We start from the raw sequence: 115343 nt of genomic DNA, 5'->3' as shown, positions 1-115343 counted from the left end.
AGCAAAGAATGTAAAGAAACTATTTAATGAGTAAAAGATTAAATTGTTTCGTCTATATTAATTTGGGTAAAATTAATATAGACTTTATTTTTATTAAAAAATTTAAATATTGAATTTATAATTTAAAAGGAAAAAAGATGCATTTTAAGTAAGAGGAGAAATAAATATGAATATAAGTATGACAAATGTATTATTTGCTTTTGGGCTTACACTATTTGCAGGATTATCTACAGGTATAGGAAGTGCATTAGCCTTTTATACTAAACAGACGAATAAAAAATTTTTATCAGCAGTTTTAGGATTTTCTGCAGGAGTAATGATTTATGTTTCTATGATTGAAATTTTTTCAGAAGCAAGGGATTCTTTAGAAATTATTTATGGAGAAACTAAGGGATATTGGATTACTACAATTGCCTTTTTTATGGGAATTGCTTTAATTGCAATTATTGATAAATTTGTGCCAAGTATTGAAAATCCACATGAAATGCGTGATGTAGGTGATATGCAGGATGATATAAAAGATTTTGAACTGCTAAGAATGGGTTTGTTTTCAGCTTTAGCTATAGCAATTCATAATTTTCCCGAAGGATTAGCAACATTTACGAGTGCTTTGCAAAATAATACATTAGGAATTAGTATAGCAATTGCTATAGCAATACATAATATTCCTGAAGGAATAGCAGTTTCTGTACCTATTTACTATGCAACAGGAGATAGAAAAAAAGCTTTTTTATATTCTTTTTTTTCAGGCCTTTCTGAACCTGTGGGAGCAATAGTAGGCTATTTCATTTTGATTAGGTTTTTCAATGATGCTATGTTTGGTTTAATATTTGCAAGTGTTGCAGGAATTATGGTTTATATTTCATTAGATGAATTGCTTCCAACGGCTGAAAAATATGGAGAACATCATGTAGCTATCTATGGACTTATTTCTGGAATGGGTGTTATGGCATTAAGTTTGTTATTTTTTGCTTAATAGATTATAATTTTAATAATTATTTATTTAATGGGGGTTGATTAACAGTTAAAGAATATTTATAAAATTTATAAAAACCTTCTTTTATTACAGAAGGCGTGTGTAGAAAGAAAATAATCGAGGAGTTAAAAGAAAATGAGTAAATCTATAGCTGAAAATAAAAATATAAGAACATACAAAATGAGAATAAAAGACAAAAAATTCAAATCAAAGGTTATAGATTATATTTACAAGTATAGGCATTTTGAAAACATGTATATAATACTCCTTAATCAAGACTATAAGCAGAATATAGGAGATTTTAGGTTGTTAACTGACTATGAAATAATGAGAGCGTTATTTAGAAGAACTACTCCGAAAAAGCTAGAAGAAAAGTTAACTTATATCAGAAATAAATATAAAAATCATCAAATAATGAATGACTTAATAAAACTATCTAAAGATCTTAAAATTCATAATTTAGTAGAAATAATGAAAAGAGTTAAATCTGAGTATAAAGGATATTTCACAAAAATAAAAAATGGAGATTATAAAGCAAGACCGCCTAAACCTAAAAAGCTGTCAAAACTAACAAACTATACAATTCCATTAGATAGTTATAAAGGATTTTCATTAAAAAGAAAAAATCAGATAGGAATAAACCTTAACAATAAAATGATAAGAACATATATAAACCATAAAGAATTAGAAAAAGTAGTAGGAAGTTTAAAAAAAATTAAAGCAGTACATCTTAACTTTTCAAACAATGAGCTGTATTTACTTTTTATATATGAGAAAGAAGAAAAAGAAATAAAAGAAAAGCCCTATAAAAGTGCAGGGATAGATATAGGGATAAACAATCTTTTAAGCATATATGTAGACGATAAAGAAACGCCAAGTTTAATAATAGATGGTAAAAAATATAAAACATACAATGCTAACTTTAATAGATTTATAGGGAAGTTAAATAAAGAAATATCGACTACAAAAGACAAAAACAGAAAAAGGTATTTAGAGAAATACAGAACATATCTTTATGAAAAAAGAAATAGGTATTTTTGCGACCAATTTCACAAGATTAGCAAAAGAGTATTAGAATATCTAGAAAAATATAACGTAACAGAAATAATCCTATCAAATAATTTAAACAATCTAAAAAATAATGGTAAATGCAAATTAAATAAAGCTGTAAAGCAAAATTTTATACAAATACCATTTGGGAAATTATTAAGGTACATAGAATATAAAGCAAAAGACTATGGAATAAAAGTAAAATTTGTAGATGAAAGTTATACATCTAAAGTAAGTAGCTTAACAGAAGATATAAAAGTAATACAAAAGTTTTTACAATACAACCTAGACTTAACTAATGCATTGGGTGGAAAGCGAGTTAAGCGAGGGTTATTTAAAGATGAAGTTATAAACATAATAATCAATGCTGACCTAAATGGAGCAAGAAATATATGTTTACTTGGCAATAAAAAAGCACAGCAAAATTATAAAATAGGAGGTGGAAATCGTTGGCTTAATGTTAAGCTGTGCAATCCTATAAAAGTAGAAAGCGACTTCGAGTTATGCAGGCTTATAGCCTCATAATAGAAGTATCGGGTAAGACCTATAAATCTATAAAGATTTATAGGTATGCGTTGCTTTCTATAAGGTTTTTATAGATATAAGTCAACGGTATTTATGAGAGTAAAAATTATAAACAATCCATCTTCTGGTCGCACTATAGTTCAAAAATCTTTGGAAATTATTGTAGGGAGATTAGTATTAGAAAATATATTTAAAACTGTAGATAAATTTGACACTAGAGGAAAATTTGATGCAATGAATGAAGTAATGAAAATTAAAGAAGGAGAATTTGATTTAATTGTAGTTGTTGGAGGAGATGGAACTTTAAATGAAGTTATAAATGGTATGATGAAGGCAGATTTAAGATTACCTTTTGCAGTTATACCTGCTGGTACTGTAAATGATTTTGCAAACTATCTATCTATTCCAAATGACATAGATGGAATTTGTGATATGTTTAGGAATGGAAGATTAATTGATATAGACGTTTGTAAAGTTAATGAAAATTATTTTATTAATGTTGCAGCTGCTGGTTTGCTTACAGATGTTGCAATAAAAGCTTCAGTAGCATCTAAAACTGTATTTGGAAAATTTGCTTATTATGCTGAAGGAATAAAAGAAATACCTAAACAGTTATTTAAATCGATAAAATTAGAATTTAAGTATAACTGTAAATCTTTTGTAGAAGATGTAATGTTGTTTGCAGTTTTAAATTCATCTTCTGCTGGGGGTTTTAAAAAATTTGCACCGCAAGCGGGGTTAAATGATGGCAAATTTGATGTATGTATATTTAAAAAAATAGATATATTTGATGCTGCTACATTGTTTTTAAAGATTATAAGAGGAGACCATATAAATAATGAAAATGTTATATATTTTCAAACTGATAATCTCTATGTTAAATGTTTAGATGATAGCAATATGAATATAGATATAGATGGTGAAAATGGAGGACCACTTCCTGCTAAATTTGAAATAATATCTTCTGGTTTAAAAATTTTTATTCCAGATTATTTAAAATTTAATAATAAACTATGAATTTAAGAAATACCCTTAATAAAAAAGAGGGTATTTTTGTTCAAAAAGTTAACATGTAAACTTAATTAACACATTCAAGATATTATTGTTAATGTTGATAAAAAAGATTTTTTTAGTTAAGATACTGTAAATATTTAATACATATAAAAAAATAAATTTGGGAATTTTCAAGATTTTCTTTGGCATAAATGTTGCTTGTTGTTATAGTGGTGTAAAATAAAAATATTTTACGCCGATACCTATAAAGGTTAGTTAATTAACAAACTAAGCAAAATAATTTAAAGTTTAAGGGGGATAAAAATGGATTTTACTATTTCTAAAGAGTATCAGATGTTACAGGAATTATTTAGAGAATTTGCTGAAAATGAAGTCAAACCACTTGCCGCAGAAGTAGATGAAGAAGAAAAATTTCCATTAGAAACAGTAAAGAAGCTAGCTAGGTATGGATTTATGGGCATACCAATTCCAAAAGAATATGGAGGAAGTGGTGGAGATAACTTTGCATATGCAATGGCTATTGAGGAGTTATCTAAAGTTTGTGCAACTACAGGTGTTGTAGTTTCAGCTCATACTTCACTTTGTGCATCACCAATTTATGAATTTGGAACAGAAGAGCAAAAGAAAAAGTATTTGATACCATTAGCTAAAGGTGAAAAACTAGGAGCATTTGGACTTACAGAACCAAATGCAGGAACAGATGCTTCAGCTCAACAAACAAAAGCTGAATTACATGGAGATTATTATATACTAAATGGTTCAAAAATATTTATAACTAATGCAGGTTATGCTGATACATATATAATTATGGCTATGACTGATAAGAGTAAAGGTGTTAAAGGTATTTCTGCTTTTATAGTTGAAAAGGGTTTTGAAGGATTTAGGGTAGGTAAAAAAGAAGCTAAAATGGGTATAAGAGGTTCATCAACATGTGAACTTATATTTGAAGACTGTAAAGTTCCTAAAGAAAACTTACTAGGAAAAGAAGGACAAGGATTTAAAATTGCTATGAAGACATTAGATGGTGGACGTATAGGAATAGCAGCTCAAGCTATTGGAATAGCACAAGGAGCTATAGATGAAACAATTAAATATGTAAAAGAAAGAAAACAATTTGGAAGACCACTTGCAAAATTCCAAAATACTCAATTTACTCTTGCAGATATGCAGACAAAAACAGATGCAGCAAGAATGTTAGTGTATAGAGCAGCAAGGGCAAAAGACAATAAAGAACCTTATAGTGTTTATGCAGCTATGGCAAAATTATTTGCAGCTGAAACAGCTATGGAAGTAACTACAAAAGCAGTTCAGCTTCATGGTGGATATGGATATACTAGAGAGTATCCAGTAGAGAGAATGATGAGAGATGCTAAGATAACCGAGATATATGAAGGTACTTCTGAAGTACAAAGAATGGTTATAGCTGGAAATATTTTACGATAGGGGGATTAAAACATGAATATAGTTGTTTGTATAAAACAAGTACCAGATACTACAGAAGTAAGATTGGACCCTAAAACAGGTACTTTAATAAGAGAAGGAGTTCCAAGTATTATCAATCCAGATGATAAAAGTGGATTAGAAGCAGCATTAAAGTTAAAGGATGAAATAGGAGCAAAAGTAACAGTTATTACTATGGGACCTCCTCAAGCAGAAAAGGCTTTAAGAGAAGCTTTAGCTATGGGAGCTGATGAAGCTATACTTTTAAGTGATAGAGCATTTGCTGGTGCAGATACATGGGCTACATCTAGTACGTTAGCAGCTGCTATTAAAAAGTTAGATTACGATTTAATAATAGCAGGAAGACAGGCGATAGATGGAGATACAGCACAAGTTGGACCTCAAATTGCAGAGCATTTAAAATTGCCTCAAGTAAGTTACGTTAGGGAATTAACTCTTGACGGTGATAGTTTGATTTTAAAAAGAGAATTTGAAGATGGGTATCATAAAATAAGAGTAAAATTACCTTGTTTAATAACTACATTAAGTGAACTTAATAAACCTAGATATATGTCAGTAAGTGGAATTTTAGAAGCATACAGAGAAAAAGAAATAGTTAGATGGGGATTAAATGATATAGATGTAAATGTAGAACATATTGGATTAAAAGGTTCTCCTACAAAGGTTAAGAAGTCATTTACAAAAGGAGTTAAGGCTGCTGGTAAAGTATATGAATTACAGCCTAAAGAAGCAGCAAAATTAATTATTGAAAAACTTAGAGAAAAACATATCATATAATTAATCGATTGTGGAAAAGTTACCTTTATATTTACAGATATAAGTAAAAGTTTTTTAAGGAGGGAAAACGATTTGAATATTTCAGATTATAAAGGAGTTTTAGTTTTTGTAGAACAAAGAGATAATAAAATACAAAGAGTATCTTTGGAGTTGTTGGGAAAGGCTAGAGATATTGCAGATAAACTAAATGAAAAAGTAACAGCTGTTATTTTAGGAAATAATATAAAAAATAATCTAGAAGAATTAATTTATCATGGTGCAGATGAAGTTATATATGTAGACCATCAAAATTTAGATATATATATTACCGAGCCTTATACAAAGGCTTTATGTGAAGTTATTAATGATAAAAAACCTGAAATAGTATTAATAGGTGCAACAGCAATAGGTAGAGATTTGGCACCAAGGGTTTCTGCTAGAATATATACAGGTCTTACAGCAGATTGTACTAGTCTTGATATTGAAGAAGAAACAAGAAATCTTTTAATGACAAGACCAGCTTTTGGTGGAAATATAATGGCAACAATTATTTGTCCAGAACATAGACCACAAATGTCTACAGTTAGACCGGGCGTTATGGAAATAAAAGAAAGGGATACAAGTAGAAAAGGAGATATAAAAGAATTTTTTATTGATTTTACTAAAGAAGATATAAATGTTGAAATATTAGAAGTAGTTAAAGAAACAAAAGAAAAAGTTAATATAGAAGAAGCAAAGATATTAGTTTCTGGTGGTAGAGGTATAGGCAAACCAGAAAACTTTGCACTGCTTAAGGAACTAGCTATGCTTCTTGATGGCCAAGTTTCTGCTTCACGTGCAGTTGTTGATGCAGGATGGATTGATAAAGACCATCAAGTTGGGCAAACAGGTAAAACAGTAAGACCTAATTTATATATTGCTTGCGGTATATCAGGTGCAATACAGCATTTAGCAGGTATGGAAGAATCAGAGTTTATAGTAGCTATAAATAAAGATTCAGAAGCACCTATATTTGAAGTTGCAGATGTTGGAATAGTTGGAGATGTTAATAAAGTTGTACCTTTGTTAATTGAAGAGTTAAAACAATATAAATTAAATAATGAGTATGAAGAAAAAGGAGCTTAAAGTTTTTTTAAAACCTCTTATCGGCTTGATAAGGGGTTTTAATTTATTTTTTAAAACAGTTTTGTTTTGTGATATACTTATATTTGAAGTAAATGTTATTTTTTTAACGCAGAAAAGATTGTATTAATTAATCATGATGGGGTGGGAAAATGGAAGCGTACTACAAGGGTTTAAAGAAAAATATTTGCGATTGCGATGTAAAAAACAATTTAGACAAAGTAGATGAAGAAAAAAATTATTTTGATATTTTAAATACTATTTTAGATACAGTTAATGAATGGTTAGTTGTTACAGATGATAAAGGAATTATTACTATGATGAGCAGAGCATACAAAGAATTTTTAAAAGATCCAAATCCTGAAGGAAAGCATGTAACAGAAGTTATTGAAAATACAAGACTTCATAAGGTATTAGAAACGGGAGTTAGAGAAGTTGGTGAAATTCAGGAAATAAAAGGCAATCGAATGATAGCTATGCGAATACCTATTATCAAAGATGGTAAAGTCATTGGAGCAGTTGGTAAAGGTATGTTTAAAGATATAAGTGACTTTATGACATTAAGTAAAAAAATAAATAGATTGGAAAAAGAATTAGAATATTACAAAGGGGAGTTAAATAAAGAGAAAACAGCAAAATATTCTTTTGAACATATAGTAGGAAGTGGCAAAAAGATTACTGATATAAAAAAGATGGCACAAAAAATTGCAAAAACAGATTCAAATGTTTTAATACTAGGTGAAAGTGGTACGGGAAAAGAGTTATTGGCTCATTCAATCCATAATGCTAGTAATAGAAGATTTGGGCCATTTATAAGAATAAATTGTGCTGCAATACCTAGTGAACTACTTGAATCAGAATTATTTGGATATGATGAGGGAGCTTTTACAGGGGCTAAAAAAGGTGGCAAAAAGGGAAAATTTGAACTTGCTAATGGAGGTACTATATTACTTGATGAAATAGGAGATATGTCAATGCACATGCAGGCAAAACTTCTTAGGGTAATTCAAGAAAAAGAAGTTGAAAGACTGGGTGGAAATAAGCGAATAAGTTTAGATGTACGAATTATTGCTTCTACAAATATGGATTTAGAAAAATTAGTTAAAGAAAAAAAGTTTAGAGAAGACCTTTATTATAGACTTAATGTAATAACTATTAAGCTTCCACCACTTAGAGAAAGAAAAGAAGATATAGAAGAACTTGCAAATGCTTTGAGAATAAAAGTTTCAAATAGGTTGGGAATTTATGTAGAAGGTATTTCAAGTGAGGCATTAAGATATTTAAAAGCGTATGATTGGCCGGGAAATATAAGAGAACTTGAAAATGTAATAGAAAGAGCAATTAATCTTTTAGATTCTGATTTAATAATACAGCCAAAACATTTGCCAAAGAGATTAAGGCAAAATAAAAAAATTAGTTATCTAGATACAAAAAAGACATTAAAAGATATTATTGAAGAAATAGAAAAGAATGTAATAAGAGAGTGTCTTGAAAAAACAAACGGAAATAAAAACAAGGCTGCTAAAATATTAGGTCTTAGTAGAACGGGATTATATAAAAAATTAGAAAGGTATAATATTAAATAGCATAAGACAGATAATACAAAAATTTAAGAAAATTTTAAACAAATAAAAGAAGGGATATTTATTTTTCTATAGAATAGTGTAAAAATGAAAAATATTATATGAAAATTTAATTATATATAACATTAATTTAATATTAATTTAATAAAAATAGTATATTTATTATTAATATATAATAATATTTTTAAAAAGGAGGAGAATTGAAAATGTTTAAGAGGAACAGTTTTTTTTCAAAGCTATTTTTAGCAGTATTAATTGTTACTTTGGTAGCTGCTAATGGTATTGTAGGCTTTAAAGATGGAACAAATTTATTTAAGCCAGCCATAGCTGAAGCAGCTACAGTAGAAAAAGCTCCAAAGTATGTATTTTACTTTATAGGTGATGGATTAGGTGCTGCACAAAGACAAATTGCAGAGTATTTTTTACAAGAAAAAACAGGAGATAAATCGGCTAAGTTATTAATTAATCAATTACCTGTTGCTGGAATTAATACTACATATTCTGCAAGTTCATTAGTAACTGATTCAGCAGCAGCTGGAACAGCACTTGCTACAGGACACAAGACTAATAATGGCATAATATCAAAATTGCCAGATGGTACAGATATAAAAACTCTTGTTGAAGCAGCTGAGGAAAAAGGAATGGCTACAGGTATAGCTACTACAACGAGATTAACTCATGCGACACCAGCAGTATTTGCTTCACATAATGAAAGTAGAAGTAATGAGAATGAAATAGCAGTTGATTTTTTAGATAGCAATGTTGAGTTTTTTGCAGGTGGTGGAGCTAGACATTTCTTACCACAAGGCTGGGTTGATGATATGCCAAGTATGAATGGTTCAAAGAGAAAAGATAACAGAAATTTATTAAAAGAATTTGCTGATAAAGGATATAAGATATTTTATGGAAAAGAACAATCTGATAAATTTAGAAATTATAAGCCAAAAGGACAAGAAAAGGTATTAGCTACATTTACATTATCTCATTTACCATATGAAATTGATAGAATTCATGATACAAATAATCAAGTTCCAAGCTTAGCAGAAATAACTAAAAAGGGAATAGAAGTTTTATCAAAATATCCTAATGGTTTCTTCTTTATGATAGAAGGTGGAAGAATAGACCATGCCTGTCATACAAATGATGCTGTTGGTGCTATACATGATATTTTAGCATTTGATGCTGCTGTTAAAGAGGCATATAAATTCTATAAAGAACATCCAGATGAAACTTTAATTGTAGTTGTTGGAGACCATGAAACTGGTGGTATGGGATTAGGATTTTCTAAAAATTATTATTTAAAATTAAATGAACTTCTTGATGTTAAAGCTTCTGTTGGAGATGTATTAGCTAAAAAATATAATGGAGATAGAGACGCATATTTTAAATATATAGCAGAAAATTTTGGTTTGGATAATTTAACAGAAAAAGAAAAAGCAGAAATTATTAAAGCTATGGATTTAGTAGATAAAAAAGCTGAATATGATGTTGCAAAATATGGACCATCTTATTATAATCCTGTAGCTGTAGCTACAACTCATGTAATTTCAAAAAGAGCAAATATAGAATGGACTACTTTTGCACATTCAGGAACATCAATACCTATGTCAGCAGTTGGCGTTGGTTCAGAGAAATTTACAGGTTTTAAAGATAATACAGAGATAGCAAGAACTTTAGCAAGTATAATGGGTGTGGAGCTTTCAAAATAAAATATATTGTACAATTCAATATTTATCAAGATAGCCGGGGTTATATCCTGGCTATTTTGTATTATAATTTACTGTATGGGGTGAATTTTGATGAAAAAAGCTATGCCTATATTATTTACTATAGGGTTGATACTATTTATAATTGTTATGGCAAATATAAATGATTTAAGTTTAGAAAATAAAAATAATAATTTATTTGAAGTTAAAGCTGTTGTTTTAAAAACTGATGATTCTGAAATGGTTCAATCGGGAATAGCTAAAATAGGCTTTCAATCATTAATAGTAGAAATTAAAAATGGGAAATATAAAGGTAAGAAATTAGAAGCAGTAAATCAATTAGTAGGAAAACTTGATTTTGATAATTATTATAAAGTAGGAGATAAAATAATAGTTGGCATATTAGAAGAGGATGGTAAAATAAAAGGAGTTAAAGCTATTGATATTTATAGACAAAATTGGCAACTGCTTTTATTTGCAGTTTTTGTACTTTGTTTAATTTTGTATGCTAGATTTACAGGACTTAAAGCATTGTTCTCATTTATGGCTAGTTTATTTATTATATGGAAAATTTTAATTCCAGCTTTGCTAAAAGGGAAAGAACCTTTACTTGTTAGTTCAATGGTACTGACATTATTGACAGCTATTATAATATTTTCTGTAGCTGGATTTACAAAAAAAGGAATAGCAGCATTTGTTGGAACAATGTGTGGTTTGTTTGTTACAATAGGTATAACAATATTTTTTGGAAATAAGTTGGCACTTCATGGAATGACTTCACCTTTTGCAGAAACACTTGTATTTAGTGGACATCTTGATCTCAACATGAAACATATTTTTTATGCTGCTATTATAATTGGTGCTTCAGGAGCTGCAATGGATATAGCTATGGATGTTGCAGCTTCTATAGAAGAAATCAAAATTAAAAAGCCTGACATACAGACAAAAGAGTTAATTCAATCAGGTTTTAATATTGGTAGAGCTGTGATTGGTACAATGACAACTACTCTTTTATTAGCTTATTCTGGAGGATATTTAACTTTGCTTATGTTATTTATGACTAAAAATTCAAGTTTTATTAGAATAATAAACTTAAAAATTGTAAGTGCAGAAATAATGAGGACTCTTGTAGGTAGTATCGGATTAGTTTTAGTAGCGCCTATTACAGCTGTGGTTGCGGGATGGATTTTTACAATTGAATTTGAAAAAACATTTAAAGATAAAAAGAGAGAACAAGAAGATATACTACTTGAAAAATCTGAAATAATGACAGATTTAGATAAAAAATAATTACTGATAATTAAAGTTACTTAAACTTTATATTCTACGTTTAAATAAAGAATTAGGAAAGTTAAGTTTTTGTAATTGTAAATTTTAAATAGATTCTTGATTTATTTATTAAAACAAAGTATAATGTTTGTAACAAATACTGTATACAATATACAGTATTTATTAAAATAGACATACATCTATAAATTAAGAAAAAGGATGTGAGCTATATTATGAAAGAATGGCAAGGTTTTAAAAAAGGAAAATGGATAAGTGAAATAGATGTTAGAGATTTTATACAAAAAAATTATACTCCATATGAAGGTGATGAAAGTTTTTTAGTTGGTCCTACAGATAGGACAAAAGACCTTTGGAATAAAGTATTAGATTTAATGAAGAAAGAAAGAGAAAAAGGTATTTTAGATGTAGAAACTAAAAAAGTATCAGCAATAAATTCTCATAATCCGGGATATATAGATAAAGATTTAGAACAAATAGTTGGGCTTCAGACAGATAAGCCACTTAAAAGGGGTATTATGCCGTTTGGAGGGCTTAGAGTAGTAAAAAAAGCATTAGATGCTTATGGATATGAACTTGATAAAGGGACAGAAGAGGTATTTTTAAAATACAGAAAGACTCATAATGACGGTGTTTTTGATGTTTATACAGATGAAATGAGAAGAGCTAGAAGTTCTGGAGTAATTACAGGACTGCCTGATGCATATGGACGTGGTAGAATTATAGGAGATTACAGAAGAGTTGCTTTATATGGTGTAGATAGATTAATAGAAGATAAAGTAGAAGAGAAAAAACAACTTGAAATGGATTATATGGAATCTCATGTTGTACAACTTAGAGAAGAAATAGCAGAACAAATAAAAGCTTTACATGAACTCAAGGAAATGGCAAAGTCATATGGTTATGATATATCAAGACCTGCATCAAATGCAAAAGAAGCAATACAGTGGACTTATTTTGCATATCTTGCAGCTATCAAAGAACAAGATGGTGCAGCTATGTCAATAGGTCGTGTATCTACTTTTCTTGATATTTATATAGAAAGAGATTTAAAGAATGGTTTAATTACAGAAGAGGAAGCTCAAGAATTAATAGATCATTTTGTAATGAAACTAAGAATGGTTCGCTTTTTAAGAACTCCAGAATATAATCAATTGTTTTCAGGAGACCCTACGTGGGTGACAGAAGCTATAGGTGGTATGGGTATAGATGGTAGGACTTTAGTATCAAAAACTAGTTATCGTATGCTTCATACTCTTTATAATCTTGGACCTGCACCAGAACCTAACTTAACTATTTTGTGGTCAACAAGATTACCAGAAAGCTTTAAAAAATATTGTGCAAAAGTTTCTATAGATACGAGTTCAATACAATATGAAAATGATGACTTAATGAGAGAGTGGTATGGAGATGATTATGGTATAGCTTGTTGTGTATCAGCAATGAGAATTGGTAAACAGATGCAGTTTTTTGGTGCTCGTGCAAATTTAGCAAAAGCATTATTATATGCTATAAATGGTGGAAAAGATGAAAAGACAGGAATTCAAGTTGGACCAGAGTTTGCTCCTATAACTTCAGAATATCTTGATTATGATGAGGTAATGAGAAAATTTGATCAAGTAATGGATTGGCTAGCTAAGCTGTATATTAATACTTTAAATATAATTCACTATATGCATGACAAATATGCTTATGAAAGACTGCAAATGGCACTTCATGATAAAGATATTCTAAGAACGTCTGCTTGTGGTATTGCAGGGCTTTCTGTTGTTGCAGATTCGCTATCTGCTATAAAATATGCAAAGGTTAAAGTTATTAGAAATGAGGAAGGATTAGCGGTAGATTATGAAGTAGAAGGAGATTATCCTGCTTTTGGAAATAATGATGATAGAGTAGATAGTATTGCCGTGGAAATAGTTAAAAACTTTATGAATAAATTACGTAAACATAAGACATATAGAGATTCTATACCTACACTTTCAATATTAACTATTACTTCTAATGTTGTATACGGTAAGAAAACTGGAAGTACACCAGATGGAAGAAAAATTGGAGAGCCATTTGCACCGGGAGCAAATCCAATGCATGGAAGAGATAAAAAAGGAGCTATAGCATCTATGTCTTCAGTTGCAAAGCTACCATATGAACATGCTGAAGATGGAATATCATATACATTTTCAATTGTTCCTAAAGCTCTTGGAAGGGATATAGAGGAGAGAATTAAGAATCTTGTAGGAATACTTGATGGATATTTTAATGATACAGGACATCATATAAATGTAAATGTTTTAGATAAGGAAACTCTATTAGATGCTATGGAACATCCTGAAAAGTATCCTCAATTGACTATACGTGTGTCAGGGTATGCAGTTAATTTTATCAAATTAACAAGAGAACAGCAGTTAGATGTTATTAAAAGAACATTCCATGAACATTTTTAAGCTTTTTAAAATACTTTGTGTATAAAAGTGGTGTTAATATGAAGGGAAGAATTCATTCGGTTGAAACGTGTGGGACGTTAGATGGACCGGGTATTCGTTTTATAATTTTTATGCAGGGATGTCCACTAAGATGTCAATATTGTCATAATCCAGATACATGGAAAATAGAAGATGGTAAAGAAGTTACTGTTAATGAGATTATGGAAGAAGTTGTAAAATACAAGTCATATATGAAATTTTCGGGGGGCGGAATAACAGTTAGTGGTGGAGAACCATTAATACAATCTAATTTTGTATTAGAGTTGTTTAAGAAATGTAAAGAGGAAGGTATTCATACTGCATTAGATACATCTGGATGTATAAAGCTTGAGAATGTAAAAGAAGTTTTAAACTATACGGATTTAGTTCTTTTAGATATTAAGTTTTTTGATGAGGTAAAATATAAAGAAATAACTGGAGGAAATTTAGAGCTTACTATAAAATTTGCAAAATATCTTTCTTTAATAAATAAGCCTATGTGGGTAAGGTATGTCTTAGTTCCCAATTTAACTGATGATTTAGATATTATTGAAGAAATGGCAGAGTTTTTGTCGACATTAAAAAGTTTAGAAAAAGTAGAGATTTTGCCTTTTCATAAGATGGGAGAATACAAATGGGAAAAATTAGGATATGATTATAGGCTTAAAAAAACTAAAGCCCCTACAAAAGAAATTATAGAAAAAGTCAAATCAGTGTTTAAAAAACATGGTTTAAATGTAAAATAAAAATCACAGGAATTTTCCTGTGATTTTTATTTTACATAATAATGATTGTTTCAGTAATTAACAAATAAAAAATTTAAAGCTGTACATATTCTAGAGGATTATTTAAATATTTAAAGAATATATATAAAAGGATAATTAAATGTAAAGGGGGATGCTGATGTATAAAATAAGTAATTTTAAAAGAAAAAAATTAGGTATTTTTCCTACTCCTTTTAAGAAATTACAAAATTTGAGTTCCAAATTTAATGTAAATTTATTTATAAAAAGAGATGATTTATCAGGAGTGGGAGTTGGAGGAAATAAAATTAGAAAGTTAGAGTTTCTTTTAGCCGATGCTATTGATAAGGGATGTGATACAGTCATAACTATAGGTGGTGCTCAATCTAACCATGCTATGCTTACAGCTGCTTCTTGTAGAAAATTACATTTAGAACCTATTTTAGTATTGAAGAAAAGAGGAGTTACAGATACAAAAGGTAATTTATTACTAAATAATATTTTAGATGCTAAGATATATTTTATTGATACTGATTCTACTAGTGAAGTATATGATGAAGCTATAAAGTTATCAGAGGAGTTAATGAAAAAAGGTAAAAAGCCATATGTAATACCAATGGGAGGTTCAAACATTTTAGGGACTTTGGGATACATAAATTGTGCATTTGAATTATTTAAACAGGCAGATGAAATCGGAGTTAATATAGACCATATTGTTTGTGCATCTGGCTCAGGTGGAACACAAGGAGGTATTATAGCTGGAGTTAAATTATTGGATAAAAAAACAAAAGTAACTGGTGTAATGGTTTCACCTGAAAAAGATTTTGAAAAGAAAATCAGTAATTTAGTTAATGGGGCTCTTAAGCTATTAGAAAGTGATATTTGTATAAATGAAAAAGAAGTAGTATTAAAAGATTATGTTGGACCGGGATATGCTATTCCATCTGAAATTGGTACACAAGCTATAAAACTACTTGCAAAAAATGAAGGAATAATTCTAGACCCTGTGTATACAGGAAAGGCATTTGGAGGATTAATTGATTTGATAGAAAGAGGTTATATAAGAGAAAATGAAAATGTAGTTTTTATTCATACAGGAGGAATACCCGGATTATTTGCAATACATTAGTATTAATAATAAAGGAGAGTTTATTAAGACTCTCCTTTGCTAATTCAAACTATATATTTTATTATTTTTTTGTAAGTTTAAAAAATATGTTTAGAATTCAAATAATCTTCTACTTTAACTAATGCTTCTCCAAAACGCTGAAAATGTATTATTTCTCTTTGATGAAGGAATTTGAGGGCATCGGTTACGCCTGGGTCATCTGAAAGTTTTATAAGAGTTTCATAGGTAGCTCTAGCTTTTTGTTCAGCAGCTAAATCTTCATATAAATTAGCTATTGGGTCTTCTTTTGATTGTATGAAAGTTGCTGTCCATGCATAACCTGCTGCATTATGAGGAAATGGATTTCTACCATGACTTACGAAATGAGCTTCAAATGGTGTTCCCTTTATTTTTTCTATGGGAGCATCTTTAACTAATTTCCATACGATTGTTCCTATTATTTCCCAATGAGCTAATTCTTCTGTACCACCATGTTATCAGTAAAATTATTCAGGTAATTTAGGATATAAATCTAAAGTAAAATCATCTATTTTATTGCTCCAACGCCCACCTTCTTTTTTTATATAGATTGCTTTGTCTATTACTTCTTTAAGCAGTTCATTTTTTTCTTTAGCAGATTTTAATTTCCAATATAATTCAATTACTCTTTCAATTTTAGGGATTAAAATCTTTTTGTTTTTTTCTGTAATATAAATTTTATTTAGTTTTTCTTCTAATTCTTTTTTATTAGTTTTAACAATATTAATCTTGTCATTTATAATTTTTGACCTTTCTAAGAATGTTTCAACAGAATATACTCCTTGTTCTAATAAATCATGTAAACTATTAGATTGTTTATTTAGAGTTTCTAATTCCTTATCAAGATTTTTTATAGATTTTTTTATTATGTCTATTTCTAAATTACTTTCTTGTTTTTTTTCTTTAGAAGCTAAGTCTAATTTATAATTATTTAACCATGCTTCTAATACGTTGAGTAATTTTTTTTCAACTAAATATAAATGAGAGCTTACATTTGTGCAAGTAGGACCGACACACATTAGAGTATCAGGATAATTTTTATAAGGTCTACGGTTCATTTTTCTACCACATATACCGCAAACAATTAACCCAGCAAGTGGATTTTTAGTGACATATCTAGTTGGAATTGGAAGAGTTGGATTTTCTGATAAATATTTTTGTGCAAGATTAAATGTATCATCATCAATTATTGCTTCATGTAAACCATCAACTAATATCCAATCTTTTTTATTAGCACGTGGACGTTTTTTTATTATTTCTCCATTTACTACTTGCTTTATTTGAGGACGAGAATTCCAACGAATTTTGCCTATATAAACAGGATTAGATAGTATACCCCTAATTGTAGAAGTAGTCCAATCTCCACCTTTTCTAGTAGGAATTTTCATTTCATTTAGTTTACGAGCTATGATAGATACACCAATTCTATTAGAGCTTGTATACCAATCATATATCAATTTAACTATTTTTGCTTCATTAGGAATTATTTCTAATGTATATCCTTTCTGTTTTTCTAATCTTTTTCTTTTATATCCATAAGGAGCTATAGTTCCTAAATATTTTCCTTCTTTAACTGATTCTATTCTACCTCTTTGTAATCTCCTATTGATCGTTTTATATTCTCTTCTTGACATGAATAATCCAAATTCAAAATATTCTTCATCGAATTCATTTTGAGGGTCATATATTTTCATTGGTGTAATAATCTTGGTGTTAGTATATTTGAAAGCTTGTGCGACTATACCTTGGTCAATAGTATCTCCACGTGCTAAACGTTCTACTTCTACTACAAATACACCTTCCCACATACCGTTTTCTATATCGGTTAGCAGTCGCTGCATAACAGGTCTAGCTGATATAGTTTCTCCAGATACAATTTCTCTATAGATTTTAGTAATATTTATTTTCATTTTTTTTGCTAAATCAAACAAAATTTTTTCATGTCTTTTTAAAGTTTCACCTTCTCCTCGAGCTTCTGCTTCTATATCGGCTCTTGATTTTCTTAAATACATACAATACAATTTAGACTTCCTTTCTATATCATATATTATGATAATATAATTATATTATTTGCAAGAAAAAAATAAAAGCTACTCGAAAGTAGCTTTAGATATATAATATTAATATATTACATTTTTATAAATAACAACAGGAATTATTGCGTATTCAGGACCATCAGAATTAATAAATTCATTTAATAAAGTAGATAATTCGTCAGTAGCTTGTCTATACATAGATTTCGAAGTGAAAGTATAATTATTTTTATTTCTCTTTGTTATTATTCCTATCATTTCCCATTCTCCTGGGAGTGTACTTCCAAATACTTTTAGAAGATCAGTAGACTTGTATGTTAGATATTCTTCTTTTATTAGCCCAATTATATTTTCATTATATGAAGTTTTAATTTCAAGCTCAATACCTTTTGGGATTAAATTAAAAGTTTCTTTAATAAGCTTATATAAATTATATTTTTTATTTTTTTTATGAGGAAAATCTAAAGGTGTTTTTAACTCTTCTAACAATCCTAGTGATTCCATGATAGGCAATGCATTTTGTATTGCATCTAAATTTCTTATTTTTATAGACCCTTTTAGCTTAATAAGTTGTCCATTTTCATATTCTTCTAATGATTTTTCTTCAAGATTATTAGACAATTCATTAAATAAATCAATAATTTTTGAATCATGAGGGTCTATATTATGTTCAATTGCTTGAGAATTCATGTCATTAGTATTTTTAGCAGCATTAAAAACCTTTAATTCAGAACTTAACTCAGTGCTTACTGCTATTTCAGAACTACTAGATTTATTAATACCAATTAAATTTCCACTAAACACTTGAGAATAAAAAGAGTTAATCATTTCAATATCTTTATACATAAAATAAATCAAAGGAATTTTATTTCCTTTTTCGTAATATTCCCCCATTTGTTCCACTCCTTGTTAAATTCCTTTTCGAGTTCTGTTTTTTTGTTAATAGCTTTCTTTTGATTTTTTAATACTGATTTAATAAGTTTAGTTTTATTCATAATAATCTCTCCCGCAACATAATATTTATATCTATATTATATCATATTGGGGAAAGCTTAAACTGGATAATTTAAAAATATTCTAATATTTCCATATGCATCCAAACTAAATTTACCACCTCCTTTTTAAATCGAATTATACAATGTTTTGCATGTCAAAATCCTAAAAAACTTGTCGAATTACAGAAAAAATAAAAGCTACTCGAAAGTAGCTTTGAAATTAAATTAGTTACCAAAGGCTTTAGCCATTTCTATTAAATTTCCAGTAATTGCATTTGCTAAATCTTCATCAGCTTTTATTATCCAAGAATTATCTTGTTTTACAAGATGTATATTCACATTCTTTTTAACCATATTTACATCTCTCATAGTTAATATAAAACTTAATTACTGTATTCACTGCTGGAATATGTTTACCAATTTACATCTTTCATAGTTAATATAAAATTTTAGAAATCTTTTATAAAAAGAAGTATTATGTAATAATTATAAAATTTTTACGGCTGTACCGTAAGCAAATATTTCAATTACTTGTTTAGAACCTATTAAACCAGAATCAAGGGCTACACGATATTCAAATAAGCAATTAATAACAGCATTTCCACCAATTTTTTTGCATTCTTGTCTTAATTGTTCTTTAACTTTATTAAAAGCTTTGTTAGGGTCGGCATTTTTAAAAAAACTTTCTTTATGAGAATCCATTGCAAAGATAGTGTCAATAATTTGATAATTGTCTTTTATATCACCTGTTGATATTAGTATATTGTTCATAAAAAACCTCCTTAAGTAGCATTTGTAAAGTAACAATTTATCAAGATTTATTTAAGTATATCAAATAATAATGTTGAAATTTAGAAAAAATTGTCGAATTAACAAAAAAACAAAAGCTGCTATATAAGCAGCTTTACTGTTAAAATCCTGAAATATCTATTATTTGATAACTAGCAGCTTCATCTTCTAAGATTGGAGCTTTGAATTTCCATGTTGCACCGGGAGCTAAATTATTAATGTTATCCATTGTACTTCCTATTTGTGCTCCATCTTTATCATAAATATTAATTTCAACTTGAACGTATCCATATTTTCTATCTGTGTTATTTTTTATTGTTCCAACAACATATTTGGAAAAACTATCAGATTTAATAGTGTGTTCAATTAGTTCTAAATTAGGCTTTTTAGTTTCTTGTTTTGTAGATTCTTCATTATTTTGTACTGGTTGTTTATTAGTTGATGTTTCTTGTATTTCTGTTTTAGGAGTTTCAGTTGAATTATTATCACCACCTCCAGCTATAGCTCCTATAACTACTAAAACAACAAATCCAATTCCTAACCATTTTAAAAATTTTTTCAAATTTATCAACTCCTTTCATTAGTTTCCTTTAAATTATATAAAAATTATTATGTCAAAATCTTGAAAATATTGTCGAACAGACAAAAATTTTTCTTAAAATAAATTATTCGACATTTTATTATCGAATACATGTTCTATTTTTATACAGAAACAAAAAGATAACAGAAAGTATACATACTATAAAGTAGTAAATTACGATATTTATCAACTTTTTAAAACTAATGAAAGTAACAGTGAGGAAACAGTAAGTAAACAGTGCTTGGACATAAACAATAATGAAAATAATATATATTCTTTATTTATTTATAAAGGTGACAGGTCAAAAATTAGAATAGAAACACAATTAAAAAAAATAAACTGAACAAAGTCCAGTTTATTTAATAAGTTTTAACTTAGCAATATCATAAAGATTTTCTTTTGTGACAGCTTCGATAGTATCAAGTTCTTCTTTAATAGAGTTAATACCTTCTGTATTTCTAAATACTTGGTCGTGAGTTACATTAAGTTTTTGTTCAATACGATTTTGACCTTGTTCTAAATTTTCAAGACGTTGGTTAATAGTTTTAATTTCAGCGTCCATTGAATTTAATTTTTTATTAATATTTTTTACTTCATTTAATAGTTGTTGCAATATTTCATTTGACATCATAATCACCCTTTCGTGAATTTACATCTCTCGTAGTTAATATAAAACCAAGTTCTATTTCTTTAATATTTTCTATTTCTTCATTTACATCTCTCATAGTTAATATAACATTTTTGAATAGTATTATAAAGTAACAATTTATCAAGACAAACTTATTAAGATTTATTTAAGTATATCAAAATTTTTATATTTTTACAGAAAATATTTCTAATTTTTATTGAATTTAAAAAAGAGAAATGTTAAAATATAAATAACCGAACATGTATTCGAGTATTCGCCGCTGGGGATTAGTTGAAGGGGGAAATAAGATGAACAAGATATGTGATAATTTGTTAAAATTATTAGTATCAATTAAAAATTTAAAAGATAACGAAATAGATAATTACATAGATAAGTTAATAACAAAAATAAAAAAGCCTAATGAGTTGTAAAAAGCAGGATGATTTTTAATCATCCTGCTTTTTTCGTGTTTTCAGAATTTCTATAGCTGCTTCTTGTCCAAACCTTAATATTTTTTCAAATACATCATTAGGTATAGGAGAATTAGGTTTTATAATTTTTTCTTCTATGAGTTTTTGTTCTAATTTTTTTATGATTTCATTATAAGTTTTATATTTAATATTATTTTTATCTAAATTGCCTTCTACTTTTAGTATACCTTTTCTGTTATTTGTTCTTCCTAGAAGATAATCTAAACTTACATTATATAAACTTGCAAATTTTTTTAAAGTATCATAATCGGGTTTCCTAATATCATTTTCGTAATTAGATAAAGTTGAACGACCAATGCTTAAAATTTTTGCCACTTCTTCAGCAGTTTTTTTGTTTTCTAGTCTTAGTTCTTTTAATCTTTTGCCTAAAGTCATATAAAATCACCTCTTTTTACAATAATTATGTCACAAAAAGAATAGTTTTTAAATATATGTTTCAAAATGAAAAAATATGATAATGATTTAAAAAAAATGTATTGACTTTTTCAAAGTGTGACATTATAATAATAGATAAGAAGTTGCATAATGTGACAAAGAAGGAGGGATAGAATGAATATTAATCTAAAAACTTTAAGGTTAGCGGGAAAAATAAGTATAAAGGATATGGCAAAATTATTAAATATTTCACCGATAACTTATAGCAGAAAAGAAAATGGCAAATATCCTTTTACACAATATGAAATTAACAAAATAATTGATTTTTTTGAAAAACCTTACGAAAAAATTTTTAACACACAACGTCACGAAACGAAACAAGAAGATATAAATAAATTAGCCTAACAATATTATTCCCAAATAAAAATCAATCAAAATCAATCATAGGACAAATTTTTTCTTTCATAAAATTTAGTGAGGAGGTGGAGAGAGTGATAGTTGCTGAATACAAGTTAGGCAATACAACAATAAGAATACATGATGATGCTTATAAAGATAAGACAAAAGAAGATATAGAGAGAATTATAAAGAGAATTGAAGAAATAGGAAGGCGAGCATTGAGTAGAGATGAAAACTATGAAACAGATTCTAACAGAAGCTGAAATAAGACTTCAAAAGATTCAAAGCAGAATTGAAGAGCTCAGAAAAGAAAGAGATGAACTGATTTTGGTAAGGAGGTGAGAAAATGTTTTTCGGACATTTAAGGGAAGATGGATGGAGAGAGAAGCTTCGCCAAAAAGAAGAAAAAAGAATACGACTTCTCAAAGAAGCAACAGAAAGATATTTAAGTGAAATAAAGTCAATTGGTATTAATAGTGAGGATTATGATGACATTAAAAAGTTTTTGAAACATCAAGGGTTGATGGAAGAAGTTAGTAAAGTAATAATAAGAGATTAAACTGAAAGAAGAGAGGAAAACTTTCAAACAAATTTTGACAATACATAAGAATAAGGAAGAAAGGATGAAGAAAGATGAAAAATGATTTTTCAAATGAAGTTATAGAATACAAAAATAAAGTATGTGTTTTTATTAATGCTGTGGAGGAAGAACTGAAATTAGATTTAGATAGTGGAGATAAAGATATGGTTGTAGAAATATTAAATATGTTTAATGAAAATAACTACTTAGTATCAGAAGCTATTAGAGTATTAGAAGCTTGTATAAAAGGATTAAAATTTTGTCCTGTGATTAGATATAAAAGATGAGCCTGAACTTTAATTTAATAATTTTAGATGTTTTAAGTATTTTAAACTATTTTAAAATCGCAATTGAAGAACCTTTTATAGTTCCTTCAATTTTAATTGAGATAAAATCATCTAGGTTTTTACTATTTTCCGAAATTGCTTTATCAATGTTTTTAAGATTATTTAGAGTTTCATTACTTAATTTATAGTCGCAATTAGGACAAGTAATTTGCTCTTTATTAATTAGATATTTACTTTCTATAGGAATTTCAATCCTACATTCAGGACATTTGATTGTATATAACATAGGTTCACAACCTTTCATTGAAAATAAAGTTCAGGCTCAAGAAAATTTTACTACAGTTTCATATTTCTACAGGAAGGAACGAAACCCTTTATACAAATTTCGACAAGGAGGGAATACAAATGAAAAATTTACAGATTATTAAAAGCGAAAAGTTTGGGAATGTAACATGTGATTTTTATCGAGGAAATAATAATGAAATATTTATGACTGCAGAACAGTTAGGACAAGCATTAGATTATTCAAATCCTAGAGTAAGCATTGGAACTTTAGTAAACAGAAACGAATATCTTAAAAATAAAGAGTTTTCTTCCGTAATCAAATTGATTACGGAATCAGGAACTAGAGAAACAAGAGTATTTACCGAAGATGGTATTTACGAAGTAACAATGTTAGCAAAAACAGAGAAAGCTAAAAAATTTAGAGCATGGGTTAGAAAAATATTAAAGAGTTTAAGAACTGGACAAGCTCAATTAATTTCAACAACAGGTGTACAAGCTATTAAATTAGTTAATCAACAAGTTGGCATGTTAGTTAATGAAATTGAAGATATTCAAAATAGAGTAGCACATCTTGAAGATAACATGACGATTGACTTTGGACAGCAAAAACAGCTACAGGATATAGCAAAGAAAAAAGCTATAGAAGCTTTAGGAGGAAAAAATACACCAGCTTATAAGAGCAGGAGTATAAGAACAAAGACCTTTTCAAGTGTATGGAAAGATTTTAAAGACTATTTTCAAATTGACAGCTATAGAAATACTCTTAAAAAAGACTTTGAAAAGGCTAAACAGTATCTTGAAAGTTGGCAAGCACAAGGAAAATTATTAAGAGAAATTGAGGATTGTAATAATCAAATTCAATTTCAAGAAGTTAGTTAGGGGAGGACAAGCATGACCGATATTAGCAAAATTAGAAAATTATTAGTTGTAATGAGGAGTTTAGCATTTTATTTAACTGATGAAGAAATTAGTGAGATAGGTTTAATACTTAAAAAAGCTATTGAAAGATTAAAAAAAGAACAGGAGGTAAATTGATGAAAAAAGAGCTAAATGATTTAAAAGCAAATTGGTATGCATTATTTATTTGCCTTAACAGCAATTGTACTGTAGATAAAGCTTTGTCAAAAATGGGTTTAAAACAAAGACGGAAAAGAGGTGAAAAGAATGAAAATCATACTTTTCAAAGGTAAAGTTAGGGAGCTTAGAACTAGATTAGCAAAAACAAAAAAGAGAGCCTAAAATTGGCCCACAAAAAATATACAACCGATTTTATTATACCACAAAGGAGTGGAAATATGAACAAGAAAGAGATAATCGAGAGGATAGAAGAACTTAAAAACATGAATAAGGCATTTGAATTACTTACTGATGATAGAGACGAGGAAGAGCTCTTGACAGAATTAGAAGGATTAATTGATGAAGTGATATTTTTCTACAATGAGAAATTAGACGAGCTGGAAGGAACAGTTGATATAGACCAAGGCTTTGAATATCAAATGGCCATTCGTGAGAATGTGGCTCATAGGATGTAGGAGGGATAATATGCAAGCTAATGTTTTAGTAAATACTTTAAATATAGACTATAAAGAATGGTTGAAACATAGACAAAAAGGGATTGGTGGAAGTGACGCAGGAGCTATTTGTGGTATGAATCCTTGGAAAAGTCCAATAGCAGTTTATTTAGATAAAATTGGTGAGTCAGAACCAGTAGAGGATAACGAAAGAATGAGAATAGGTAGGGACTTAGAAGATTATGTGGCTAAGAGATTTTGTGAAGCAACAGGATTAAAAGTAAGACGTAAAAATGCAATACTACAGCACCCTAAATATTTATTCATGTTAGCAAATGTAGATAGGCTTATAGTTGGTAGAGATGAAGGATTAGAGTGTAAAGTTACAAATTCCTATGCTAAGAAGGAATGGGAAGAAGAAATACCACCACACTATGAAATTCAATGTCATCATTACATGATGGTTACAGGTTATAAGGCTTGGTGGATAGCAGTATTAATCGGTAATGAAAAGTTTATATATAAGAGAATTGAACGTGATGAAGATATTATCACTAGTTTAATGCAAATAGAATATAATTTCTGGCACCATCATGTATTACCTAGAAAGATGCCTGCTCCAGATGGTTCTAGTGCAGCAGCAGAGATAATCAAAGAAATGTATCCAACATCTAAACCTGAAAGCATTATTGAACTTAGCTCTAAAAAATTTGAAAGTAAACTTCAAAGACTAGATGAAATAAAAGAGTTAATGAGTAAGTTAGATGAAGAAAAGAAGAAGATAGAGCAGGAAATACAAGTCGAAATGGGAGAAAACGAACTAGCTCTAATTGGAGACAGAAAGATAACATGGAAAACTGTCAGTTCAAATAGATTTGATTCTAAGAGTTTTAAAAAAGATTATCCAGACTTATATAATCAGTACACTAAGAAAAGTTTGTATAGAAGATTTCAGATTAAATAGGAGGTTATGAAAGATGTTAGAAGATGCAAAAGTAACTATTAGCCTTAAAGATTTAGATATGCTTAGAAATGCTTATAAAGAACTTGAAGCTATAAAAAATAAAATTGCTGGGGCAATAATTGTAAGAGAAATTCCAAATGGAGAAAAAGAACCTTTTCCTATTATTGAACTTAACGTTGACTTATATGAAATTGATGATTTGGTTAAAGATTATTTTGCATGGCGCAAAGAAAAATATGACTGGATTGATGATGTATACAGTAATTATGAGATTAAAACAAAATATGCTTATTTTGAATTAGTTAATTTAGAGGAGGATGAATAATATGGCAAGTAGTAAAGTTAAAAATGCATTAGTAAATAGAGCAAATAAAGAAGTTAGTAGTAACAAACCTAAGACAATTAAGGACTGGATTAAGGTTATGGAGCCTGAAATAAAAAAAGCACTACCTTCTGTAATAACTCCTGAAAGATTTACAAGAATGGCTCTAACTGCAATAAGTGTAAATCCAAAATTAGCTGAATGTACTCCTAAAAGTTTTATGGGAGCTTTAATGAATGCAGCACAGTTAGGACTTGAACCAAATACACCATTAGGACAAGCTTATCTAATTCCTTTTAAAAATAAAGGGATTATGGAAGTTCAATTTCAACTTGGTTATAAAGGGCTTATTGATTTAGCTTACAGAAGTGGGGAGTTTGCAAACATCTATGCTAAAGAAGTTTATGAAAATGATGTGTTTGAATATGAGTTTGGACTAGAACCTAATTTAGTTCATAAACCTGCCACAAAAGATAGAGGAGAAGTTATAGCTTATTATGCAGTATTTAAGCTAGTTAACGGTGGTTTTGGATTTGAGGTAATGAGCAAAGAAGATATTATAGCTCACGCTAAAAAGTATAGCCAGAGTTACAATAGCAAATATAGCCCATGGACAAATAATTTTGATGAAATGGCAAAGAAAACTGTACTTAAAAAAGTTTTAAAATATGCTCCAATCAAAGTAGAGTTTGTAAGGCAAGTAACAGAAGACGGAACAATTAAATCTAATATAGCAGAAAATATGTCAGAAGTACCAAATGAAAACGTATTTGAAGCTGAATATACAGTTGAAGATGCAGATGATGTAAATGAAGCTTCTGAACAATTAGAAGGTCAACAAACTATTGATGACCTTAAAGGAACACCATTTCAACAGTAGGTGATTGAAGATGCAAAGACCAGATTTAATTAGGCTTGAGAGGGGACAAGCTCCCCTCAGAGCTAAAAAAATTACAATCAAAAAATTGAGTATATTTTCACTAATATTAGTATTGGTATTAATAGTTATTTATATACATATAAATTAGACCTCAAGATTTAAAAAAGAGTGGTGATAGTAGTTTGAACTATATCAAAGAGCTTAGAGAGTTCTACGATTGGCTCATGTATAATTCTTTATCAACAGGTGCAATTGCTTTATGGCATGCTCTTATGGCCATAAACAATAAGGCAGGCTGGATTGAAGAATTTACTGTGGCCAATATAGTACTCCAAAGCATGACAGGATTATCAAGACAAGGATTAGATAAAGCAAGGAATATGTTAGTACAAAAATCATTAATTGAATATAAAAAAGGCAAGGGTAATCAAGCAGGAAAATATAGACTAATTCCATTTGAGTGTCAAATAGTAGGCACAAATGTAGACATAAATGTAGACACAAAAGTGGCACAAATGATTACACAAAAAGGGCACAGTAGTAGCACATTAAATAAACTAAACATAAACAAAAACAATAATAAACATCAACAACAACAAAAAGGGACCGAGCAGGAAAGTGAATCGTTAACTAACAATGATTTTAAAAAAATAGTTGATATATTTAACAAAAATATTCATCCAATTGCACCACTTGAAGGTGAAATATTATCCGAGTGGTTAAAGAAAGTCGAAGCAAGTGTAATTATTGAAGCAATTAGAGAATCTGTAAAAAGTGGGGTTAGAAATATCAAATATATTGAGAAAATACTTCAAAGTTGGCATAGTAACGGATTAACTACAAAAGAAGCCGTAATAGCTCATTTAAGGGATTACCAGGATAAGAAAAATAAAGGGAAAGTAGTGCCAATGAAAATTGAAACTTATGACGATAAAGAGGACCTTTACAAACAGTATGAGGGATTATGGTGAGGTGAGTTAAATGGAACAATTTGATTATGATAAATGGCTTAGGGATTTAATACAAAAAAACGAGGAAGAAGCTAAAAAAGAACTTGCAAAACGAGAAATAAAGAAGCGTGAAGAGCTTATTAACAACAGTGGACTTGGCAAGAGATTTAAAAAAAGAACTTTTGATTTATTTAAAGTCAATAAGGATAACGAGGAAGCTTACAAAAAATCTTTGGAATTTATACAAAATTTCAAAGAAAGAGAAAAAGGGCTCATATTTGTTGGTCCTTATGGAACTGGGAAGACACACCTAGCAGCAGCTATTGCTAATAAACTTATGGGAAATTTATATTCTGTTATCTTTGGAAACATCACTGATATTATAACTAGAATTAAATCTACTTACAACTATAGGTCAGAAATAACAGAAGGTGATGTAATAAGAATTTTGACTGAAGTAGATTTATTGATACTTGATGATTTAGGAAAAGAAAATGCGACTGAAAACACATCATCACTAATTTATCAAATAATCAATAGAAGGTATGAAGATGAAAAACATTTAGTTGTTACAACCAACTTAAGAAGTGGAGATTTGGCAGCAAAATTAGGTGAAAAAGGCAAAGCAATCGTATCAAGACTATCTGAAATGTGTGAACCGGTTGTGATGAACGGGAGAGACTGGAGGATGAAAAATGTCTAGAAAGATAAATTGTCCTATATGCCTAGACCAAGGAGTTGTGCTTTACAAGAAAAAAATCGGAGATTATATATACGAATTTGCAGCTCATTGTACATGCTCTAATGGTAACAAATACAGGTATGATGGGCAATCTTGTGATAAAAGAAAAAGTGAGTATTACATGCCAAGCATAGCAGAAGAATTTGATGTAAAAGAGCTTGCGAAAGAAAATTTAAGTTTATTTATAGATAAATACGGAACAGAGAAAACGAGAAAGATGTTTAGTCTTATCGAAAAGTAAGATGTCAAAAAAGGTGTGAAGATTATGAAGCGAATTAAGGTTAATGAAAATCTTTATAAAGAAATGACGTTTGAAGAAATAGCTGAAAAATATGAGCCTTTAATCGGGAAATTGATAACACCATTTATAAAACAATATGAATATCAATATGAATATGATGAACTTTTTCAAATTGGCTTAATAGGTCTTTGGAATGCTTACAAAAGCTATAAACCTGAAAGAGATATTGGATTTGGATATTATGCAAAATTTGTAGTTAGAAATGAAATATTAAAATTTGTTAAGAGAAGTCAAAAGAAATTAGTTGTATTAAGTTATAATTCTTTAATTTATAGTAATAGAGAAAACAGAGAGATTGAATTTTTAGATTTATTTGATAGTAGCTTTGATTTAGATAAAAAGATAATCAATATTCTAAAGATTGAAAGAATTAAAAACAAAATTAAAAATATGCCAGAAAGAAAACAAAAAATTATAAAATTATATTTTAGCGGTTATACACAGCGACAAATTGCTAATGAAGTTGGTATTGCTCAGTCTAAAGTAAGTAGGCATATTAAAAAGATTTTAAAAGAATTAAAGGGGGCGTAAAGTTGGACATATATGCAGAAGCTATTGAGGTTTTTGGGAAGGAAATTCAACTTATAAAGGCAGTTGAAGAACTTTCAGAGCTACAAAAAGAAATTTGTAAGTTTCTTATTAGCAGAACGGGCAATGTTGAAGAAGAAATTGCAGATGTAAAGATAATGATTAAACAGCTAGAAAAAATTTTCGATAAAAAATCTATTGATAAATGGGAAAGTGAGAAAATAAATCGTTTTGGTATGGTTATACAGGTGGTGAGGGCTAGTGAATGAAGTAAAAATAATTATATTTGATATACCACCATCTAATAACAAATATATGGGGAATAGCCATTCCTTCCATGAATATCGAGTAGAAAAACAAAAATGGGAGTGGTTAGTTAGGTCAGCAATTAAAAAGCGTCCTAATAGGCCATTTAAAAAGGCTGAGGTTATAATTGAGTATTTCTTTGGTGATAGAAAAAGAAGAGATCCAGATAACTATTCAGGAAAGTTTTTGCTAGATGGATTAACTAAGTGTGGGATTTTAGAGGATGATTCATTTGAGAATATACAGCTAAATTTAAAAGGGAACTATGATAAGAAAAACCCTAGAACGGAAATCACTGTAAAGGAAGTGAACTAATTGGAAAACTGCTGAAGAAGTAATGCATTGGTGGATATATGAACGGTAGGAAAAATAAGAGTTAACTATCAATAATAAATTAAAATGTTAGTACAAAAAAAGAAATTGCCTACATGACAACTTCTTAATCATATTAATCATAACTTCATTCGAGAGGTGCTTCACCATATTTATTAGAGCCTTCAGTTCCTCTTATTAATAATAAAGACACTTGAAATACCATTAAAAAAGGAAGAAAGTTATAGTTAGGTGTAATTACATGAAGAAAAACAATTACAAATGGAACCAAAATAACTTTTCCTGAAATATTGATATCATGTAAACGTTGTATTGATTTACAAATAAGAATTATGCTTAAAGGTGTATGAAGAACAAGAACAATTAATGCTAACAATATTTTATCAGCTAAAAAAACATTATATAAAATTTGAAGAAATATTATTGGAATACCTACAAATAGTTGATACCAAAAATAATTCATTCTGCTAATACGACCTTTAAAAGAGAAAGCTTCTTTAATATCCATAGGGACACCACCTAAAAATATTATTAATTGGTAAATTATAACATAATTTAGGAACAAATACAAGTAACTAAATGATTACACTTAAATAAGATTTTGCGAGGTGAATATTAAGATTTAATTATCAATCGAGAATTAAGATATTAATGCTGAAAGGAGGATGTTAATTATGAAATATAAAACCATAACAGGGAAAATAATTGATACTGATAAACAAGATGTCTACTGTCCCTTATGTGGAGAACTAATTTCTAAAGAAGATATAAATAATGGCAGTATATATAAAAATGGTATAGACAATCCCGAAACAAGTGAGTGCTGGTGCGAACTTTGGCATATAGAATGTGCTGAAATTGAAGAAGAATACGAAAGAGAATATGGTTATCGAATGTAACTAAAATAAGATTTTGTGAGGTGAATATATGTTTGAGTTATGTTTTTTTAGAACTAAAACCATGCGATTGAATAACCCCCTAAAACTAACTCAAGAGCAAATCAACAAATTAGCAGAGCTGTGTTTCGGTTCGTCTTGGGGAGACAATAGAATTGAAGTTGTGGCATGGGATGAAAGCAAAACAAATTATAATTTTGCAATTGTAAAATATGACGTAAAACTAGACGGTCGTGAAATTGAAAGATACCATACACAGTTTTTAATAACAGACAGAGGTTTTAAAATTGTTTACAGAAACCCTGCGTCAAACCTAAAATACGCCAATGCAAATCCCTATACTATCGAAGAAATGTTAACAATTAAAAACTATTTAAAGGAAGTTGGTATACTAGAGGAAAGTGAGGGGTAAAGATGATTAATGAAATAATAAAAGATGTTTTAAGTTGCAATCATATTCAAACTAGACCAATTGAAAATTTTACAATAGAACAATTAAAGGAATTAGCAAATAAGGCAGAAGAAAATAATTTATTGATAACAATAAGTGCAGAATATAGCAATTTTCATCAAGGGGTATTAGTAAACTTAGTAAGAAAAGATATAGCAGAAAAATTATTACAATATCTTTAGTGTTGTTAAAATAAGATTTAGTCGGAAGTTGGTGAGAATATGAGTTATTTTAATCCAATAGTAAGATATCAACCCAAAATAGAAGAAGTAGATTTTATAGTTCCGGAAAGGATTAGAGAAGCATGTAGATATAGAGGATACACGTACAAAGAAGCAGCTAAGTTATGCGACATACCTGAAAAAGAATTTGGAAGAATGGCAAATGGACATAAGGATATACCTGATGAGTACATCTTTTTATTAAAAATTAAGGAGGATAAGTGACGAAAATGATAAAATGTATAAAAAATTTTATAATACCAATAGTTAATGATGATGGATTTGATACAGGCGAATATAAAGTTGTAAAAATGGGAAGTAAGTGGACTATTAATGATGATGAAGGTGATTTTAGACTTATTGGTGGAGACATTAGACTTGTGTCTATTGATAGTGATACCGATTTAGCTTGGATTGAAATATGCAAAGAAACATTTGAAGAATATTTTGACATTATACGTTAGATTAAAGCTGAAACAAAGGGGGCATAAGATGAACTACTATAAAGCAACAGAAAAATTCTTGTATAACTATAAATTTTTAAAAATTAGCATAGAAAACATGGAAACAGAATTGAAAGAATTAGAACCTGTAGGAGCAACTGCTATTAACTACGAAAACGAAAAGACTGGTATTACATATAAGATTAATAAAACTGTTGAAAATGAAGCACTACACATAATAAGTCAAAAAGAGATTTTGAAAAATAGAATTGAGAAAACTAAAAGATTAGTAAATAGAATAGAAAAAGCATTAGAAACATTAAATGATTCAGAAAGGAAGATAATAGAAAAAAGGTATTTTGAAACTAAACAATGGTTTGAAATAGCTTATGAAGCTAAGTATAGTGAATTTTGGTGTAGAGAGATAAAAAATAGAGCTATAAATAAGTTAGCAGTTGCATTATTTGGTGTAGAAGCAATTGAAGTTGAGCCAGTTGCTAAATAGTTGCGTTTTAGTTGCTTTACTTAAGAAATTTAGTTGTGATAAGTTTAAATTAGAGAGCTTAGTGATATATTCACTGCTATAGTAAAGGCACCCATACAGGGTGCTACTGTATTATATGATATATTCTCCGTAGGAAATAGAATTAATATATTATATCAACCTACGGTTTAAGTATTACTTACTTGTATAATATAGTTCCCCCTTCTAGAGTGTGGCTGCTGGCTGCACTCTTTTTATGTCGAAATTTGCGAACGATTTGTGAAGGATTACCTTTTCCTATGGAGAATAATGGAAGTAGGGAGGGGGATGGATGTATGAATTTATACGAAAAATTAAGAGGAAAAATTCCGTACATTTATTATGTAGGTGACATGTTAATAGCAGTTTGCAAAGAAAACTATAGTATAATAAATAATACATATGATTATAGCAGAATTTCAGATTTTCAAAAAATAATTAAAGAAAATAATGATAAGGAAGTAATTAAAAGTGCAGTAACAAAAATATCTATGATTGCTGAATTTAACGCACAAAACAGTAATTCTAAATTATCAGAGTTTATTCAAAATCTAAAAGAAGAAGAAGTAAAAGAATTACAAATGCAAATAAAAGAATTAGAGAAATTATATAGAAAATATAAGTTAGCATATTAATAATAATTAAGAGCCCATGTGGCTCTTTTTTCATGCTCAAAAATAAAAGGGTAGGTGAGGTGATGTGAAGCTAACAGAAAAGCAGAAGAGATTTTGTGATTATTATATTGAAACTGGTAACGCTACTGAAGCAGCTATTAGAGCAGGATATAGTGAAAAAACAGCAAGATTTATTGGTGCCGAAAACTTAACAAAACCTAACATTAAAACTTATATTGATAAAAAGCTTAAAGAGCTTGAAGATAAAAGAATAGCCAAAGCAGAAGAGGTTTTAAAATACCTAACTAGTGTAATGAGAGGAGAAGAAAAAGAAGAAGTGGTTGTAACTGAAAATATAGGAGATTTTGAAAGTAAAGCAAGAATTATAAAGAAACAAGTATCAGCAAAAGAGAGAATTAAAGCTGCAGAACTTTTAGGTAAACGATATGCAATGTGGACAGAAAGACAACAAATTGATGGAGTTGCGACTATACAAATAATTGATGACATAGAGGAAGAAGATAAAAATGAAAAAAATTAAGCTGTCAGAGTTAATAGCACCCTCATTCTATGAACTTCATAATGACATTAAGAATAACAGATATACTCACTATTGGCTGAAAGGTGGTCGTGGTTCTACTAAGTCATCATTTATAAGTATTGAAATCATTCTTGGTATTATGAAAAATCCTGGTACTCATGCAGTAGCATTAAGGAAAGTTGGCATAAATCTAAAAGATAGCGTTTATGAACAATTGCTATGGGCTATAGATAAATTAGGTGTTTCGGATTACTGGATAGCAAGATTAAGTCCATTGGAACTTATTTATGCTCCGACAGGTCAGAGGATTATATTTAGGGGAGCAGATAAACCAAAAAAAATAAAATCAATCAAGGTTAAGTCTGGATATATTCGTTATGTATGGTATGAAGAAGTTGATGAATTCAATGGAATGGAAGAAATTCGAATTATCAATCAGTCTTTACTGCGTGGGGGAAGTAAGTTTGATGTATTTTATTCTTTCAATCCACCAGATAGTCAAAGAAATTGGGTTAATAATGAAGTTACAATTAAATATCCTGATAGAAAAGTACACCATAGTACTTATTTAACTGTTCCTAAAGAATGGCTTGGGGAACAGTTTTTTATTGAGGCAGAACATCTTAAAAAAGTTAATGAAAAAGCATATAGACATGAGTATTTAGGAGAAGTTACTGGTACAGGTGGAGAAGTATTTACTAATGTAACTAAAAGAGAAATTACAGATGAAGAAATAGCTAGATTTGACAGGATTAAAAGAGGAATTGACTTTGGTTATGCAGTAGACCCATTTGCTTATGTTGTATGCCATTACGATAAAACTAGACGTAGATTATATATTTTTTATGAGATATACAAAGTTGGGTTAAGCAATAGAAAAGCAGCAAGATTAATTAAACAGGAGAATACAAGCAACAAATTAATTGTAGCTGATAGTGCAGAGCCAAAATCTATAGCAGAATTAAAAGAATATGGGTTAAGGATTAAAGGAGCTAAGAAGGGTCCAGATAGCGTAGATTACGGAATTAAATTTCTACAAGATTTAGAAGAAATTATAATTGACCCTAAAAGATGTCCTAATACAGCTAGAGAATTCCTTAATTATGAGTTAGAAAAAGACAAAGAAGGTAATTTTAAAGCTAATTATCCAGATAAAAATAATCATAGCATAGATGCTGTTCGCTATGCACTTGAAGACGATATGAGAAATAGTGGACTTAAAATACTCAAATAAAGAAGGTGGAAACATGTTTAATTTTTCTAATTTATTTAAAAACGATATAAACATAATGACTATAGAAGAAATACTTTTGGGTGAAATACAAGAATTTAATGCTTCAGATAAAAGAAAATGGATGATAATAGGGGATAAATACTACAGAGTAGAAAATGACATCTTCGATAGACAAATATTAAGATATACAGAAAATGGAGCAGTTACAGATAAAACGAAAGCGAATAACAAGTTAGCTCATGGATTTGCTAAAAATCTAGTAGATGAAAAAATAGCTTATCTATTAACTAAAGATTATTCATTGCAATGTGATAATAAAGATTACATAGAAAAGATTAAGAATGTTCTAGGTAAATATTTTCAGTATACATTAGCAAATCTAGGAACGGAAGCAAGTAATAAAGGAATAGCATGGCTTTATGTATATATAGATGAACAAGGGCAATTTAAGACTATGATTATTCCTTCAGAACAATGTGTACCGCTTTGGAAAGATAGTACTCACACAGAATTAGATGGCATGATTAGGTATTACAATGTTATTGTTTATGAAGGTAAAGAGAAGAAAACAGTTACTAAAGTAGAATATTATACCGATAATGAAGTGAATTTCTATATTTTAAAAGACAACAGTTTAATACGAGATATAGAAAGTCATGAAGGTGGTCCAATTCCGCACTATAAAAAAGGCGAGGAAGGAAAGAGTTGGGGTAAAGTTCCATTTATAGCATTTAAAAATAATAGGTTAGAATATCCCGATATAAGATTTATTAAATCGCTAATTGATAACTATGATAAAACAAGAAGCGATATAGCAAACTTTATCGAAGAGACTAAAAATTTAATTTATATCCTAAAAGGTTACGGTGGGCAAGACCTTGCAGAGTTCATGAGAGATTTAAACTATTATAGGGCCGTAAAAATAGATGACCCTGAATATGGTGGAGTAGATACACTTAATCCATCTATAGACATTCAAGCAGCAAAAGAACATTTTGAACAGCTTAAAAGAGATATTAAAGAGTTTGGACAAAGCGTAAATATGGACCTAGACAAATTTGGCAATAACCCTAGTGGAATAGCTCTAAAGTTTTTATATTCCGGTCTTGATTTAAAGTGCAATCATTTAGAAGTAGAATTTAGGAGGGCATTTGAGGAATTACTTTATTTTGTAAATATATATCTATCAGAAACGGGACAGGGTAACTACAATGAAGATGTAAAACTTATATTCAATAGAGATATTCAAATAAACGAAACAGAAGCAATTAACAACTGTGTGGCTTCACAAGATGTAATATCAGAAGAAACTATTATAGCGAACCATCCATGGGTAGATGATGTCGAGGCTGAATTAAAAAGACTTAAAAAAGAAAGAAAAGAAAAAGTAGATAGAGCAGCTAAAACATTTGGTTCTTATAATTTCAATAAAGTAGATGGTAACGATGAAGAATAGTAAGTATTGGGAGAACAGAGCCAATCAAAGAATGGCTATTTATCACAAAAATAGTGATAGAACAATTGAGACAATAACTAAAGCATATGATAAAGCTGTCAAAGACATAGAAGAAGAAATAAGAAAAATATACGATAAGTTTTCTACAGCTGGGAAGTTATCTCCTAGGGAAGCTAGAAAGTTATTAAACAGCAAAATATCTGTAAAAGAATTAAATAGAATCAGAAACAAAATAAAACATATTCAAGATGAAGATATAAAAAGACGATTATTAAGTATACTCAATGCCCCAGCTTATAAAGCACGTATAACACGATTAGAAGCATTAAAGCAAGATATATATATACAGTCTAAAATGATAGCAGATGTAGAACTAAGAGCTTCTACAAGTCAGTATATAGATACAATTAATGAAGCGTATTACAAACAAATATACGACATACAAAAAGGATTGGGTATAGGTTTTGATATAGCTGCAATGTCTACAAGAACTATAGAGACTATATTAAAAAATCCATGGAGCGGTAAACACTTTTCGGAAAGAATATGGCACAATACTGACGTATTAGCCGAAAAATTAACAGAGATAATAACATCTGGTTTTATGAGTGGCAAAAGTATTGATAAGATGGCTAGAGAATTACAAGAGTACACAGAGTATGGTAAGTACGCTGCTATACGACTAGTAAGAACTGAAACAACTTACATGGCTAATGCTGCAGAAATGGAAAGCTATAAGGAATGTGGTATAGAGAAATATATCTATGTTGCTACATTAGATAATAGAACAAGTACTATATGCCAGTCATTAGATAGAAAAGTTTTTAATGTTAAAGATGGAGTAGCGGGAAAAAACATGCCGCCAATGCATCCATTTTGCAGAAGTACTACAAGAGCTTATTTAGGTCCAGATACATTAAAAGGAATAAAAAGACGAGCAAGAGATCCAAAGACAGGTAAAACTTATTTAGTACCTGCGGACATGAATTATAAAGAATGGTATCAAAAATATGTTGTAGATAAATACGGAAAAGACCAAGCTGAAATAATGAAAAAGAAATTAATAAATAAGGCAAGTGATAAGAAGCAGTATAAGAGATACAAAGAAGTTTTAGGAAAAGATATGCCAGTAAAGACTTTTGATAAATTCCAGGATTTGAAGTATAATGATATTGAAAGATGGCGTAAAATTAAGCGAAGTTATGGGCTTATTAAACTAGAGAAAAGTAAAATTGATACTGTAGAAAAAGCAAAAGAGTATATTGAATTGTTAGATAAGACTATACATGAAGGAAAACAAGGAAAACATATCATAGGACATAATAATTTTATTGATGGTAGAAGCTATTTAACTATTTCTATTGAAAAGGCACAAGAACTTGTTAATAAATATGCTGGGACTGGGAAATTACAGTTTAATAAGAAAGGTGAATGGAATAAAAAAGAGTTAATAATAATTGATAGAGAAATAGGTGTAAATGTTAATAATAATACAGGTGAAAAAACACCTACGAATAAATTTATTATTCATTATTCTAAAAGTGGTACTCATATAGTACCAACATTGAAGGAGAGATAATATGAAGCTATGGGAATATGTAGGGAAAAAAATTAAAGTAACTTGTATAGAAGGTGAGACAATTCAGGGTAAATGTAATGGGTATACTCAAGAATTAGACAACGAACCTGAAATAGCAAGTATAACAATAGATGCTGGTGACATTGATTATGAGATATATGAAAATGAAATAGCTAAAATTGAAATTGTTGAATAAATAGCACTTACTAAACAAGATAGTAGGTGCTTTTATTATGCCGGAAAAGAGGTGAGATAATAATGGCTGCAAGCGTACAAATAACATTAATCATATGTATGACGTTAATAGCATTAAAATTATTGAATTGCAGAAATAAGAATGATGATTAAAAAATATAGTTTAAATCGTCACTAAAACGCTGAAAAGCGTTATTTTTATTGCTCTTTTTAAAACTTTGTAGAACATAAAGAACAAAGAAACTCCCAAGTCGGAGAGCGACTATAAAAATCTATGGAGGTTGATATTATGGATTGGTTAAAAGAAATACTTGAAAAAGCAGGAGTGGAAAAGGTTGACGAGGTACTTAAATCAATTAAAACTGAACTGCCAAAACACTTTATAACAAAAGAAAAATTTAATGAGGTAAACGAAGCAAAGAAACAACTAGAAAATGATATTAAAACAAGAGACAAACAACTTAAAGAGCTTGCTGATAAGGTAAAAGGTAATGAAGAATTAGAACAGAAGATTAAAGATTTACAAGAAGCAAATAAAAAAGCTGCAGCTGATTATGAGGCTAAAATTAAAAACATTACATTAGATAATGCAATAAAAATAGCTTTAAAAGACAATAAAGCTAAATATGAAGACCTACTTATGAGCAAGTTTGACAGAGAAAAGCTAAAAATCAAAGAAGATGGTACTGTTGAGGGATTAGAAGAGCAACTTAAAACTATTAAGGAAACTTATAAAGATTTATTTGAACAGCCTATAAGTGGGATAGAACCAAACAATAAAGGTACTAGCCTAGGAAATACATCTGATTTAGACCAAATAACAAAAACAATTCAAGAAAATTTAGGATTATAGAAAGGGAGAGTGATTTAAATGCCTAATGTATTAGAATATGCAAAGATTTTTCAACAACAATTAGACAAACAGGTGGTGGCGTTAGCTACTTCTGGCTGGATGGAAGCAAATGCAGGATTAGTAAAGTATAATGGTGGGAATGAGGTTAAAATACCAATCATTGATATGGATGGACTAGGGGACTATGACAGAACAAATGGTTTTGTAGAAGGTTCTGTAAACCTAACATATCAAACTAAAACTCTTACACAAGACAGAGGTAGAACATTCCAGCTTGACAGAATGGATGTAGATGAAACAAATTTTGTTGCAACTGCTGCAAATGTAATGGGAGAGTTTCAGAGAATACATGTTATTCCTGAAATCGATGCTTACAGATATTCAAAGATAGCAACTGAAGCTATAGCAAAGAATGCTGCAGTCGGTGGATATACCCCAAGTGCAGATGATATTTTAACAAAGCTAAAAGAAGATATATACGCAATTTATGATATAGCTGGAGAAATTCCACTTGTTATTACAATGAATATGAATATAGCTATGATATTGGAAAATTCACAAGAACTTTCAAAGCAGTTAAGTGTAATAGATTTTGGAGGAGAAGTTAAGACAAAAGTAAAGGGAATAGACGGTAATCCAATAATCAAAGTACCATCTAGCAGAATGAAGACAAAATATATTTTTAGAGATGGAAAAACTTCAGGACAAGAAGCAGGAGGATTTGTACCAGATACTAGTGCTAAAACAATCAACTGGATTATATGTCCAAAATCAGCACCTATTGCAGTATCAAAAACTGATAAAATTAGAATATTTGAACCAGATACTAATCAAAGAGCAGATGCTTGGAAGATTGATTATAGAAAATATCACGATTTATGGATTAAAGACAATCAATTTAAAGCTATCAGAGTTAATATCAAAGAAGCATTAGCATAGGTGGTGAAGTAGAATGTTTAAATTAGAAAGAGGTAATGTAGTCAAAATAGTGTCTACAGAGCATGAAAAAGAAAAGCTCATAAATAAAGGTTTTGTTGAAGAAAAGGAAGATGTGAAGAAAGAGAAAAAGTCAAATAAAGCTACTAAAGAGAAGGCTGCTAATAAATAGTAGCCTTCTTTGCTTTAGGTAGGTGATAATGTGGAGCTACTAGATAAAATGAAAATAAAGTTAGGTATATCTTTAGGAGATACATCGCAAGATGATTTATTAATTTTGTATTTAGAAGATGCAAAGAATGAAATATTAGAATTAACTCATTTAGAAGAAATACCAGATAAGCTACTATCTACACAAGTAGAACTTGCTATTATATATTACAATAAGCGAGGGATAGAAGGCCAAACATCACATGGCGAAGGTGGAATAAGTAGGAGTTTTGAGGAAGGTATTCCTAAAAATATTATGAAAAAGATTTTAGCTTATAGAAGATTGCCGAGGTGAGTATATGCGATTAAGGCAAAGAGATTTAAAAATATATGTATTGAAGAAAAGAGTACCATTACAAGATTTTGATGGTACAACTTATGAAGGTTATGAGCAAATAGGAACCACTATAAAAGCCAATATTCAACCTGCAGGTGGCAAAATTGCAGCTGAAATATATGGGGAAAGGCTTAAATATATGCTTACTATGTACTGTGAAAATAATGTTGATATAAAAGAAGCTGATGGGATATGTGTAAATGTTGAACCTACTAATGAACCGGATTACAAGGTAGTTGCGATAAAACAATATAGTACTCATAAAGTAGTTGATTTAGAGAAGGTGAACAAATGAGCATACAGGGATTAGATAGGTTATTAAGAAAACTTAATGCATTAGGTGGCAACAGCAAAAAGGCATTAAAAAGAGGAATAGGTAAAGCTGCTAGACTAGTACAGGGAGACGCTAAAGATTTATGTCAAGTAGATACAGGAAGATTAAGAAATAGTATAAAATCATCTGTGAAAGAAGAAAGAGGAAAGATTATAGGCAAAGTAGGTACAAATGTGGAATATGCTGCTTATGTTGAATTTGGGACAGGTCAAAGAGGGAAAGCAGCAGATATAGAAACTAAGGATAAAATAAATTTATCCTACAGAGAAGATTGGGCAGGTATGAAACCACAGCCTTATCTTTATCCTGCATTAAAGCAGAACGAAAAGAAGATAAAAAAAATAGTTAAAGATGAATTAAAAAAGGAAATAAGGAGAGTGGCAAAGTAATGTACGATATTAAGCCACAAATATTTAATTTATTAAAAGAGATAGAAGGAGTTACTATTTCAGATGCATATCCTAAAGATTGGAGTAAGCTACCTCATATATCTTTTTATGAATTATTAAATAGGGATTATTTAAAATCTGGAAATGAGGTATTAACTGAAATAGTGATACAAATAGACATATGGCATAGAAGGAGTACAGGAGCTATAGCCAAGGCAGTAGATGAGAAAATGAGTTCGATAGGATTTAGACGAGAATTTGCTGCAGATATACCTGACCCAGTAGTAAAGCATAAAACTATGAGATATAGAGGAATAGTTGATAAGAAAAACCTATTAGTATATCAATAAAAGGAGAGTGATATAAATGGCAGGAATAACTAGCGTAGAAACAAAATTATTTTGTAAAGCTAAGGGAGATACTGATTTTACAGAAATAGAACTTCTAATGGAAGTTCCTGAATTAGGAGGAGACCCTGAAAAAATTGATGTAACTACTTTATCTGATAAAGTTAAAAAATATATTCCCGGTGTAAAAGATTTAGGCGATTTAGCTTTTAAATTTTTATATGATAATTCAACAGCAAATTCAAATTATAGAGTTTTAAAAGGATTAGAAGAAAATAATACACTTGCGACATTTAAAGTACAATATCCAGATGGTACAGCACATGAATTTGATGCATATGTAAGTGTAAAAATGGATGCAGCTGCAGTTAATGCTGCACTTACATTTACTGCTACTTTCAGTTTGCAGAGTGATATTACAGTAACTAATCCAAGTTAATAAATGATTAAAGAGGAGGAATGATTAGATGAGATATACAGAATTTAAAGTAGGAGAAAGAGAATTTAAATTAAGACTAGGAGCAGGAGAAATTGTAAATCTTGAAAAGAAATTAGGGAAGAATCCTTTAGATATATTAATGAACGTTGAAAAGGGAGAATTACCTAAAATTGGTGATACACTTACAATATTACATGCAGCTATGCAAAAATTCCATCATGGTATGACAATGGAAAAGGTATATCAGCTATATGATGAATATGTAGATGAAGGAAATACCTATACTGATTTAATTCCTGTTATTCTTGAGGTGTTTAAGGTTAGTGGTTTTTTCAAGGAAGCCCAAATAGAGGGCAAGTAGAACAAGTGGATAATGAAGAAATAAAAAATCTAACTGAACTATTTGAAAAACTGTATCCAATCGCTGTAGAAAACGGCGTGGATGCAGTTTTTTATTGGGATATGACATATGGGGAAATTATTACTGCAATAGAGGGTAATCAAAGAAAGGTTAAGCAAGATATACAGGTACAGGCAAGCCTAGTATATAAACTAGGGGACTTATTAAGGTTTGCTTTTAACGAGCCTAATAAATATCCTACATTACAAGAAGCATTTCCTAAATTATTTGATGATGAAGCAATAAAACCAAAACAGCAGGACTGGAGAATAATGAAAGAAAGAATATCCGCCTATGCAAAAAAGAAAGCGGGGCGAAAGTAGATGACGATAGAAGAATTAAGAGTATTAATATCAGCTGAAACTTCTGGACTTAGGAGAGAAATAAATAATGTAAGAAGGCAAATGTCAGGACTTAGTAGAAGTGTTAGAAATTCTACTGCTGGAATTACAAGAGCGTTTAAAATGCTTAAAGTAGCTATAATTGCAATAGGCATAGGTAAAGTTATAAAAGACAGCATAATGTCTGGAATGGAAGCGATAGAAAGTGAAAATCTTTTTGAAGTATCTTTGGGGCGTATGGCTGATAGTGCAAGAAAATGGAGCGAGGAACTTCAAAAGACATTAGGTTTAAATGGTTATGAAATAAGAAAAAATTTAGGCGTACTTTACAATATGACTACATCAATGGGGCTTACTGAAAGCTCTGCCTATGATTTAAGTACTAGCTTAACAAAACTGGCGTATGATATGGCTTCTTTTTATAATTTAAGACCAGAAGAAGCATTTAATAAAATTAGAGCAGGAATAACAGGAGAGACAGAACCATTAAAAGCTTTAGGAATACTTGTAGATGAAAATACAATAAAACAAGTAGCTTATAAAAATGGAATTGCTGCAGTAGGAGCTGAGCTTACTCAGCAGCAAAAAGTAATGGCAAGATACTTAGCTATAATGGAGCAAACTAAAAATGCTCAAGGTGATTTGGCTAGGACCATAGACAGCCCTGCTAATCAATTAAGAATATTAAGAACACAACTAGAACTATTAAAAATAAATCTAGGTCAAGCTTTTATGCCAATAGTACAGGTAGTATTACCTATTTTAACGAGTTTAGCTAAATGGCTTGTAACTGTAACAAATTTATTAAAACAATTTACACATGCTTTATTTGGGATATCGAAAACACAAACTAAGCAAGCTAGTACAGCAGTTAAAGCAGCTAAATCTCAAATACAAGTTGGGAAGGCAATAGAAAAAGCTGGTGAAAAAGCTAAAGGAAGTATAGCAGGATTTGACGAGATAAACCAACTTCAAGAGCAGACAAAGCAAACAGGTGGTAAAGTTGGAGACATAAGCCTTGGAGAACCTGTAGAAATAAAAAACACAGAAATAAGCAGTGAACAGTTAGAGGATACTAATATTGGTGAAAAAGCAAAAGAATTTAAAACACTTTTTGAACCAATAATTGAATCTTTCGAAAAATTGAAAACATCTGTAGAACCGTTAATAGGTAATATTAGTAAAGGCTTAAAATTTTTTTATAGTGAAATACTTGAACCGTTAGGCAAATGGACAATTTCGAAAGCTGTACCTAGTTTTTTAGATTTACTTCGCGAAGCAATATCATTGCTTAATCCTGTTATTGAAGATTTGAAGCCTTTGGGGAAATGGCTATGGGATAAGTTTTTAAAGCCAATGGGTTCGTTTGTTGCAGATACATTTATATCTACGTTAGACAGTATAACTGAATCGCTTAAAAAAATAGGAGATTGGATGACGGACAATAAAAAAGTCGTTGAAAATATAACAAAAGCAGTAGCAGCTTTCTTTTTAGCATGGAAAGTTACAGAATTATTAGCATTTATTCAAATGTCCGGTGGCGTTATAAAAGTCTTAAAGTCGGTGAAAGACGCTATTGTTGCATGTACAGTTGCTAAAATAGCAGACAAATTCGAAACTATTGCATTAATCGCATTATATGCCAAAGATTTTATAGCGAGTTTAGTAAAAACTACGGCAAAACTCGTAATTAATGCTGGTGCTTGGTTACTAAATGCAGCTGCAGTAGCGGTATGGAATGCTGTGTGCGAAATAGGGACAATTGTAACAGCAGCGTTTGAAGCTGCATTAGCAATGTTAACATCACCTATTACTTTAGTTATTATGGCAATTGTAGCACTTGTAGCAGGGATTGTTATTCTTATAAAACATTGGGATAAAGTTAAAAAAGCAGCAAAAATTTGTTGGGATAAAATAGTTAAAATATGGAGAAAAGCAAATAACTGGTTTAATGAAAATGTTATTAAACCAGTTGAGGAATTATTTAAAAAATTATGGGAGCAAATAGCTAAGCAAGCTAGTGAAACATGGAATAAAATAGTCAAGGTATGGAAAATAGTACACAAATGGTTTGATGATAATGTGATAATTCCAATATCGAACTTGTTTTCAAGTTTACGGGAAAAAATAAGCACTGCCTTTTCTAAAGCTATTGAGTCGACTAAGGAAAAATTTGAAGGATTAGTAAGTTTCATAACAGGTATATTTACTAGTAATTGGCGAAGAGCTTGGGAAGAAGTTAAAAAAATATTTAAAGGAATAGTGGAATCTCTTACTGGAATATTTAAAAGCGTAATAAATTCAATAATAGACATATTTAATACATTTATAAGATATTGGAATAAGATAGAGTTTAAAGTACCATCTGTCCGTATTCCAGGTTTAGGAAAAGTAGGCGGATTTTCTGTAGGCGTACCTAAAATTGCTGAAATTCCTAAACTTGCACGTGGTGGTATTATAGATAGACCAACACTTGCAATGATAGGTGAGAGAGGAAAAGAGGCTGTAGTTCCACTTGAAAATACTTCATTTGTAAATACATTAGCAACAGCTGTTGGAAATGCTGTATTAGCGGCAATGCAGGTAAGTAACTTTAATAGTCAGAGTTCAAGTGTAGTTGAAGGTAAAGAGATAGTTATACAACTTGATGGTACAAAGTTAGCAAGAATAATGCTACCTAAAATTGATAGGGAACTACAAAGAATAGGAGCTAAAACAATAATCCAACCAGTATAGAAAGGAGTGGGTAAATATGATTAAAATAAACGGAGTGGCATTGCCCACTCCTTCTGATTATAGAGTGTCTATTATGGATATAAGCAAAGCTGAAAGAACTTCAGCTGGAACTATGGTAATTGATAGAATAGCGACAAAAAGAAAAATAGAGTTAAGTTGGAAATATTTAAATAAGGAAGAAGTTAGTAAGGTTTTACGGCTTGTTAGTCATGTATTTTTTACAGTTGATTATATAGACCCTCAAGAAGGAAATTGGAGAAATGGTACTTTTTATTGTGGGGATAGAAATATAGGGGCACTGGATTATATTGATGGAAATATAAGATATAAAGACATTAAGTTTAATTTGATAGAAAGGTAGGTGTAATTATGTCTAATGAAAAAACAAGTGTAACAATAACAATAGCTACAAAGTTAGAAAAATTCAAGGAAGGAGAAAATAATCCTTTTGAAACTATTAACAAGAAAATAACATTAACAGGACAAAAAGCTATAGATTACTTAAATGGAAAGGGGGTTGATTTAGATGCCATTGACTAATGCAGGCAGAGATGAAATCGCAGCAGCTTTAATAGGAGAAGGGATACCATTTAACAATTCAAATGCAAAAATAGGCGTAGGTGATGGTGATACTGCTTTTGCTGCAACACAAACAGATTTAACAGGGACTAACAAATTTAGAAAAGGCATGGATACAGGGTATCCAATTAGAGATGGTAATACTATAACTTTTAGAGCTACTTTTGGTGGTGATGAAGCGAATTTTGCATGGAAAGAATGGGGAGTATTTAATGCTGCATCTGGTGGAGTGATGTTAAACAGAGTAGTAGACAATAACGGAACTAAATTACAAGGGCAAACTTGGACATTTACAGTAACAATAACAATTAATGCATCTTAAATTGAGGAGGCGGAATTAGATGATAATAAGTTTTTATCCAGCGGCTAGAGGTTCTAAGCAAAATCAGTTAAATAATGGAATAACTATACTTTCTTATAAATGGTTTACTTTAACAGAAAATAAGTTAGATGGTACATATCATCTAATTCCAAATCCAACGGGAACATATGAAGTAGGCGTATTTAGTAGCTGTTTGAGTGATACTAATGGAAAATTTTCTTCACCGCCTTATATTATTTATGAAACTGGAGATATAGATATACACGGAATTAGGATTGTAGGTGATTCTAAACGAAATATTTATGTTACGAATATACATTTGTATTTATATAAAGATGGTATTGAAATATTTAATAATTATTATTCAAACGACCAAAATCAAATAGATTGGCATATAAATTTTGGAAAGTTTTATAGTGTAGATAAGATAAAAGTAGAAATTCATAGTATAAATAAAGCCAATAACGCTGTAGTAATTGCTGAAATGGATTATACTAATGAACCTACATCTTCTGATACTTTAGAAATAAATTTCAGTGAAGACGGAAAAGCCAGCTTATCAATAACTAGTGAAGAATCAGTTATATTACAAATAGATGAAAACAGAGATTTATTTAATGTTTCAATGGATAATGAAGTTTTAAATATACAACTGATTCATACAAAAAGAGTTGAAAGTACTTTTTCTAAAAATAGTGGATTAGAGGTAACTACTAATGAAAGTAGTAATCTTAAGGTAGATATAAATAAAACTGATATTATTAGGATAAATAAAGAAGTGGAAAATGATTCAGTAGATGCTTTTATAAATGCTTCTGAATCAATTGATATTCAGATTATAGAAACTCCAGTTATGGATAATATCCATACTGTTATGAATGCTCCAACTAGACAAGTATTTGCAAAAGTAGAAGTGACGTATACTAACCCACAGCAAGATAATACATTAGAAATAGAAACTTCTAGAATGAATGTTTTATCAAGGAAAGAGCAGTTATATGATGGATTAAAAAAGCCTAAATATAAATATTTTTTCCTGTTTCAAAACAAGTTGGATGGAACATATCATCCGATTGGTGAAAATAGTGAAATTGGTTGGCTTGATGAAAAATTATCAGATGAAAATGGAATTGTAGACCCTGCTGCTGAAATAACATTTAGATTCAAAGAGAGTAGAAGTATAGTTCAACTAGAAGTTGTGGGAAATATACAAAATAATAATTTTCCTGTGGATTTTAGTATAAAATTATATGACGATAACGATAATTTGCTGTATACAGAGAATGTAGTAGGCAATACAGATGTAGACTGGATTAAAGACATAAGTCCTGTACATGATGTAGCCAAATTAGTTTTAAGAGTAACTAAAATTAGTACTCCGCATGTAGTATGCAATATTTTAGAAATGTATCCAGTTATAGTTGAAACGTATTATTCTGATAAGATAATAGATATAGATTTATTAGAAGAAACTGCATATGAAACAAGTACGCCACTTGGTGGGGTTTCTGCAAATGAACTAAACATAACATTTAACAATGAAGATAGGCGTTTTAGTCCTAATAATCAGCAGTCAATTTTGAAAAGTTATCTAAAGAAAAATAGGAAAGTAAAAGTTTGGTTTGGAGCATATGTTAACGGTAATTTAGAATGGTATCCATGGGGTGTTTATTGGTCTGATTCATGGGACATTAAAAGACGTTCAATGGTAGCTAAATTAAAAGCATTAGATTTACTGGATTTATTGAGAAAGACAAATTATTCAAATAGTACTTTAAAAATCAATAAAACTCTAACTGAATTAGCAACTGATATTTTAATAGATGCTGGATTAAAAACAGGTGATTTTGTAATAGATTCTGTATGCGATTCTATTATAATTCCTTATAGTTGGTTTGATAGGCAGTCGCATAGAGAAGCATTACAAAAGTTGGCTAGTTGTGCATTAGTAAGCATGTACTGCGACCATAATGGACGAATAGTTATTGATAATATTTTAAATGCAAAAGAATATGTTACTGAGTTTACAGAGGATAGTTACATAGATGTTAATTATCCTCAAGCATATAAAAGTTCTTACAATTATGTTGAAGTAGAATATATTAATTATGCATTAGAAGAACGACAAGAAATTTACAATGAAGATATGTCAGAAATTATAAAGCCGAATACAAGTAAGCAGTTTATCTGTAGATTTAATAATATTCCCTGTGACGAAATACAGGACCCTACAATAGATGGTATAAACTTAAAAGTAATTGAGACTAAAAAATATGCTTGGGGCTGTATTGTAACAATTAAAAATATAGGTTCTACAGATTCAATTTTAAGGAATATTAATATTCAGGGTAGACCTTTAAAAGAACAAAATAGAGGTGTCGTTGTAGCAAAAGATGAAAATTCTGTTCTGATAGAAGGAGAAATTAGAGCTCCCAAAATATCTAGTCCATTTATTCAAACACGTGAATATGCTAAATATTTGGCAGAGACATTGTTAAGGATTTATTCAAATGCTAAATATGATGCACAATTAAATGCAAGAGGAGATATTGCAGTTCAATTAGAAAATCAAGTAAAATTAATTGATTCAATAGAAGGGATTAATGATTACTATAAAATAATAAGACAATCAGTGAAATGGGATGGAGTATTTCATTCAGATATAACATTAAAGAAAGTGGGGGATTAAGATATGGCTTGGCAAACGCCAAAAACAGATTGGAAGGCAACTGATGGAGTTACTAATGCTGATTTAAATAGGATAGAAGAAAATACACAGGTTGCATACGACAAAGCAGTTGTAGCTTTGAATACTGCTAATAGCAAACTTGGAAAAACTGAAAAGGCAACAGATAGCGACAAACTAGATGGATGGCATAGAGACCAAATTCGTGATTGGAATAATTTATTAAATAAGCCAACACATCTTCCTGCCAATGGTGGAAATGCTGATAGCGTAGATGGATTGCATTTTAGAGAATACAACGGGAGATTACAATATTACTATGGAGGGAAGTGGAAGGATATTATGGTAAGTCCTATTAAGAGTATACAGAGAGGAATTATGGTTCATACAGTACCTAATACAACAACGAGTATTATTATAAATGCAGTTGACCCGAATAAAACTATGGTAAATTTATTAACATCTTCTGCAGATGATAAAGTAGATTCAGAGACAAGTATTTGGTTAGAAAATAGTACAACTCTAAAAATAAAACAACATTCTGCAGCTGCAAATGTGAGCTGGGAAGTAATAGAATTTATATAAAAAAGAAGGAGGTAATTACAAATGAATAAATATTATTACGCACAATTGAATAATGAAAATATATGCATAGGAGTATCTGAATTAAGTGGAGAAATAAACAGTTCTAATTTAATTAAAATAGAAAGATTTGATACATCTTTATTAGGTAAAAAATATGAAAATGGAGAATTTATAGAAGTACCTAAAACAGAAGAAGAATTGAAAGAAGAAGAATTACAAAAGTTAAAACAAAAATATATAACTCTTATAAAAGAAGCAGATTTGTTAGGAGATGTTGAAGAAAAACAAAGACTGCAGCAAGAGTATTTGCAGAAAAAAGCAGAGATTGAAAATAGAGCATAATGAGGTGAAGTTATGGAAAATGAAATAATGAAATATTTAGTTTCGCAAGGGGTATTCGCAGTATTGTTTGGATACCTTCTTTTTTATGTACTTAAAGAAAATTCAAAACGTGAATGTAAATATCAAGAAATAATACAAGAGCTATCAGAAAAGTTTAATTTAATCGAAGATGTGAAAGAAGATGTAAAAGAAATTAAAAATAAAATTTTTAGTTAGGAGATGAAAGAATGAGAAGGTTTAAACAATATACAGTTGAGGAATATTTAAATCATTTAAAAACAATAAAGATTACAAGGAAAATAACTCAAATACATCTACATCATACATGGAAACCAACTAAAGAGATGTATAGTAAAGCACCAAACAAAGAAGGTGTAATTTTTTCAATATATTCTTATCATACAAAGAAAAAAGGATGGAGTGATATAGGACAGCATGTTACATTAGCTCCAGATGGAACAGTTTGGGATGGTAGGGATTTAGAAAAGAACCCTGCTTCTATTAAAGGACATAACGAAGGTGCATTTGCAATAGAAATGATAGGGAATTTTGATGTAGACCATGAAAAACTAGAAGGTGTTCAATTAGATTCATTAATTAAATTACTTAAGGGATTATTTGAAATATTTGAAACTGATAACTTGATTTTTCATAGGGAATACAGTCCTAAAACTTGTCCAGGAAGTTCAATAAGTAAAGAATGGTTATTAAATTTGATAAATAAAAAAGATAGTCTGAATAATGATATTAGTTCATGGGCTGAAGAAGCTCAAAAATGGGTTACAGAAAACAATATAAGTGATGGGACTAGAGCAAGAGAGTTAGTTACAAGAGAAGAAATTTGGACTATGTTATATAGATTTTATAAATTGATAGGGGGGCAAATAAAATGTTAGATTTTATTAAACTATATTGGGATTCTATTCTTTTAGTTTTGTTAGTAGTCGCAGGGCTTTTATATTTATATAAGCAAGGGAAAAAAGAATTTGTTAGGAAAGTAGTTTTAAGTTTAGTCATACAAGCTGAAAAAGCATTAGGCTCTGGAACAGGTGAACTAAAATATGCAATGGTAGTAGAAAAAGTTTATTCTGTATTACCAACTATTTTAAGATTTTTAATTACAAAGAAAGAATTAGATAAATTAATTGAAGAAGCTGTACAATACATGAAAAAATATTTATCAACTGAAAGGAACTTGTTAGGTTATGAAAATGAGTATTTAACTACTTTACGTAATTAAATTAGAAACAAAGGAGTGATTAAAGCAACAAATAGCAAGACATCAATGCTAAAACCTCCTATATCAAGATTAGGAGGCAAATCAAGACTTAGAAAAAAGATAATTGATTTAATTCCAGAACATATATGTTATTGCGAAGTATTTTTCGGTGCTGGTTGGGTTTACTTTGGAAAAGAGCCTTCGAAAGTTGAAGTCATAAATGATATAGATAAAGAGCTTATTAACCTATTTAAGATGATTAAGTATCATGAGCAAGAAGTTTCAAGGCTATTACAATATGAAGTGTGTTCAAGAGATATATTTAATGAATATATTAAGCAAGAACCTGAAAAACTAACTGATATTCAAAGAGCAATTAGGTTTATTTATATAATTTCCCAAAGCTTTGCTAGTAAAGGTAATCATTTTGGTTATGGTACTACAAGTAGACCTAACCCGCAGATATTTATTACTAATCATTTAAAAGATATAAAAGAAAGATTAAGAAATACTTATATTGAAAACTTAAGTTTTGAAGAAATTTTTAGAAGGTATGATAGAGAGCATACTTTTTTCTTTTGCGACCCTCCATATTTAGAAACAGAAGGATATAAAAATCCTTTTACTGAAGAGGACCATGTTAAATTAAATGAGATTTTGAAAAATATTAAAGGTAAGTTCCTATTAACAATAAATGACCATCCCAAAATTAGGGAATGGTATAAAGGATTTAATATTCTAGAAACTCAAGTAAGATATTCTGTATGTAGAGAAAGCAAAGGTAGGAAAAATTATAGTGAGCTAATTATTATGAATTATTAGACTAGGGCTTAGGCTCTAGTTTTTTTTGTTTTTTTGATTAAAAAATTATTACTTTAAATTTTTCTATGTTTTAGTTATTAAAAGTATAAATAGATTTTACATATTATACATGGTATAATATGTATTGAAATTAACTAAAGGAGCGATGGTTTCAATGCATTTATACAATATATATTGTGATGAAAGTTGCCATTTGCCAAATGACAAATCAGATGTTATGGTTTTAGGGGCTATATCGTGTCCTGAAGAGAAAAAGAAAAAAATTTATCAAGATATTAGAAATATTAAACTAAAACATGGGATTCATTCTAAAGTTGAAATAAAATGGACTAAGGTTTCTATGTCGAAAATAGAAATGTATAAAGATTTTATTGATTATTTTTTTAAAAATGATGATTTATGTTATAGAGCTCTAATTGCTAAAAACAAAGGGCAGTTGAATCATGAAAAATATAATGATAATGACTATGATTTATGGTATTACAAAATGTACTATTTACTATTAGATAAATTTTGCTATCCATACAATAAATATAGAATTTTTATCGATATAAAAGATACTAGAGGAGGTCCTAGAATAGAAAAGTTACATGAGGTATTATGTAATAATAAATATGATTTTAAACGAGATATAATATTAAGTATTGAGCAAATAAACTCAGAAAGAGCTGATTTATTGCAATTAACAGATCTAATTATAGGTGCATTATCTTTTTATCATCGAGGTTTGTATTATGATCCCAATAAAAGTATGGCTAAAAAACAAATAGTAGAAAAAATAAAGGAATATATAGGACAAGCAATAGATAACGGTACAAGTGTATTTGAAAAAAAATTTAACATTTTTGTTTGGAGTCCTAAAGGTGGTGTTATTAATGAAGCATAATCTAACACTACCGATTGATGTAAGAAAATATGATAACGACAAACAATTTTTTGATGAAGCCTATAATATTTTCCAAATGGAGTTGCAGGCTAGATATAATAGACCCAATTTATTCAATAAATTTATTTATATTGATGAAAAAGTTAAATATGACAATAAACCAAATGGATTTTGGCATATTTCAAGTATAGGTGAGGATGATACAAAATACGATATGTATCCATGTTGCAATGATATAACTAATGGATTATGTAAATATATGTGTGATTTTGGACATCCAGAAAATTTTCTTAAAGATGATAATAGTATTCCTTGTATTTATAGAGCTTGCAGGATAAAATGGGTAAGGGAAATAATAGAACTAGCTAATAATAATAAAAATCATCCGAATTTGAGAATATGGCAACATAAGAATCAAAGAACAAAAGAAAAAACTCTAAAAATAAGATATTTAAATGGATGTATTGATTATATAATTATTTTTAAAATAAGTTATAAAAATAGCGATATTTATTGTTATCGTTTAAAAACTGCTTATCCAGTTGTGTTAAAAAGTTATAAAAAAAGATTCGATAGGGAATATAATAATTATATAATAATGAAATCAAAAAAATAAAGCCGGTCCTCGATCGGAAGACCGGATTCTCCTTCTACCATTGGTAGATGAGCTACTTTTAATATAACCTATTTTACCTAGGATGTCAAGGCTATATTTTACCTATAGGTAATATTATTATATGAATTTTTTTTATAAATATGTTATCAAAAGATAAATAATTTATTTTAAAGTATAATCATTTTATATTAATTATATACCCAAAAAAATAGAGATAATTTCATAAATATATAAAAATGCTTCAAGGAATATTAAAACAAATTACAGGTACAGGCTGATTTAAAGTCTGTACTTTTTTTATGTTAAAATTTTGAAAATCTGAACAAAAATCATTGACAACCACGTTATAACGTGGTATAATATAATTAAGAAAGGAGGTAAATAGATGTGATGGAATACATAAAAGAGTTCCTTGATATAATACTAAAAATACTCGCCATACTCATAGCAATCAAGGAACTCAAGAAAAATGATTAAGGAGAGGGGAAAAATCCCCTTCCTAATTCCATCATATCATATAAGGTATGAAAAATAAAGATAGTTTATTTTGGCTAATAATAACAATTTATTTGTGGACTACACTAGATATTAAATCAAGTAATTTAATTAGTTATTTACAAATATTATTATTAATTATATTAAGTGTATTACAAATACTTCTGTTTTTTAAAAGGAGGCATTAATATGAAATTGAGAGAAATAAGAAAAGCTAAAGGATTATCAGTACCAGCTTTATCAAAAGCATCTGGAGTACCTGTTAGAACTATAGAAGATATTGAAAAACGTGGAGATTGTAAAGTTTCTACAGCTAAAAAGTTAGCAAAAGGTTTAGGAGTTACACTAGATGAATTGTGTGATTTCTCTCAAAGGTAGGGTCTAGTTTTATGCTAGATTCTACCTTTTTTATTACTGATAACATGACGGTACTAATTCTTCTGTACCTATATCTGTCAAAATACCTTTTGCTTCATTTGTAGGCATATTCCATCTTTGAGTTAAATATCTTATACCAGCTGATAATTCGCCATCTCCTCCGCCAAATTGTTCTAATATCATTTGGGCCAAAGCTGGATTGCAGGTATCTACTCTTACAGGATACTGTAATTTTTTTTCATAAATCCACATGAATTTTACCTCCTTAAGTACTTTACAATTCCCAAGGCCATGGGCTTTCTATCCATTGCCAAGGATAATGACTTGGTGCATATCCAAAATTAGTTAAAGGACCGTAATTCATTTCATAAATTTTTTTAAGTCTAAAGAGTTCATTAGTAAGCATATTATAATCTGCTAAAGCTCTTTGATTTTTTGGATGAGTGTCTAAATATAAGTTTAAATCTACAATTGCAAATTCAACTTCTTGAATTTTTTTTAATAAATCTTTACGGTTAATATCTTTTTTTTCCTTCATTAATTATACCTCCTATTTTTCTATGCCTTATATGGTTTATATAGATTTGGAAAAAGACTTCCCCTTTTTAGAGCTATATCTAAAGGCATCATTCCTGCATAAGGCTGACTCATTATATAAGCTCTTGCTAATTCTAAACCTTCTATTTGAGGAAATAACATATGCATATGCATTTGTTGATTTTCTTTCATATTTTCACACTCCTTCTTTAAACGTCTAATACCATAATATTCATAGATGTTTTAAAAGGTGTACTGTAAATAAAAAAAGTCAGGGATTTTATTCCCTGACTGTATATATGAAATTATGTATATAATTTTGAAAATATAAAAAGTAAAAAGATTAATAATTAAATATTTATTTTTTATTGCTGCATCCAAGAACATTTTTTATTTTATGACGTACCATTTCTTTAATAGCTTTTCTACCTTCACCTAAATATTTTCTTGGATCAAATACTTCTGGATTTTCAGTTAAATACTTTCTTATTGCAGCTGTCATAGCAAGTCTTAAATCGGTATCAATATTGATTTTACATATACCGAGTTTTGAAGCTCTTCTAAGCATATCTTCAGGAACTCCTTTTGCTCCCGGAATATTGCCTCCGTATTTATTACAAGCTTCAACAAATTCTGGGATTACAGTTGAGGCACCGTGAAGAACTAGTGGAAAGTTTGGAAGTAATTTGGTTATTTTTTCTAGTCTTTCAAAATCAAGTTTTGGTTCACCTTTGAATTTATATGCTCCATGGCTTGTACCTATTGCAATAGCAAGTGAGTCAACACCAGTTCTTTCTACGAATTCTACTGCTTGATTGGGGTCAGTGTATATAGCATCTTTTTCACTGACATTTACATTATCTTCAATTCCTGCAAGTCTGCCCAATTCTGCTTCTACAACTACTCCTCTTTCATGAGCATATTCTACAACTTTTTTAGTTAAAGCAATATTTTCTTCAAATGAGTATTTTGAACCATCGATCATAACTGAAGTGAATCCATCGTCAATGCATTGCTTACAGATTTCAAAATTTTCACCGTGATCGAGATGTAAAACAACATCGAGCCCTGTGTCTTCTATTGCAGCTTCAACTAGTTTTTTAAGATATGCAGGTTTTGCATATTTTCTAGCTCCAGCAGAAACTTGAAGTATGAGTGGAGCATTTTCTTCTTTAGCTGCTTCTACAATTCCTTGAATGATTTCCATGTTGTTTACATTAAATGCACCAACTGCATATTGGCCTTCATAGGCTTTTTTAAACATTTCTTTAGAAGTAACTAATGCCATAGCTTAAACCCCCTAAAATAATAATATTGCTTTCAAGTGTAATTATATAATAACAATAAAAAAAATACTACAAAAAACTAGAAAGTTGATATACAATTGAAAATGAAATATAATGTTATTATTGAAAATAATCGAATATATTTTCAATTTTTCAAATAAATATAAAAATAAAGATTAATTTAATAACTAATTTTGTTTAATTGGAAGTTATATATTTTGCAGAATAATTTGTAAATAAAGCAAAATTATTTTTTTGTTTTAATCCATTGAGGAGTGATGTTTATGAAATATAAATCTTTAATACCTAACTTTTTTACAAGTTTAAATCTGTTTATGGGATTAATGGCTATAATCTTTTTATTTGATAGCAATTATTTTAAATCTTCTATGCTTATTTTAATTGCTGCTGTGCTTGATAGATTTGATGGAAGATTGGCTAGAAAATTTGGAGCTTCTACTGAATTTGGAAAAGAATTTGATTCTCTATGTGATTTAATTTCCTTTGGTGTGGCACCAGCACTTTTGATGTGGAATATTTTACTGTCTAAAGCTGGAATAATAGGTGTTGTAGTTACAGTACTTTTTACACTTGCAGGTGCTGTTAGATTAGCAAGATATAATATTACTAATTTTGATGGAGTTTATATGGGTATACCTATCACACTTTGTGGCAGTTTTTTGGCTTTACTATGTTTAGGAGTAAATAAAGCAGTAAATATTAATATTATTATGATGCTGATGATATTTTTATCTTATGCTATGGTATCTAAAAAGATTAGATTGAAAAAAAGATAAACCCACTGTTAGATGAGTGGGTTTTATTGATTATTATTGAAATTGTGAATTCTTGAAGGATTAATCGAGGTGGTTAAATATGGGTAATATGCAGAGATTAGATAAGATTTTGGGAAATATGGGCTATGGAACTAGAAAAGAGTTAAAAAAAATAATAAAAAGTGGACTAGTTAAAGTAGACGGTAAAGTAGTTACAAAGAGCTCTATCCATGTAAATCCTTATAAAAGTATTATAGAAATATATGGAGATAAAATTAAATATAGAGAATATATATATATTATGTTAAATAAACCACAGGGATTTATTAGTGCAACTTTTGATAAATGCCATAAAACAGTATTAGATTTGATAGATGAAAAGTATTATGCATTTAATCCATTTCCTATGGGAAGACTTGATATTGATACAGAAGGACTTTTAATAATAACAAATGATGGAAAGCTATCTCATCAAATACTTTCGCCAAAAAAGCACATACCTAAAACTTATTATGCACATATAGATGGCAGAGTTACAAAAGAAGATATTAAAGCTTTTAAAGAAGGAATAGTTTTAGACGATGGATATAAAACTCTTTCCTCTCAATTAGTTATTAGAGAAATTGGAGAGATTTCTAAAATAGAATTGACTATATATGAAGGAAAATTTCATCAAGTTAAAAGGATGTTTAAAGCAGTTGGCAAAAAAGTATTATATTTAAAGAGAATTGCAATGGGAAATTTAAAGTTAGATGAAAGTTTAGGATTGGGAGAATATCGAGAATTGACAGAAGATGAAGTACAAATACTAAAAAAAGGCTTTGAGGGTTAGATGTTTTCCTAACCCTCAAAGGTATCATTTTTTTTTGCTTTGTTGTCTTCTATATCGTAATCATTATTAAAAGTTTCTTTAGCTAATATTTTTTCATTATTATCAGGTGTTTCTTCATTAGTAGTATTTTCTTCAGAGTTTTCTTTTTTAATGATGTCTATTTTTTCATTAGTATTAGTAATAGTTTGCTCAAGAGAATTTTTTAAGTCAATGTTTTTTTCTAAGTTGTTTTCATAATTAATGCTATCATCAGTTACAGTTTCATCATGATTATCTGTAGTATCAGTGTTTTTTGTATTATTTATATCATTATTATTGCTATCAGCTTGATTGAAATCATCTTTTATGTTATTGTCTTCTTCTAAAGTTTCTAGATTTTCAGGTGCAGTTTCATTTGTTTTAGATTCAAGTTCATTTAAATTAATTTCAACAGTTTCTGTATCTTTAGAACTATCTATATCTATTATTTTTTCATTTTCAGGTTTATTGTCGGTCATTTCAAATTCTATTTCTTTAAAGTATTTATCATCTAAATTTATTTCTTCATCATAATCTTCAATATCTATTACATTTTCTTTTTCAAAATCCCTGCTTTTATCAGAAAATGACGACATGAGGTCTATAATTTTTTTAGAATTCAATTCATTTTTATTAGAATTTATATTTGAATTTTTATCATTATCGGATGAATCTGCAGATTCTAAGAAAGATAAAAGGTCCATTAATTTTATTATACTAAAAATACTATCTAAACTTTTAGCATATTCTTTAGGAAGTATTGGTTTTAATATATTTATTACTTCTGCAATATCTAAATTGTTTTTTTTATCAAATTCTTTTGTCTTATTAATGTTTTTAAACTTATTAGCGGCATTTATGATTTCTTTAACTCTTTGTGTATCAAATTTAGAATTATTACCCATGAGTTTTTCAAAAGTTTCTATTGCTTTAAAAGTTGTTTCAGTATCATTTTGATTTGTTGCATGTTTTAAAATGTCATCAAATTCTTGATTATTAGAGTTTTTAGACAAATTTTTTGTAAGAGATTGAATAGCACTAAACTTATATAGTCCATCTAGTATTGCAGAAAATGTATTAAAAAAAGTTGAATTTTTAGATAAGCTAAACTGGCTGATTATGTTTAGGGCATTTAATGATTTTTCAATTTTATCTGGTGAAAAATTAAGGTTTGAAAAAATATTGCCAATACTGCCTGATGGGCTTAATATATCTTGAAAAAAAGCTAATCCAGAACCTTTTTTGCCGTATTTGAATATAAATAAGATAGGTAGTAATGTTTTAGGATTTAAGATGAAACTGTTGGGAGAAAAATTTCTATAAAAATTTTTACGTTTACTATTTTTTGTTATATTACTGGCGATATTAGAGGCCAAATTATTTTTTAGTTGTTGTTTCATTTTCAATGGAATAACCTGACTCATTTTCATGTCCCTCCTTATTATGTAGAAATATAATTTATACAAATACGATTTTTTTTAATTAAAAAAATTTAATTTTGTATAATTTATAATTTTATATTATGCAGCAACATTTAAATTGTTACGCATATTATAGTTAATAAAAGACATATAAAAATGGTATTGGGAGGTTATTTAATGAATAAGGAAAACTTAAAAGATATTATTGAAAAGATGGGACAGATAAAAGATAAGGAAGATGAAATCAAACAAGTAAAAGAACTATTTGATAAATATAAAGATGATTATAAAAATAAAAGTGAAGAAGAAATATTACATGAGATAGAAAAATTAAAAGAGAGAATAGATAAGAGAGAATTGAAGAAAAAGTTAAAGAAACATAGGAAAACTTTGGCAAAATTAGAAGAAAGTCTAAATGAAAAACAAAAGGAAAAACTTAAAAAAGTAATGGAAATATTGGATTTATAAAAAATAGGATGGAAGATCCATCCTATTTTTTTATACCGGTAATTATATATATAATATCATCAAGAGAGCTATTTGATTTAATAGTAAATGTTCCAAATCTTAATTTAGGTGCAAGTTTTAATTCTTCAACACGTTTAATAAATTTATTTGGGTCAGTGATTAATCCGTTTTGTTTTAAAATTTTAGCTATACCATAGCCAGTTGTACCTTTAGGTATTTTTATGGTGATATTCGTATATTTAGTAGTTTTTTTATCATTAACAGAAGTAGTTTTATTTTCAATTGGAGTAGTATTTGAAATTTTATTATTAACAACTTCATTATTTGTATTTTCATTAATGATGTTATCTTCTAAAGAGTCGTTATTTTCTTTAATTTCTTTGTTATCTATTATATCAGAATTTTGAACTTCAATTGTTTTATTTACAGTAATGCTGTTATCTGATTTTGAAATTTTATCTTTAAAAGGCACATCAATTGAGATAGATATGCTTCCTAAGAGCTTCCAAGATATTACAGCTGCCATAACTAATACAATAAATACACTGAGCAAAATATCACTACAATCATAAAAAAAGTTTTTTAGTCTTTCTATCATAATATGCCTCCTTAAATACTATTGATAAAGATAGAATAACAAAAATATGAATATTTTTCAATGATATTTAAAATATATATTGCATTGTGATTATAAATGGAGATATACTTGAAATTATTGAAGGGATAATGAAATTTTTCTAGAATAAATATAGCTATTAAACTTCCTTTTTGTCTTTAGGGGGAATGAATGTGGAAGAATTTAGGCTACTTAAAAAAAGTGATTTTGAAAGAGTTTTAAATTATTTAAATAGACATCATTTTGATGTTTCTTTTATGATAGGAAACATAGAAAATTATGGAGTAGAAAATAATAAAGTTCATAAAAAACATGCAGATTATTATGGATATTTCATAGACGATGAATTGAAGGGAGTTTTTTCATTTACAAATATGGGAAGTTTAATTTGTCATTATGAAGAGAAAAATATACTAAATAAAATGATTTTATTAAAATTGATAAAGCAATATAGACCTAAGGTTATAATGGGAATAGAAAGACTAGTAGACCCATTGTGGACAAGGCTTGAAAAAATAGCCAAATGGTTTAAATATGATAGATGTGATTATATGATTTTAAACAAGGATATTTTTATGCCAGCTGATACGGAAAAAAAAATTATAAAAGCATCTGAATATGATTTTTCAAAGTCTATAGATTTTTTGATTGAGGTAGAAAAAGCATTTAATAGAAATCCTAAGACGATAAATGAATTAAAATCTACAATATATGATAGACTTGATGAAGAAGAATATTTGTATCTTTTAGATGGTGATAATATAGTTTCTCAAGGAATTATACAAACTACTACTTCAAAGATTAATCAAATTGGAGGAGTATATACACTGCCGCAATATAGAGAAAAAGGATATGCAAAAGCTATCGTTTCTAAATTATGTAAAGAGGCAATAAAAAGGAATAAAATTCCTACTTTGATAGTTTCAAAGACTAATGAGAGAGCAAAAAAAGTTTATAGAGGACTTGGTTTTGAATTTTATAATCACTATTCTTATATTGAAGTTCAATTTTAAATCAACTTAGAAAGTGGTGAATTATTTGAGAGAGATAATTATTGGAGAAAATGAGTATGGGCAAAGATTAGATAGATTTTTATTAAAGTATTTGAATAATTCGACAAGGGCAAATGTTTATAAATTATTGAGAAAAAAAGTAATCAAAGTAAATGGAAAAAGAGAAAAAGAAAATTATTTTTTAAAATTAGGTGATAGGCTTCAAATTTTTTTGAGTGATGAAACTTTAGATAAACTTAGAAAAGAAGAAAAGATAGTTATGGATGGTAAAGTAAATTTAGATATTGTATATGAAGATGATGAAATATTAGTGGTTAATAAACCTAAAGGATTGTTAACTCATCCTGATAAAAAAGAATATAAAAAGACATTGTCTACAAGAGTTCAGGCTTATTTAAAACATTTATCAACTAGGACCTTTAAACCTGCTTCGATTAATAGATTAGACCAAAATACTAGTGGATTAGTGATTTTTTGTAAAACATATGAAGCTTTAAAAAAATATAATGAAATGATGAGAAATAGAGAAATTAAAAAATATTATCTTTGCATTGTACATGGGATAGTAAAAAAGGAAGGAGCGATTAAAGGATATATTGTAAAAAATACTAAGACTAATGTAGTACAAATATTTGATAAAAATAATAAAAATGGACAGTTTATTTATACGAAATATAAACCTATAAGATATTTAAATAATAATTATACTTTGCTGGAAGTAGAAATTTTAACTGGAAAAACTCATCAGATAAGGGCATCACTAAGTAAAATTAATCATCCTATTATTGGAGATACAAAGTATGGTGGAAAGAAGATAGATAATATAACTACACAAGTTTTACATGCTTATAAATTAATTATAGGAGATAAAGTTATTGTAAAAGAAAGTAAATTGATAAATGAATTAATAGATAAATTAAGCTAATGCCTTTATATATTGAGGAGGCATTAGTTTTTGTTTGTACTTTAGTGAAATTTATTTGTTAACAATATAAATGATAAGATATTATAATAGATTATATAGGCAAATTTGTGAAGGGACTGACTTTAAGATGATTAAATCATATAATGTCATAGTAAAATTAATAGATAGATATGATTATGGTGGGGCATTACAGGTATTAAATGAGAGAGGGCTTGATGATAGTGATGTTGCAGTAATAGTTAAATCGTGTAAATATGCTGTTAATTTTGATTTTAAAACGGCTTTTAAGATAATTCAAAATATATCTGATGAATGTAAGGAAAATAAAAGAATAAAAGAGTTAATAAATAATTTAAAACATTTGATAAAAGGAGACCCTGATGCAATTTTTTCAGAGTTGATAGAAAATATAAAGTTTCAATTAGTAAATGAAGAATATATAGATTTTCTAGGCAGGATATACAGATTTAAAGAAGCAATTTTTAAATATATATTTATAAAAAAACATTTGAACAGGAGAAATTTTTCACTTTACATAGATGCTATGTCGAAAAAAAGAATATTAAAAATTCTTAGAAAGAAGTATAGGATAAATAATTCAAATTTAGTTTATGGAATAACAACATATATTAATAGGTATCATGATAGTGAAGAGAGGTACAATAAAATAATCAGACTTTTAAATTCTGAAAAGGTAACTAAATTGATAGATTTGAGAAATGATACTATAGTTGGACATGGGTTTAAAGGTGTTAGTAAAGAAGATTTGTCGATTGTATATGGAAATCCTTATAATGTATTAGATGACTTTAAGTATTGTTTAAAACTATTAGATATAAAGATAAATGAGTATAAATACAGCAAAATTAATGATCAGATAAAAAAGATGTTGGATAAAATCAATAATTCATAGATTAATTGTAGAACAAAAGTTAATTGTTGTGCTATATGAAGATTAGTGGTAGAATATATATGAAATTTAGAAAGGAAGATGTCTAAATGATGAAAGAAATTTTTGAATGGATTAAAACTATTGCTATTTCTATTGTTATTGCATTTATCATAACAATGTTTGTCAGACCTACATTAGTTAAAGGACATTCTATGTATCCGACATTAGAACCTAATAATTATTTGATAATAAATAAAATTCCATATATGCTTCATAAGCCTGAACGTGGAGATATAGTAGTATTTAAATCTAGTCTAGAAACAGATAATGGAAAGAAAAAAGATTTAATTAAAAGAGTAATAGCTGTAGAAGGTGATAAATTAGTTATAAAAGATGGTAAAGTATATGTGAATGGAAAAGAATTAAAAGAGGATTATATAAATGGGAATTATACTTCTGGAGATATAGATATTACGATACCTAAAGGGAAAGTATTTGTAATGGGTGATAATAGAGGGAACAGTTTAGATAGTAGAGATGAAAGAGTGGGACTTGTTGATATAGATACTATTAGAGGAAAAGTTTTAGTTAGGTTATTTCCTTTTTCGGAAATTGGCAAAGTAAATTAAATAAAAATTATCATGCTTAAAACTAGAGAAATTTCTCTAGTTTTTTGTTTATTTTATGAAATTTTGCACATCCTATAAATGAAAATATTATAAAGGAGGTCTATTAATGAAAGTTAGAGATTTGATGACTAGAGATGTAACTACAGCAGATTTGAATAGCAGTGTTGCACAGATAGCACAAAATATGAAAGATTTAAATGTTGGAGCTATACCTGTTTGTGATAAAAATAATAATTTAGTTGGAATAGTAACTGATAGAGATATAGTTCTTAGAAATGTTGCAGAAGGAAAGAAAAGTGCAAAAGCTCAAGATGTAATGTCATCTCAACTTATAACTGTTACTCCGGATACTCATGTACATGAAGCAGCGAGAATAATGTCAGAAAATCAAATAAGAAGATTACCTGTAGTAGAAAACGGTAAATTAGTTGGAATACTTTCAATAGGAGATTTTGCAACTCAAAATATATATGTGAATGAAGCTGGAGAAGCTTTAAGTGAAATATCTAAGCCAAGTAGACCAATGCAATAATGAAAATTAGTGTAAAAGTCCCTGTGAATACAGGGACTTTTAGTTTTAAATAAAAATTAAATGTTATATACTTATATATAGAAGAAATAATTACAAATATATTAAATGGGGGAAGAGTTTATGACGTGTCGAAAGAAAATATTCATAACATTAAATGATGGTACTAAATTTGAAGTTGATAAAGGAATTACTTTAGAAAAGCTCATTGATTTTACAAATTATGAATCTAAAGCTTTAATAGTTGCAGCAAAAGTAAATAATTTACTAAGGGAGTTAAATTATGAGGTAGTTGAAGATTCCCATATAGAATTTATTGATTTGACAACTACTGATGGACAGAGGATATATAAGAGAAGTTTATCTTTTGTATTTATAAGAGCAGCTATGGAGATACTTCCTGATTGTAGAGTAAGTGTTGAACATTCACTTAGCAAAGGACTTTATTGTGAGATACATTATGAAAGACCTATAAATGAAGAAGATGTAAAAAAAATAGAAAAGAGAATGAAAGAAATTATAGATAAAAATGTTCCATTTAAAAAGGAAACTATTTCAAAGGAAGAAGCTAGAAAAATATTTAGAAAATACAAAATGGAAGCAAAAGAAAAACTTTTAGAATATCGTGAAAAAGAATTTATTAATATTTATAGTTGTGGTTGGCTAAAGGATTATTTTTATGGTTATATGGTGCCGAGTACAGGGTATTTGAAAATATTCAAATTAAAATATTATATGCCGGGAGTTATTATTCAGTATCCTACAATAGATGAACCTAATAAAATACCTGAGTTTGTAGAGCAGCCTAAACTGGCAGCAATTTTTAAAGAAGCTGAAAAATGGGGACAGATACTAAATATAGGTTATGTTGCAAATTTAAATGAAAAAATTCAAAATAATGAATATCCAGAGCTTATTAGGATTGCTGAAGCTCTACATGAGAAAAAAATAGCACAAATTGCAGATATGATTACAGAAAGAAATAAAAGAGTAGTATTAATTGCAGGACCGTCATCTTCAGGTAAGACTACTTTTGCTCAAAGATTATTGATACAATTAAAGGTAAATGGTTTAAATCCTGTAACCTTATCGACTGATGATTATTTTGTAAACAGAGAAGATACGCCTAGAGATGAAAATGGAAATTATGATTTTGAAGCTTTAGAAGCTGTAGATTTAAAACTTTTTAATGAACATTTAATTAGACTTATACAAGGAGAAGAAGTGGAAATTCCTGTATTTAATTTTAAAATAGGAAAAAGAGAATATAAAGGAAATGTATTAAAAATAACAAAAGAACAGCCGATAATAATTGAAGGAATACATGGATTAAATGAAAAACTTACAAAAGATATACCTTGTGATAAGAAATTTAAAATATATGTAAGTGCACTTACACAGCTTAATATTGATGACCACAATAGAATACCTACAACTGATACAAGACTTATAAGAAGAATAGTTAGAGATAGCAAATACAGAGGACATTCTGCCCTAACTACTTTAAAATTATGGCCTTCTGTAAGGAGAGGAGAGGAAAGAAATATATTTCCTTATCAAGAAGAAGCTGATGTTATGTTTAATTCAGCTTTAGTATATGAACTAGCGGTTCTTAAAAAGTATGCAGAGCCACTTTTAAAAGAAATAAGTGAAAATGAACCGGAGTATTCAGAAGTAAAAAGACTCCTTAAATTTTTAAGCTATTTTAAATCTATTGATGATGAAAAATATATTTTGCAAACTTCTATATTAAAAGAATTTATTGGTGGAAGCTGTTTTGTAGAATAATTTTGAATTTTGTATTGACTGTAAAACGATATTACTATAAAGTAAAAATTGTCAAATTGATTATAAGAAGGTGATATAGTCAATGCAATCTTTATTAAAGGAATTAGTTGAAGAAAATAGACATTGGGTTAAACATGGAAAAGTGGCAAATTATATACCCGAGCTTGGAAAGATGGATCCAAATAAACTTGGAATAGTTGTAGTGGATACTGGTGGAAAAGTATATAGAGCAGGGGATTATGATATTAGCTTTACTGCTCAAAGTATGTCTAAACCACTAGTATTACTGTTAGCATTGATGGATAATGGAGAAGAAATAGTTTTCAGTAAAGTAGGCAAAGAACCTACAGGAGACCCATTTAATTCAATAAGAAAACTTGAAACATTAAAACCACCAAAACCATTAAATCCTATGATTAATGCAGGTGCTATTGCAGTTACATCTTTAATAAAAGGAAAAGATAATGAAGAAAAATTTGAAAGAATTTTAAATTTATTTAGAAAGATTTCAAAAAATCCTAATTTAGATATAAATAAAGATGTATATTTAAGCGAAAAACGTACTGGCGATAGAAATAGAGCAATTGCTTATTTTTTAAAAGATGTCAATATAATTGAAGGAGATGCAGAAGAAATATTAGATTTGTATTTTAAACAGTGTTCGATAGAAGTAACATGTGAAGATATAGCAAATATAGGAATGTTTTTAGCTAATCAGGGTATGGATATGGAATTAGGAGAAACTTTAATTCCAAAATATTATACGCAGATAGTTAAAACTTTTATGGTAACATGCGGAATGTATGATGCATCAGGTGAATTTGCAATAAATGTAGGAATACCTGCAAAAAGTGGTGTAAGTGGAGGTATAATGTGTGCAGTTCCAAATCGAATGGGTATAGGTGTAATAGGACCGGCACTTGATTCTAAAGGAAATAGTATAGCAGGTGTAAAAGTACTTGAAGGACTATCAAAAAAGTTAATGCTCAGTATTTTTTAAAAAGTATATAATATATTAGAATATTCAAAAAAGTTTCTTTTATATGAAAATATAAAAGAAACTTTTTCTTATATTTTTAAGCAGGATAAAAATAAATAATATCGAATATATATTAAAAATGTTTAATAAATTGGAGTGAAATTATGCTTTTATTAGATAAAGAAAAAAGAAAATTTAGCATAAATAATGATTATTTATGGCTATTAATAACATTTATATTTGCTTTAATTATATTTGATATTTTGATAATTTATGAAAATAAATTTTCTAGTATTTTGAGTAAAGATAGTTTTTTGACATGGCATACTATATTTGAACTTTTGAATGTAATTTTTTCATTTATTATATTTAATAATTGTTATTATTCTTATAAACATACGAAAAGGCTTAGGATTTTTATTCTTTCATTAACTTTTTTACTAGTAGGAGTAATTAATTTTTTATATGTAGTTTCTTTCGATAGTGCTGTTCAGTTATTTATACAAGAATCAATTGATTTGACAATGATTTACTTTATTATGAATAGGTTTATTATGGCATTGGGAATTTTTATTTCCAGCATAATACCATATTATAAGAAATCTAAAATTAATGAAAAAGCAATATCAGTTTTTGATATAATTACATTTTTAATAATTTTTTTAGTTATTAAATGTAAATTTTGCATTATACCAGATTTATTTTTTGATGGATATGGGACTGCAAATATAAGAGAGTTTTTAGATTATATTATAATTGCTTTAGAAATTTTTTCAATAGGAGGTTTTATCAGAAATTATATTAAGTTTAAAGACAAATATATAATTGTCATTTGCTGTGGTTTAATATTGTGCAGCTTTGGTGAAATAATGTTTATTCTTTATAAAAATTTATATGATGTTTATAATTTATTGGGACATGCATATAGAAGTATAGGGATTTATTTGATATATTATTCTGTCTTTAAATATCAGATAGATATTCCGTATTTTCAGTTTAAAAGAGCACAGGATACGATTAGATTATATGCTAATAATCTTGAAAAAATTATAGATAGGAGAACTCGAGAAATAAAAGAAGTAAATGAAAGATTATTAAGTGAATTGGAGCATGCAAAGAAAATACAACAGTCATTACTGCCAGATAAAAGAATAGAATTTTCAAGTGTTATATTTCTTTCAGAATATATTCCATGTGAAAGGTTAAGTGGAGATTTTTTTGATATTTATGAGATAGATAAAGATAATGTTGGAATGTATATTTTGGACGTATCTGGACATGGTATTTCAGCAGCTCTTTTGACTATGTTTACCAATCATTATATAAAATCTACGGAAAGACTTATAAAAAGATATAGAGGACTTAAGCCTCATAAAAATCTAATGCATTTTTATGAAGAATTTAATAAGCTTAATTTTCCAGAAGAAATGCATATAGTTATATTTTTTGCTAATTATAATTTGAATTCTAAAGTATTAACTTATTGTTCTGGAGGACTGAATTGCTATCCTATATTGATTAGAAAAAATGGAGATTATGAATTTCTTGATAAAAGTCAAGGATTTCCTATTTGTAAGTTTAGTGAGTTTTTTACACCTGAGTACACAAGTGTAAAAATAGGTTTGAATAAGGGAGATAGAATATTATTTTATACTGACGGTTTAATTGATAAAAAGAAAAATAAGGCTATTAGTAAGAGAAAATTAATAGATATACTGATAGATAATAGAAATAATTCCATAGAAATTTTAAATTCTAAAATACTTCAAGAGATAAATAGATTAGATAATAAACTTGATGATGATATTACATATTTTATAATGGAAGTAAAGTAGTTTTAGAAAAATTATTGACAATTTTATATATAAAATTTATAATATATGTAATTTTTTTAGGGAATATTTTAAAAAAGAATAAAATTTTGTGAAGGAGTTTTAATAATGAAGGAAGTATTAGTTTTAAGGGAGTTAGAGCAGATTAAAGCTATATCTCATCCTTATAGAATAGAAATTTTGGAAGCTTTTGAGGATTCTTCGGCAACTGCTAAACAAATAGCTGATAAAATGGGAGAACCTCATGCAAAGGTCAATTATCATATAAAAATTTTGTTGAAAGTTGGAATATTAGAACTGATAGAAGAAAAAATAAAACTTGGTATAGTTGAAAAATATTATATGCCTGCTGCTAAAACATTTGTAATTGATAAAAGCATATTAGATTCGGGTGAAAAGAAAGTATTGGATTCTGTAAATCAAGCTAAAATTTCCATATTTAAAAATATTTCAAAAGATTTTTATAAAGCAGTAGAAGTTGCAGATGAAAAAAATTATCCTAAAAAAATATTATATTTTAATGATTATTATTTAACTCTTGATGAAATAGATAAGCTTCAAGATAAGATGGCAGCATTAATAGAAGAATTTCTTAAGGGGAAAAAAGATAAAAATAGAGAAAATACAAAGAGATATTCAATTTCTACGCTTATGATTCCTAGATTTAATTTGAAGAAAAAAGACAATAAATTTTAATTTTACTTATATAACTCAAATTTGTTCTGATTAGTAACTTTTGTTTGTTATGACCTAAAAATATATGCATCAGTGTTTAATTTTGCATATATTTTTTTTATGGTAAATTGAAATAAGAGTAATATTAAAATTATTTAACAAAATTCGACAATTTTGTTTAGAAAATTATAAATAGGGTATTTTAATACTAGTATTTATAATAGGGAGATGAAAGAGATGTTCATAGGTTCACACCTATCAATTTCAAAAGGATTTGTAGAAACAGTAAAACAAGCAATAAAAATGGAAGCAAATACGTTTCAATTTTTTACACGAAATCCTAGAGGTGGCAAAGCGAGAAAGCTTGACATTGATGATTTTAAAAAGGCTGATGAGTTATGTGAAGAATATAATTTTGCTTCGTTACTAGCTCATGCACCGTATACTTATAATTTTGCATCTGATAATGATAAGACATGGGAATTTGCTAAAACTAGATTGAAGGATGATTTGTATAGATTGCAGCATTTGAATTGCTGTAAATATATTGTTATACATCCCGGTAATCACTTAAAAAAGGGAATAGACTTTGGAATTGAAAGAATAGCAGAAGCAATAAATGAAGTATTGGATGGTAATGAAAATACTATGATTTTACTTGAAACTATGTCTGGAAAGGGAACAGAAGTTGGATTTAAATTTGAACAGTTAAAGGAAATAATTGATAGAGTAGAGCATAATAAATTAATGGGGGTTTGTTTTGATACTTGTCATACGTATTCGGCTGGATATAATATAAAAAATGATTTGGAAGGTGTTTTGGAAGAATTTGATAAAACTTTAGGATTAGATAGATTAAAAGCTATACACTTAAATGACAGTATGCATGAACTTGGAAGTAGGAAAGACAGACATGCACGTATTGGAGAAGGGACTCTTGGATTAGAAGGAATTTTAAACTTTATAAATCATCCAAAATTGAAAAATATTCCTTTGTATTTAGAAACTCCAAATGATATTGAAGGATATATAAAAGAAATAAAAATTATTAGATATGGATATTTAGGTTAAAGAAATAGTTTAAGAGGACTATTTCTTTTTTTTGCTGAAAAAGCTATATAAAATGTAATAAAAAATTATATAAACTGTCATACTAGTATCAAAAAGAAAATTGATAAAACAGGGAGTGGGATGTTTGACAGCTTTTATAGCAGGTACTTTTGCAGGACTTTTGACAGGTATAGGAACTTTACCTTTGTTGTTTGTAAAGAATGTATCTAAAGTTATAGAAGATTCACTACTTGGTTTTGCAGCTGGAATAATGATATTTGCAAGTTCTTTTAATTTAATTGACCCTGCTCTTAAAGAAGGAAATATAATTCAGGTTGTTTTAGGATTATTATTAGGAGCTGTAATTATGGCACTAATTGAAAAAATAATTCCACATATACATTTAGATAAATTTAAATTAATTGAATTTAAAGATGATGCAATGAGAAAAACTTTTTTACTTTTGACAGCAATTATTATTCATAATATTCCTGAAGGATTAGCAATAGGAGTAGGTTATTCTTCAGGGAAAGATAATATAGGTCTTGCATTGGCAATTGCCATAGGAATACAAAATGCACCAGAAGGTTTAGTTATAGCAGCACCTCTTATAGAGAAGGGGTATTCAAAATATAAAGCAATTATGTTTGGTTTTTTTGCAGGAATAGGAGAACCGATAGCAGCGTTAGTTGGAGTTTTTGTTGGAGATATATTAAAAAGTTTGATGCCTTTTATACTTAGTTTGGCAGCTGGAGCAATGTACTATGTGGTTTCTCATGAACTTATTCCAGAAAGTCATTGTAATGGAAATCAGATGAAAGCTACTTTCGGTGTGATTTTGGGATTTATGACTATGTTAGTTATTGATTATGTGGTAAAATAACAAATAAAGTATTTATAAGATAATATAATATCAATTAAAAATTAAAAATGTTTTAATAAAAATAAGGTGATTTTATGGATATAAAAAAGGAAATAATTAGATATTCACAGAAAATAGGAATAGACCTTATTGGTTTTATTAAAGCTGAGCCCCTTGAAGAATTAAGGGGCTTACTTAATGATAGAAAATCTAAAAACTATTTGTCAGGTTTTGAAGAAGAAGATATTGAAAAGAGGATTAATCCTGCTTTAACTATGAAGGAAGCAAATACAATAATTGTTATAGCTATGTCTTATTATATAAACGATAAAGAAATTAACTATCCCAAAAAATATAAATATTGTGGATATATTTCAAGAAGTGCTTGGGGCATGGATTATCATATAATTTTGAAAGATAAAATGGAGCAATTAATATCTTTTATAAAAAATAAGGTTGATAAGTTAAAGTATAAATATTTTGTTGACACCGGTCCTTTAGTAGATAGGTATTTGGCATATAAAGCTAATATAGGGTGGTATGGAAAAAACAACTGCATAATAAATAAAGATTATGGCTCGTGGATTTTTATTGGATATATTTTATGTAATTTAGATATTGAAAGTGATAAATTTTGTAAAAATTCATGTTTAAACTGTAATAAATGTATAAATTCATGTCCGACTGGTGCTCTTAAGGATAATTATAATTACAATGCAAAAAAATGCATATCTTATTTGACACAGACTAAGGAAGAACTAGATTATGAATTAAGAGAAAAAATGGGAAATAATATTTATGGATGTGATACATGTCAGAGTGTATGTCCTCATAATCAAAAAATAATCTCAAAGAAAAATAATTTTTTTTATCCTAATGAATTTACTTATTATCCTAATTTATTGGAAATACTTGAAATGTCAAATAAAGAATTTAAAGAGAAATATAAAATGACAGCTGCTGGGTGGAGGGGAAAAAATATAATTAAAAGAAATGCATTAATAGCAATAGGAAATATAGGTGATAGGGAAGTGATTGATGTAATAAAAAAGTATTTAAATGAAAAATCTATTATGATTAGAAAATATACTGCATGGGCTATTTTAAAGTTAGATAGGAAAAGGGGAAAAAATATACTTATAAAACATTTAAAAGTAGAGGAAAATAGTGAGGTGATTGAAGAAATAAATAATTTATTTAAGTATTTTAATATTTAATTAACATATAGATTTTATTTATTATAATAAAATCCCTCGTTTTTTGTGAAGCAAAGTATTCTATTATGAATACAATAGAATAAGGGTTTGCTTTTTATAAAAAGGGGGGATTTTGTGAGAAAATACAAAGAATTAAGCTATGAGCAGTTAAAAATGATTTATAATCCAAGAGATTTTAAATTTAAAACTACTAAAGAGCTGAAAAGTTCTTATAGTATAATAGGTCAAGAAAGAGCCGTTAAGGCTATGGAATTTGGGCTTGATGTTAAAAATTCAAAATATAATATTTTTGTATGTGGACAAAAAGGTACTGGAAAAACTAGCTATACAATTTCTTCTGTTAAAGAAAGAGCAGTTAAAGAAAAGACGCCAGATGATTGGTGTTATGTATATAATTTTAGGGAACCTAATAGACCTAAAGCTATAAATTTGCCAGCTGGTAAAGGCAGAGAATTTAAAGAAGATATGGAATTTTTGATTAGAGATTTATTAACAGAAGTTCCTAAAACATTTGTAAGTGAAGATTATGAGAAAAACAAAAATGATATTTTAAAAGAGTTTCAAGAAAAAAAGAGTGAATTATTAGAAGAGTTGTTTGATTTTGGAAGAAGATTAGGGTTTGAGATAAGAAATGCTGTGAGTGGATTGATACTTGTACCAATTAAAAATGGTAAAAATTTAAGTGATGAAGAATATGATGAGCTTAGCGAAAGAGAAAAAGAAGAATATGAAAAAAAGGCTGAAGAGTTGCAGATAAAAGCCATAGAAATACTAAAAAAAATAAAAATATTAGAAAAAGAAATGAAAAAGAAACTTAGAGATTTTGAAAAGATGATAGCTCATTTTATGGTTAAGCCCATGATAGAAGTTTTGATTGAAAAATATAAAAGTTATAGTAGAGTATTAGATTATATTAAAGAAGTAGAAGAAGATATAATAGAAAATATTGCAGATTTTAAAGTTTTAGGAGAGGAAGATTTAGGTGCCAATATAGATATAAAAAAAATTGCTCCCAGATATTATGTAAATTTATTTGTAGATAATAGTGAGCAAAGTGGAGCACCTGTTATAGTTGAGTGTAATCCTACTTATAATAATTTAGCTGGTTTGATAGAATATGAAAATGAAAAAGGAACTTTAAAGACTGATTTTACTATGATTAAAGCAGGAGCAATTCATAGAGCAAATGGTGGATATTTGATACTACAGGCTCAGCAGTTACTTGGAGAACCATTATCTTGGATTTTTTTAAAGAGAGTATTAAATACGGGTGAAATTAAGATAGAGAGTTTAAGACATTTATTAGGTATTAGTAGTGTTGCTACTTTAAATCCAGAAGCTGTGCCTGTTAAATTAAAAATCATATTAATAGGAAGTCCATATATATATAATTTAATATACAATTATGATGAAGATTTTCATAAATTATTTAAAATTAAAGTGGATTTTGATTCAGTAATGGAAAATAATCATGAAAATATTATGAAGATGGCAAATTTTATATCATATTATTGTCAAAGTGAAGGATTAAGGCATTTTGATAAAAAAGGGGTTATAAAAGTACTTGAATATAGTAATAGATTAGCAGGAAGTCAAAAGAAGCTTTCAACAAAATTTAATAAAATTATAGAAATTTTAATAGAAGCAGATGTATTTGCTGGTTATGACGGAAATAAATTTATTACGGAAAAACATGTTGAAAAGGCTATTATAGAGAAAAAGCGTAGAGTAAATAAAATTGAAGAAAAAATAAATGAGTTATATAGGGAAGGAAAAATAATAATAGATGTCAAAGGAAAAAAAGTAGGAAAAATTAATGGTTTAGCTATAATAGATATGGGAGATTACATGTTTGGAAGGCCAAATGTAATTACAGTTTCTACTTATGCAGGAAACAATGGAATAATAAATATTGAAAGAGAAGTAAAGCTTAGTGGAAATATACATGATAAAGGAGTTATGATTTTAGAGGGTTTTTTAAATGAAAGATTTTGCAGGAGGGAACCTTTAAATTTGACTACTAAAATATGTTTTGAGCAGTCTTATAGCAGTATTGATGGAGATAGTGCATCGAGTACGGAACTTTATGCAATATTATCTAGTATTGGAGATATTCCTCTCAAACAGTATATAGGCGTTACAGGTTCTGTCAATCAAAAAGGTGAAATTCAACCTGTGGGAGGAATTACTGAAAAAATAGAAGGATTTTATTATACATGTAAACAATTAGGATTTACAGATGAACAGGGAGTAATGATTCCATTTAAAAATATTGATGAAATAGTTTTAGATGATGAAATTATAGAAGCAGTAAAAAGAGGAAAATTTCATATATATCCAGTGTCTAGTATAGAAGAGGGAATAGAAATATTGACAGATAAAACTTATGAAGAAGTAGAAGAAATTATTTTGAGCAAGATGAAAGAATATAATAAAACAATTAATTTTTGCGAAAAAAATTAGAAGTAGTTTTTTATAAAAACAAAAGCAGACTAGTTTTTTGATTTAGTCTGCTTTATTTTATTAAATTTTTTTAAAAAAATATTAAAGGAAAAAATTTTTTTTTGTAGTATACTTAACAATATAAAAGTTATTTTGATAAAATATAATATTTGGTATAGGAGGAAAATAGATGAATAAAATGAAATGTGTAGTAAAAAGTGAACCTAAAGAAGGTGCTATACTTACTACTAGGGAAATACCACAAATAGGACCTAATGAGATTTTGGTTAAAGTATTAGCTACTTCTATTTGTGGGACTGATTATCATATATATAGTTGGGATGCTTGGTCTCAAAAAAGGATTAAACCACCATTAATTATGGGACATGAATTTGCAGGGGAAGTTATTAAAGTCGGGGAAAAGGTTTCCAAAGTTAAAATTGGAGATATTGTATCAGCTGAAACACATATAGTTTGTGGAAAGTGTGAACTTTGTGCTACTGGTAAGGCACATATATGTAAAGATACTTTGATTTTAGGAGTTGATACTCAAGGAACTTTTGCAGAGTATGTTGCAATTCCAGAAGATAATGCATGGGCAAATGACCCTTCAATACCACCTGAATATTTATGTATACAAGAACCTTTGGGAAATGCAGTACATACAGTTTTATCAGGCGATATAATTGGTAAAACGATAGCTGTAGTTGGATGTGGACCTATAGGTATTATGGCTGTAGCAGTTGCAAAAGCTGTTGGAGCAGCAAAAGTAATAGCAATTGAAGTAAATGAATACAGAATAAATCTTGCAAAAGAAGTAGGAGCAGATGTTGTAATAAATCCGATTAAAGAAGACGTTATCAGGAGAGTTTTAGATGAAACAGATGGAATGGGTGTAGATGTTGTAGCTGAAATGTCAGGAAATTCAACTGCTATTCAACAAGCATTAAAGTACATAAAATTAGGTGGAAGAATGGCAATGCTTGGAATACCAACAGAAGATGTAAAGCTTGACGTTGCAAATGGAATAGTATTTAAAGGAATTCAAATTCATGGTATAGTAGGTAGAAGAATGTATGAAACATGGCATCAAGTTAAAGGTCTATTGGCTTCTGGAAATTTAAAACTTGATAAAATAGTAACTCATAAGTTGCCTCTAGAGGATTTTGAAAAAGGTATGGAACTTATGAAGACCGGAAATTGTGGAAAAGTTGTATTATTTCCTAACATGAAGTAAGATACTTAAGAGTTTAAATTATATTGAGGAGGTTAAAATAATGTCAAATGTTCATGAGTTAAAGTTTTTAAAAGAAAAAATCGAAGAATTAAAAAAGCAAGGGGTATATAGAAAGCTTCCTGTACTTGAAGGAGCAAATGAAGCAGAAGTTATATTGAATGGAAAAAAAGTTATAAACCTATCTTCAAATAACTATCTTGGATTTGCAAATCATCCAAGATTGAAAAAGGCTGCCATAGAAGCAGTTGAAAAATATGGAGTAGGAGCAGGAGCAGTTAGAACAATAGTAGGTAATATGGATATACATGAAGAAATGGAGAAAGTGTTAGCTGAGTTTAAAAGAGAAGAAGCTGTAATGGTATTTCAATCAGGCTTTAACTGTAATGCAGGAACAATTCAAGCTATAACTGAAAAAGGCGATTTAATAGTTTCAGATGAATTAAATCATGCCAGCATAATAGATGGTGCAAGACTTTCAAAAGCAGATAAAACGATTTATAAACATAATGATATGGATGACCTTGAGAGAGTTTTAAAAGAAAATAGAGATAAATATAGAAATATATTAATAATTACAGATGGAGTATTTAGTATGGATGGAGACATAGCTAATCTGCCAGATATAGTTGAGCTTGCAGAAAAATATGAAGCTATGACATATGTGGATGATGCACATGGTTCAGGTGTTTTGGGAGAAAATGGTCGTGGAACAGTTGATCATTTTGGACTTCACGGCAGAATAGATTTCAGTATAGGTACTTTATCAAAAGCTATAGGTGTAATAGGTGGATATGTTGCAGGTAGCAAGACTATGCAGGATTGGTTAAGTCATAGAGGTAGACCATTACTTTTCAGTACATCACTTCCTCCAGCAGCAGTAGGTGCAATTATCGAAGCTGTTAAGATGTTAATGGAGTCAAGTGAATATACTGATAGATTATGGGCTAATGCAAAATTCTTTAAAGAAAGATTAGGGAAATTAGGATTTAATACTGGTAATAGTCAAACTCCTATTACTCCAGTCATTATTGGAGATGAAGCAAAGACTATGGAATTTTCAAGAAAGTTATTTGAAAACGGAGTATTTGTATCAGGTATAGTATATCCTACAGTGCCAAAAGGAACAGGTAGAGTGAGATGTATGGTTACGGCAGGACATACAACAGAGCAGCTTGAAAGAGCAGTAGAAGTATTTGAAAAAGTAGGAAAAGAAATGAAAATACTTAAATAAAAGATAAAAAGGGCATCTAATTGATGTCCTTTTTATCTTTATAGAGTTAATATAATAGTCTATAACTTTAAATTAAAAAAAACTTAAGGAAGCATTTGTTCTTATGAGTTATATGTAAGTACATTGAAGGAGTTTATTATTTATAATATAATTAATTTAGACGCTGACTTTGTTTTTCTTTTTTTATAGAGTTTTATAAAAAATAGATATTTAGATATAGTTTATGCTAGAAATTATATAAAGATTAAATCTGATTGAAGTTTCGAAAGGGCGAGAGAGAGGAAAATGACATGATTATAGGGAGTTGTCTAATTGACCTTATTTTATATGAAGTCTGTTCTTTAAAGGAAAAAAGGCAGATAATAAAAAGTATAATAGGAAGAGTACAATCTAGGTTTAATGTTTCAATTGCAGAAGTAGATTTGAATGACTTATGGCAGAGAAGTCAAATAGGATTTGTGTGTGTAACTACATCTTCTAGACATGCAAATCAGATAATTAATAATGTAGTAAAATTTATTCAAAATGACAATAGAGTAGAAATAATAAAAACTGATATTGAAATTTTATAATTTTGAAAGGAGTAAATATGACTATAAAAAAAGCTAATATGATTTCAAAGAAAGAAATTAAAGAAGTATTGAAAATTCTCAATGATATGTATCCTGATGTTGAATCTGAATTGGTATATAGTACACCTTTTGAACTTTTGATATCTACTATATTGGCAGCACAATGTACAGATAAAAGAGTAAATAGTGTTACAAAAGAATTATATAAAAAGTACAATACGCCAGAAAAACTTTTAGAGCTTAATGAACAAGAATTGGGAGAAATGATTAAAAGCTGTGGATTTTATAGAATGAAGTCAAAAAATATTTTAAACACTTGTAAAATTTTGGTAGAAAAATATAATTCAAAGGTTCCAGATACTATTGAAGAATTAATGACGCTTCCGGGAGTAGGAAGAAAGACTGCTAACGTAGTTGTAAGTAATGCATTTGGTAAAGATGCCATAGCAGTTGATACTCATGTATTCAGAGTATCTAATAGGATAGGACTTGCAAATAGTGGTGATGTATTTGAAACAGAAAAACAGCTAATGGAAAATATAGATAAAAAATTGTGGTCAAAAGCACATCATTGGCTAATATATCATGGTAGAAGGGTTTGTAAAGCTCGCAAACCAAATTGTAAAATATGTCCAATATCAAAATATTGTTTATATTATAAAAAGAGTATTCAAACTAAAGATTAAATTTATCAAAGGGGTGTAATTTTATGGGGGATGTAGTTTTTTCTTTAGATATAGGAACACGAAATGTAGTAGGAATAGTTGCAAAAATGGAAGATGATAAATATAAAGTTATAGATTATGAAATAATGGAGCATCCCGAAAGAGCTATGTACGATGGGCAAATTCACGATATAGAAAAGGTATCTTTAGTTGTAGATAAAGTAAAGACAAGACTTGAAGAAAGACTTAGCTTAAAACTTCAATATGTTTCTATTGCAGCAGCAGGTAGAGCTTTAAAAACACAAAAAGTGTTTGTGCAAAAAGAAATAGATTTTACTAAAGAAATAGATAAAGCTGTAATAGATAGTTTAGAAATAGAGGGAATACAGTTAGCTCAGAAAAAACTTGAAGAAGTTTCAAATGACGAAGATACTAGATACTATTGTGTAGGTTATACTGTAATGAATTACTACCTTGATGGAAGTGTTATAGGAAATTTAAAAGGGCATAGAGGTAGAGAAATAGGAGCAGAAATATTGGCAACTTTTTTACCGCATGTAGTAGTAGACAGTTTGTATACAGTAGTTCATAAATGTGGACTTGAAGTTGTTAATATGACGTTAGAGCCGATAGCTGCTATAAATATTGCTATACCACCTAAGTTTAGACTTTTAAATCTTGCGCTTGTTGATATAGGTGCAGGTACATCTGATATAGCTATAACTAAAGATGGCACAATAGTTTCTTATGCTATGGTTTCAACTGCTGGTGATGAAATAACAGAATGTCTTTCAAAAACTTTTCTTTTAGATTTTGATACGGCAGAAAAGCTTAAAATACAGTTGAATCAAAAAGATGAGCATACTTTTTGTGATATAGTTGGAATAAGTTACAATTTAAAAACTGATGAAATAGTAGAAAAAATAGAGGAGGCTATAAGGGATTTAAGCAAAGAAATATCAGATAAGATATTAGAATACAATGGCAAAGCACCTAGTGCAGTTTTTTGTATAGGAGGAGGTTCTCAAATACCAAAATTAACTGAATATTTAGCACAAGATTTAGGTCTTCCTAAAGAAAGAGTAGTTATAAAAGGGACAGAAGTATTTGAAAATGTTGAATTTTTAAAAGATTCTCTTTGTGGACCAGAATATATTACCCCTATAGGAATAGGTTATACTGCAGTTAAAGATAAAGAGCAGGATTTTTTACAAGTTACGGTTAATGGTAAATCTATAAGGCTCTTTAATTCTAAAGAACTTTGCATATCAGATGCTCTTATTTTAATCGGTTATAATGCTAGAAAACTTATTCCGGAAAGAGGAAAATCAGTAACTTTTTATATAAATGGAGTAAAAAGAACAATTTATGGAGAATATGGGGAAGCAGCAAAAATTTATATAAATGATAAATTAGGTAATCTCGATACAAAACTTAAAAATATGGATAGAATAGTAATTAATCCAGCAACTCCCGGAAAAGATGCAAAAGTAAAAATTAAAGATATAATTGAAGGCGAAGAGGTAATTTTAAACGGACAAAATATAAACTTAATAAAAGATATTTTTGTAAATGGAAAAGAAGTCGATGAAGATTATGAAATTTTAGATGGAGATGAAGTTGTTATAGAGAAAATAGATAATATTAGTGAATTGATGAATATTTGTAATATTGATTTAGATAAAAGCGAAGTTTTTATTAATGATAAATTGGCAAATAAAGATGAAAAGCTGAAAAAAGGCATGGTAATAAATACAAAATTGAAAGCTGTTGAAAGTGAAGAAAAAGGAGAAGCTAGCAAAACAATATTAAGAGATGATAAAGACTATATTACGGTTACAGTAAATGGCGAAAAAGTAGATATAAAAAAAGAAAAAAAAGATATAATCTTTGTAGATATATTTAATTATATTGATTTTGATATTAAAGTTCCAAAAGGCATTTTAGTGCTCAAATTAAATGGCAAAAAAGCAAGTTATACAGACGTTTTAAAAGATGGTGATGTTGTAGAAATTTATTGGAATTAGCTAAATATGTTTTAATAGTAATAAATTTTTATAAAGTTAATATTTTTAATAAGGGAATAGATTTGCCTGAACTTGTGGAGGTTAATATGAAATTTGAGGAAAAAAAAGATAAAAACAAAGAGAAGATTTTTAGTATTTTAATAGTTTTGCTTAGCGTAATTTTTTTTAGCTCAGTTTCAGTGGGGATAGCTTTATTTATGATTTTTAGTGATTCAATTCATAATGGTGTATATGTTGAAAATATTGATGTAGGAGGACTGTCTGTTGCTGAGGCAGTAAATAAAGTTGAAGATGAAATAGGAGATATAGATGGTAAAGACAAATTAATGCTGCATTATAAAGATAAAGTATGGGTTTTTAAAGGAAATGAGATTGGATTAAAGTATGATTTAAAAAAAGCTATAAATGATGCTTTTTTAATAGGACGTAAAGGAAATTTATTAGACAGATTCAAAACTGTTTTAGAGCTTTTTAAAAATCCTCATAATATTTCTATAAAGACTTCTTTAGATTTTGGAAAATTAGACAAAATTTTAAGTGCTATTGAAAAAGAAATAAATAAACCCTGTGTTGAAGCTAGTATAAAGCGTATAAAAGGAAAGTTTGTTATAAAAGATGAAGCCGTTGGACTGATTTTAGATAGAGAAAAGACTAAAGAAATTATTACGAGAGAATTATTAAAAAGAAAGTATGATGAATTAGTCGAAGTTAATTTAGTTGTTAAGCCTGTATATCCTAAATATACTTCTGAAATGCTTAGTTATATTACAGACTTATTAGGTTCTCATACGACTATTTTTAATTTGAATAAAAAGGGAAGAAGTCACAATATATATTTAGCATCAAAAGCATTAGATGGAACAGTGCTTTTACCCGGTGAAATATTTTCTTTTAATAAAATAGTTGGACCTAGGAGTATAAGCAATGGGTATCAAGCAGCACCTGTGATTTATAAAGGAGAATTGATTGACGGTATAGGAGGAGGAGTATGTCAAGTTTCTAGTACTATATATAATAGTGTTTTAAAAAGTCAGCTTGAGGTAATTGAAAGAGTTAATCATACCATTCCTTCTACATATGTTCCTAAGGGGCTTGATGCAACTGTGGCATATGGAGTGCTGGACTTTAAATTTCAAAATACGACTAAATATCCAATTTATATACAGAGTTTTGTTAAGGGGAATAAGTTGACAGTTAATATATACGGTCATAAGGAAAATAATCAGATAGTAAAATTAATTAGCAAGATTGATAAAGTTATCAAAAAAGATACAGAGATACTATTTGATGAAAATTTACCAGAAGATAAAATGATAGTTAAAAGTAAAGGTAGAAATGGCTATATAGTTTCCTCATATATGATTATATATGAAAATGGAAGAGAAATAAAAAGAAAATTGATTTCAAAAGATTATTATAAGCCGAGCAAAGAAGTGATTATAAAAGGTACTAAAAAGATAAAAAGTGATGATACAAGTATTGAAGAAAAAGATAAAATAGAAAATCAAATAATAAATTAGTAATAGAGGTGTATATATGAACAAACAATTATTAGACCATTTTTATGATAGAGAAATTGAATGTCCAATATGCAAAATGAAGTTTACTACTAAAAAGGTTAGAACTTCAGCAATTAGAGTTATTAAGAGAGATGAAGATTTTTGTCCTTATTATAAAAGTGAAAATCCTTTGTTTTATAACGTTTTTGTATGTCCAAATTGCGGATATGCAGCACTAGAAAGTACTTTTTCAAAAATAAATGAATTGGAAAAGGAAAAAATAGTAAAGTTTATAACTTCACGTTGGAAGCAGAGAAGTTATGGAAAAGAAAGAAATTTAGAAGAAGCTATACAGGTATATAAATTAGCATTGATATGTTATCAGGTGTCAAAATCTAAATATATAAATATTGGAAAAGTATGTTTGAGACTTGCTTGGTTTTATAGATATATGAATGATGAAAGAGAAAAGGAATTTTTAAAATTTACAATAGATGCATTTCAAAATGCTTATACAAAAGAAAGATTAGATAAAGAAGAATACAATGAAGTAGTGATTCTATATCTTTTAGGAGAACTTAACAGAAGAGTTGGTAATTATAAAGAGGCTATAAAGTGGTTTGATAAAGCATTAAGCAATCCAGATATAAAGAAAAAAAGACATATAGAAATTAGAGCTAGAGAGCAGTGGAGATTGGCAAGAGAAGAATATAATAATAAAAAAAATTTGCAAATAGAAAGGAGTAATGAAAATGATTTTAGTAAACACTGAAGAAGTTAAAGGAAGAGAAATAGTAGAGGTATTGGGATTGGTAAGAGGAAGTACGATTCAATCAAAACATTTGGGAAAAGATATATTAGCAGGTTTTAAAACTATAGTTGGAGGTGAAATAACACAATACACAGAAATGTTAGATGAAGCAAGACAAGTTGCTATAGACAGAATGGTAAAACAAGCTCAGGAAAAAGGGGCAAATGCAGTTGTGAATATTAGGTTTGCGACTTCAGCAATAATGCAGGGAGCAGCTGAGCTATTGGTTTACGGTACAGCAGTAAAAGTGAAATAATTTATATGTATTATCATACCAGTTGATTTTATTTAAATATTTTCAATTTCTTGTAAAAAATTGAGATAAAAATATTTTCGTAATTTTTAGACAAAACCCTAGGTTTTATTGACAATTTTTGCTGAAATTTTTATAATAAAGATTAAAGTGAAGTTTTAATTTAATATTTGTAAGTTTTAAGGTGCTTCTTTGTAAAAAAAGAAGTTAAAAGGGAAGTTCGGTGAGAGTCCGACGCAGCCCCCGCTACTGTAAGCGAATACGAAACCTTATTATGCCACTTAATTTTTTAAGGAAGGCAAGGGAGTAGGATGAAGCGCGAGCCAGGAAACCTGCCTTAAAACGTTAGCAACTACTTCGGAGGGAAGTGTATGATTTATTAAAGTATGTATAAAAATGCACTTATATTCCGTAGTGCATTTTTTTTGATTATGTAAAAAAGTCTTAATGGAAAAAGTTTTTAGACCTTTTCCATTATTTTTATAAACATAATATTTTTTATTAGAGATAATTTCAAATTTTCAGGAGGTATATATGAAAAAAGGTAAATTTTATGGGGTTGGAGTTGGACCGGGGGATTCAGAACTTATAACTGTTAAAGCAAAGAGGATATTAAATGAAGTAGACGTAGTAATATGTCCAGAAAAGAGAAAGTCAGCAGGAAGTTTTGCTTACGATATAGCTAAAGAGCATATAAAAAAAGATGTGAAGATAATATATTTAACTTTTCCTATGATATATGATGAAAATGAGCTTCAAAATAAATGGGAAGAAAATGCACTTATTATAGCAAAGCTTCTAAATGAAGGCAAATCAGTGGCATTTATTACTTTAGGTGACCCTACGGTTTATAGTACATATATGTATCTTTTACCTTATTTAAAAAAATATGATGTTGAAGTTGAAACTATACCCGGAATAACTTCTTTTTGTTCAGTAGCAGGTAGTTTGAACATACCCATAGTGGAATGGGAAGAAGGTTTTAGTGTAGTTCCATTGAGAAAAGGTGATGGGGACAAGTTAATAAGAGCTTTAGATAATTTTGAAAATGTTATAGTAATGAAACCGTCAAATGATTGTAAAATTCTTGCCAATGAGCTAATAAAAAGAGGACTTGAAAATAATTTTATTTTAATTTCTAAATGTGGTACAGAAGAAGAAAGAGTTATTACAGATATAGATATAGTAAAAAGTGAAAAAATCCCATATCTTTCTACAATGATAATCAAAAAAAATGGATTAAAGATGTATAAATAAGAGTAATGAAAACATATTTATACCTTACTTCCAACTTTGGAGGAGTTTATATGAATTCAAACAAAAAAATAATTTTGATAACCGGCGGAGCAAGAAGTGGAAAAAGTTCTTTTGCTGAAAAATACGTATCTGAAATAGGAAAGAAAATAGCTTATATAGCTACTGCTATACCTTTTGATGATGGCATGAAGAATAGAATAAAAAGACATAGAGAATCAAGACCAAGCGAATGGACTACTTTTGAAATGTATAGAGATATTTATAAACATATACAAAAAATTGCCAAAAAGCACGATACAGTACTATTAGATTGTATGACAATTATGATTACTAATCTGATGTTTGATAATTCAAATATAGATTGGGATAAAGTTGATTGGGAAGAAGTAGATGATATTGAAAATGATATAAAAGAGCAAATTGTTTTACTAATTGATGAAGTAAAAAAAGCAGAAATAAATATGGTTATTGTTACTAATGAGCTTGGCATGGGAATTGTTCCGGAAAGTAGATTGTCTAGAATTTTTAGAGATATAGCTGGAAGGATGAATCAGTTAATTGCAGGAAAAGCTGACGAAGTTTATTTTATAGTTTCAGGTATACCTGTAAAGATAAAGTAGAAAGGACATAAAGATGAAGCGTTTTATTTTAATGATTCAGTTTTTAACTCGTATACCTATAAGGTTTAATTTAAATGTTACAGAAGAAGATTTTTTAAATGGTATAATATATTTTCCGCTAGTTGGCTTAATTATTGGTACTTTCATTTTAGCAGGATATTATATTGGACTTAATTTAGGAGGAAGTTTTTTAGCAGCTGTATTTGCTGTAATAGTAGAAATAATCATTACGGGTGGACTGCATCTTGATGGACTTGCAGATACTTTTGATGGAATTTACAGCAATAGACCAAAAGATAGAGTATTGGAAATAATGAAAGACAGTAGACTTGGAACAAATGGAGCTTTAGCACTTTTTTGTGTACTAATTATGAAAATGGCATTAATAAATAAAATACCTATTCCATATATTTATCCTATTTTACTTTTAATGCCTGTGGCTTCAAGATTAAATATTGTAGTGGCATGTAAAATTGGAAAAACTGCAAAAGCAAATGGAATGGGCAATTTATTTATTGGAAAAATAACTAATATGCAGTTAATTATTGCATATGTGATTTCAATTGTTTTAGCATTATTGTTTCCAATTGCCATGTTGTGCATATTGATAGTCAATTTATTTGCTTTATGGTATGTAAGACATATTACATTGAAGATAGATGGAATAACAGGAGATATATTAGGTTCATTGATTGAACTTTCAGAGATAATATTTTTGTTAAGCTATATAATTTTCTTTATATTTATATGACTTAGGTGGTAGTGATGTTAGAAATAATATTTGTAAGACATGGAGAAACAGAAACTAATAAAAAAAAGTTGTTTAGCGGGTGGACTAATTCAAAATTGACTAAAAAGGGAATACAACAGGCTGAAATGGTCTGTGAAAAATTAAAAAATGAAAAGTTAAATATGATAATATGCAGTGATTTAGATAGATGTTTAAAGACAGCTCAAATAATAAATAAACATCATGGAGTTAATATTATTGAAGAACCGGGACTTAGGGAAATAAATTTTGGTAAATGGGAAAATTTAAGCTATGGAGAAATATGTGAAAAATATCCAGAAAAGTCTAAAAAATGGGAAAAAGATTTTGTTAACTTTATTTTTCCAGATGGTGAAAGTTTATATCAAATGTATGATAGGGTAAATGGAGCATATAAAAACATAGTTAAAAGCTGTAAAAATGGTAAAATACTGATTGTATCTCATTCTGGAGTTATTAGAGCTATATTATCTCAAGAAATATGTAAAAGTATAGATGGATATTGGAAATTCAATATTTATAATTGTGGTATTGCAAGGCTGCAATATGTGGATGGATTTCCGGTTTTAATTGCAGTAAATCAGTAAAAAAGGACAATTACTGGCAGTGGATAATAGATAAAGGATTAAAAAAATTAAAAGCTGAAAGCAAGAGGATGATAATTATGAAAATACCAAGATTTGTTATTGCAGGGACTCAAAGTGGTGTCGGTAAGACAACACTGTCTATAGGAATAATGAAAGCTCTTAGAAAAAGAGGGTTAAATGTGCAGTCCTACAAAGTTGGTCCCGATTATATTGACCCTGCTTTTCATAGTTTTGTAACAGGTAATAAATCTAGAAATCTTGACAGTTGGATGTTGAAAGAAAACGCAATAAAAGATATTTTTTTTAAAAATTCATTTGACAAGGATATTTCTATAATTGAAGGGGTAATGGGGTTTTATGATGGTTTTGGTATAGAAAAAGATAACGGAAGTACAGCTCATTTATCTAAAATTCTCAAATGTCCTGTCATACTGATAATAAATGGAAGTGGTATGTCATCTAGTGCTGCTGCACAGGTATTAGGATATAAACTATACGATGAAAAAGTTAATATTAAAGGGGTTATTGTAAATAATGTTTCAGGTTGGAAACATTATGAATTGATTAAAGAGGCAGTAGAAAAATTTACGGGAATTAAGTGTGTAGGATATTTAAAAAAGAATATAGATATAAAACTAGAAAGCAGACATTTAGGGTTAATACCTTCCGTAGAAGTAGAAAATTTAAAAGAAAAAATTGACAAACTTTCAAGTATGGTGGAAGAAACTATTAATATAGATGAAATAATAAAAATATCTAAAGGAGCTTTAGCATTAAACCATGTATATAATTATGATAGTAAAAATGGATTTAGAGATGTCAATATAGGAGTGGCGTTAGATAAAGCTTTTAATTTTTATTATCAAGATAATTTAGACCTATTAGAAGAATTAGGAGCAAATTTAATATATTTTAGTCCTTTGAAAGATAAAAAATTGCCTGATAATTTACATGGATTGTATTTAGGTGGTGGATTTCCAGAGGTTTTTGCAAAAGAGCTTGAAGAAAATAAAGAGTTGAGAGATGAAATAAAAAAAGTATCAAATATGGGAATGCCAATATATGCAGAGTGTGGTGGGTTAATGTACTTATGCAAGTCTATTACAACTCTTGATGGAAAAAAATATGAGATGGTTGGGATATTTGATAGAAATACGAAAATGACTAATAGACTTCAAAGATTTGGATATGTAAATGTAAATATTCTCAAGCCATGTACTATATCGAATACATTAACTAAAGTAAAAGCTCATGAATTTCATAGGTCTATTATAGATGAAAGTAATAATGACGACTGCGTCTATAGAGTTGATAAAGTTAGAGAAAATAAGATTATAAACTCTTGGAAATGTGGAATTTTAAAAAATAATACTTTAGCAGCTTATGCACATATACACTTTTACAGTAATAAAAAATTGGCTGAGGATTTTGTAGAAAATTGCAGAGTATTTAAAAAAGGAAGTGTTTAAATTGAAAAATAAATCCATAATGGTGCAGGGAACAGCTTCTTCAGTTGGAAAAAGTATAATTACAGCTGCATTATGCAGGATATTTATGGAAGATGGATACAAGGTGGCACCTTTTAAGTCTCAAAATATGGCTTTAAATTCATATATAACAGAAGAAGGTTTAGAAATGGGACGAGCTCAAGTAGTTCAAGCTGAGGCAAGTGGACAAAAACCATCAGTGTTAATGAATCCCATTTTATTAAAACCTACCACAGATAAAAAATGTCAAGTTATTTTAAATGGGAGAGTATACGGTAATCTTTCTGCTATGGAGTATCACCTTTTTAAACCTAAATTAAAAGATATAGTAAAAGAGGCGTATGAGAAGCTATGTAGTTTAAATGACATAATAGTTATAGAAGGAGCAGGAAGTCCAGCAGAAATAAATCTTAGAGAGAATGATTTAGTAAATATGGGAATGGCTGAAATAGCAAATTCTCCAGTAATATTAGTAGGTGATATAGATAGGGGAGGAGTTTTTGCTTCTATCTACGGAACGATTATGCTTTTGAGTGAAGAAGAAAGAAGTAGAGTTAAGGGAGTCATTATAAATAAATTTAGAGGAGATGTTGAAATATTAAAACCCGGAATAGAAATGCTTGAAAATCTAATAAATATACCTGTTTTAGGAGTTATTCCCTATACTGATATAAAGATTGAAGATGAAGATAGTTTGGCAGAGAGATTTAAAAGGCGAAGCGGTAATTATGGGGAAATAAACGTAGAAGTATTATACTTGCCTCATGTATCAAATTTTACTGATTTTAATGTATTTGAAACACAACAAGATGTTAATCTTAGATATGTAATGAGGGGAGAGAGTATAGGAAATCCTGATATATTGATAATACCGGGTTCTAAAAATACTATAGAAGATTTGATATATATTAGAAATTCTGGACTAGAAAAACAAATATATAAACTGCATAAGGAAGGCAAATTGATAGTTGGGATATGTGGAGGTTATCAGATACTTGGAAATAAAATAAGAGACCCTTATGGAACTGAAAGTTCAATAAAAGAAATAAATGGATTGGGACTGCTGGATACGGAGACAGTGTTTGAATTTGAAAAGACTACTACGCAAGTTGAAGCTGAAATAATAGATAAGAAAAATGGAATTTTTAAAGATTTAGAGTGTAGAGATATTATTGGATACGAAATACATATGGGGCAGACAAGACTTGGCAGAAATGCAGAGCCTTTTGCAAAGATAAGAAAACGCTTACATAAAGAAGTAGAAGTATTTGATGGAGCGATAAATAAAAAAGGAAACGTGTTTGGAACTTATATTCATGGAATATTTGACAATATAAAATTTACACGTGAACTTTTAAATAAAGTAAGAAAATTTAAAGGATTAAAGCAGATAGAATCTAATATTGGCAGTTTTGAAGAATTTAAAGAAAATGAGTATAAAAAACTTGCTAGATTAGTTAGAGAAAATATTGATATGAATAAAATATATGAGATAGTAAATGGTGATTAAATATGATTAGCATTTTTACAGGATATTTTATGGATTTGATTTTTGGCGACCCTTATTGGCTTTTTCATCCTATTAAGTTCATTGGGATGTTAATAAAGAGGCTGGAAAAGCTATTGAGAAAAATATTTAAAAAAAGGGAAAAAATTGGGGGAATTGTATTAGCTTTGAGTACGATTGGTTTAGTTTATTTTATAACTTATTCAATACTCTCAATGGCAAGAGCTTTAAATCCTCTATTGGAAAATGTAGTTAAGACGTTTATGGTATTTCAGATATTGGCAACAAAGAGTTTAGATGTTGAAAGTAGAAAAGTGTATTATCCATTGAAAGAAGGAAATCTTTTACGAGCAAGAAAATTTTTATCATATATAGTTGGAAGAGATACAGAGAATTTAAGTAAAAGAGAAATTATAAGGGCAACGGTTGAAACTATAGCTGAAAATATTTCTGATGGAATTATTGCTCCTCTTTTTTATATTTTTTTAGGTGGAGCAGCTTTGGGTATGACATATAAAGCTGTGAATACACTTGACTCCATGGTAGGATATAAAAACGATAAGTATATTGATTTTGGATGGGCATCAGCACGAATTGATGACATCGTAAATTATATACCTGCTAGAATAACTTCGATTTTTATTGTAATTGCAAGTGCAGTACTAGGTTTTAATTATAAGAAAAGTTTTAAAATACTAATCCGAGATGGAAGAAATCACAGCAGTCCAAATGCAGGATATCCAGAGGCTGCTGTGGCAGGTGCTTTAGGAATTCAACTTGGAGGAACTAATGTTTATTTTGGAAAGCCTGTTTACAAACCGACTATAGGAGATGAGAAAAAATCATTAGAAGTAGAAGATATAGATAAAACTATACGCATTATGTATTTAACTTCATTTGTAGGAATATGTATATTTGCATTAGTAAAGTTTATTATAAATTTTTAAATTTAACTATTATCTTTTAATTAATTTTGAGAGGAAGATATTTTTGAAGATAAAACATGGTGGTAATATATATGAAATTGCAAAAAAGCATAGCAAAAATATTGATGAAATAATTGATTTTAGTGCAAATATAAATCCTCTGGGTATTTCTAAAAAATTAAGAGAAGCAATAATTGAAAACATAGATATTATTAGCAAATATCCAGACCCAGATTATAAAGAACTGATTAAAGCTATTGCAGATTATAACTTTATTGACAGAGAATATATAATACCTGCAAATGGAGCTACGGAAATTATTTTTTTAATGATAGAAGCAATACGACCTAAAAAGGCATTGTTATTAGCTCCTACTTTTTTAGAATACGAAAGGGCATTAAAAAAAGTAGGGAGTGAAGTTATATATTTCAAATTAGAAGAAGATAAAGATTTTAAAGTGGAGCCATTGAGTTTTATCAATAAAATTACAGATGATATAAATTTGATAATTTTATGTAATCCCAATAATCCTACAGGGCAGATAATAGAAAAAGAAAATTTGATAAAGATTTTGAAAAAATGTAAGGAAGAAAATATTTACCTCATGATAGATGAAGCTTTTATAGAATTTGTTGATGAAGAAAAATTAAGCATGGTAAATTATGTAGAAAAATTTGATAATTTGCTTATAGTCAAAGCGCTGACTAAATTTTTTGCTATACCGGGATTGAGATTGGGATACGGTATTATATCTAATAAAATCTTAAAAGAAAAAATAGATTCAATTGCTCAGCCTTGGACAATAAATAGTTTTGCATCATTGGCAGGTAAAATTTTATTGGAAGATAAAGATTATATTTATAAAAGTAAGGTTTTAATAAAAGAAGAAAGAAAATATTTGCTTAAATCTTTAAATGAATTTAGGGAAATAAAAATTTTTAATTCTAAAGCAAACTATATATTTTTTAAACTTTTAAAGGAAGGAATAAATTTAAGAGAAAAACTTATAGAGAAAAACATTCTTATAAGACAGTGTGATAATTATATAAATCTTGATAAATGTTATTATAGAGTAGCTGTAAAAGATAGAAATTCAAACAAAAAGTTAATAAAGGCTTTAAGAGAGGTTTTATATGAAGGTTAAAGTAAAATGTCCGGGTTCTTGTGGAGAATACATACAAGGAATTATAGGAGATAGTGAAAAACTTATATCTTTACCAGTAGATATTTATTCTGAAGTTACGATTGAAGAAAAAAAGAATTTCCATGTAGATAAAAGAAGAAAAAAGGCCATTTCAGCTTTATATAAAACATTGGAATATTTTGATGTGCCTATAGAGTATGTAAAAAGTTTGTCACTTACAATCAATTCAAAAATTCCCATAGCAAAGGGTATGGCAAGTAGTACTGCCGATATATATGGAACTATTATGGCAACTGCAAAATTAATTGATAAAAAATTATCTGAAGAAGAAATTGCCAAATTATGTAGTAGTATAGAGCCGACAGATAGTATTATATTTGAAAAGTTAACTTTATTTGACCATATAAAAGGTGTAATCAAAAAAAGATTTGAATGGAATCCTAAAATCAATATTTTAGTATTAGAAGGAAAAGGTACTTTAGACACACAAGAATTTAGAAAAAGAGATTTTGACCATTTAAGAAAAAAGAACAAAAAGTATGTCGAAAAAGCTTTTGAATATTTTTCAAGAGCATGTAGAGAAAAAGATAAAAAACTTTTGGGAATGGCGTGTACTATAAGCTCTTTAGCTAATCAAGATATAGTTTTTAAGCCTAAATTAAATGAAATTATTGAAATATCATATAAGTTTAATGCTTATGGTGTAAATGTTGCTCATAGCGGTACAGTTATAGGAATATTGTATGATGAAAATGCAGCTGATATAGAAAAGTTAATATATTCCTTAAATAAAATTAATATAAGTGAAGAATATTCAAAAATATATTCTGTAAAAAGTGTTGAAGGCGGAGTTAGATATTTAGTTAAATAAGGGGAGAATTTTATGTTAGATTATGTTAAAAATCCATATGAAATTGAAAAAAAGAGTTTTGAGATAATAACTAAAGAACTTGGAAACAAAGTATTTCCAGAAGATGAGGGCAAAGTTATAAAGAGAATAATTCATACCACAGCAGATTTTGAATATGCAGATATTACGGTAATAAGAGATGGAACTTTAGATAAGGCAAAAGATGCTATAAGAAAAGGGATAAATATAATAACTGATACGAAAATGGCTATGGCTGGTATTAATAAAAGAAAACTATCTGAGTATGGAGTGCAGGTTTTTAACTATGTAGGTGATGAAGATGTAGCAAGGAAAGCCAAAGAAGAAAGAATAACTCGTTCAATTGTGGCAATGAGAAAAGCAGTAAAAGAAAATCCATATGGAATATTTGTGATAGGTAATGCTCCAACGGCACTGTTTGAGTTAATTAGACAAGTAAAGGAGGGTAAATCTAATCCTTCTTTAATAGTTGGAGTGCCAGTTGGTTTTGTTGGTGCTAAAGAGTCGAAAGAAGAACTATTAAAGTTAGATATTCCATATATAGTAACTCGTGGAAGAAAAGGCGGAAGTACTGTTGCAGCAGCTATTATTAATGCCATACTTTATATGATTTAATAAAAAAGAGGTATAAATATGCTTGACAGATATGTTTTTAAAAATGGTAAAAAAATGAGATATGGATATACTACTGGTTCTTGTGCCGCTGCTGCATCTAAAGCATCGACTTTTATGGCTTTAAATGGACAGATAATATCGAAAATAGAAATAGATACTCCAAAGGGGTGGAAATTAAATTTAGAAATAGTAAATCCTAAAATATTAGATGACGGCAGTGCTGTTTGTTATGTTAAAAAAGATGGAGGAGATGACCCAGATATTACAAATGGCATTTTGGTAGGTGCGAAAGTGAAAATTACAGATAATCCAGAAATAATTATCAAAGGAGGAAAGGGTGTAGGTATAGTCACAAAACCGGGGCTTTATCTGCCGGTAGGTAGCCCTGCTATAAATCCTATTCCGCTCAAAATGATAAAAAGTGAAATAAAAAAAATTTTACCTGAGAATAAAGGAGTAAGGGTTACCATAATTGTTCCAGAAGGAGAGAAAATTGCTAAAAAAACATTCAATCCAAAACTTGGAATTTTAAATGGAATATCGATATTGGGGACAAGTGGAATAGTTGAGCCTATGTCTGATGAAGCTTTTAAAGAATCTTTAGCTATAGAGTTTAAAATGCTTGTACAAAAGGGAATAGACAAAGTCGTATTAGTTCCGGGAAATTATGGAGAAGAAAAGGCAGTAAAATATTTTGGCATTGAAAAAAGATATATTATTAAAACTAGTAATTTTATTGGTTTTATGCTTAATAAATGCGTGGAGTTAAATATAAAAAAAGCACTTATCATAGGGCATATAGGAAAATTGGTAAAAGTTTCGGCAGGAATTTTTAATACGCATAGTAAGATTGCTGATGCTAGGAGAGAAATAATAGGTGCAAATTTAGCACTTTTAGGAGCATCTAGTGATGTAATAAGAGAAATTTTTAACTGCATTACTACAGAAGCAGCAGTGAATGTAATAGAAAAATATGGATACAGCTTAGTATATGAAGTTTTATGCAAAAGAGCTGAAGAAAGATGTATGGATTATTCTTATGGAGAGTTAGAAGTTGGAGTGATTATGTTTTCAATGGAAAAGGGAATTTTACACATTGGGGATAATGCCAAAAAAATTTTGGAGGAGTTTAAATGAATAAGGTATATGTACTGGGAATGGGACCGGGACATAAAGACTATATACTGCCTATTGCTTTAAAAAAAATAGATGAAAGTGATGTTTTAATTGGTGGAAAAAGATTGTTGAAAGGTTTTGAAAATTACAAAAAAGAATTGATAGTTATTGATAGTAAATTAACTAAAATAGTAGATTATATAAAAGAAAATAAAAGACACAAAAAGATTGCTTTGCTTTTATCTGGTGATACCGGTTTTTATAGTATGCTGGATTATCTTAAAAGATATTTTAAAGATGAAGAAATTGAAGTAATACCGGGAATAAGTTCGTACCAGTATTTAATGGCAAAGCTCAATAAATCTTGGCATAACTCATTTATAGGAAGTGTTCATGGGAGAGAATTAAATATTATAGATATAGTAAAAAAATACAGCAGAGTAATATTACTTACAGATTTTAAAAAATCACCATCTTATATAGCTTCTATACTTATGAAAGAAGGAGTAAGAAATAAAAGGATGATAGTTGGTGAAAATCTTTCTTATGATAATGAGAGAATTATCAGTGGAACACTTGAGGATATATCAAATCTAAAAGAAAATGGTATCTCTGTGGTGGTGATAGAAGATGAATGATACATGGCCGTATTTTACAAGTGGAATTCCGGACTTTATGTTTATTAGAGGTAAAGTTCCTATGACTAAGGAAGAAATAAGAGCTATTTCTATTTCTAAATTGAGATTAAAAGAAAATATGAACGTTGTAGATGTAGGAGCTGGAACAGGTTCTCTTTCAATAGAAATAGCATTGATTTGTAAAAAAGGTATTGTTACAGCTATAGAAAAAAATGAAGAAGGAATAAGATTGATTAATGAGAATATGAAGAAGTTTAATGTTTCCAATATAAATACAGTTCATGGATATGCCGCAGAAGAGATTAAAAAGATAAATCGCTTTGATAGAGTTTTTATTGGTGGAAGTGGAGGAGAGCTGAAAGAAATATTAAAAATTTGCAAAGAGAAGTTATCTGATGAAGGAATTATTGTCATCAATGCTATTACAATAGAGACGATATATCAATCTATTAAATATTTAAAGGAATTTGAATTTAATGATATAGATGTGGTTTCAGTTACTATATCAAAGTCAAAAAAAATTCTAAATCATACTATTATGGAAGGATTAAATCCAATCTATATAATATCTGCAAAGAAATAAATTTAATAATTTAAAATACAAAATAGAAGAGAGTGATTTTATGAAGGTTTATTTTATAGGAGCTGGACCGGGAGACCCAGAGCTTATGACTATAAAAGGAGCAAAAATAATTGCTAAGGCAGATATTATTATTTATGCTGGGTCATTAGTCAATAAAGAAGTACTAGCCAATAAGAAAAAAGAGGCAGTTGTATACAATAGTGCATCTATGACATTAGAAGAGGTAATAGATGTGATTGAAAGAGGGATAAGAGAAGGAAAAATAGTTGCAAGAGTACATACGGGAGACCCCAGCATATATGGTGCTATAAGAGAGCAGATAGATATATTAGAAAAAAAGGGAATACAATATGAAGTTATACCGGGAGTGAGTTCTTTTGTTGCGGCAGCTGCAGCAATAAAAAAGGAATTTACATTACCGGGAGTTTCTCAAACGGTGATTTTGACGAGAATGGAAGGAAGAACACCCGTACCTGAAAGGGAAAAAATAGAAAGTCTTGCAAGTCATAGAGCTTCTATGTGTATTTTTCTTTCGGTGCATATGATTGATAAGTTAGTTAAAAGGTTAACTGCTCACTATCCTAAGAATACTCCTATTGCAGTAGTGCAGAGAGCTTCGTGGAAAGATGAAAAAATAGTAGTGGGAACATTAGAAGATATTGAAGTGAAAGTTAAGGAGGCTGGTATTACTAAAACTGCTCAAATACTTGTAGGAGACTTTTTAGGAGATAATTATGAACTATCTAAATTGTATGATAAAAATTTTAGTCATGGATACAGGAAGGCAAACAAAAATGGATAAGGCAATTATAACTCTTACAAAGGGTGGAATGGAGCTGGGTTTAAAGCTTTTAAATGAATATGAGGACAGCGTTCTTTATATAAATAAAAGGTTCAATTTTTGTGGAGATAGGATTTATAAGATTGAAAAAGATATAAAGACTTTAATTTCTGAAATTTTTCATAAATATAAATGTCTTATATTTATCATGGCAGCTGGAATAGTAGTTAGAGTGATTGCACCACATATAAAAAGTAAAACTACAGACCCTGCCGTTATAGTATTAGATGAAAAAGGAAAGAATGTTATATCTTTATTGTCAGGTCATTTAGGTCTTGCAAATGAATACACATTAGATATTGCTAAACTTTTAAAATCAAATCCTGTCATTACAACTTCGTCTGATGTCAATAAGACATTAGCTGTTGATATAATTTCTATGAAATTAAACTGTATTATAGAAAATATAAAAGATGCTACGAAAGTAAGTGCTCATATAGTAAATGGTGAAATGGTAGGAATTATATCTCAAATAAATATTGATTTTAATCTGCCTTATAATATAGAAATTATAAAGAATTTGAAAGATATTTCGTTGTATAAGGGGATAATTTATATCACCAATGAGAAAATAAATCTGCCTAAAAATTTAGATGCAGTTTTACTTAGGCCTAAAAATATTGTTGTTGGTATAGGGTGCAGAAAGGGCATAGATAGGGAAAAAATTATAAAGGCAATAAATGATGCGTTTTGTAAAGCAAATAAAAGTATTTTGTCTATAAAGAAGATTGCTACCATAGACTTAAAGAAAGATGAAAAAGGTATTATACAAGCAGCTGAATATATGAATGTGCCTCTTGAAATTATAAGCAGTAGGAAAATTTTAGATATAGAAGATGAATTTGAAGTATCTAGTTTTGTTAAAAAATCTATAGGAGTAGGAGCAGTAGCTGAACCAGCAGCGGTAATAGCTTCTAAAAGGGGTAGCCTAATATTAAATAAAACAAAGTATAATGGTATAACTATTGCTTTAGCAGAAGAAGGTGAAAATTAGATGGAAATAGTTGTATTTGGACTAAATCATAAGAAGGCACCTATTCATATAAGGGAAAAAGTTTCTTTTAAAGAAAGCCAGAAAGAAGATAGTTATAAAATTTTAAAAAAAAGTAAGTTTATAAGAGAGTTTTTAATTCTTTCAACTTGTAATAGAAGCGAAATAATAGCTGTTGTCAGTGATATTGAAAAGGGAATAAATGAAATAAAAAATTTTTATATTAGATTTTTTGATTTGGATTTAGATTATATAGAGAAATATTTTTATGAAAAAATATATGACTGTGCAGTTAAACATGTTTTTAATGTGGCTGCGGGTCTGGATTCTTTAGTTATAGGAGAAGACCAGATACTTGGACAATTAAGAGAAGCTCATGAGTTTTCTATAGATAAAAAGGCTACAGGGCCAGTTTTAAATAAATTAATAAGAGAAGCAATTACTACTGCAAAGAAGATAAAGAGAGAGACAAAGATTTCAGAGAATTCATTATCTATTAGCAGTATAGCTGTCAAGTTTGTAGAAAAGATTTTTGATAATTTGACAAACAAAAAAGTACTTGTAATTGGCGTTGGAAAAATGAGCAGAATTGCAATAGAAAATTTAATATATAAAGGGGTTAAAGAAATATATGTAACTAACAGGACAAAAGGACATGCTGTAGATTTATCTAAAAAATACAGAGAAATAAGTGTAATAGATTTTAAAGATAGATATAAAATGATTGACAAAGTGGATATTATTATTTCTTCTACAAGTGCACCTCATTATGTTTTGAAAAAAGACGAATTTATAAAGCATTATAAAAAGGCTAAAAAAATATGTATAGTCGATATAGCTCTTCCAAGAGATGTAGAACCTAAAATAGGGGAATTGGATGGAATTTCTTTATTTGAACTTGATGAGCTAAAAGGTGTAGCTGATGAAAATTATAAGCTTAGAGTTGAAGCTGCAAAAGTAGCATTTCATATTATAGCTCAGGACTGTATAAAATTTAAAAATTGGTACAACTGTCTACCTGTATTTCCAGTTATAGAAGAACTTAAAAATTATACATCTTCAATTGTCAATAAAGAGTTAGAAAGTTTTATGAAAAAAATAAATCATTTAGATAAAAAAGAAAAAGAGCAGATAATACTTTTTACAAATAGTTTAGCAAAAAAACTTTTTAAAAAACCTCTTCTTGAGCTTAAAAGAGCAGGAGAAAATATGGAAGGAAAGTTGTATGCTAGGATTACTAGAGAGTTATTTGGACTGTCAGAAAAGATAAAATAGTAGATTTAAAGTAGGTGATATGGCGTGAATAATAGAGGAAAAATATATGTTGTCGGTATTGGTCCTGGAAATATGGAACATATGAGTTTGATGGCTTTAAAAGCAATAGAAAATTCTCAAGTCGTCATAGGATATAAAACTTATATTGAACTAATAAAAGATTTACTACATGGCAAAGAAGTTATAGATTCTGGTATGAAAAAAGAAATAGAAAGGTGTAATTTGACTATAGACGAAGCTGAAAAAGGGAAAACAGTTTCGATAGTGAGTAGTGGAGACCCGGGAATATATGGTATGGCTGGAGTTATTTTAGAACTTGTAAATAAGAGAAAAAGCGAAGTAGATGTAGAAATTATTCCGGGCATATCAGCAGCTAATGCAGCGGCTTCATCATTGGGATGTCCATTAATGCATGATTTTGCAGTAATTTCTTTAAGTGATTTGCTTACCGATTGGGAAGTGATTAAAAAAAGAATTAAATGTGCTGCAGAAGGCGATTTTATTATTGCTTTGTACAATCCAAAGAGTAAGGGTAGAGAAAATCAAATAGTTCAAGCAAGAGATATAATTTTAAAATATAGGAAATCATCTACTCCAGTGGGAATAGTAAAAAATGCAAAGAGAGCTAAAGAAAAGGTAGTTATAACTGATTTGGAAAATATGTTAAATCATGAAATAGATATGTTTACTGTAGTTATTATAGGTAATTCAAATACATATATCGATAAAGGTAAAATAATTACACCAAGGGGATATAAAATATGATTCTTCTTTTGAGTGGGACAAAAGATGGAAGGGAAATAGCATATGCATTACATAAAAAAGATTATCCATTAATAGTTACTACAACTACGGAATATGGAAAATATTTAATAGAAGAAAAAGAAAATATAAATGTCTATAGTGAAAAATTAGACTATGAAAAGATGATTAAACTAATAGAGCAAAAAGGTGTAAAACTTGTAATAGATGCAACTCATCCATATGCGGAAAAAGTAAGTGAAAATATCATTAAGGCTTGTAAGTATAAGAAAATTCCATGTTTCAGATTTCAAAGAGAAGAGATTGGAAGTCTAAAATTTCAAAATATAATTTATAGAGCAAAGGATTATGAAGAAGCTGCAAAGAGTTTAGCAAACAAGAAAGGTAATATATTACTAACTGTAGGTAGTAAGACTTTAGATATATTTGTAAGATATACAGATGTAAAGAGGTTATTTGCAAGGGTACTGCCTGTCAGCAGTATATTGGAAAAGTGTGAAAAATTGGGTTTTAAGCCTTCAAATATCATTGCAATGCAAGGACCGTTTTCAAAGGAAATGAATATAGAAATGATAAAAAAATATCACATAGACATAATGGTAACTAAGGACAGTGGTAAAGTGGGAGGAACTATTGAAAAGTTTGAAGCTGCATATGAATGTGGAATAGATGTAGTCTTGATAGAAAGACCAGATATATATGGAGAGTTAGTTTATGATGACATGAATGAGCTGATAAAAAGGGTGTGTAAAATTTATGGATAGTTATTATCCTATTATGTTAAATATAAGTGGCAAATTATGCAAAGTAATAGGTGGAGGAAAGGTTGCAGAAAGAAAGGTTAATTCTCTTTTAGAATGTGGAGGAGAAGTTGAAGTAATAAGTCCTATTCTTACACGTGAACTTGAAAAATACGCCAAAGAAGGAGTTATAAGTGTTAAAAGGCGAAAATATGTTTATGGAGATTTGGAAGGTAGTTTTTTGGTTTTTGCGGCTACTAATGATGAAAAGACTAATGAAGAATGTTTACGGGAATGTAGAGAAAAAGATATTTTACTTAACATAGTTGATAAGCCAGATAAATGTAATTTTATAGTTCCTTCAAAGATTCAAAGAGGAGATTTAACTATTACTATATCTACAAATGGAAAGAGTCCTGCACTGTCAAAGAAGATAAGGGAAGAGTTAGAGGCTTTGTATTCAGAAAAATATATTGAATATGTTAATCTTTTAGGTGAAATAAGGAAAAGAGTAAAGATGGAAATAACTGATATAAATAAGAGAAGAGATATTATGCTTAAAATAATAAATTCGGGAATTATAGATAAATATATCGGTGGAAAAATAAATGATTTAAAAAAGGAGTTATACGATTTTTATAAAAAGTTAATTATGGACTGAAAAGTACTTGGTCTTAAGGAGTTGAAATGATGGAAAGAGATGAAATAATTGTTGGGACAAGAGGAAGTGAATTGGCTCTTACACAAACTAAAATAGTTATAGACAAATTAAAAAAAATATTTCCTCAATTAAGTTTTAATATAAAAATTATAAAAACTACTGGAGATAAAATTTTAGATAAGACGTTAAATAAAATTGGTGGAAAGGGATTATTTGTTAAAGAAATAGAAAATGCTCTTTTAAATAATGAGATAGATTTGGCAGTTCACAGTATGAAAGATGTACCAAGTGAATTTTTAAAAGAATTAGAAATAGGAGCAGTAACAGAGAGAGAAGATATAAGAGATGTTTTACTTACTAAGGATAAAGAAAAATTAAATGAATTAAAAACAGGTGCCAAAATAGGGACAAGCAGTCTTAGAAGGGGAGCTCAAATATTAGCTTTAAGAAGTGATTTAAAAATCGAACCCATAAGGGGAAATATACAGACTAGGATAAACAAAATGTATGATATGGAATTAGATGGGATAGTTTTAGCTGCAGCAGGAATAAAGAGAATGGGATTAGAAGATAAAGTATCTGAATATTTTGATGTAAAAGATATTGTACCTGCAGTTGGACAAGGGGCTTTGGGAATACAAGTAAGAAAAAATGATAATTTTATTAAAGGAATAATATCTAAAATAAATGATGAGAAGACAGAATTGGCAGTTAAAGCAGAGAGAAACTTTATGAAAGTATTAAATGGAGGATGTCATGTGCCAGTAGGGGCATATGCATTTATAGATAAAGATAATTTAATAATGATTGGAATGGTAGCTTCTATAGATGGGAAAAAACTTATAAAAGTTCAGAAAGTAGGAAGTATAAATGAACCTGCTGTTCTTGGAGAAGAAGTTGCTTTAGAAATTTTAAAAAAAGGCGGTAAAAATATATTAAAAGAAATAGAAGGTGATATGTAGGTGAATGGAAAAGTTTATTTAGTCGGAGCTGGTCCTGGGGATTATAAACTTATTACATTGAAGGGGTTAGAGTGTATAAAAAAAGCAGATGTCATTTTATATGACAGATTAATAAATCCAAAACTATTAAATTATGCTAGAGATGATGCAGAGATAATATATGTAGGAAAAGAACCAGATAATCATAGTTACAAACAAGGAGATATAAGTAGGCTTATTTTAGAAAAGGCTTTAGAAGGGAAAATAGTAACAAGACTTAAAGGTGGAGACCCATTCGTATTTGGCAGAGGAGGTGAAGAAGCGTTATTACTAGCTGAAAACAATGTAGAATTTGAAATTGTACCTGGAATAACATCAGCTATATCAGTACCTGCATATTGTGGTATACCCGTAACTCATAGGAACTACAGTTCTTCTTTTCATGTCATTACAGGACATGAAGATCCAACAAAAAAAGATGGATATTTAGATTATGAAGTTTTAGGAAAATTAAAGGGAACTTTAGTATTTTTAATGGGAATAAAAAATATAGAAAATATATGCAATAATCTTATAAAAAATGGACAAGCACCTAGTAGACCTGTTGCTGTAATTAGGAAAGGAACTACACATGAACAAAAAATGATTATAGGAACTCTAGAAGATATAGCTTATAAAGTTAAAGAAGACAATTTTCAAAATCCTGCTATCATAGTAGTTGGAGAAGTTGTAAATCTTGCTGGAAGTTTGAGGTGGTTTGAGAACAAACCGCTTTTTGGTAAAAAAATTCTTGTAACTCGTACAAGACATCAAGCAAGTAAACTTTCGCAGAAGATAGAAGAATTAGGAGGTGAATCTATAGAATTTCCAACTATTAAAATAATTGAAAATGAAGATTACAGAGATATAGATAGGGCACTTAATAATATTAAAAAATATAAATGGATTATTTTTACTAGTGTAAATGGAGTAAAAATTTTCTTTGGGAGAATGAAAAAGCTTGATTTTGATGTAAGGATTCTTAAAGATATTACAATTTGTGCTATAGGACCTGCTACAGCAAAAAAATTAAATGATATGGGATTAAAAGTAGAATATATGCCTGATGAATATAGAGCCGAAGGCATTATCGATATTTTGAAGGATAAAATTAAAGATGGTGATAATATACTTTTGCCTAGAGCAGATATAGCACGAAAACTTTTAATAGATGAATTAGAAAAATTAGGTGCAAAGGTAGATAATATACCTATTTATAAAACGGTAATACCAGAATATGACAGAGAAAATCTTATAAAAATTTTAAAGGAAAAAGTAGATGTCATTACATTTACTAGCTCATCTACAGTAAAAAATTTTGTGAAAATTTTAGGAATGGAAAATTTAAAACTTATAAACGGTGCTAAAATAGCTGTGATAGGACCTATTACAAGTACTACAGCCAAAGAGATGGGAATGAATGTAGATATAGAAGCAAAAGAATACAGCATTTCTGGACTTGTTGATGAAATATTAAACTATTTTTGTAATTAGGGGTGAAGAAAATGAATCTTATAGTAAGACCAAGGAGATTGAGAATTAATAAAAATATTAGAAGTTTAATAAGAGAAACAAAATTAAGTGTTGATGACTTAATTTATCCTCTATTTTTAGTGGAAGGAGAAAATATTAAAGAAGAAATATCGTCTATGCCTGGTAATTATCATTTTTCTATTGATATGCTTGAAGAAGAAATAAGAGAAATATCTAATTTGGGAATTAAAGCAGTGCTTCTCTTTGGAGTACCAAATGAAAAAAATCCTACTGGAAGTGAAGCTTATAATGATGATGGAATAGTTCAAAAAGGTATAAGAGAAATAAAAAAGATAAATAAAGATATTTTAGTGATAACAGATATATGTATGTGTCAATATACCGATCATGGACATTGTGGAATAATTAATGAAGAAGGTGTAGATAACGATATTACATTAGAGTACTTAGGAAAGATTGCTCTATCTCATGCTAAAGCAGGTGCAGATATGGTTGCACCTTCAGATATGATGGATGGAAGAGTTGGAAAGATAAGAGAAGTTCTTGATGCAAATGGTTTTACAAATGTATCTATTATGGCGTATAGTGCTAAATATGCATCAGCTTTTTATGGACCTTTTAGAGATGCAGCTCATTCAAAACCTCAATTTGGGGATAGAAAGACATACCAAATGGACCCTAGCAATTCAAATGAAGCTTTAAGAGAAGTTGAATTAGATATTATAGAGGGTGCAGATATTGTAATGATTAAACCTGCACTGCCTTATCTTGACATAATAAAAAAAGTAAAGGATAATTTTAATGTTCCAATTGCTGCATATAATGTGAGTGGAGAATATGCCATGATAAAAGCTGCTATAGAAAAGGGACTTGTAGATGAAAAAGCAATAATATTTGAAGTGCTAACAAGCATAAAGAGAGCAGGAGCTGATATTATTATTACATATTTTGCTAAAGATATAGCAAAATGGATTGGGGAGGAGATGTAATTGAATTTAGAAAAATCAAAAAAAGCTTTTGATGAGGCGAAGAAATATATTCCGGGTGGAGTTAACAGTCCGGTTAGAGCTTTTAAATCAGTTTCAATAAATCCACCTTTTATAAAAAAAGGAAAAGGTTCTAAAATATATGATATAGATGGAAATGAATATATAGATTATGTTTTATCTTGGGGACCATTGATTCTTGGACACTGCCATCCTGAAGTAATAAGAGCATTAAAAAATGTAATAGAAACTGGAACGAGTTTTGGTGCACCTACGGAAATAGAAACAGAGCTTGCTAAGATTATCTGTGAGGCAGTACCTTCAGTAGATATGGTTAGAATGGTTAACTCTGGAACAGAGGCGACAATGAGTGCTTTAAGGTTAGCTAGAGCATATACTAATAGGGATATGATAGTTAAATTTATTGGGAACTATCATGGACATTCGGATAGTCTTTTAGTAAAAGCAGGTTCAGGAGTACTTACATATGGAATACCCGGAAGTCCCGGAGTACCAGCAGATATTGTAAAAAATACAATTTCAGCTAGATATAATGATATAGAAGGTATGAAAGAAATATTCAAAGAATATGGTGAAAAAATAGCAGCTGTAATTATTGAACCTGTAGCAGGAAATATGGGAGTTGTTCCAGCTACACAAGAATTTATGGACTTTTTGAGAGAAATTACACGTAAATATGGTGCGCTTCTAATATTAGATGAAGTAATGACAGGATTTAGACTTGCATATAGCTGTGCTCAAAGCATATATAATGTTAAGCCTGATATAACTTGTTTTGCTAAAATAATTGGTGGCGGATTACCTGTAGGAGCTTATGGAGGTAAGAAGGAAATAATGAGTAAAGTTTCTCCTATGGGACCAGTATATCAAGCAGGAACTCTCTCTGGTAATCCTTTAGCTATGGCAGCTGGATTTACAACGCTTAAAATATTAAGAGATAATCCTAAAATATATGAAGAATTAGATGAAAAAGCAAAAATGCTTGAAGAAGGATTTAAAGAAAATGCTAAGAAATTTGGAATAAAAACAGTAATAAATAGAGTAGGTTCTATGTTGTGTATTTATTTTACAGACAAAGATGTATATGATTATGAAACTGCAGTTACAAGTGATACTGAGATGTTTGCAAAGTATTTTGAAGAAATGTTAAAACAAGGTATATATTTATCTCCTTCTCAATTTGAAGCTATATTTATTTCTGCTGAACATACTATGGAGGATATAGAAAAAACTATAAAAGCTAGTTACAATGCTTTTAAAAATATTGCTCTATAAAAAAGCTCACTTTATGGTGAGCTTTTAATTAGCATTTTAAATTTTTGAAGGAATATTTGAAGTTTTGGCGAAATAACTATAAGTTATAGCAAATTTGAAAAAAGTAAATGGAGGTAGGAAAGTTGATAATCAAAGCAATTATACTAGGAATAATAGAAGGATTAACGGAATTTTTACCTATATCATCTACAGGACATCTTATTATAGCAAATAAGTATCTAGAGTTTACGGGTTCTTTTGCAAATGCTTTTGCAGTTGTGATTCAAGTTGGGGCAATTTTTTCAGTTTTAATATATTTTAAGGATAAAGTTTTTCCAAAGTTTGATGATAGAAAGAGCATGAAAGAGTATTTTAGTCTTTGGTCGAAAGTGGCAGTTGGAACTGTACCAGCTGTTATTTTGGGACTTTTATTTGAAGATTATATAGATGAACATTTTTTTAATACTACTACTGTATCAATAGCATTGATTTTAGGTGCACTACTACTTTTATATTCTGAAAGCAGATTAAAAAGAGAAAAGATTACATCAGAAAGAAATATTACATACAGACAGGCTTTTTTAGTAGGAGTAGCTCAGTGCATGGCATTATGGCCTGGAATGTCAAGGTCGGCATCAACGATTATTGGAGGATTGTTTTTAGGATTTTCTAGAAAAGTTGCAGCAGAATTTTCTTTCTTTTTGGCAATTCCTACTTTAATAGGTGCAGCAGTTTTAAAAATATTCAAAATGGGATTTAATTTTTCACCATATGAATGGCTTGTTTTAGGAGTAGGTACATTTGTATCTTTTATTGTGGCATATTTAGTTATTGCATTCTTTATGAATTATATTAAACGCAGGAAATTATCTCCTTTTGCATATTATAGGATACTTTTAGGTATATTAGTTCTTCTTTTAGCTTAAATAAGTAATTTATAAAAGTGAAAACATTTATGAAAGCAGAGGTTTTGATATGGAAAAAGTGTCTTTAATTAGATGTGATGAGTATATATATGAAGATGTGAAGGAATCTATAAAACAGAGTTTTATGAATTTAGGAGGAATAGACAGATATATAAAAAAAGGCGAAAAAGTGCTTTTGAAGTTGAATTTACTTATGAAGAAAAAGCCAGAAGAAGCTACTACGACTCATCCAATTTTTGTAAGGGCATTGGCAGATGTATTGATTGAAAATGGAGCAGAAATAATAATAGGAGATAGTCCTGGTGGACCTTTTAATGAAAAAATACTTAGAGGAATTTATAAAGCAACTGGAATGGAAGAAGTTGCACAGATAACAGGAGCAGTTCTTAACTATAATACAAATTCAGTTGAAGTTATTAATGAACATGGCAAATTATTAAAAAAAATGACTGTTATTGAGGTTTTAAAAAAAGTAGATAAGGTAATTTCCGTATCGAAACTTAAAACACATGGAATGGTTATGTTTACAGGAGCAGTTAAAAATATGTTTGGCATTATACCGGGGCTTTTAAAGGCTGAATATCATTTTAAAATGCCAAAGATAGAGGAGTTTTCAGATGCATTGGTAGATATTTGTTTGTGTGGAAATCCCATTCTTTCATTTATGGATGGAATTGTAGGCATGGAAGGAGAAGGACCATCAGCAGGAAAACCTAGAAAAGTAGGTGCAGTTATAGCTTCGACAAGTCCATATCATCTAGATGTTGTAGCAACTTCAATAATAAATATAAAACCTTCTAATGTTCCAACTATTATGAGGTGTATTGAGAGAGGAATTGTTAAAGGGAATTTAGAAGATATATTATTAATTGGAGGAAAAATAGAAGATTTTAAAATAGAAGATTTTAAGGTTCCAAAAATTAGAAGCATAAGTTTTTTGAAAGGCAAGATTCCTAAGTTTTTAGAAAGATATTTAAATAACATATTAAAACCAAAGCCTGTTTTTCATCATGATATTTGTATAGGCTGTAGGGATTGTGAAAAAAGCTGTCCTCCAAAGGCAATAAAAATGATAAATGGAAAGCCAGAAGTAAATTTAGATAAATGCATAAGATGTTTTTGTTGTCAGGAATTATGTCCTAAAAAGGCAGTAAAAATTCACAGACCTTGGATTTTAGACATGATTACAAAGTGGTAAAATATATTAAATCTGAACAAAAATTTTTTAAAATAATAATTATTTTGTTGTTTTAAATTTATTTTTGTTGGTAGAAATATTATATATAGAAATTATAAATACTAAAATCGAAATAGGAGGAATATAATGAAGGCTGAACATGTTAATCCATTTATAAAAGCTAGTAAGGAAGTAATAACTCAAATGACAAATATTGAATTTAAAGTAGGTAAACCATTTTTGAAAAAAAGTCCTTTTAATGCTAAAAGTGTGCTTATACTAATTGGTATAACAGGAGATTTAAAGGGACAAGCTATTATAGACATAGACAAATCTACGGCTTTAAAAATAGTTTCGGGTATGATGGGTGGTATGCCTGTTGCAGAATTAGATGAAATAGCTAGAAGTGCTTTATCTGAACTTGGAAATATGATAATGGGAAATTCTGCGACTCTTTTATACAATCAAGGAATCAAGATAGACATAACTCCTCCAAGTTTGATGATGGGGCAGAGTATGTCAATATCTACAGATCATATGCAGAATATATGTGTTCCACTAGAGGCTGACAATGATAGAGTCGAAATAAACATAGTAGTAAAGGAGTAGATGCAGTATGGCTTTTAATATAGTACTATATCAGCCTGATATACCTCAAAATACAGGCAATATAGCTAGAACATGTGCTATTACTGGCAGCAGTCTGCATTTGATTAAACCTTTAGGATTTTCTTTAGAAGATAAATATTTAAAAAGAGCTGGATTGGATTATTGGCGTTTTTTAGATATTCATATTTATGAAAATCTAGGAGAATTTTTTGAGAAATATCCAGATGGAAAATTTTATTTTGCAACTACAAAAGGGGCAAAAATATATACAGATGTAAAATACGAAGAAAACTGCTTTTTAGTTTTTGGGAAGGAAACTGCAGGACTCCCTGATGAAATTCATAAAAAATATAAGGATAGATGTATAAAAATCCCTATGATAAAAGATGCTAGAGCAAGGTCTTTAAATTTATCAAACTCAGTAGCTATTGTTTTATATGAAGTATTAAGACAACATTCATTTCCAAATATGTTTTAAATGGTATAAATTAACATAGAATTAACACAAACTTAACTTATATTTAACATTTAACATAAACTTAACAAAACTTTTGTCGAAATATAGTATTATGTTAATTGTATGTTAATTCTATGTTAATTTAGAGGAGGATTATTGATGGAAATCTTTTTTGGACTAATAGGAGGATTAGGTTTATTTCTCTATGGAATGAACGTAATGGCTGCTGGACTAGAAAAGTCAGCAGGAGATAAGATGAAAAAAATCATAGAAGTTTTAACCAGTAATAGAATAATGGGAGTATTAGTTGGTGCTGTAGTTACAATGATAGTACAGAGCAGTAGTGCTACAACGGTAATGGTAGTAGGATTTGTAAATGCAGGTATTATGTCTTTAACACAGGCAGTAGGAATAATCATGGGAGCAAATATAGGTACTACTATTACGGCACAATTAGCTTCAATAAACTTTACGGAAATTGCACCTGTATCTGTAGGTATAGGAGTAGGAATATGGCTTTTTTCATCAAATAGAAAAGTTAAAAATGTTGCTGAAATTTTAATTGGTTTTGGTATATTATTTATTGGTATGCATTTTATGAAAGATGCCGTTAATCCTTTAAGGCAGTATGAAGGTTTTACTAACTTGCTTTTAAGTTTTGGTGGAAATAACATATCTGATAAGGCACTTGCGATACTTTCTGGTTTCGCAGTTACAGCAATAATTCAGAGTAGTAGTGCTACTACTGGATTGCTTATTGCTTTGGCAAGTCAAGGGCTTTTGCCTATAGAATCAGCTTTTCCAGTTGTATTGGGAACAAATATAGGTACTTGTGTAACAGCAATGATTTCTAGTATAGGTGCAAATAAAACTGCTAAAAGAGCTGCATTAGTACACATGTTATTTAATGTCATAGGTACTGTATTGTTTATAATTTTCCTTGCAAATCCGACTATAAAGATTGTTACATCAATGTCTGATGATCCTGCTAGACAGTTGGCAAATGCACATACATTATTCAATATTGCAAATACTTTAATATTATTGCCATTTGCTTCAATACTTGTTTATATAGTTAAAAAAATAATTCCTTATGATCCAAATGAAGAAAAAGAAATTCAAGGTATAAAATATCTTGATGAGAGAATTTTGGAAACACCTTCTGTAGCTATGGTTCAAGTTATGAAAGAAGTACTTCATATGGGTAATGTAACATTAGAATCATATGGAAAAGCAATGGAAGCTTTTTTCAAAGCAGATGAAAAAATTGCTGCAGAAACATTTAAATTTGAAAAGATAATAAATGAGATGGAGAGAGAAATAGCAAATTATCTTTTGAAAATATCTAACACAGAAATATCTAGTAAACAAAGAGAAATTATTGATGGTTTATTTAATACTATAAATGATATAGAAAGAGTTGGAGACCATGCTGATAATTTAGCTGAACTAGCAGTATATAGAGTAGAAAATAAATTAAAATTTTCTGATGAAGCTATATCTGAATTAACTAGAATGCATGAAAGAGTTGTTAAATCTTATAAAGAAGCTTTAACAGCACTTAAGACTGGAGATACTAAAATAGCTCAAAGAGTAGTCGAAAGAGAAGGCGAAATAGATTTAATGGAAAAGAATTTAAGAGCTAATCATATATCTAGATTGAGTAAACAGCAATGTATACCTACATCTGGAGTTATTTTCCTAGATATAATAAGTAATCTTGAGAGAATAGCAGATCATGCATCTAATATTGCTTTAGCTGTTATAGATGCTAATAGATAATTATAAGACTCCTGCTTATGAGTGGGAGTCTTTTGTTTATCTTGTAATTAGAATTTAAAAATTGTATTATATTTTTATATAAGTGTATGTTTAGAAACTTAACATATTTATTTTTTTGTTAACCATTAATTTATATTTATATTGAATGATAAATTAGTATATTTACTTTTTATAATTGCAAATTTATATAATTTTAGACTTAGTGAGGTGAAAGTAGAAGTATGGCAATCAGGATAATAACGGATAGTGTTTCAGATATACCTAAGAAAATTGCTGATGAATTAAATATAACTATTATTCCCTTGATTGTAAATTTTGAAGGAAGTTCTTATAGAGACGGTATTGAAATAACTGCTGAAAAATTATTTGATATGATTGAAAAAGTGAAGAAATTGCCGACTACTTCTCAAATTACTTATGGAGAGTTTTTTAAAATATTTGAAGACGTAATAAAATCTGGAGATGAAGCAGTAGTTATATTGATGTCTTCTAAATTGAGTGGTACATATAACAGCGCAGTTGCAGCAAAAAATTCATTAGAAACTGATAAAATTACTATAATTGATTCAAAAGCTGTAACATTTGGACAGGGACTTATGGCAATTGAAGCAGCAAGAATGGTGCAAAAGGGTTTTTCAAGAAAAGAAATTGCCGATAAAGTAGTATATATGAGAGATAATATGGTACATAAGTTTATAGTGGATAATTTAGATTATTTAAAAATGGGTGGGAGATTATCTGCGACTCAAGCTGTTGTAGGAAAAATTTTAAATATTAAACCAATATTGACTATGAAAGATGGGTTATTGATTTATGAAGACAAAGTTAGAGGAAAGAAAAAGGCAATAAAATGGATTATTAAATGGTTAAAAGATAACAAAATTAATCTTAAAGATAAAACTATAGGAATATATCATTCAAATGATTTAGAATATATGTTAGAGTTAAAAAAAGCTATAATTGATAATTTTGATGTAGGAGAAATTATAGTGTCTAAAGTGGGAGCTGTTGTGGGTACTCATGCTGGACCGGGCTGTATAGCTGTTGCATTTGTAAAATAATTTAGAGGAGTTGGTTTTAAAGAATGAAAATAAAAATAATTACAGATAGTTTATCAGATATTCCTAGAGAATTGGCCCATGAATATGATATTTCAATTATACCGCTTACTGTAAGATTTGGAACAAAGGAATTTAAAGATGGTATAGATATTAAACCTCAAGAATTTTATGAAATGTTAAAGGAAAGTCATGAAATTCCGAGTACATCTCAAGTATCGCCTAATGAATTTAAAAAAGCCATTAAAGAAGCATTGAATTCAGGATATGAAAGAATAATAATTATTAATGGTTCAAGTAAAGTTAGTGGTACATATCAATCTGCGTTATTGGCTAAGAAAGACATTGGAACGAATAATATATATGTTTTTGATTCTCGCTGTTTGTCTTATGGACTAGGTATGATTGTATTAGAAGCAGCTAAAATGGCTAAACAAAAGAAATCTTTTGAAGAAATAATTGAAAAAATAAAAGAAATGATAAAAGGAGCACAGCAAATATTTTCAGTAGATACACTTGAATATTTACACAGAAATGGCAGATTAAGTACTGCAAAAATGGTTCTTGGAACTTTATTGAATGTAAAACCGATACTTGCTATTATTGACGGTGTAGTTGAACCGATAGATAAAGTGAGAGGAACTAAAAAGTTGTACAAATCTTTAATAGATATATGTATAAAAAGGGGACTTAAAACAGGTAGTAAAATAGGACTTGGACATTCTGCAAATATAGAAGGTGTAAAAAGATTAAAAGAAATGATTGAAAAAGAATTAAGACCTAGTGAGATAGTAGTAACTGATATTGGATGTACTATTGGAAGTCATACAGGACCAGGAACATTAGCAATATTTTTTATAGCTGAATAAAATACCTTTAATAATGAAGAATGGAGGGAAAAAATTGGGTAGTAAAGTTTATTTTATTAATTTAAGGTCAAATTCTAAAAAGAACAATTTATCAAATAAACTTAAACGGCTTTTTGATAGTGCTAAATTAAATAAAATATTGGAAAAAGGAGAACAAACTGCAGTAAAGCTTCATTTTGGAGAGAAGGGCAATCATGGATATATACATCCGGTTTTTGTAAGACAAATAGTAGATAAAATCAAAGAATATGAAGCAAAACCTTTTTTGACAGATACAAATACACTTTATACTGGAAGCAGAACAAATAGTGTAGATCATTTAATAACAGCAATAGAAAATGGATTTGCATATTCGGTAGTTGGTGCTCCAATTATTATAGCTGACGGTTTGTTTAGTAAAAATTCTATTGAAGTTGAGGTGAATTTAAAAAATTTTGATAAAGTCAAAATAGCAGGTGAAATTTTTAATTCAAATTCTATGATAGTGCTTTCGCATTGTAAAGGACATGCTCTGGCAGGGTTTGGAGGTGCTATTAAAAATTTGGCTATGGGGTGTGCTACGGCTTCAGGAAAACAAATGCAGCATTCAGATGCAAAACCTGATGTAATAAAAAAGAAATGTGTAGGCTGTGGGATTTGTGTCAATTGGTGTCCTAAAAAATGTATAGAAATAATAGACGGTAAAGCTAAAATAGATCACGATAAATGTATTGGATGTGGAGAGTGTACTACAGCATGTAGATTACGAGCTATAAAAGTCCAATGGGCAACAAATAACGATGTGTTTTTAGAAAAGATGGCAGAATATGCCTATGGAGCAGTTAAAAATAAGAAAGAGAAAGTGGGCTATATAAATTTTGTTATGAATGTTACACCTCTTTGCGATTGTGTACCATGGAGTGATGCACCAATTGTAAGAGATATAGGTGTTTTAGCATCTTTGGACCCAGTTGCTCTTGATAAAGCATGTTATGATTTAATAAATAATGAAGCACCTCTACCTAATACGGAGATTAATGTAAATATTAATCCCGGAGAAGATAAGTTTAAACATATACACAAAAATGTAAATCCTAGTTATATATTTGATTATGCAGAAAAAATAGGTTTGGGAAGCAAAGAGTATGAAATTATTGAAGTGAAATGATACTTTAGGTTAGTTAAGAGTTAAAGTGAAATTGAGAATTGAAAATTGAGAATTGAAAATTGAGAATTGAAAAAAGATTTTAGAGAAATTTTTTTCTGTAATCTATTACCTTACTGAGAGCTGAGAACTTACTTGTTACTGAGAGTTAGAAAGGATTGACAAGACTTGCAACTTGCAATATCAAGTTATAAATTATTAAATTTAGGAAAAATTTAAAAATAGTATTGTAATGATTTGATTAGTCATATATAATTACTATAGGGGAATTTAATTTTGAAAATAGAAGTATTTAAAAATTGAATAATTGTCGCTGGATGAAGGATACGGGAGAGAGTCGAAAGACCGCCGAAGGTATAAGTTGTTACTATGCCAGTAACAATAAAGATCTCAGGCAAAAGGACCGTATCTAGACAGAGCTCTGGAAAGCTTTAAAGCACCGAAGGGGCAATTTCAATTTATATTTATTATAAATTGAAAGAATCTCTCAGGTAAAAAACAGAGGAGCATATGGCAACTTAGGTTAGCTATTGCTCCATTTTTTTGTATAATTTTTATTTCAAGCAATTTATATGTTTGTTTTTAAAACTTAAAATTGTTTCTTGTTCGATATTTGAAAACGTTTACAAAACAAATACATATTTTGAGGTGGACTACTTGAAAAAAATAATTGTTACAAACAATAGATTAGTTTGTGAAAAATTTCATAAAAATGTGGATATAATCTTTAATGAAGATTTTAGTTACTTAGATGTATTAAAATGCGTACGTGATAAAATTCATGAAGGACATAAATTATTAACTCATCCATTATCAGGTAGTGTTAAGCCAAATGAAACTCCTTTTAAATCTGTCGTAATAAGTTTTGACAAAGGTAATATGGATTTTGATTCTTTAGCGATTATAGAGGAAAGTATAATTGCTGCAGAAAAATTTATCAATCAAAAAAAGCTTCCTAAATATTCTGAAAGAGTTTTAGATGATTGCAGATTTATTGATTATTGTTTAATTAGAAGTGGTATAGATAGTATAGACCAATTTTATTAATTATATGAGGAGGAATTAAGATGAGTGAAATTTACGATGTAGTAATTATAGGTTCGGGACCTGCAGGTTTAGCAGCAGGATTGTATGCAGCAAGGGCGAAGATGAAAACATTGATATTAGAAAAAAATAAAGCAGGAGGACAAATAGTAACAACAAATGAAGTAGCAAATTATCCAGGTTCAATAGAAAATGCGACAGGACCAAGTCTTATAGCAAGAATGGTAAAGCAGGCAGAAGAATTTGGAGCACAGAGAAAGAAAGACAATGTAGTGGAAGTAGATTTTAGTGAAAAGATAAAGAAAGTTAAAGGAGAAAAAGAAGAATACAAAGCAAAAGCAGTAATTATAGCAACAGGAGCAACACCAAGAAAGCTGGGAGTACCCGGGGAAGCAGAATTGACAGGAAAAGGAGTATCATACTGTGCAACATGTGATGCAGACTTTTTCACAGACTTAGAAGTATTTGTAATAGGAGGAGGGGACTCAGCAGTAGAAGAAGCAATATACTTAACTAAATTTGCAAGGAAAGTAACAATA

General features: G+C 28.9%; 140 protein-coding genes, 1 pseudogene and 2 riboswitches (1 of these 143 running past the window's edge). Of the genes and pseudogenes, 124 read left to right on the top strand and 17 right to left on the bottom strand.

Translation table 11 applies throughout. The features are described 5' to 3' along the window. From BUA90_RS03650 to BUA90_RS03590, 13 genes are all read left to right on the top strand, one after another. On the top strand, positions 1 to 34 hold the 3' portion of the coding sequence (locus BUA90_RS03650; RefSeq protein ID WP_072966038.1) for a flavodoxin family protein. It extends 452 nt beyond the left edge of the window; 34 of the gene's 486 nt are visible here — the last part of the coding sequence; its start codon lies off the left edge, out of view; the stop codon is at positions 32 to 34. A gap of 144 nt (positions 35 to 178) precedes the next feature. Further along, positions 179 to 976, top strand: coding sequence for a zinc transporter ZupT (gene zupT, locus BUA90_RS03645; RefSeq protein ID WP_200793480.1), 798 nt, complete (start codon positions 179 to 181; stop codon positions 974 to 976). Positions 977 to 1111: 135 nt separating this feature from the next. Continuing rightward, complete coding sequence (locus BUA90_RS03640) at positions 1112 to 2551, top strand: RNA-guided endonuclease TnpB family protein (RefSeq protein WP_072966036.1); 1440 nt, start codon at positions 1112 to 1114, stop codon at positions 2549 to 2551. Positions 2552 to 2644: 93 nt separating this feature from the next. After that, positions 2645 to 3568, top strand: coding sequence for a diacylglycerol/lipid kinase family protein (locus tag BUA90_RS03635; RefSeq protein ID WP_072966035.1), 924 nt, complete (start codon positions 2645 to 2647; stop codon positions 3566 to 3568). A gap of 300 nt (positions 3569 to 3868) precedes the next feature. After that, positions 3869 to 5008, top strand: coding sequence for an acyl-CoA dehydrogenase (locus BUA90_RS03630; protein ID WP_072966034.1), 1140 nt, complete (start codon positions 3869 to 3871; stop codon positions 5006 to 5008). 12 nt (positions 5009 to 5020) lie between these two features. After that, the gene (locus BUA90_RS03625; protein WP_072966033.1) at positions 5021 to 5803 is read left to right on the top strand and encodes an electron transfer flavoprotein subunit beta/FixA family protein; all 783 of its coding nucleotides are present in this window, start codon (positions 5021 to 5023) and stop codon (positions 5801 to 5803) included. A 72-nt stretch (positions 5804 to 5875) separates the two neighbouring features. Next, positions 5876 to 6907, top strand: coding sequence for an electron transfer flavoprotein subunit alpha/FixB family protein (locus BUA90_RS03620; RefSeq protein WP_072966032.1), 1032 nt, complete (start codon positions 5876 to 5878; stop codon positions 6905 to 6907). Between the two features lie 149 nt (positions 6908 to 7056). After that, a complete protein-coding gene (locus BUA90_RS03615) occupies positions 7057 to 8490 on the top strand; it encodes a sigma-54 interaction domain-containing protein (RefSeq protein ID WP_094756710.1) in 1434 nt (477 codons plus the stop codon). A gap of 203 nt (positions 8491 to 8693) precedes the next feature. Continuing rightward, positions 8694 to 10196 (top strand): alkaline phosphatase, encoded by a 1503-nt coding sequence (locus tag BUA90_RS03610; protein WP_072966031.1) that lies wholly within the window; start codon positions 8694 to 8696, stop codon positions 10194 to 10196. A gap of 90 nt (positions 10197 to 10286) precedes the next feature. After that, complete coding sequence (locus tag BUA90_RS03605) at positions 10287 to 11483, top strand: YibE/F family protein (protein WP_072966030.1); 1197 nt, start codon at positions 10287 to 10289, stop codon at positions 11481 to 11483. Between the two features lie 212 nt (positions 11484 to 11695). Then, positions 11696 to 13921, top strand: coding sequence for a formate C-acetyltransferase (gene pflB, locus BUA90_RS03600; protein WP_094756709.1), 2226 nt, complete (start codon positions 11696 to 11698; stop codon positions 13919 to 13921). Positions 13922 to 13959: 38 nt separating this feature from the next. Next, positions 13960 to 14685 (top strand): pyruvate formate-lyase-activating protein, encoded by a 726-nt coding sequence (gene pflA / locus BUA90_RS03595; RefSeq protein ID WP_072966029.1) that lies wholly within the window; start codon positions 13960 to 13962, stop codon positions 14683 to 14685. 157 nt (positions 14686 to 14842) lie between these two features. Next, positions 14843 to 15811: a D-cysteine desulfhydrase family protein gene (locus BUA90_RS03590; protein ID WP_072966028.1), complete on the top strand. Its 969-nt coding sequence runs from the start codon at positions 14843 to 14845 to the stop codon at positions 15809 to 15811. 77 nt (positions 15812 to 15888) lie between these two features. Here BUA90_RS03590 and BUA90_RS12805 read toward each other — a convergent pair. From BUA90_RS12805 to BUA90_RS03560, 8 genes and pseudogenes are all read right to left on the bottom strand, one after another. Then, positions 15889 to 16266: pseudogene (locus tag BUA90_RS12805) on the bottom strand (manganese catalase family protein); the annotation flags it as partial. 30 nt (positions 16267 to 16296) lie between these two features. Continuing rightward, the gene (locus BUA90_RS03580; RefSeq protein ID WP_072966096.1) at positions 16297 to 17841 is read right to left on the bottom strand and encodes a recombinase family protein; all 1545 of its coding nucleotides are present in this window, start codon (positions 17839 to 17841) and stop codon (positions 16297 to 16299) included. A gap of 108 nt (positions 17842 to 17949) precedes the next feature. After that, positions 17950 to 18756: a DUF6414 family protein gene (locus BUA90_RS03575; RefSeq protein WP_072966027.1), complete on the bottom strand. Its 807-nt coding sequence runs from the start codon at positions 18754 to 18756 to the stop codon at positions 17950 to 17952. Next, positions 18717 to 18857, bottom strand: coding sequence for a hypothetical protein (locus tag BUA90_RS12365; RefSeq protein WP_159429991.1), 141 nt, complete (start codon positions 18855 to 18857; stop codon positions 18717 to 18719). Before BUA90_RS12365 ends, BUA90_RS03575 begins: the two co-directional genes overlap by 40 nt. A gap of 225 nt (positions 18858 to 19082) precedes the next feature. Continuing rightward, on the bottom strand, positions 19083 to 19211 hold the full coding sequence (locus BUA90_RS12690; protein ID WP_278301879.1) for a hypothetical protein: 129 nt from the start codon (positions 19209 to 19211) through the stop codon (positions 19083 to 19085). A 132-nt stretch (positions 19212 to 19343) separates the two neighbouring features. Then, positions 19344 to 19628: a heavy metal-binding domain-containing protein gene (locus tag BUA90_RS03570; protein WP_072966026.1), complete on the bottom strand. Its 285-nt coding sequence runs from the start codon at positions 19626 to 19628 to the stop codon at positions 19344 to 19346. Between the two features lie 139 nt (positions 19629 to 19767). Next, positions 19768 to 20208 carry an FxLYD domain-containing protein gene (locus BUA90_RS03565; protein ID WP_072966025.1) on the bottom strand — a complete coding sequence of 147 codons (441 nt, stop codon included), beginning with the start codon at positions 20206 to 20208 and terminating at the stop codon, positions 19768 to 19770. A gap of 373 nt (positions 20209 to 20581) precedes the next feature. Beyond that, positions 20582 to 20854: a V-type ATP synthase subunit I domain-containing protein gene (locus BUA90_RS03560; RefSeq protein WP_072966024.1), complete on the bottom strand. Its 273-nt coding sequence runs from the start codon at positions 20852 to 20854 to the stop codon at positions 20582 to 20584. Between the two features lie 308 nt (positions 20855 to 21162). On the opposite strand from BUA90_RS03560, the gene BUA90_RS12685 reads away from it, so the two are divergent. After that, the gene (locus BUA90_RS12685) at positions 21163 to 21285 is read left to right on the top strand and encodes a hypothetical protein (RefSeq protein ID WP_278301875.1); all 123 of its coding nucleotides are present in this window, start codon (positions 21163 to 21165) and stop codon (positions 21283 to 21285) included. Between the two features lie 15 nt (positions 21286 to 21300). Here BUA90_RS12685 and BUA90_RS03555 read toward each other — a convergent pair whose 3' ends face one another. Then, positions 21301 to 21720, bottom strand: a complete 420-nt coding sequence (locus BUA90_RS03555; RefSeq protein ID WP_072966023.1) for a helix-turn-helix domain-containing protein — start codon at positions 21718 to 21720, stop codon at positions 21301 to 21303. 174 nt (positions 21721 to 21894) lie between these two features. Between BUA90_RS03555 and BUA90_RS03550 the strand changes: the two genes are divergently transcribed. From BUA90_RS03550 to BUA90_RS03535, 4 genes are all read left to right on the top strand, one after another. Next, positions 21895 to 22125 carry a helix-turn-helix transcriptional regulator gene (locus tag BUA90_RS03550; protein ID WP_072966022.1) on the top strand — a complete coding sequence of 77 codons (231 nt, stop codon included), beginning with the start codon at positions 21895 to 21897 and terminating at the stop codon, positions 22123 to 22125. Between the two features lie 86 nt (positions 22126 to 22211). Further along, positions 22212 to 22382, top strand: a complete 171-nt coding sequence (locus BUA90_RS12495; protein WP_170139271.1) for a hypothetical protein — start codon at positions 22212 to 22214, stop codon at positions 22380 to 22382. Positions 22383 to 22465: 83 nt separating this feature from the next. Then, the gene (locus BUA90_RS03540) at positions 22466 to 22678 is read left to right on the top strand and encodes a hypothetical protein (RefSeq protein WP_072966020.1); all 213 of its coding nucleotides are present in this window, start codon (positions 22466 to 22468) and stop codon (positions 22676 to 22678) included. A 74-nt stretch (positions 22679 to 22752) separates the two neighbouring features. Next, positions 22753 to 22986, top strand: a complete 234-nt coding sequence (locus BUA90_RS03535; protein WP_072966019.1) for a hypothetical protein — start codon at positions 22753 to 22755, stop codon at positions 22984 to 22986. 46 nt (positions 22987 to 23032) lie between these two features. On the opposite strand, the gene BUA90_RS03530 is transcribed toward BUA90_RS03535, so the two are convergent. Beyond that, entirely contained in the window at positions 23033 to 23272 is a 240-nt protein-coding gene (locus BUA90_RS03530) for a hypothetical protein (RefSeq protein ID WP_072966018.1), read from the bottom strand. Positions 23273 to 23391: 119 nt separating this feature from the next. Here BUA90_RS03530 and BUA90_RS03525 point away from each other — a divergent pair, with 119 nt between their 5' ends. From BUA90_RS03525 to BUA90_RS03475, 13 genes are all read left to right on the top strand, one after another. Continuing rightward, positions 23392 to 24150, top strand: a complete 759-nt coding sequence (locus BUA90_RS03525) for an ORF6C domain-containing protein (protein ID WP_072966017.1) — start codon at positions 23392 to 23394, stop codon at positions 24148 to 24150. A gap of 12 nt (positions 24151 to 24162) precedes the next feature. Beyond that, positions 24163 to 24306 carry a hypothetical protein gene (locus tag BUA90_RS12355; RefSeq protein WP_159429989.1) on the top strand — a complete coding sequence of 48 codons (144 nt, stop codon included), beginning with the start codon at positions 24163 to 24165 and terminating at the stop codon, positions 24304 to 24306. Further along, positions 24306 to 24461, top strand: coding sequence for a hypothetical protein (locus BUA90_RS12350; protein WP_159429988.1), 156 nt, complete (start codon positions 24306 to 24308; stop codon positions 24459 to 24461). Before BUA90_RS12355 ends, BUA90_RS12350 begins: the two co-directional genes overlap by 1 nt. A gap of 105 nt (positions 24462 to 24566) precedes the next feature. Continuing rightward, positions 24567 to 24803 (top strand): hypothetical protein, encoded by a 237-nt coding sequence (locus tag BUA90_RS03520; RefSeq protein WP_072966016.1) that lies wholly within the window; start codon positions 24567 to 24569, stop codon positions 24801 to 24803. Positions 24804 to 24813: 10 nt separating this feature from the next. After that, positions 24814 to 25746 carry a YqaJ viral recombinase family nuclease gene (locus tag BUA90_RS03515; RefSeq protein ID WP_072966015.1) on the top strand — a complete coding sequence of 311 codons (933 nt, stop codon included), beginning with the start codon at positions 24814 to 24816 and terminating at the stop codon, positions 25744 to 25746. Between the two features lie 13 nt (positions 25747 to 25759). After that, entirely contained in the window at positions 25760 to 26071 is a 312-nt protein-coding gene (locus BUA90_RS03510) for a hypothetical protein (protein ID WP_072966014.1), read from the top strand. Between the two features lies 1 nt (position 26072). Further along, a complete protein-coding gene (locus tag BUA90_RS03505; RefSeq protein WP_072966013.1) occupies positions 26073 to 26948 on the top strand; it encodes a recombinase RecT in 876 nt (291 codons plus the stop codon). Between the two features lie 182 nt (positions 26949 to 27130). Next, positions 27131 to 27919 carry a DnaD domain-containing protein gene (locus BUA90_RS03500; protein WP_072966012.1) on the top strand — a complete coding sequence of 263 codons (789 nt, stop codon included), beginning with the start codon at positions 27131 to 27133 and terminating at the stop codon, positions 27917 to 27919. Between the two features lie 10 nt (positions 27920 to 27929). Further along, positions 27930 to 28601 carry an ATP-binding protein gene (locus BUA90_RS03495; RefSeq protein WP_072966011.1) on the top strand — a complete coding sequence of 224 codons (672 nt, stop codon included), beginning with the start codon at positions 27930 to 27932 and terminating at the stop codon, positions 28599 to 28601. Further along, entirely contained in the window at positions 28594 to 28881 is a 288-nt protein-coding gene (locus BUA90_RS03490) for a hypothetical protein (RefSeq protein WP_072966010.1), read from the top strand. The genes BUA90_RS03495 and BUA90_RS03490 overlap by 8 nt, the downstream gene beginning before the upstream one ends. A gap of 24 nt (positions 28882 to 28905) precedes the next feature. After that, positions 28906 to 29472: a sigma-70 family RNA polymerase sigma factor gene (locus BUA90_RS03485; protein WP_072966009.1), complete on the top strand. Its 567-nt coding sequence runs from the start codon at positions 28906 to 28908 to the stop codon at positions 29470 to 29472. A gap of 2 nt (positions 29473 to 29474) precedes the next feature. Continuing rightward, positions 29475 to 29738, top strand: coding sequence for a nucleoside triphosphate pyrophosphohydrolase family protein (locus BUA90_RS03480; RefSeq protein WP_094756707.1), 264 nt, complete (start codon positions 29475 to 29477; stop codon positions 29736 to 29738). Then, positions 29731 to 30090, top strand: a complete 360-nt coding sequence (locus tag BUA90_RS03475) for a RusA family crossover junction endodeoxyribonuclease (protein ID WP_072966007.1) — start codon at positions 29731 to 29733, stop codon at positions 30088 to 30090. The genes BUA90_RS03480 and BUA90_RS03475 overlap by 8 nt, the downstream gene beginning before the upstream one ends. A gap of 145 nt (positions 30091 to 30235) precedes the next feature. On the opposite strand, the gene BUA90_RS03470 is transcribed toward BUA90_RS03475, so the two are convergent. Next, complete coding sequence (locus tag BUA90_RS03470; protein WP_072966006.1) at positions 30236 to 30616, bottom strand: DUF805 domain-containing protein; 381 nt, start codon at positions 30614 to 30616, stop codon at positions 30236 to 30238. A gap of 166 nt (positions 30617 to 30782) precedes the next feature. Here BUA90_RS03470 and BUA90_RS03465 point away from each other — a divergent pair, with 166 nt between their 5' ends. From BUA90_RS03465 to BUA90_RS03295, 36 genes are all read left to right on the top strand, one after another. After that, on the top strand, positions 30783 to 31007 hold the full coding sequence (locus BUA90_RS03465; RefSeq protein ID WP_072966005.1) for a type II restriction endonuclease subunit M: 225 nt from the start codon (positions 30783 to 30785) through the stop codon (positions 31005 to 31007). A gap of 28 nt (positions 31008 to 31035) precedes the next feature. Beyond that, complete coding sequence (locus BUA90_RS03460; protein ID WP_072966004.1) at positions 31036 to 31416, top strand: hypothetical protein; 381 nt, start codon at positions 31036 to 31038, stop codon at positions 31414 to 31416. Positions 31417 to 31418: 2 nt separating this feature from the next. After that, the gene (locus BUA90_RS03455) at positions 31419 to 31637 is read left to right on the top strand and encodes a hypothetical protein (protein ID WP_072966003.1); all 219 of its coding nucleotides are present in this window, start codon (positions 31419 to 31421) and stop codon (positions 31635 to 31637) included. A gap of 39 nt (positions 31638 to 31676) precedes the next feature. Further along, positions 31677 to 31901, top strand: a complete 225-nt coding sequence (locus BUA90_RS03450) for a helix-turn-helix domain-containing protein (RefSeq protein ID WP_072966002.1) — start codon at positions 31677 to 31679, stop codon at positions 31899 to 31901. After that, positions 31898 to 32140: a hypothetical protein gene (locus BUA90_RS03445; protein WP_072966001.1), complete on the top strand. Its 243-nt coding sequence runs from the start codon at positions 31898 to 31900 to the stop codon at positions 32138 to 32140. Before BUA90_RS03450 ends, BUA90_RS03445 begins: the two co-directional genes overlap by 4 nt. A gap of 28 nt (positions 32141 to 32168) precedes the next feature. After that, positions 32169 to 32624, top strand: coding sequence for a hypothetical protein (locus BUA90_RS03440; protein WP_072966000.1), 456 nt, complete (start codon positions 32169 to 32171; stop codon positions 32622 to 32624). Between the two features lie 314 nt (positions 32625 to 32938). After that, positions 32939 to 33277: a hypothetical protein gene (locus tag BUA90_RS03435; RefSeq protein WP_072965999.1), complete on the top strand. Its 339-nt coding sequence runs from the start codon at positions 32939 to 32941 to the stop codon at positions 33275 to 33277. Positions 33278 to 33341: 64 nt separating this feature from the next. Further along, on the top strand, positions 33342 to 33797 hold the full coding sequence (locus BUA90_RS03430) for a terminase small subunit (RefSeq protein ID WP_072965998.1): 456 nt from the start codon (positions 33342 to 33344) through the stop codon (positions 33795 to 33797). Further along, positions 33784 to 35031: a PBSX family phage terminase large subunit gene (locus tag BUA90_RS03425; protein ID WP_072965997.1), complete on the top strand. Its 1248-nt coding sequence runs from the start codon at positions 33784 to 33786 to the stop codon at positions 35029 to 35031. The genes BUA90_RS03430 and BUA90_RS03425 overlap by 14 nt, the downstream gene beginning before the upstream one ends. Before the next feature lie 13 nt (positions 35032 to 35044). Beyond that, positions 35045 to 36487, top strand: a complete 1443-nt coding sequence (locus BUA90_RS03420) for a phage portal protein (protein WP_072965996.1) — start codon at positions 35045 to 35047, stop codon at positions 36485 to 36487. Continuing rightward, a complete protein-coding gene (locus BUA90_RS03415) occupies positions 36477 to 38066 on the top strand; it encodes a polymorphic toxin type 50 domain-containing protein (protein WP_200793475.1) in 1590 nt (529 codons plus the stop codon). The genes BUA90_RS03420 and BUA90_RS03415 overlap by 11 nt, the downstream gene beginning before the upstream one ends. Position 38067: 1 nt before the next feature. After that, positions 38068 to 38262 (top strand): hypothetical protein, encoded by a 195-nt coding sequence (locus tag BUA90_RS03405; RefSeq protein ID WP_072965995.1) that lies wholly within the window; start codon positions 38068 to 38070, stop codon positions 38260 to 38262. Between the two features lie 288 nt (positions 38263 to 38550). Next, entirely contained in the window at positions 38551 to 39114 is a 564-nt protein-coding gene (locus BUA90_RS03400; protein ID WP_072965994.1) for a phage scaffolding protein, read from the top strand. Between the two features lie 18 nt (positions 39115 to 39132). Continuing rightward, positions 39133 to 40053 (top strand): hypothetical protein, encoded by a 921-nt coding sequence (locus BUA90_RS03395; RefSeq protein WP_072965993.1) that lies wholly within the window; start codon positions 39133 to 39135, stop codon positions 40051 to 40053. Between the two features lie 13 nt (positions 40054 to 40066). Then, positions 40067 to 40222 carry a hypothetical protein gene (locus BUA90_RS12490; protein WP_170139273.1) on the top strand — a complete coding sequence of 52 codons (156 nt, stop codon included), beginning with the start codon at positions 40067 to 40069 and terminating at the stop codon, positions 40220 to 40222. A gap of 30 nt (positions 40223 to 40252) precedes the next feature. After that, complete coding sequence (locus BUA90_RS03390; protein WP_072965992.1) at positions 40253 to 40555, top strand: phage head-tail connector protein; 303 nt, start codon at positions 40253 to 40255, stop codon at positions 40553 to 40555. Positions 40556 to 40559: 4 nt separating this feature from the next. Further along, a complete protein-coding gene (locus BUA90_RS03385) occupies positions 40560 to 40892 on the top strand; it encodes a hypothetical protein (RefSeq protein ID WP_072965991.1) in 333 nt (110 codons plus the stop codon). After that, positions 40889 to 41320: an HK97-gp10 family putative phage morphogenesis protein gene (locus BUA90_RS03380; RefSeq protein WP_072965990.1), complete on the top strand. Its 432-nt coding sequence runs from the start codon at positions 40889 to 40891 to the stop codon at positions 41318 to 41320. The genes BUA90_RS03385 and BUA90_RS03380 overlap by 4 nt, the downstream gene beginning before the upstream one ends. Next, the gene (locus BUA90_RS03375) at positions 41320 to 41670 is read left to right on the top strand and encodes a hypothetical protein (RefSeq protein ID WP_072965989.1); all 351 of its coding nucleotides are present in this window, start codon (positions 41320 to 41322) and stop codon (positions 41668 to 41670) included. The genes BUA90_RS03380 and BUA90_RS03375 overlap by 1 nt, the downstream gene beginning before the upstream one ends. A gap of 16 nt (positions 41671 to 41686) precedes the next feature. Then, on the top strand, positions 41687 to 42106 hold the full coding sequence (locus BUA90_RS03370; protein WP_072965988.1) for a phage tail tube protein: 420 nt from the start codon (positions 41687 to 41689) through the stop codon (positions 42104 to 42106). A gap of 28 nt (positions 42107 to 42134) precedes the next feature. Continuing rightward, positions 42135 to 42467, top strand: a complete 333-nt coding sequence (locus BUA90_RS03365; protein ID WP_072965987.1) for a DUF6096 family protein — start codon at positions 42135 to 42137, stop codon at positions 42465 to 42467. Positions 42468 to 42472: 5 nt separating this feature from the next. Next, positions 42473 to 42829, top strand: coding sequence for a hypothetical protein (locus BUA90_RS03360; protein ID WP_072965986.1), 357 nt, complete (start codon positions 42473 to 42475; stop codon positions 42827 to 42829). Beyond that, entirely contained in the window at positions 42830 to 45583 is a 2754-nt protein-coding gene (locus BUA90_RS03355; protein ID WP_072965985.1) for a phage tail protein, read from the top strand. It abuts the gene before it with no gap. Positions 45584 to 45599: 16 nt separating this feature from the next. Then, positions 45600 to 45944, top strand: coding sequence for a DUF6711 family protein (locus BUA90_RS03350; RefSeq protein ID WP_072965984.1), 345 nt, complete (start codon positions 45600 to 45602; stop codon positions 45942 to 45944). An 8-nt stretch (positions 45945 to 45952) separates the two neighbouring features. Next, positions 45953 to 46123, top strand: a complete 171-nt coding sequence (locus BUA90_RS12345) for a hypothetical protein (protein WP_159429987.1) — start codon at positions 45953 to 45955, stop codon at positions 46121 to 46123. Then, positions 46110 to 46484, top strand: coding sequence for a hypothetical protein (locus tag BUA90_RS03345; RefSeq protein WP_072965983.1), 375 nt, complete (start codon positions 46110 to 46112; stop codon positions 46482 to 46484). Before BUA90_RS12345 ends, BUA90_RS03345 begins: the two co-directional genes overlap by 14 nt. Before the next feature lie 19 nt (positions 46485 to 46503). Continuing rightward, on the top strand, positions 46504 to 49173 hold the full coding sequence (locus BUA90_RS03340; RefSeq protein WP_072965982.1) for a hypothetical protein: 2670 nt from the start codon (positions 46504 to 46506) through the stop codon (positions 49171 to 49173). 3 nt (positions 49174 to 49176) lie between these two features. After that, complete coding sequence (locus BUA90_RS03335) at positions 49177 to 49755, top strand: hypothetical protein (RefSeq protein WP_072965981.1); 579 nt, start codon at positions 49177 to 49179, stop codon at positions 49753 to 49755. Between the two features lie 21 nt (positions 49756 to 49776). Then, positions 49777 to 50097 (top strand): hypothetical protein, encoded by a 321-nt coding sequence (locus BUA90_RS03330; RefSeq protein ID WP_072965980.1) that lies wholly within the window; start codon positions 49777 to 49779, stop codon positions 50095 to 50097. Positions 50098 to 50109: 12 nt separating this feature from the next. Continuing rightward, positions 50110 to 50313, top strand: coding sequence for a BhlA/UviB family holin-like peptide (locus tag BUA90_RS03325; protein WP_072965979.1), 204 nt, complete (start codon positions 50110 to 50112; stop codon positions 50311 to 50313). Positions 50314 to 50324: 11 nt separating this feature from the next. Continuing rightward, positions 50325 to 50993 (top strand): peptidoglycan recognition protein family protein, encoded by a 669-nt coding sequence (locus tag BUA90_RS03320; RefSeq protein ID WP_072965978.1) that lies wholly within the window; start codon positions 50325 to 50327, stop codon positions 50991 to 50993. Beyond that, positions 50987 to 51337: a hypothetical protein gene (locus BUA90_RS03315; protein ID WP_072965977.1), complete on the top strand. Its 351-nt coding sequence runs from the start codon at positions 50987 to 50989 to the stop codon at positions 51335 to 51337. The genes BUA90_RS03320 and BUA90_RS03315 overlap by 7 nt, the downstream gene beginning before the upstream one ends. A gap of 15 nt (positions 51338 to 51352) precedes the next feature. Continuing rightward, on the top strand, positions 51353 to 52138 hold the full coding sequence (locus BUA90_RS03310; RefSeq protein ID WP_330390644.1) for a DNA adenine methylase: 786 nt from the start codon (positions 51353 to 51355) through the stop codon (positions 52136 to 52138). Between the two features lie 154 nt (positions 52139 to 52292). Further along, positions 52293 to 53024, top strand: a complete 732-nt coding sequence (locus BUA90_RS03305) for a DUF3800 domain-containing protein (RefSeq protein WP_094756706.1) — start codon at positions 52293 to 52295, stop codon at positions 53022 to 53024. After that, positions 53014 to 53640 (top strand): hypothetical protein, encoded by a 627-nt coding sequence (locus BUA90_RS03300; RefSeq protein WP_072965974.1) that lies wholly within the window; start codon positions 53014 to 53016, stop codon positions 53638 to 53640. The genes BUA90_RS03305 and BUA90_RS03300 overlap by 11 nt, the downstream gene beginning before the upstream one ends. A gap of 684 nt (positions 53641 to 54324) precedes the next feature. Next, on the top strand, positions 54325 to 54513 hold the full coding sequence (locus BUA90_RS03295; RefSeq protein WP_072965973.1) for a helix-turn-helix transcriptional regulator: 189 nt from the start codon (positions 54325 to 54327) through the stop codon (positions 54511 to 54513). A 33-nt stretch (positions 54514 to 54546) separates the two neighbouring features. On the opposite strand, the gene BUA90_RS03290 is transcribed toward BUA90_RS03295, so the two are convergent. The 4 genes from BUA90_RS03290 to fba form a co-directional block, all read right to left on the bottom strand. Continuing rightward, a complete protein-coding gene (locus BUA90_RS03290) occupies positions 54547 to 54765 on the bottom strand; it encodes a manganese catalase family protein (protein ID WP_072965972.1) in 219 nt (72 codons plus the stop codon). Between the two features lie 22 nt (positions 54766 to 54787). Then, complete coding sequence (locus tag BUA90_RS03285) at positions 54788 to 55051, bottom strand: spore coat protein CotJB (RefSeq protein ID WP_072965971.1); 264 nt, start codon at positions 55049 to 55051, stop codon at positions 54788 to 54790. Positions 55052 to 55071: 20 nt separating this feature from the next. Beyond that, complete coding sequence (locus BUA90_RS03280; RefSeq protein ID WP_072965970.1) at positions 55072 to 55242, bottom strand: spore coat associated protein CotJA; 171 nt, start codon at positions 55240 to 55242, stop codon at positions 55072 to 55074. Between the two features lie 166 nt (positions 55243 to 55408). After that, a complete protein-coding gene (gene fba / locus BUA90_RS03275; RefSeq protein ID WP_072965969.1) occupies positions 55409 to 56338 on the bottom strand; it encodes a class II fructose-1,6-bisphosphate aldolase in 930 nt (309 codons plus the stop codon). A gap of 282 nt (positions 56339 to 56620) precedes the next feature. Here fba and pssA point away from each other — a divergent pair, with 282 nt between their 5' ends. After that, positions 56621 to 57133 (top strand): CDP-diacylglycerol--serine O-phosphatidyltransferase, encoded by a 513-nt coding sequence (gene pssA, locus BUA90_RS03270; RefSeq protein ID WP_094756705.1) that lies wholly within the window; start codon positions 56621 to 56623, stop codon positions 57131 to 57133. Positions 57134 to 57212: 79 nt separating this feature from the next. Beyond that, entirely contained in the window at positions 57213 to 57944 is a 732-nt protein-coding gene (locus BUA90_RS03265; RefSeq protein ID WP_072965967.1) for a pseudouridine synthase, read from the top strand. Between the two features lie 8 nt (positions 57945 to 57952). Here the strand turns inward: BUA90_RS03265 and BUA90_RS03260 are convergent, their stop codons facing one another. Continuing rightward, entirely contained in the window at positions 57953 to 59386 is a 1434-nt protein-coding gene (locus BUA90_RS03260; RefSeq protein WP_072965966.1) for a hypothetical protein, read from the bottom strand. A 174-nt stretch (positions 59387 to 59560) separates the two neighbouring features. Between BUA90_RS03260 and BUA90_RS03255 the strand changes: the two genes are divergently transcribed. After that, positions 59561 to 59851 (top strand): hypothetical protein, encoded by a 291-nt coding sequence (locus tag BUA90_RS03255; RefSeq protein WP_072965965.1) that lies wholly within the window; start codon positions 59561 to 59563, stop codon positions 59849 to 59851. Between the two features lie 22 nt (positions 59852 to 59873). On the opposite strand, the gene BUA90_RS03250 is transcribed toward BUA90_RS03255, so the two are convergent. Continuing rightward, positions 59874 to 60449, bottom strand: coding sequence for a hypothetical protein (locus BUA90_RS03250; RefSeq protein ID WP_072965964.1), 576 nt, complete (start codon positions 60447 to 60449; stop codon positions 59874 to 59876). Positions 60450 to 60640: 191 nt separating this feature from the next. On the opposite strand from BUA90_RS03250, the gene BUA90_RS03245 reads away from it, so the two are divergent. The 54 genes from BUA90_RS03245 to BUA90_RS02985 form a co-directional block, all read left to right on the top strand. Next, a complete protein-coding gene (locus BUA90_RS03245; RefSeq protein WP_072965963.1) occupies positions 60641 to 61480 on the top strand; it encodes a GNAT family N-acetyltransferase in 840 nt (279 codons plus the stop codon). Positions 61481 to 61505: 25 nt separating this feature from the next. Further along, positions 61506 to 62405 carry an RluA family pseudouridine synthase gene (locus BUA90_RS03240; protein ID WP_072965962.1) on the top strand — a complete coding sequence of 300 codons (900 nt, stop codon included), beginning with the start codon at positions 61506 to 61508 and terminating at the stop codon, positions 62403 to 62405. Between the two features lie 127 nt (positions 62406 to 62532). Continuing rightward, a complete protein-coding gene (locus tag BUA90_RS03235; protein WP_072965961.1) occupies positions 62533 to 63318 on the top strand; it encodes a hypothetical protein in 786 nt (261 codons plus the stop codon). 86 nt (positions 63319 to 63404) lie between these two features. Continuing rightward, entirely contained in the window at positions 63405 to 63926 is a 522-nt protein-coding gene (gene lepB / locus BUA90_RS03230) for a signal peptidase I (protein WP_072965960.1), read from the top strand. Positions 63927 to 64032: 106 nt separating this feature from the next. Further along, positions 64033 to 64458 (top strand): CBS domain-containing protein, encoded by a 426-nt coding sequence (locus BUA90_RS03225; RefSeq protein WP_072965959.1) that lies wholly within the window; start codon positions 64033 to 64035, stop codon positions 64456 to 64458. A 120-nt stretch (positions 64459 to 64578) separates the two neighbouring features. Continuing rightward, positions 64579 to 66243 carry a nucleoside kinase gene (locus tag BUA90_RS03220; protein WP_094756702.1) on the top strand — a complete coding sequence of 555 codons (1665 nt, stop codon included), beginning with the start codon at positions 64579 to 64581 and terminating at the stop codon, positions 66241 to 66243. Between the two features lie 82 nt (positions 66244 to 66325). Continuing rightward, positions 66326 to 67243 (top strand): glutaminase A, encoded by a 918-nt coding sequence (glsA, locus tag BUA90_RS03215; protein WP_072965957.1) that lies wholly within the window; start codon positions 66326 to 66328, stop codon positions 67241 to 67243. A gap of 143 nt (positions 67244 to 67386) precedes the next feature. Beyond that, positions 67387 to 69057, top strand: coding sequence for an MASE3 domain-containing protein (locus BUA90_RS03210; RefSeq protein ID WP_072965956.1), 1671 nt, complete (start codon positions 67387 to 67389; stop codon positions 69055 to 69057). 105 nt (positions 69058 to 69162) lie between these two features. Beyond that, complete coding sequence (locus BUA90_RS03205) at positions 69163 to 69750, top strand: winged helix-turn-helix domain-containing protein (RefSeq protein WP_072965955.1); 588 nt, start codon at positions 69163 to 69165, stop codon at positions 69748 to 69750. Positions 69751 to 69966: 216 nt separating this feature from the next. Beyond that, complete coding sequence (locus tag BUA90_RS03200; protein WP_072965954.1) at positions 69967 to 70800, top strand: deoxyribonuclease IV; 834 nt, start codon at positions 69967 to 69969, stop codon at positions 70798 to 70800. Between the two features lie 124 nt (positions 70801 to 70924). Next, on the top strand, positions 70925 to 71662 hold the full coding sequence (locus tag BUA90_RS03195) for a ZIP family metal transporter (protein ID WP_072965953.1): 738 nt from the start codon (positions 70925 to 70927) through the stop codon (positions 71660 to 71662). Between the two features lie 74 nt (positions 71663 to 71736). After that, positions 71737 to 72858, top strand: coding sequence for a tRNA epoxyqueuosine(34) reductase QueG (queG, locus tag BUA90_RS03190; RefSeq protein WP_072965952.1), 1122 nt, complete (start codon positions 71737 to 71739; stop codon positions 72856 to 72858). Between the two features lie 114 nt (positions 72859 to 72972). Then, entirely contained in the window at positions 72973 to 75321 is a 2349-nt protein-coding gene (locus tag BUA90_RS03185; RefSeq protein WP_242945028.1) for a Lon protease family protein, read from the top strand. A gap of 169 nt (positions 75322 to 75490) precedes the next feature. Next, positions 75491 to 76537, top strand: a complete 1047-nt coding sequence (tdh, locus tag BUA90_RS03180) for an L-threonine 3-dehydrogenase (protein ID WP_072965951.1) — start codon at positions 75491 to 75493, stop codon at positions 76535 to 76537. A gap of 40 nt (positions 76538 to 76577) precedes the next feature. Further along, complete coding sequence (locus BUA90_RS03175) at positions 76578 to 77768, top strand: glycine C-acetyltransferase (protein ID WP_072965950.1); 1191 nt, start codon at positions 76578 to 76580, stop codon at positions 77766 to 77768. Positions 77769 to 78058: 290 nt separating this feature from the next. Continuing rightward, positions 78059 to 78340 carry a DUF503 domain-containing protein gene (locus tag BUA90_RS03170; RefSeq protein ID WP_072965949.1) on the top strand — a complete coding sequence of 94 codons (282 nt, stop codon included), beginning with the start codon at positions 78059 to 78061 and terminating at the stop codon, positions 78338 to 78340. Positions 78341 to 78357: 17 nt separating this feature from the next. Then, positions 78358 to 79026: an endonuclease III gene (gene nth / locus BUA90_RS03165; protein ID WP_242945027.1), complete on the top strand. Its 669-nt coding sequence runs from the start codon at positions 78358 to 78360 to the stop codon at positions 79024 to 79026. 23 nt (positions 79027 to 79049) lie between these two features. Continuing rightward, positions 79050 to 81032 carry a cell division protein FtsA gene (locus BUA90_RS03160; protein ID WP_072965948.1) on the top strand — a complete coding sequence of 661 codons (1983 nt, stop codon included), beginning with the start codon at positions 79050 to 79052 and terminating at the stop codon, positions 81030 to 81032. Positions 81033 to 81118: 86 nt separating this feature from the next. Continuing rightward, positions 81119 to 82552, top strand: coding sequence for a VanW family protein (locus BUA90_RS03155; protein ID WP_143146261.1), 1434 nt, complete (start codon positions 81119 to 81121; stop codon positions 82550 to 82552). 16 nt (positions 82553 to 82568) lie between these two features. Continuing rightward, on the top strand, positions 82569 to 83303 hold the full coding sequence (locus tag BUA90_RS03150) for a DUF2225 domain-containing protein (protein ID WP_072965946.1): 735 nt from the start codon (positions 82569 to 82571) through the stop codon (positions 83301 to 83303). Beyond that, entirely contained in the window at positions 83284 to 83598 is a 315-nt protein-coding gene (locus tag BUA90_RS03145; protein ID WP_072965945.1) for a YbjQ family protein, read from the top strand. Before BUA90_RS03150 ends, BUA90_RS03145 begins: the two co-directional genes overlap by 20 nt. 162 nt (positions 83599 to 83760) lie before the next feature. Continuing rightward, a riboswitch (cobalamin riboswitch) is annotated at positions 83761 to 83949 on the top strand. Between the two features lie 180 nt (positions 83950 to 84129). Continuing rightward, complete coding sequence (cobI, locus tag BUA90_RS03140; RefSeq protein ID WP_072965944.1) at positions 84130 to 84852, top strand: precorrin-2 C(20)-methyltransferase; 723 nt, start codon at positions 84130 to 84132, stop codon at positions 84850 to 84852. A gap of 50 nt (positions 84853 to 84902) precedes the next feature. Continuing rightward, positions 84903 to 85472 (top strand): bifunctional adenosylcobinamide kinase/adenosylcobinamide-phosphate guanylyltransferase, encoded by a 570-nt coding sequence (gene cobU / locus BUA90_RS03135; protein ID WP_072965943.1) that lies wholly within the window; start codon positions 84903 to 84905, stop codon positions 85470 to 85472. Positions 85473 to 85485: 13 nt separating this feature from the next. After that, complete coding sequence (gene cobS, locus BUA90_RS03130) at positions 85486 to 86223, top strand: adenosylcobinamide-GDP ribazoletransferase (protein WP_072965942.1); 738 nt, start codon at positions 85486 to 85488, stop codon at positions 86221 to 86223. A gap of 14 nt (positions 86224 to 86237) precedes the next feature. Further along, entirely contained in the window at positions 86238 to 86828 is a 591-nt protein-coding gene (gene cobC, locus BUA90_RS03125) for an alpha-ribazole phosphatase (protein ID WP_072965941.1), read from the top strand. 77 nt (positions 86829 to 86905) lie between these two features. After that, positions 86906 to 88297 carry a cobyrinic acid a,c-diamide synthase CobB gene (locus BUA90_RS03120; protein WP_072965940.1) on the top strand — a complete coding sequence of 464 codons (1392 nt, stop codon included), beginning with the start codon at positions 86906 to 86908 and terminating at the stop codon, positions 88295 to 88297. Between the two features lie 19 nt (positions 88298 to 88316). Beyond that, positions 88317 to 89825, top strand: a complete 1509-nt coding sequence (locus BUA90_RS03115) for a cobyric acid synthase (RefSeq protein ID WP_072966093.1) — start codon at positions 88317 to 88319, stop codon at positions 89823 to 89825. A 2-nt stretch (positions 89826 to 89827) separates the two neighbouring features. Then, positions 89828 to 90769, top strand: coding sequence for a cobalamin biosynthesis protein (locus tag BUA90_RS03110; protein ID WP_072965939.1), 942 nt, complete (start codon positions 89828 to 89830; stop codon positions 90767 to 90769). Between the two features lie 43 nt (positions 90770 to 90812). Next, a complete protein-coding gene (gene cobD / locus BUA90_RS03105; RefSeq protein ID WP_072965938.1) occupies positions 90813 to 91892 on the top strand; it encodes a threonine-phosphate decarboxylase CobD in 1080 nt (359 codons plus the stop codon). Further along, positions 91882 to 92763 carry a GHMP family kinase ATP-binding protein gene (locus BUA90_RS03100; protein ID WP_072965937.1) on the top strand — a complete coding sequence of 294 codons (882 nt, stop codon included), beginning with the start codon at positions 91882 to 91884 and terminating at the stop codon, positions 92761 to 92763. Before cobD ends, BUA90_RS03100 begins: the two co-directional genes overlap by 11 nt. 12 nt (positions 92764 to 92775) lie before the next feature. Beyond that, on the top strand, positions 92776 to 93396 hold the full coding sequence (locus tag BUA90_RS03095) for a precorrin-8X methylmutase (RefSeq protein WP_072965936.1): 621 nt from the start codon (positions 92776 to 92778) through the stop codon (positions 93394 to 93396). A gap of 18 nt (positions 93397 to 93414) precedes the next feature. Further along, a complete protein-coding gene (gene cbiD, locus BUA90_RS03090; protein ID WP_072965935.1) occupies positions 93415 to 94533 on the top strand; it encodes a cobalt-precorrin-5B (C(1))-methyltransferase CbiD in 1119 nt (372 codons plus the stop codon). Continuing rightward, positions 94530 to 95150 (top strand): precorrin-6y C5,15-methyltransferase (decarboxylating) subunit CbiE, encoded by a 621-nt coding sequence (gene cbiE, locus BUA90_RS03085; protein WP_072965934.1) that lies wholly within the window; start codon positions 94530 to 94532, stop codon positions 95148 to 95150. The genes cbiD and cbiE overlap by 4 nt, the downstream gene beginning before the upstream one ends. Continuing rightward, a complete protein-coding gene (cbiT, locus tag BUA90_RS03080) occupies positions 95143 to 95733 on the top strand; it encodes a precorrin-6Y C5,15-methyltransferase (decarboxylating) subunit CbiT (protein ID WP_072965933.1) in 591 nt (196 codons plus the stop codon). The genes cbiE and cbiT overlap by 8 nt, the downstream gene beginning before the upstream one ends. 40 nt (positions 95734 to 95773) lie before the next feature. Further along, the gene (gene cobM / locus BUA90_RS03075; RefSeq protein ID WP_072965932.1) at positions 95774 to 96535 is read left to right on the top strand and encodes a precorrin-4 C(11)-methyltransferase; all 762 of its coding nucleotides are present in this window, start codon (positions 95774 to 95776) and stop codon (positions 96533 to 96535) included. Further along, a complete protein-coding gene (gene cbiG, locus BUA90_RS03070) occupies positions 96528 to 97568 on the top strand; it encodes a cobalt-precorrin 5A hydrolase (protein ID WP_072966092.1) in 1041 nt (346 codons plus the stop codon). Before cobM ends, cbiG begins: the two co-directional genes overlap by 8 nt. After that, positions 97569 to 98840 carry a glutamyl-tRNA reductase gene (hemA, locus tag BUA90_RS03065; protein WP_072965931.1) on the top strand — a complete coding sequence of 424 codons (1272 nt, stop codon included), beginning with the start codon at positions 97569 to 97571 and terminating at the stop codon, positions 98838 to 98840. 24 nt (positions 98841 to 98864) lie between these two features. Further along, positions 98865 to 99605 carry a precorrin-3B C(17)-methyltransferase gene (cobJ, locus tag BUA90_RS03060; protein WP_072965930.1) on the top strand — a complete coding sequence of 247 codons (741 nt, stop codon included), beginning with the start codon at positions 98865 to 98867 and terminating at the stop codon, positions 99603 to 99605. Then, entirely contained in the window at positions 99602 to 100366 is a 765-nt protein-coding gene (locus BUA90_RS03055; protein WP_072965929.1) for a cobalt-precorrin-6A reductase, read from the top strand. Before cobJ ends, BUA90_RS03055 begins: the two co-directional genes overlap by 4 nt. After that, entirely contained in the window at positions 100359 to 101003 is a 645-nt protein-coding gene (locus BUA90_RS03050) for a precorrin-2 dehydrogenase/sirohydrochlorin ferrochelatase family protein (RefSeq protein ID WP_072965928.1), read from the top strand. Before BUA90_RS03055 ends, BUA90_RS03050 begins: the two co-directional genes overlap by 8 nt. 29 nt (positions 101004 to 101032) lie before the next feature. Next, positions 101033 to 101965, top strand: coding sequence for a hydroxymethylbilane synthase (gene hemC / locus BUA90_RS03045; RefSeq protein WP_072965927.1), 933 nt, complete (start codon positions 101033 to 101035; stop codon positions 101963 to 101965). Continuing rightward, positions 101966 to 103477 carry a uroporphyrinogen-III C-methyltransferase gene (gene cobA / locus BUA90_RS03040; protein ID WP_072965926.1) on the top strand — a complete coding sequence of 504 codons (1512 nt, stop codon included), beginning with the start codon at positions 101966 to 101968 and terminating at the stop codon, positions 103475 to 103477. It abuts the gene before it with no gap. Between the two features lie 11 nt (positions 103478 to 103488). Next, on the top strand, positions 103489 to 104466 hold the full coding sequence (gene hemB / locus BUA90_RS12135) for a porphobilinogen synthase (RefSeq protein ID WP_094756699.1): 978 nt from the start codon (positions 103489 to 103491) through the stop codon (positions 104464 to 104466). Beyond that, a complete protein-coding gene (hemL, locus tag BUA90_RS12130) occupies positions 104467 to 105759 on the top strand; it encodes a glutamate-1-semialdehyde 2,1-aminomutase (protein WP_094756698.1) in 1293 nt (430 codons plus the stop codon). 122 nt (positions 105760 to 105881) lie between these two features. Next, entirely contained in the window at positions 105882 to 106664 is a 783-nt protein-coding gene (locus BUA90_RS03030; protein WP_330390640.1) for an undecaprenyl-diphosphate phosphatase, read from the top strand. A 49-nt stretch (positions 106665 to 106713) separates the two neighbouring features. After that, complete coding sequence (locus BUA90_RS03025) at positions 106714 to 107862, top strand: DUF362 domain-containing protein (protein WP_072965924.1); 1149 nt, start codon at positions 106714 to 106716, stop codon at positions 107860 to 107862. 126 nt (positions 107863 to 107988) lie between these two features. Then, the gene (locus BUA90_RS03020; protein WP_072965923.1) at positions 107989 to 108450 is read left to right on the top strand and encodes a chemotaxis protein CheX; all 462 of its coding nucleotides are present in this window, start codon (positions 107989 to 107991) and stop codon (positions 108448 to 108450) included. A 7-nt stretch (positions 108451 to 108457) separates the two neighbouring features. Further along, positions 108458 to 108928, top strand: coding sequence for a tRNA (uridine(34)/cytosine(34)/5-carboxymethylaminomethyluridine(34)-2'-O)-methyltransferase TrmL (gene trmL / locus BUA90_RS03015; RefSeq protein WP_072965922.1), 471 nt, complete (start codon positions 108458 to 108460; stop codon positions 108926 to 108928). A gap of 138 nt (positions 108929 to 109066) precedes the next feature. Continuing rightward, positions 109067 to 110689 carry a Na/Pi cotransporter family protein gene (locus BUA90_RS03010; RefSeq protein WP_072965921.1) on the top strand — a complete coding sequence of 541 codons (1623 nt, stop codon included), beginning with the start codon at positions 109067 to 109069 and terminating at the stop codon, positions 110687 to 110689. 221 nt (positions 110690 to 110910) lie between these two features. Next, positions 110911 to 111750, top strand: a complete 840-nt coding sequence (locus BUA90_RS03005; RefSeq protein WP_072965920.1) for a DegV family protein — start codon at positions 110911 to 110913, stop codon at positions 111748 to 111750. A gap of 23 nt (positions 111751 to 111773) precedes the next feature. After that, complete coding sequence (locus BUA90_RS03000) at positions 111774 to 112616, top strand: DegV family protein (RefSeq protein ID WP_072965919.1); 843 nt, start codon at positions 111774 to 111776, stop codon at positions 112614 to 112616. A 34-nt stretch (positions 112617 to 112650) separates the two neighbouring features. Continuing rightward, entirely contained in the window at positions 112651 to 113763 is a 1113-nt protein-coding gene (locus BUA90_RS02995; protein WP_072965918.1) for a DUF362 domain-containing protein, read from the top strand. A 314-nt stretch (positions 113764 to 114077) separates the two neighbouring features. Continuing rightward, positions 114078 to 114176: riboswitch (glycine riboswitch) on the top strand. Positions 114177 to 114417: 241 nt separating this feature from the next. Continuing rightward, positions 114418 to 114807 carry a GrdX family protein gene (locus BUA90_RS02990; protein ID WP_072965917.1) on the top strand — a complete coding sequence of 130 codons (390 nt, stop codon included), beginning with the start codon at positions 114418 to 114420 and terminating at the stop codon, positions 114805 to 114807. A 20-nt stretch (positions 114808 to 114827) separates the two neighbouring features. Then, positions 114828 to 115343, top strand: a 516-nt coding sequence (locus BUA90_RS02985) for an NAD(P)/FAD-dependent oxidoreductase (protein ID WP_143146260.1), incomplete at its 3' end; no start/stop codon positions are given.

It is taken from the genome of Caminicella sporogenes DSM 14501 (assembly GCF_900142285.1).
GTDB lineage: Bacteria > Bacillota > Clostridia > Peptostreptococcales > Caminicellaceae > Caminicella > Caminicella sporogenes.
Note: the sequence above shows the minus strand (reverse complement) of the source record. Positions and strands in the feature narration are given on the sequence as shown.

Coding starts and splice junctions, on each gene's coding strand:
- BUA90_RS03630 (WP_072966034.1), top strand. CDS start 3,869: ATGGATTTTACTATTTCTAAAGAGTATCAGATGTTACAGGAATTATTT.
- BUA90_RS03005 (WP_072965920.1), top strand. CDS start 110,911: ATGGCAATCAGGATAATAACGGATAGTGTTTCAGATATACCTAAGAAA.
- BUA90_RS03610 (WP_072966031.1), top strand. CDS start 8,694: ATGTTTAAGAGGAACAGTTTTTTTTCAAAGCTATTTTTAGCAGTATTA.
- BUA90_RS03625 (WP_072966033.1), top strand. CDS start 5,021: ATGAATATAGTTGTTTGTATAAAACAAGTACCAGATACTACAGAAGTA.
- BUA90_RS03150 (WP_072965946.1), top strand. CDS start 82,569: ATGAACAAACAATTATTAGACCATTTTTATGATAGAGAAATTGAATGT.
- BUA90_RS12685 (WP_278301875.1), top strand. CDS start 21,163: ATGAACAAGATATGTGATAATTTGTTAAAATTATTAGTATCAATTAAA.
- BUA90_RS03110 (WP_072965939.1), top strand. CDS start 89,828: ATGATTAGCATTTTTACAGGATATTTTATGGATTTGATTTTTGGCGAC.
- BUA90_RS03575 (WP_072966027.1), bottom strand. CDS start 18,756: ATGGGGGAATATTACGAAAAAGGAAATAAAATTCCTTTGATTTATTTT.
- BUA90_RS03160 (WP_072965948.1), top strand. CDS start 79,050: ATGGGGGATGTAGTTTTTTCTTTAGATATAGGAACACGAAATGTAGTA.
- BUA90_RS03635 (WP_072966035.1), top strand. CDS start 2,645: ATGAGAGTAAAAATTATAAACAATCCATCTTCTGGTCGCACTATAGTT.
- BUA90_RS03495 (WP_072966011.1), top strand. CDS start 27,930: ATGGAACAATTTGATTATGATAAATGGCTTAGGGATTTAATACAAAAA.
- BUA90_RS03320 (WP_072965978.1), top strand. CDS start 50,325: ATGAGAAGGTTTAAACAATATACAGTTGAGGAATATTTAAATCATTTA.
- BUA90_RS03325 (WP_072965979.1), top strand. CDS start 50,110: ATGGAAAATGAAATAATGAAATATTTAGTTTCGCAAGGGGTATTCGCA.
- BUA90_RS03055 (WP_072965929.1), top strand. CDS start 99,602: ATGATTCTTCTTTTGAGTGGGACAAAAGATGGAAGGGAAATAGCATAT.
- cbiT (WP_072965933.1), top strand. CDS start 95,143: ATGAATGATACATGGCCGTATTTTACAAGTGGAATTCCGGACTTTATG.
- BUA90_RS03280 (WP_072965970.1), bottom strand. CDS start 55,242: ATGAAAGAAAATCAACAAATGCATATGCATATGTTATTTCCTCAAATA.
- BUA90_RS03020 (WP_072965923.1), top strand. CDS start 107,989: ATGAAGGCTGAACATGTTAATCCATTTATAAAAGCTAGTAAGGAAGTA.
- BUA90_RS03385 (WP_072965991.1), top strand. CDS start 40,560: ATGCGATTAAGGCAAAGAGATTTAAAAATATATGTATTGAAGAAAAGA.
- BUA90_RS03050 (WP_072965928.1), top strand. CDS start 100,359: ATGGATAGTTATTATCCTATTATGTTAAATATAAGTGGCAAATTATGC.
- cbiE (WP_072965934.1), top strand. CDS start 94,530: ATGAATAAGGTATATGTACTGGGAATGGGACCGGGACATAAAGACTAT.
- nth (WP_242945027.1), top strand. CDS start 78,358: ATGACTATAAAAAAAGCTAATATGATTTCAAAGAAAGAAATTAAAGAA.
- BUA90_RS03315 (WP_072965977.1), top strand. CDS start 50,987: ATGTTAGATTTTATTAAACTATATTGGGATTCTATTCTTTTAGTTTTG.
- BUA90_RS03460 (WP_072966004.1), top strand. CDS start 31,036: ATGTTTGAGTTATGTTTTTTTAGAACTAAAACCATGCGATTGAATAAC.
- BUA90_RS03305 (WP_094756706.1), top strand. CDS start 52,293: ATGCATTTATACAATATATATTGTGATGAAAGTTGCCATTTGCCAAAT.
- BUA90_RS03580 (WP_072966096.1), bottom strand. CDS start 17,841: ATGTATTTAAGAAAATCAAGAGCCGATATAGAAGCAGAAGCTCGAGGA.
- BUA90_RS03380 (WP_072965990.1), top strand. CDS start 40,889: ATGAGCATACAGGGATTAGATAGGTTATTAAGAAAACTTAATGCATTA.
- BUA90_RS03010 (WP_072965921.1), top strand. CDS start 109,067: ATGGAAATCTTTTTTGGACTAATAGGAGGATTAGGTTTATTTCTCTAT.
- BUA90_RS03220 (WP_094756702.1), top strand. CDS start 64,579: ATGACGTGTCGAAAGAAAATATTCATAACATTAAATGATGGTACTAAA.
- cobI (WP_072965944.1), top strand. CDS start 84,130: ATGAAAAAAGGTAAATTTTATGGGGTTGGAGTTGGACCGGGGGATTCA.
- BUA90_RS03505 (WP_072966013.1), top strand. CDS start 26,073: ATGGCAAGTAGTAAAGTTAAAAATGCATTAGTAAATAGAGCAAATAAA.
- fba (WP_072965969.1), bottom strand. CDS start 56,338: ATGGCATTAGTTACTTCTAAAGAAATGTTTAAAAAAGCCTATGAAGGC.
- BUA90_RS03250 (WP_072965964.1), bottom strand. CDS start 60,449: ATGATAGAAAGACTAAAAAACTTTTTTTATGATTGTAGTGATATTTTG.
- tdh (WP_072965951.1), top strand. CDS start 75,491: ATGAATAAAATGAAATGTGTAGTAAAAAGTGAACCTAAAGAAGGTGCT.
- BUA90_RS03300 (WP_072965974.1), top strand. CDS start 53,014: ATGAAGCATAATCTAACACTACCGATTGATGTAAGAAAATATGATAAC.
- BUA90_RS03000 (WP_072965919.1), top strand. CDS start 111,774: ATGAAAATAAAAATAATTACAGATAGTTTATCAGATATTCCTAGAGAA.
- BUA90_RS03560 (WP_072966024.1), bottom strand. CDS start 20,854: ATGTCAAATGAAATATTGCAACAACTATTAAATGAAGTAAAAAATATT.
- BUA90_RS03025 (WP_072965924.1), top strand. CDS start 106,714: ATGGAAAAAGTGTCTTTAATTAGATGTGATGAGTATATATATGAAGAT.
- hemB (WP_094756699.1), top strand. CDS start 103,489: ATGAATCTTATAGTAAGACCAAGGAGATTGAGAATTAATAAAAATATT.
- BUA90_RS12350 (WP_159429988.1), top strand. CDS start 24,306: ATGAAAAAAGAGCTAAATGATTTAAAAGCAAATTGGTATGCATTATTT.
- pflB (WP_094756709.1), top strand. CDS start 11,696: ATGAAAGAATGGCAAGGTTTTAAAAAAGGAAAATGGATAAGTGAAATA.
- cobC (WP_072965941.1), top strand. CDS start 86,238: ATGTTAGAAATAATATTTGTAAGACATGGAGAAACAGAAACTAATAAA.
- BUA90_RS03590 (WP_072966028.1), top strand. CDS start 14,843: ATGTATAAAATAAGTAATTTTAAAAGAAAAAAATTAGGTATTTTTCCT.
- pflA (WP_072966029.1), top strand. CDS start 13,960: ATGAAGGGAAGAATTCATTCGGTTGAAACGTGTGGGACGTTAGATGGA.
- BUA90_RS03350 (WP_072965984.1), top strand. CDS start 45,600: ATGATTAAAATAAACGGAGTGGCATTGCCCACTCCTTCTGATTATAGA.
- BUA90_RS12690 (WP_278301879.1), bottom strand. CDS start 19,211: ATGGTTAAAAAGAATGTGAATATACATCTTGTAAAACAAGATAATTCT.
- BUA90_RS03615 (WP_094756710.1), top strand. CDS start 7,057: ATGGAAGCGTACTACAAGGGTTTAAAGAAAAATATTTGCGATTGCGAT.
- BUA90_RS03570 (WP_072966026.1), bottom strand. CDS start 19,628: ATGAACAATATACTAATATCAACAGGTGATATAAAAGACAATTATCAA.
- BUA90_RS03490 (WP_072966010.1), top strand. CDS start 28,594: ATGTCTAGAAAGATAAATTGTCCTATATGCCTAGACCAAGGAGTTGTG.
- BUA90_RS03420 (WP_072965996.1), top strand. CDS start 35,045: ATGTTTAATTTTTCTAATTTATTTAAAAACGATATAAACATAATGACT.
- BUA90_RS12490 (WP_170139273.1), top strand. CDS start 40,067: ATGTTTAAATTAGAAAGAGGTAATGTAGTCAAAATAGTGTCTACAGAG.
- BUA90_RS03435 (WP_072965999.1), top strand. CDS start 32,939: ATGAATTTATACGAAAAATTAAGAGGAAAAATTCCGTACATTTATTAT.
- BUA90_RS03485 (WP_072966009.1), top strand. CDS start 28,906: ATGAAGCGAATTAAGGTTAATGAAAATCTTTATAAAGAAATGACGTTT.
- trmL (WP_072965922.1), top strand. CDS start 108,458: ATGGCTTTTAATATAGTACTATATCAGCCTGATATACCTCAAAATACA.
- BUA90_RS12345 (WP_159429987.1), top strand. CDS start 45,953: ATGTCTAATGAAAAAACAAGTGTAACAATAACAATAGCTACAAAGTTA.
- BUA90_RS03530 (WP_072966018.1), bottom strand. CDS start 23,272: ATGTTATATACAATCAAATGTCCTGAATGTAGGATTGAAATTCCTATA.
- BUA90_RS03170 (WP_072965949.1), top strand. CDS start 78,059: ATGATTATAGGGAGTTGTCTAATTGACCTTATTTTATATGAAGTCTGT.
- BUA90_RS03095 (WP_072965936.1), top strand. CDS start 92,776: ATGTTAGATTATGTTAAAAATCCATATGAAATTGAAAAAAAGAGTTTT.
- BUA90_RS03415 (WP_200793475.1), top strand. CDS start 36,477: ATGAAGAATAGTAAGTATTGGGAGAACAGAGCCAATCAAAGAATGGCT.
- zupT (WP_200793480.1), top strand. CDS start 179: ATGACAAATGTATTATTTGCTTTTGGGCTTACACTATTTGCAGGATTA.
- BUA90_RS03205 (WP_072965955.1), top strand. CDS start 69,163: ATGAAGGAAGTATTAGTTTTAAGGGAGTTAGAGCAGATTAAAGCTATA.
- BUA90_RS03470 (WP_072966006.1), bottom strand. CDS start 30,616: ATGGATATTAAAGAAGCTTTCTCTTTTAAAGGTCGTATTAGCAGAATG.
- BUA90_RS03370 (WP_072965988.1), top strand. CDS start 41,687: ATGGCAGGAATAACTAGCGTAGAAACAAAATTATTTTGTAAAGCTAAG.
- lepB (WP_072965960.1), top strand. CDS start 63,405: ATGATGAAAGAAATTTTTGAATGGATTAAAACTATTGCTATTTCTATT.
- BUA90_RS03455 (WP_072966003.1), top strand. CDS start 31,419: ATGATTAATGAAATAATAAAAGATGTTTTAAGTTGCAATCATATTCAA.
- BUA90_RS03540 (WP_072966020.1), top strand. CDS start 22,466: ATGTTTTTCGGACATTTAAGGGAAGATGGATGGAGAGAGAAGCTTCGC.
- BUA90_RS03200 (WP_072965954.1), top strand. CDS start 69,967: ATGTTCATAGGTTCACACCTATCAATTTCAAAAGGATTTGTAGAAACA.
- BUA90_RS03425 (WP_072965997.1), top strand. CDS start 33,784: ATGAAAAAAATTAAGCTGTCAGAGTTAATAGCACCCTCATTCTATGAA.
- BUA90_RS03440 (WP_072966000.1), top strand. CDS start 32,169: ATGAACTACTATAAAGCAACAGAAAAATTCTTGTATAACTATAAATTT.
- BUA90_RS03115 (WP_072966093.1), top strand. CDS start 88,317: ATGGTGCAGGGAACAGCTTCTTCAGTTGGAAAAAGTATAATTACAGCT.
- cobM (WP_072965932.1), top strand. CDS start 95,774: ATGAAGGTTTATTTTATAGGAGCTGGACCGGGAGACCCAGAGCTTATG.
- glsA (WP_072965957.1), top strand. CDS start 66,326: ATGCAATCTTTATTAAAGGAATTAGTTGAAGAAAATAGACATTGGGTT.
- BUA90_RS03640 (WP_072966036.1), top strand. CDS start 1,112: ATGAGTAAATCTATAGCTGAAAATAAAAATATAAGAACATACAAAATG.
- BUA90_RS03450 (WP_072966002.1), top strand. CDS start 31,677: ATGAGTTATTTTAATCCAATAGTAAGATATCAACCCAAAATAGAAGAA.
- cbiG (WP_072966092.1), top strand. CDS start 96,528: ATGGATAAGGCAATTATAACTCTTACAAAGGGTGGAATGGAGCTGGGT.
- BUA90_RS03210 (WP_072965956.1), top strand. CDS start 67,387: ATGCTTTTATTAGATAAAGAAAAAAGAAAATTTAGCATAAATAATGAT.
- BUA90_RS03510 (WP_072966014.1), top strand. CDS start 25,760: ATGTTAGAAGATGCAAAAGTAACTATTAGCCTTAAAGATTTAGATATG.
- cobU (WP_072965943.1), top strand. CDS start 84,903: ATGAATTCAAACAAAAAAATAATTTTGATAACCGGCGGAGCAAGAAGT.
- BUA90_RS03335 (WP_072965981.1), top strand. CDS start 49,177: ATGGCTTGGCAAACGCCAAAAACAGATTGGAAGGCAACTGATGGAGTT.
- BUA90_RS03260 (WP_072965966.1), bottom strand. CDS start 59,386: ATGAGTCAGGTTATTCCATTGAAAATGAAACAACAACTAAAAAATAAT.
- cbiD (WP_072965935.1), top strand. CDS start 93,415: ATGCTTGACAGATATGTTTTTAAAAATGGTAAAAAAATGAGATATGGA.
- BUA90_RS03225 (WP_072965959.1), top strand. CDS start 64,033: ATGAAAGTTAGAGATTTGATGACTAGAGATGTAACTACAGCAGATTTG.
- BUA90_RS03535 (WP_072966019.1), top strand. CDS start 22,753: ATGAAAAATGATTTTTCAAATGAAGTTATAGAATACAAAAATAAAGTA.
- BUA90_RS03400 (WP_072965994.1), top strand. CDS start 38,551: ATGGATTGGTTAAAAGAAATACTTGAAAAAGCAGGAGTGGAAAAGGTT.
- BUA90_RS03355 (WP_072965985.1), top strand. CDS start 42,830: ATGACGATAGAAGAATTAAGAGTATTAATATCAGCTGAAACTTCTGGA.
- BUA90_RS03145 (WP_072965945.1), top strand. CDS start 83,284: ATGATTTTAGTAAACACTGAAGAAGTTAAAGGAAGAGAAATAGTAGAG.
- BUA90_RS03265 (WP_072965967.1), top strand. CDS start 57,213: ATGGGTAATATGCAGAGATTAGATAAGATTTTGGGAAATATGGGCTAT.
- BUA90_RS03235 (WP_072965961.1), top strand. CDS start 62,533: ATGATTAAATCATATAATGTCATAGTAAAATTAATAGATAGATATGAT.
- BUA90_RS03155 (WP_143146261.1), top strand. CDS start 81,119: ATGAAATTTGAGGAAAAAAAAGATAAAAACAAAGAGAAGATTTTTAGT.
- BUA90_RS03120 (WP_072965940.1), top strand. CDS start 86,906: ATGAAAATACCAAGATTTGTTATTGCAGGGACTCAAAGTGGTGTCGGT.
- cobS (WP_072965942.1), top strand. CDS start 85,486: ATGAAGCGTTTTATTTTAATGATTCAGTTTTTAACTCGTATACCTATA.
- BUA90_RS03405 (WP_072965995.1), top strand. CDS start 38,068: ATGAAGCTATGGGAATATGTAGGGAAAAAAATTAAAGTAACTTGTATA.
- BUA90_RS03375 (WP_072965989.1), top strand. CDS start 41,320: ATGTACGATATTAAGCCACAAATATTTAATTTATTAAAAGAGATAGAA.
- BUA90_RS03295 (WP_072965973.1), top strand. CDS start 54,325: ATGAAATTGAGAGAAATAAGAAAAGCTAAAGGATTATCAGTACCAGCT.
- BUA90_RS12355 (WP_159429989.1), top strand. CDS start 24,163: ATGACCGATATTAGCAAAATTAGAAAATTATTAGTTGTAATGAGGAGT.
- BUA90_RS03465 (WP_072966005.1), top strand. CDS start 30,783: ATGAAATATAAAACCATAACAGGGAAAATAATTGATACTGATAAACAA.
- hemA (WP_072965931.1), top strand. CDS start 97,569: ATGGAAATAGTTGTATTTGGACTAAATCATAAGAAGGCACCTATTCAT.
- queG (WP_072965952.1), top strand. CDS start 71,737: ATGGATATAAAAAAGGAAATAATTAGATATTCACAGAAAATAGGAATA.
- BUA90_RS03290 (WP_072965972.1), bottom strand. CDS start 54,765: ATGTGGATTTATGAAAAAAAATTACAGTATCCTGTAAGAGTAGATACC.
- BUA90_RS03285 (WP_072965971.1), bottom strand. CDS start 55,051: ATGAAGGAAAAAAAAGATATTAACCGTAAAGATTTATTAAAAAAAATT.
- BUA90_RS03340 (WP_072965982.1), top strand. CDS start 46,504: ATGATAATAAGTTTTTATCCAGCGGCTAGAGGTTCTAAGCAAAATCAG.
- BUA90_RS03555 (WP_072966023.1), bottom strand. CDS start 21,720: ATGACTTTAGGCAAAAGATTAAAAGAACTAAGACTAGAAAACAAAAAA.
- pssA (WP_094756705.1), top strand. CDS start 56,621: ATGAAATATAAATCTTTAATACCTAACTTTTTTACAAGTTTAAATCTG.
- BUA90_RS03255 (WP_072965965.1), top strand. CDS start 59,561: ATGAATAAGGAAAACTTAAAAGATATTATTGAAAAGATGGGACAGATA.
- BUA90_RS03520 (WP_072966016.1), top strand. CDS start 24,567: ATGAACAAGAAAGAGATAATCGAGAGGATAGAAGAACTTAAAAACATG.
- BUA90_RS03365 (WP_072965987.1), top strand. CDS start 42,135: ATGAGATATACAGAATTTAAAGTAGGAGAAAGAGAATTTAAATTAAGA.
- hemC (WP_072965927.1), top strand. CDS start 101,033: ATGGAAAGAGATGAAATAATTGTTGGGACAAGAGGAAGTGAATTGGCT.
- BUA90_RS03345 (WP_072965983.1), top strand. CDS start 46,110: ATGCCATTGACTAATGCAGGCAGAGATGAAATCGCAGCAGCTTTAATA.
- BUA90_RS03395 (WP_072965993.1), top strand. CDS start 39,133: ATGCCTAATGTATTAGAATATGCAAAGATTTTTCAACAACAATTAGAC.
- BUA90_RS03175 (WP_072965950.1), top strand. CDS start 76,578: ATGTCAAATGTTCATGAGTTAAAGTTTTTAAAAGAAAAAATCGAAGAA.
- BUA90_RS03525 (WP_072966017.1), top strand. CDS start 23,392: ATGAAAAATTTACAGATTATTAAAAGCGAAAAGTTTGGGAATGTAACA.
- BUA90_RS03550 (WP_072966022.1), top strand. CDS start 21,895: ATGAATATTAATCTAAAAACTTTAAGGTTAGCGGGAAAAATAAGTATA.
- BUA90_RS03100 (WP_072965937.1), top strand. CDS start 91,882: ATGAAGGTTAAAGTAAAATGTCCGGGTTCTTGTGGAGAATACATACAA.
- BUA90_RS03605 (WP_072966030.1), top strand. CDS start 10,287: ATGAAAAAAGCTATGCCTATATTATTTACTATAGGGTTGATACTATTT.
- BUA90_RS12365 (WP_159429991.1), bottom strand. CDS start 18,857: ATGAATAAAACTAAACTTATTAAATCAGTATTAAAAAATCAAAAGAAA.
- BUA90_RS03515 (WP_072966015.1), top strand. CDS start 24,814: ATGCAAGCTAATGTTTTAGTAAATACTTTAAATATAGACTATAAAGAA.
- BUA90_RS03330 (WP_072965980.1), top strand. CDS start 49,777: ATGAATAAATATTATTACGCACAATTGAATAATGAAAATATATGCATA.